The sequence below is a fragment of the Actinoplanes sp. NPDC000266 genome, from assembly GCF_042899005.1.
Lineage (GTDB): Bacteria > Actinomycetota > Actinomycetes > Mycobacteriales > Micromonosporaceae > Actinoplanes.
The window spans coordinates 517,531-629,794 of sequence record NZ_JBIAZI010000001.1 but is presented as its reverse complement, the minus strand read 5'-3'; the positions used below and the strand labels follow the sequence as shown (position 1 = coordinate 629,794).

Genomic DNA, 112,264 nt, shown 5'->3' with positions numbered 1-112,264 from the left:
GTCAAGGAGCTGATCATCACGGGCGGCTTCAACGTCTATCCGTCGGAGGTCGAGGACGTGGTCCGCGACCATCCCGGCGTGGCGGATGTGGCCGTCGTCGGGCTGCCGTCGGAGCGTACGGGGGAAGAGGTCGTCGCCGTTGTCGTCGCCGCCGAAGGCGCGACCGTGGACCCGGACGCCATGCTGAAGTGGGCACGCGAGCGGCTGGCCGGTTACAAGGCGCCGCGCCGGATCGAGGTCGTGGACGAGCTGCCGCGCAGCCAGATCGGCAAGGTGCTGCGCCGCCAGGTGCGGGACGACCTGCTCGCGAAATCGCAGTAGGCTCGGCGTCGTGGAGGCCCGGCATTGGCAACCGCCGCGACCGGCGGCCCGAGGACGGGCCGACCACACGGCGATCGTCGGTTGCAGCCTGTTCGTCGACGGTGTGGCCGTCGAAAACCCGGGCTCGGCGGCCGACCTGGCGCAACTCTACGAGAGGGCACGGGAGCGGGACGGCGCGTTCGTCTGGCTCGGCCTGCACGAGCCGACCGAGGCCGCGCTCACCCGGGTGGCCGAGGTGTTCGGGCTCCACCCCCTGGCGGTCGAGGACATCCTGCACCGGGAGCAGAGGGTCAAGATCGAGCGGTACGAGGATGTGCTGTTCCTCGTCGTCCGGGCCGCTCAATACGTGGAACACGAACGGATCACGGCCACCAGCGAGATCGTCAGCACGGGCTTCGTACGGCTGTTCGTGGGTCCGCACTTCGTCATCACGGTCCGGCAGGGCCGGGTCATGGAGCTCAGCTCGCTGCGGGCCGACCTGAGCGCCGACCCGCGAGCGCTGGCCGAGGGCGGCCCGTGGGCGGTCGTGCACGCCATCCTGGACCGGCTGGTCGACGGCTACGTCGACATCGCGGCGGCGGTGCAGACCGACATCGACCTGACCGAGGCGGCGGTGTTCGACGCGCGCACTCCCGTCACGGTCGAGCAGATCTACCAGCTCAAACGCCAGCTGATGAAGTTCAAGTCGGCAGTACTCCCGTTGCAGCGGCCGTTGGCGGCCCTGGCCGGCAAACAGTTCACCGACCTGCCGAAGGAGATCCGCCGCTACTTCAGCGACGTGTCCGACCACCACACGGCGGCCGTGGAGCAGGTGATGGCCTTCGACGACGTGCTCAACGCCTTGCTGCAGGCCCGCCTGACCCAGCTGACGGTCGACCAGAACAACGACATGCGCAAAATCGCCTCGTGGGCCGCCATAGCCGCACTGCCGACAGCGATAGCCGGCGTCTACGGCATGAACTTCACCCACATGCCCGAGCTCCAGTGGCGCTACGGCTACCCCACCTTGATGCTGATCATGCTGCTCAGCTCAAGCCTTCTCTACCGCCTGCTCCGCCGAGCCGGTTGGCTGTAGCGGGAGGCCCAGTCCCGTTCGAGCCGTCTCGATGACGTGTTCGAGGATCCAGCGATCCGGCTGTTCGAGAAGGGCACACGCATCCTGGGCGGCCAGGTCCTCATCGTCGGACAGGCGGCTTCGCCACTCCGCCGGGACGACGTTCCAGCCGGAAGGCGGATCCCGGAAGTAGAGGCCGATCCACCCGGTCCGGTACCAGAGCTCAAGGACGGCCGCGCACGCCGACGCGGGCCAAGGACCGTGTTGCCGTGCTGATCCGGCCGGGTCGTCAATCGAGCCTCGCGGGATCTCGTAGAGGGGCGCCTCCTCCCTCACGAGGATCTCCATCTGCCACAGGAAGTCCGTGAGATCGTCCACGGCTGACATTGTGCGCCGCTGCCGCTCGACCGGCGCCGCGCGGCTACACGAATCCCTCGTCGACCAGGCGGGAGCCGCCGGCGGTTACCTCGTGGCGCTGACCCGAGCCGCCTACCACCCGGCTCCAGCTCTCCGTCACCAGCGCCCAGGCGCCGTCGCGCTGTTCGAGGTGGTACGCGAAACCGCCGGTCATGCCCGGCACCGAGAACCAGCACGTCGTACCCGGAACCGACTCCAGCAGCACACCGATCTCCGGCAGCCGCAACCCCTCACGGTCCACCAGATCCGCCGCCCGGCCGCGGATCACCTCGTGGAATCCGTTCTGGATCGCGGTGAGCTCGTCGCCGCCGATGTCGAACACGGGACGAGGCTCCAGCGCACTCGCCAGATGGCCGTGGCCACGACGCCGGGCGATGTCGGCCGCCACCTCACCGTCCGCGGTTCGCAGCAGTCGCCACCCGCCGAGACCGGCCAGCCGCTCGGCCACCTCCACCGGCGCGCCACCGTGCGCGGCCTGGTGCAGCGGAGCGAACCAGGACCGGCCACCCGGCCGCCACGTGTTCACCAATGCCTCCGCGGAGAATTCCGCCAATAGGGCGAAGACACCCGGCCAGTCATAGGCACGCGCCCGGTCCGCCAGATCATGGCGCCGCCGCGCTGCCCCCTCGCCCAGCGACTCGGCGCGCGTGATGCCGTCCCACGTCAGAGATTCCATGGCCGCGATTATGTATTTCAGTCAGTCGCCGCCGGTCACGCTGCCCTCGTCGGAGGATCGGTGCGAGTCGCCCAGCCATTTGCCTCCGCGGCCGCGGCGGCGGGTGGGGCCGATGCCCCGGCGATAGCCGTCGTCGAAGCCCCGGCGCACGCCGATCACCAGAGCCACGACGATTACGGCGATCGTCGCGGCCGCCGCGATCGCGAAAAGGATGTCCATGTCCGTAGTGTGCCCGGCGGTCGAAAGTTTGCCAGGGCGGTAAGGATCGGGGCTCCGGCCGACATGAAACGGTCGAGGAGGGACGGATGGGCTACGCGCCACCTGAGCAGAGGTTCACCGAGCTGTACCGGGCCAGCCATGGGCGGGTGCTTCGGTTCGTCGCGCGCCGGGTCGGCGATGACGCCGAGGCGGAGGATCTGACCGCTGAGGTCTTCCGTATCGCCTGGGACAAGACCACTGGCGGCGCGGTGCTCTCGCCGGCCTGGCTTTTCGTGACGGCGCGGCATGTGCTGAGCAATCACCATCGGTGGGTACGGCGGGGCGACTCCGCCTATCGCAAGGTGGCGGCCGACGGTCCGCGGGGTGACGAGCGGACCGCCGATCTGGTCGCCGACGTGCTCGAACGGCTGCCGGAAACCCATCGTGACGTCCTGGTCCACCGGTACTGGGACGACCTGAGCGCGGGCGAGATCGCCGCGCTCACCGGACTGTCCCCATCGGCCGTCTGGGTGCGCCTGCATCGGGCCCGGCAGGCGTTCAAGAGGTCCTACGGAGCGGAGGTCGGTCATGCGCGACGTTAGGCGGCTGATGCGGGAGGCCAACCCGGTGCCCGGCGCCCGCCCCGGGGACGACGCGCGGGCCGAGGCCCGCCTGGCCGAGCTGCTGGGCGCCCGGACCCCGGCGCCGGGGCCGGCGCGCCGGCCCCGGGCCCTGGTCTGGGCAACGGCTGCGGTGATCGCCGTCGTGGCCGCCGGCGCGGTGGGCGTGGTGGTCCTCCGGGAAGCGGCCACACGCCAGGAGTCGTCCACAGCGGATCAGCCCTTCTACGCCACCACGGCCGAGCTCGAGGAGAGCGCCGAAGCCATCGTCCGCGCCACCGTCACCGCGACCCGGGATACCGACGGCGAGACCGTGGCCACCGTCGCGGTGAGCGCGGTGGCCGCGGGCCCCGTCAGGACGGGCTCGTCGATCCGGATCGTCTTCTCGGCGGCCGGGCCGGAGCAGGCCGACGGCATCCGCGACGGCGGCGAGTACGTTCTGCTGCTCCAGGCCCGCGACGCCGGCTCGTGGAATCTCGTCAACACGACCCAGGGCTACTACACCGTCGGGCCGGGCCGGCTCGTTCCCACCGCCGACAACCCGGTCGAGCTCAGCCCGCCGGTACTGGCCGCGCTGGGGTTCTCCTGACCAGGCGTACGGTCAAGGCCGGAATCATCACCGCCGCCGCCACCAGATGGAGACCGGCCAGGGTGGCGACCGTGGCGGCGTTCGCGCCCACCAGGAACGGCGGGATCAGCGAGATCGCCGTCAGCAGCCCGGCCGTCCACAGGAAACGCTCGGCGGGGCGGGCGCTCCACCGGCGCAGGGCCCACGCGATGGCGACCCCCACGAGCGAGAACACGCCGGTCACGACGGCGATGCCGGCCAGCGGGATCGTCTCGCCGCCGTCCGGCACCTCGAAGTCGACCCCGGCCGCGCGGGCCAGCGCCGCGGCGAGTGTGGTGGCCAGCATCGCGGCCAGTGTGGCGACGTACACCATCGTCGTCACTCCGTTCCGTCGGCGGGCAGGCTCTCGGGGAGCCCGAACCGGGGGAACCGGTCGGCGTGGAACGTGTAGATCTCGGTGATGGCCCCGCCGGTGACGCGCAGGATGTCCATCGTCAGCGGCCGGTACACGCCCTCCGCCTCGCGCCAGTGGTAGTAGGCGATCGCCGGCTGCCGGTTGGCCGAGGTGGGCACGGCGCGCAGGCCCGTCATCCCCTCGTAGCCGCTCTCGATCCAGTACTTCACCACCGTGTCGCGGCCGACGTACAGGCCCGGCGTGGGTGGCATCGCGCTGCGGATGTCGTCGCGCACCATCGAGGCGAGCACCGGGATGTTGGCGGTCACGCTGGCCTCGGTGTATCGACGTACGAGATCAAGCGTCTCGGGGTTGTCCTCGCCGCCGGTCCAGTCCTGCCGTTCGGCCGGCAGATGCTCCCGCATGCCGGCCCGGGCCCGTTGCAGCGCGCTGTTCACCGAGTTCACCGAGTCGCCTAGAAGGTCGGCGACGTCCTTGGCCGGCCAGCCGAGAACGTCGCGCAGGATCAGAACGGCCCGCGGGCGCGGCGCCAGATGCTGGACGGCGATCAGGTACGCCAGCTCGATCGTCTCCCGCGCCACGGCCAGCGCCTCGGGCGCGTCCGCGGCGGCGGCGGGCAGCTCGTCGAGCAGCCGGTCCGGATAGGGCTGCAACCACAGCACCTCGCCGCCGCTGGCCGGCGCGGGGCGGACCTTGGCCAGCAGGTCGAGGCAGGCGTTGGTGGCGATCCGGTAGAGCCAGGCCCGGAACGTCGACCGGCCCTCGAAGGTCGCCCGCCGCCGCCAGGCCCGCAGGAACGTCTCCTGCACGGTGTCCTCGGCGTCCTCGTACGAGCCGAGCATCCGGTAGCAGTGCACGTGCAGCTCCCGCCGGTGCCGCTCGGCCAGCCCGGTGAAGGCCGGCTCGCTCAGATCGTCCAGCCGCGTCTGCGTACTCATCACGTCATCCTTCCGCCTCATCACGTCCAGTCGTAGGTATGACGGCCACGGGCTCGGGAACTCATCACAGCTGCTTGTGGAAGACCAGCAGATGGCAGGGCACGGCCAGCAGCGGCGACAGCTCGGGATGGTCGTCGGCCAGCGACTCGGTGCCGACCTGCCGGTAGCCGATCCGGGTGTACCACCCGCGCAGGAACTCCTTGACCGGATGTTCCCCGTCGAGCGGCACGAGCAGCTCCAGCCGCATCACCGAGGCTCCCGCCGCCCGCGCCCACTCCTCGGCGAACCGCACCAGCTTCCGCCCGACGCCGTTGCCGCGCTCACCGGGATCCGCCGCCAGCATCCCGAGTTGGCCGACGCCGGGCGTGAGCAGCTGAACCCGTACGGAACCCAGAATTTGATCTCCCCGCCGCGCCACCGCGAGCTTCCCGGCGAGCCCGGCCATCTCCGCCGCCGAGGTCCGCAGGGCGCCCTCGCGCCAGAGCCCTTTCTCCCCTTCGGCGTACGCCTCGTTGACGATCCACGCGAGCCGCTCAGCAGTCGCGGCGCCGGGGTCCGGGCCCAACATCTCGATCTTCATGTCGTCCATCCTCGCCGGGAACACCTAGGGATTCTCCCGTCGCTGCGCCGAAAGGGCCGCCCGCATGCTGGCAGTCGATTCGGACGAAAGGCGGCCCCGGTGCGATCCCTTCGAATATTCCTTCTCGTTCTCGCCCTCACGGTGGGCCTGGCCGGCTGTTCCCCGTTCTCCTCTTCGGCGACTTCGGGTAGCGAGCCGGCCGACACCAACTGGGTCAATGCCTTTGTGGCGGACGCGCAGCGCGGCGGCTCGGCCGACACCTCGGTGCTGAGCACGGCGCAATTCAGCGAGCTCGAATCCGACCTGCCCAGCCTGGCCTGCTGCATCAAATCGGTGGCCCACCAGCTCGACGCCGTCAATCCGGTCTGGGGCGTCACCCCCTCGGCGATCGAGCAGTTCCTCGACGACTGGTGTCACGTCGGCGTCAGCCATTCGGTCGGGCGCATGTTCGCCACCATTCCCGGCGCCGATCTGCGGGCCCTCCCCGCGCTCAACCAGACGCTGAGCCTGATCCAGCGCACCTGCCGTTACGACCCGGCCGAACTCGACTGGACCAGCGGCCAGTTCGTCGCTTTCACGACCGGCAATTCCCCTTCTTCGGCCGTACGGCCGGTGGCCGCCCCGCCCGAGCGCTCAAGCGCCATGCAAGCCACCTTCAGCGCCATCTGCGGCGTTCTCAACGACGGCCTCTCCGGCTGGATCGCGAAGCGGGTGCGCGCGGCCAAGGCCAATTTCTTCGTCACCATCGCCATGGAAGCGGCCTTCACCTTCTGCCCCGGCGCCATGGACCGTGTTCTGCCGCGGTGACACCTCGTCGCGGTTCGTTGTCACACCACCGGAAAGGGCACCATCATGACCGATGTTCAGACCACCGCCGTCGATCCCTTCGAGGCCGATTTCCGGCAGTGGACCGCCGATCTGGCCCCGGCCCAGGCCGCCATCGGGGCGATCCCGCCGCCCGGTGACGGCGCCGCCGCCCGGGCCGACCAGCTGACCACCCTGTTCGCCTATCGGAACTACCGCTCGGGGGTCGACTGGAACACGTGCGGCCAGGCCGCGATCGCGACGATCGCCGACTATCACGGCCGCGACCCCTACCAACTCCCCCGCGGGGCCAACGGTCACTGGGACGACGGGCAGGCCATCGACGCGGTGATCGCCGGCGGTTTCGGGCCGGACGTGGTGTTCGGCCTGGGCAGCAGCGGCGGCCGCATCCGGGACGCGTTGCAGAGCTACGGGCTGACCGCGTCGGTCGGCTACTCCGGTTTCGCCTCGGCCGGCTGGCAGGACCAGTGGGCCACGCTCAAGGCGTACGTCTCGCAGCGCCTGCCCGTGCCGGTGCTGGTCGACGTGGGCGCCCTCGGCGGCTCCTGGTGGACCGCGCACTGGCCGGTGGTCTACCGGATCGCGGACGGCCGGGTGCACATGGCCGCCGCGGCCGGGTCGGCCGTGGTCGACGAGGCGACCTTCCTGCGGGCGTGGCACTGCTGGTTCCTGCCGTACGGCTTCAACCACTGCGCCGTCTACAGCTACTGAGAACCCTCAGCTCGCCCGGCGGTAACGCTGGGCGAGCTGGGTCCGGTTGCGCACCCCGAGCTTGCGGTAGATGTTCCCGAGGTGGAACTCGACCGTCTTGCTGCTGAGGAACAGGGCGGCCGCCACCTCGCGGTTGGTCTGGCCGGTGGCGACCGCCCGGGCCACATGCGACTCCTGCGGGGTGAGGCCGTGGCCGGCGTCGCGGCCGGGTTCGGCGGCGGTGGCCGAAAGCTCGGCCCGGGCCCGGGCCGACCACGGAGCGGCGGCGAGGCCGTCGAAGAGGCCGGCGGCGGCCCGGAGCTGGGCCCGGGCGCGGACCCGCAGTCCGGAACGGCGGAGGCGTTCGCCGTACGCCAGGCGGGTGCGGCCGAGCTCGAACGGGCACCGGATCGCGGCGTGGTGGCGCAGCGCGGTCTCGAACCACGCGGCGTAGCCGTCCTCGGCCGCGACCAGGGCCACGCTCCGGGCCGCCACCGCGGCCGGCAGGGGGTCGGTGGCGGCACGGGCCCGGCCGATCAGCTCGGCGGTCTGTTCGCCGGAGGGCCGCCAGCCCGTACGAACGTGGGCTTCCAGCAGGTCGGCGCTCCACGCGGACCAGTCCCGTCGATGACGAGCCACGATGGCCGAGCACCGGCCCGCCCCTATATCCGATAAATCCGAGATGTGCGGCAGAGCTTCGCCTCGGATCGCACGCACCGTCGCCACGACCTGCCGGGCCCGCCGGCCCGCCAGGGCGTCCCCGGCCAGCCCGGAGAGGAGCAGCGCCTCGCCGCCGAGCCGAAGCGTGGCCTCGAGACGGCCTTCCTGCAGTTCCACGAAGGCGGCGACGGCCAGCGCCGCCGGAAGGTGCCGCACCGAGCCCCGCGCACGGAGTTCGCCGAGCAGGCTCTGAATCGCGACCCGGGCGATCCCGGTGCGACCGGCCATCGCGTACGCGTAAGCCGTGGGCACGCGCGGATCGGCGCCACCGTCGCACGGCCCGACGTCGCCATCAGCGTGCGGCCCGCCAGCGTCGGCACCCGGCTCGATGCCGTCGGCACCCGGCTCGATGCCGTCGGCACCCGGCTCGGTGCGGTCGGCACCCGGCTCGATGCGGTCGGCGGCGGTGAGCAATTTGCGGGCTGATGGCTCGTCGCCGGAGAGGTGGGCGTCGACGGCGGCCCGGCGCAGCCACCGCGCCCGCAGCCCGTCGTCGGCCGTGAGGTCGGCCGCCAGTTCCAGGGCGCGGGCCGCCGCCTGATGGCCGGCGCCGTCCCGGGCCGTGGCCGCGATGTTCTCCAGCGCGCTCATCAGTCGATCGGGCGGGTGCCCGCCCCCTGAAGTCGGCATCCTGAGCCTCCGTCGAAGTCTCCGATGCCCGGGCGGGCGTGGGTTCGCAGGCCGCCCGGGCAAGGACTGACAACGACGCTCCGGCACCCACCGGTTTGCCACATCAGGCAGTTGCCGTATATCGCCGTACCGGCGGCCTTAGGCCCTCCACCTGGGGATTTCCCGGGCGCGGGGCTCGGCCCGGCCGGGTGACGGTGTTTCCAGCCCGGCGCGGCGCGGGTCAGGATGAGCCCGAGGAGGACGAGATGGCCGGAAAGCTGTTCGCTCTGCTGGTCGGCATCGACCACTACCTGTCCAACGACGCGCCCACGCTCGGCGGCTGTGTGAACGACGTCGACCGCCTGGCCGCTGTCCTCCAGTCGAGCGGGGCGCCGCCGGGCGGGATCGAGCTGGTCCTGCGGACGCTGCGCGACGCCGAGGCGACCCGGGCCGAGGTCATCGCCGCCTTCCGCGCCCACCTCGGGCAGGCCGGGCCGGACGACATCGCGTTGTTCGCCTTCTCCGGACACGGCTCGCAGGGCGTGGCCCCGCCCGAGTTCGCCCGGATCGAGCAGGACATGCTGATCGAGACCCTGGTCTGTCACGACAGCCGGACCCCGGGGGTACGCGATCTCGCCGACAAGGAGCTGGCCAAGCTCATCCACGAGGTCGCGCAGACCGGGGCCTCGGTCGTGGTCGTCCTCGACGCCTGCCACTCGGCCAACGGGACCCGGGAGCCCGGCCCCGGCGTGCGCCGGGCGCCGGTCGACGAGCGGCCCCGCCCGCTCGACCAGTTCATCGTCGGCGCCGACGAGATCGTCAAGCTCGGCGCGGCCGCCGGCGACCACTCGGGCTGGACCCCGGGACGCCACCTGCTGCTCGCGGCCTGCCGGTCCGACGAGGAGGCCAAGGAGATCTGGGTCAACGCCCGCAAGTGCGGCGTCTTCTCCTACTACCTGGCCAAGACGCTGTCCGAGGCGGCGCGGGATCTGACGTACCGGGAGGTCTTCACCCGTACGGCCGCCCTGGTCCGCACCCGGGTGCGCTATCAGAACCCGCAGCTGGAGGCGGTCCGGGTGGCCGACTTCGACCGGGTCTTCCTGGGCGGGGCCGGTCGCCGCACGCCGCATTTCGCGGTCACCTGGAACGACGACTTCGGCTGGGTGGTGGACGCGGGCGCGGTGCACGGCATCCCGGCCCCGGACGGCGCCGAGACCACCACGTTCGCCCTCTTCCCGCCCGGCACGCCGGACGACGAGATGCGGGACCTCGCCGCGGCCAGCGGACGAGCGGTCGTGCGCCGGGTTCAGCCCGGCCTCAGCGCGGTCGATCTGAAACTGGCCGCCGCCGGTCAGCCCGACCGCGGCAAGGTGTGGACGGCCGTGGTGACGACGTCGCCGCTGGTCCGGATGCCGGTGGTCCTCGACGGTGACGCCGCGGCGCTGCAGGCCGCGCGGGACGTCCTGGGCCCGTCGCTGTTCGTGCGGGAGGCGGTGGGCGACGAGGCCGAGTACGGGCTCACCGCCACCGGCGACGGCTACGAGATCCGACGCCTGCCCGAAGGACAGCCGGTCGCGCCCCGCCTCACCGGCGCCGGCACGGCGGTGGAGTCGCTGGAGCACATCTCACGCTGGCGCCGGGTGGCCGATCTGGGCAACCGCAGCGCCCTGGCCGCGAACAACATCCGGCTCCGGATCCACGACTGGAGCGACGAGATCGCGGCGCTCGGCGGCGATCCGCCGGAGCTGCCGGTCGACGGGGAGCTGCGGCTGGCCTACCAGTTCCGGGACGGCGCGTGGCGGCCGCCGCGCATCAAGATCTCGGTGGAGAACACCGGCGACCGGGCGCTCTACTGCAGCGTGCTGGTCATGCCGGAGACGTACTCCATCGTCTCGGGTCTTTATCCGTCCGGACGGGTCCGGCTGGCGCCGGGCGAACGCGCGTGGGCCAACGACGACCTGCCCCTGCGGGTGAGTGTGCCGGACGAGTTCGCCCGGCTCGGTGTGGTGACCCTCGACCACATCGTGAAGCTGGTGGTGAGCACCGGCGACGCCGACATGACGGTCCTCGACCAGTCCGATCTGGCCCAGCTGGAGCGGGCGGTTATCAACCGGGCGCTCGACCCGCCGCTGAGCACGCTCGACCGGCTCCTGCGCCGGGTGCAGCTGCGCCATTTCGAGCCGGAGGCGCGGGAGCCGATCGCCGACTGGGCGGCCGGCGAGATCAAGGTGACGGTGGTACGCCCGCGCGAGGCGGTGCCGGTGCCACCGGCCGGCGACGAGGCCGAGCTGGCGCCGGCGGTGGTCCTGTCCGGGCACGACGCCCTGACCGGGGTGGCCGCCCGGCTCACGACCGAGGACGTGGCCGCGCGCGGCGTACGCGGCCCGGCGTTGCCGCCGCTGCTGCGCGACAGCCCCGGCGCCCATGTGGTCGAGTTCCTGGTCACGGACAGCGGCATGGCCGGACCGAGCGTCCTGGAGCTGGCCGTTCCGGCGGGCTTCGACCATCGGGCCGTCACCCCGGACGCCCCGCTCGTGCTGCGCGCCGGCGTTCCACTGGCCGAGGGCGAGGAGCTGCTGCCGATCGGCCTGTTCCTGCCTCTGGGCGACGCCCGGCCGGTGGACGCGGGGGTCGAGGTACGGCTCGTCCGGCTGCCCGAAGCGGGGCCGGACGGCGTCATCCGGGTCTACTTCCGGCGGTTGAGCGCGCCCCACCCCGGAACCGCCGCGCCGCTGGGCGGGCTCGCGGTGGCCGCGCGCGGGCCGGACGGCGTGGTGACGTACGAGCGGGATCCCGCCCGAATTCGCACGCTGGCCGCCGCGGCCCCGTCGATCCGCCTCTTCGTGCCCGGGCTGACCGGCGACTCCCGCGACCTGCCCGCCGACGGCGCGGGCGAACTGCTGCTGACCTTCGACCACGCGTGCCCCGACGTCGAGGTGCAGGCCTGCGCCACCGCCCTGGCCGCCGCGCTGGCCGACGCCGGGCTCGAACCGGGCCACGGCCGCACGCTGCACGTGGTCGCCCACTCGGTCGGTGGCCTGATCGCCCGCTGGTTCATCGAGCGGGCCGGTGGCGCCCGGGTGGTGACCAGCCTGACCCTGCTCGGCACCCCGAACGCCGGCGTCTCCTGGCCCCGCCTGCCGGAATGGGCCACGGTCGCCCTGGCGCTCGGCCTCAACCGGCTCACCACGACGGCCTGGCCGCCCGGGGCTCTGCCGGCCCTGCTGGCGCTGGCCCGCCGGGGCGATCCGAAGGCGGGCCACCAGCTGCGGCCCGACTCGGAGCTGCTGCGGGAGCTGGCCGCGAGCCCCGACCCGGGCCTCCCCTACCGGGCGGTGGCCGGCGTCTCGTCCACACCGGCCACCGCGCTGGACAAGCAGGACGACGGCAGCACCGCCGTCGGCCGGCTGCTCGACCGCCTGGGCCTGCCCGGGATCAGCGACATCGCCGCCCTCGCGTTCCTGCGCGCCCCCAACGACCTGCTGGTCAGCGAGGACAGCGCCACCCGGCTGCCCGGCGGGAGATCACCGGCGCCGGTGGCGCTGCGGGCGGACTGCGACCACCTGACCTATCCCGGGATGTCGCCCCCGCCCTGAACCGGCTCAGGACTGTCCATGTGGACGCTCCGGCCGTCCTCGATGATGAGGATGGTCGAGACGGCCTGGGGCCTGATGACGTACTGCCCGATCACCTGATCCTCCTTGATGATGACGGGCAGGACGATGTACGTGGTGCCGAGCTCGGCGGCGCTGTTGAGCCGGTCGACCAGATCGTCGGGGTCGACGGCGACCCGTACCGGCTCGTCGCACCCGTTGACGCGGATCACGGCCATGAGATCTTCCTCCTGATCGATTTCGAGGGACCGTAGAACACATTCGCAGAACGACGCCGTTCGCCACATCGGGAGAATTCCCGAGTGCGCGGCCACGAACGCCTTAGATCACCGGAAGGCGATATGCTCGCCTCCGGCAAAGGCGCTGTTAATGGGAGGTCCGATGACCTCACGTGACGATCTCGTGGGCCGTCGGAGCGAGCGGGCCCGGCTCGACGCCGCCCTGTCCGCCGCGGCCGCCGGCCGTCCCTCCACGGTGCTGCTGGGCGGCGAGGCCGGTGTCGGCAAGACGGCGCTGCTGCGTGCTTTCGCCGATGACGCCGAGGGTTCCGGCGCCCGGGTCATGACCGGCGCCTGCGTCGATCTCTCCTCGGGCGATCTGCCGTACGTCCCGGTGGTCGAGGCCCTGCGATCCCTGGTCCGCGACGTCGGGGAGCAGGAGGTACGCCGGCTGGCCGGCCCGGCCTGGCCGTCGCTGGCGCGGATGGCGCCGTTCCTGGGCGAGCCGGAGCAGGGCGCCGCCGGCGGCGCCGACGCGCGGGTCCACATGTTCGAGGGGGTCCTCGGCCTGCTGCGCCGGCTGGGTGAGGAGCGCCCGGTGGTGCTCATCTGCGAAGACCTGCACTGGGCCGACCGCTCGACCCTCGACCTGCTCGCCTTCCTGGTCCGCATGCTCACCGACGAGCGTCTCCTGCTATTGATCACCTATCGCAGCAATGATCTCGAACCGCGCCATCCCCTGCGACCGTTGATCGTGGAATTCGAGCGGTCCCGACGCGTCGATCATGTACGCCTCCAGCCATTCGATCACGACGAGTCGGTGCAATTCGTGGCCGGCCGAAGTGTCGGATCCCTGACTTCCGTACAGCTGGAACGCACCATTTCCCTGGCCGAGGGAAACGCCTTCTTCCTGGAGGAAATGGTGGTTTCCGGCGCCGCCGCCACCGAGCCCGGCGACCGGCTGCCGTCCTCGCTCAGCGACATGGTGCTGACCCGTGTCGAGCCGCTGAGCGCCGAGGCGCAGGAGGTGCTGCGGGCGGCCGCGGCCGCCGGGCGCTACGTCGGCCACCGGCTGCTGGCCACCGCCTGCGATCTGCCCGAGCGCTCGCTGCTGACCGCGCTGCGCGAGTGCACCACGCGGCAGCTGCTGACCGAGGGCCCGCAGCCGTACTCGTACGCGTTCCGGCACGCCCTCGTCCGCGAGGCCGTCTACGGCGATCTGCTGGCCGGTGAGCGGATGCGCCTGCACGCGGCGATCGCCACCGCGCTGAGCCGCGAGCACGCGGCGGCCGGCGAGCTGGCCCACCACTGGTTCCAGGCCGGCGACCGCGAGCAGGCCTTCACCACCGCGCTGCGGGCCGCGGCCGAGGCGGCCACCGCCTGCGCCTTCGCCGAGAGCGACCGGCTCTACGAGCGCGCACTCCAGCTGTGGGACGAGGTCGGCGACGCCGAGGCGGTCGGCGGGGCGGCGCACGCCGAGGTGCTGCGCCGGGCCGCGGACGCGGCCCGCTGGGCGGGCGATCTGGCCCGAGCTCTGTCCCGGGCCGAAGCCGCGCTCGGCGAGCTTCCCGGCGACGACCGGGCCGGCCGGGCCGCCCTGCTCGAGCGGCTGGGCCGCTACCGCTGGGAGACCGGCGACAGCGAGGGCACGCTGCGGGCGTACGCCGAGGCCGACGCGCTGCTCGCCGACGGCCCGCCCACCCCGTTGCGGGCCCGCGTCCACGCCGACCTGGCCACCACCCACCTGCGCAACGGGCGGTACGCGCTGGGCGGGCGCCTGGGGGCCGAGGCCGTCGCGATGGCCCGCTCGGTCGGGGCCGAGGCCGAGGAGGGCCAGGCCCTCAACCCGATGGGCATCGGGTTGACCATGACCGGCGACCCGGACGGCGGGGTGGCGGCCATCCGGCGGGCGGTCGAGATCGCGCGGGCCGGCGGGCACCTCGACGACCTGCACCGGGCGTACGTGAACCTGACCTTCGTGCTGGCCAACGTCGGCCGCCGGGCCGACGCCCTCGAGGTCGCCCGGCACGGCATAACCCACGTCCGCCGCCTCGGTCTGGAGTGGACGGCCGGCGGGGTGCTGGTCTCCAACGCGGCCACGTTGCAGGCCGAGCTGGGCCGGTGGGACGAGGCCGAGCGGACGGCCGTCGAGGCCCTCGACCACGACCTGCCGACGCGCTCGACGCTCTACCTGCGGCTGCTGCTGGCCGGCCTGGAGATCGCCCGGGGCCGCTTCGACCGCGCCGAGCATCTGATCGGCTCGGCCCGTCGCCTCGACGAATCGGAGTACAGCACCGACATCCACACCTGCCTGGCCGAGATCGCGATCTGGCGGCGCGACCACCGCGGGGCCCGGCGGGCGGTCGCCGACGGCCTGCGCGCGGTCCGGGACTCGGAGGATCAACTTCAGCAATTGCGGCTGTACGGCCTGGGGTTGCGGGCCGAGGCGGACGAGGCGCAACGGCTGGCCGCGCTCGGCCGGGACGCCTCGGAGGTGCGGGAGGCGGCCGGCGACCTGGCCGTGCGGGCGGCGAAACTCGCGCCGGACGGCGGCGACGGACCGCTGCTGCCCGACGTGCCGCTGCTGGCCCTGGGCTGCCAGGCCGAGCGGCTGCGGTCCGAGGGCGCCGACGACCCCGCCGAGTGGGCCCGCGTCGCCGAGGGCTGGGAAGCGCTCGACCGCCCCTACCCCGCCGCCTACGGCCACTGGCGCCGGGCCGACGCGCTGCTCGCCACCGCCGCCCCCGACCGCGCGGCGGCCACCGGAGCGCTGCGCGCCGGGCACCGCATCGCGTCGGCGCTCGGCGCCGCCTGCCTGCTCGGTGAGCTCGACGCCCTGGCCCGGCGGGCCCGGATCGAGCCGGCCGAGGAGGTCGCGCACGACGCCGAGCCCGAGCCGATCCCGTTCCGTCTCACCCGGCGCGAGCTCCAGGTGCTGCAAGAGCTCGGCAAGGGCTCGAGCAACCGGCGGATCGCCCGGCAGCTGTTCATCGCCGAGAAGACGGCGAGCGTGCACGTGTCCAACATCCTGACCAAACTCGGCGTGACCAGCCGGGGCGAGGCCGCCGCGATGGCCTATCGCGCCGGGCTCATCCCCCGCGAGGACTGAACTCTAGGAGGCCGCGATGCTGCTGCGACTGGTTCTGCGCGAGGACTGGCGTGACCTGGCACCCTTCGAGGCCTCGGGCGACCTGCTCGTGCTCGCCGCCGCCGCGATCAGCGCGGGCGAGCCCAAGCGGGCGCTCGCGCTGCTCGAGGCGGCCGAGCCGGGCCCGGTGGCCGGCGCGTTGTGGCATCTGGCCCGTGTGCAGGACCTGAACTGGTTCCCGGGCGGCGCCGGCGCGGCCGGCCTCGACGACGTCGACTTCTCCCACCTGGTCGTGCCGGCCGAGGCGGCCGAGGCCACGCCGGCCAGTGACCTCGCCGCCTATCTGTTCGTCCACGTGGCGGCCCAGCTGCCGGGCCGACGCAGCATCGCCCGGGACGGCGGCGGCCTCGGCCCGCAGATGGTGACCGAGGCCTACGACGTGCTCATGCGGGTGCAGGAGACCGGCGAGCCGGAGGCCATCGCCCCGGCCGCCTACGCCATGGCCAGCCTCCTGGGCCAGACCGGCGGCCCGCTCGACCTGGCCCGCACGGCCTATCAGATCGCGGGCGACCAGGCCGGCGAGGCCGCCTGCCTGCTGGCCGAGGGCGACTGGGCGGCCCACCCTTCCCGGCATCCGGAGCTGCTCGACGAGGACCTCGAACCGCGCACCGCCGGCCAGCCGGCGCCCCTGCTCGACCCGGCGGCGGCGGAGGAGCGCTACGCCGCCGCCGAGCAGCTGTACGCCGCGGCCGGCTCGCGCCGGGGCGCCGCCGCCGTCGCGCTCCGCCGGGCCCGGCTCGCCCTGGCCGCGGGCGACGCGGGCCGGGCCGTGTCCCTTCTGGACTCGGCCGGCGAGCTGGCCGAGGCGGCCGGTGACGGCGCGCTGCGCGCGCTGATCCTGGTGCAGCACGCGCTGGCCACCATCCGCGACGGCGGCCAGGTCGACGCCGACCGGGTCGCGAGCCGGGTCGTCGACTGGGCCACCACCGTGGGCAGCTCGTCGTTCGCCCGCGGGCTGTGCCGCCTGGCGTACGCCAAGGCCGGCCGCTGGCGCGCCGAGGACGTGCTGCGGGGCCAGCGCGCCCTGGCCGTGGCCGAGGCGATCGGCGGGCGCGTCGGCGCGGCCGCCGAGTCGGCCGCGTTCGACCGGGAGCGCGGCGAGCTCTACGTGGGCGCCAACTACCGCCCGGCCGCCCTGGTCTGGACGATGCTGGTGGTGGCCGAGGCCCGGGCCGCGGCCACCGGCGAGCTCAGCGTGCTCGACTGGGCCCGGCTGGCCGAGCGCCTGTTGCGGGCCAACCGCGACGCGAACGCGGCCGGCGACCCGGCGGCCATGACCGAGATCCGCGACCAGCTGGAGTGGCTGCTCACCCGCACGCCGGCCGACCTTCCGGAGCCGGCCGGCGAGGTGCTCGCGCCCGTGCGCGACACCATCGCCGAGGCGGCCGTGCTGGTGCCGCTCTACCGGGGCGTGATCGCCCGGCTCGGCGGCGACCTGCCCGTCGCCGACGACCACTTCGCGGCCGCGCTGGCCGAGGCCGAACGACTCGGCAGCCCGCTGCTCCAGGCCGTGGTGCTGGGCACGATGCACCGCCGGGACGAGGCCGCGGCCGTCCTCGAGCCCTTCCTCGACGGTTTCCCACCCGACATCGCGGCCAACTTCCTGATCCGCCTGCACCGCTACGAGCAGGCCCTGCAGATCATCGAGCGGACCCCGCCCCAGGACCTGGCGGCGCTCGAACGGCCGTGGGAGCCGGCCGCGCGGCACGCGGAGGCGCTGCTCGGAGTCGGCCGGGCCGAGGAGGCGGCCGAGCTGGCGGTCACCGCCATCGCCCAGTTCGAGAATCACCTGGGGTTGCTGTCCCGGGACGTCCTGCGGGTGATGGCGACCGACGACAACACGGTGGCGGGCCTCTACGCCACCGGGGTGCGGGCGCACGCCGCGGCCGACCGGACGGCCGAGAGTTTCCGGCTCGCCGGCCGCTGCCGGGGCGCCTCCCTGCTCGACCTCCTGGAACCGGCCGGCACGCCCGGCGAGGAGGTGGCGTCGGCGGTCCGCGAGTGGCAGCGCGCGGGGGCGGCCTTCGGGCGTACGGTCGAACGCCTGGCCCGGTCCCGCAAGGAGGGCGAGCCGGCGGTGACCCGCAACGAGATGGTGACGGCCGAACGGGAACTCGACCGGGCCGAAGTCCAGATGATCACCGTGGCCCCCGAGCTGCGGCACCGCCGCGTCCTGCCCGAGACGCCATCGCTGGCCGAGATCCAGTCCCGTCTCCAGCCGGGCACGCTGCTGATCGAGTGCCACGCCTTCGACGACGTGCTGACCTGCTGGGCGGTCACGGCACAAACGGCCCGCGTGGTCCAGCGGGAGGCACCGACCCCACAGCTGACGGCGGCGGTCCGCCGGTTCCACAGCGCGATCGAGGACCGCACCACTCCCCCGGCCCTCCGCCAAGAACTCGGGCGGCCACTGTCCGAGCTGCTGCTCGGCCCGTTCGCGGCGGAGCTGGCCGACCACGGCCGGGTGGTCGTGGTGCCGTACGGCGGCCTCTCGGTCCTGCCCGTGCATGTCCTGCCGTTCGGCGGCGACCTGCTGACCACCGACCACGACGTGTCGTACCTGCCCTCATCGTCACTGCTGCCGACCGCCCCACCGCCGCTCGGCACTCCCGGCGCGCTGATCGTGGGAAACCCGGCATACGCCCCCGACCGCGACCTGATGAGGCTGCCCGGCGCCGAGGTGGAGGCGGTGACGATAGCCCGCCTGCGGGCCCAGGAGGTGCTGCGGGCCGAGGAGGCGACAGGCAAGGCGGTGCTGGACCGCATGGTCACGGCGCGAATGGTGCACCTGGCCACACACGGCTCGCTGGCCGAGGGCGCGCCGTACAGCGCGGAGCTGGCCTTGGCCGGCCCCGACAGCCTGACAGTGCCCGACCTGATGGGCCTGGGCACAACGATCGACCTGGCCGTGCTGAGCGCTTGCGACAGCGGACGGGGCCGGGTGGGCTCAGCGGGCGACGTGGTGGGCCTGACAAGGGCCTTCCTGGGAGCCGGGGTACGGGAGCTGATCGTGTCGCTGTGGCCGGTGCACGACCGGATCGCCTGTTTGACGATGGTCGCCCTGCATCGCCACTTGCTCAACGGTTCGCCGACCGCCGTGGCGCTGGCTCGGGCGCAGCGCGAGACAAGGGCGATGACCGAGCCGGAGGCGAACGACCTCTACCGATCGTTGGAGCAGGAGGCCGGCCGCGACGACGGCCCACCCTCGACCCGGACACGCCACATAGGCCCCGACGTCGACGAGCCGGAGGTGCCGGGCATCGACCATCCGTTCTTCTGGGCCCCGTTCATCCACATCGGAGCGTGATCGGCCGCCCAGGTGATCCCGGCGGACTCTGCTGGTCAGCGGCGGGCCGGCGACGCAACCCGTCCGGGGTGAACGAGAACGAACGGGGAAAGTCGCCCGGTCGATGGCGAACGGCGAGAACCACCGGTTCCGGAAGTATGCCCCGCGGTCCATCGGCGCCGGTTTCCGCCAAGGTGTTCCAGAGGTGAATACAGATCAGTTCGTCGTCCGCATTCGCTGTCGCGTAGCAGAGCGTCTTGGGCCAGAAAGGATTGGTGCCGCCGATCCACAGCGACGGCGAGCCGAACTCGTCGAGGGTCTGGGAAAGCGTCCGATCCTCGGTGACCCACTCGTCGATGCCGGCAGCCTGCCGTTGGTACTCCGCCGCCGGCAAAGCGCGATCCAGGTCGAGCCAGCCGCATCGGAGGGCGATGCCGGCATAGAGCGATGCCGTGGCGTCACGCAACGATTCTGCCGGCAGCACGGTGCGGTAGGCGCCCTGCACTCCGGTGGCGGTGAAGGCACGGCGTTCGCGGAGCCCGTCAAACTCTGCTTTCCATCGCGTCGAGCTGCCGTCCACGGCGGCCATCGCCCCCAGCAGCAACTGCTCCGCCATCTCCTCACGGCCGTACATGCCGGGGCGACGAAGCACAGCGTTCACCTGCTCCCGATGGTGCTGACGCGCCTCATCGAGGATCGAGCCTTCGTCACTGCTCATCGTCGTTGATCATGTCATCCCCCACGACGTCCGGACATCCGCTCATCGGCTACGCCCTCGTGGTCAGGATCAGGCAGATCGGGTCGGTTGATCGGGGTCGGGCACCCCTGCTCAGCGGATAGAGAGTGGTCGGCGGTGTGATAGTGGCCGTCGTGAATTTGTTCGGCCGGCATCGCGGCGTGGGCCGGGCTGTACGAGATCAAGCAGCTGCGCAAGGAGAGCCTGCGGAAGGCGAACTCCCCCTTCATCGTGGTGAAGCAGCAGCTCGACGGCCGGTCGAAGGCGTCCGTCTTCCGGTTCGCCTCGGGGCACAAAGTGCGCGTCGCCATGAACGTCGTCACGCTGACCGCCGACCCGGCCGTGGACTCCACGATCGTGGTCACCGACGCGACGACGGGTGACACCCTCGAGCAGACCGGCTCGTTCAACCTGAGCCCCACTCAGGCCAAGGCCTGCACCGGCATCGACTCTGGAACCCAGATGCGCGGCGACGACGGCAGAGCACGGCGGGTGCCCGCCGGGAAGTGAGGGCACCTCCCGGCGGGTGGTGTCAGCCGACGTAGATCTTCGTGGCCTGTGCGGGATCGGCGGCCGGGTCGGCCAGGAGGTAGAGCGCTACCAGCGCGATGACCGCGGCCACGATGGCCGCTCGCAGTAGCAGTGACGGCATGGTCATGGTGGTTCCCCTTCCCCGTGATGTGCGGCCACGATAGGGCGGCTCGCTGCTGGGGGCTGCCGGATCTAGGACTGGAACGACGAGCGGGGCACGCCCGGGCCCGGGTTGATGCGGGTCGGGCCGTTTGCTGACGGGCGGATGTCGAAGTCGAAGATCGCTGTGGGCAAGTAGACCGTGGCGCACGCGTTCGGGATGTCCACCACGCCGGAGAGGCGGCCTTCGATGGGGGCGGCGCCCAGGATCATGTAGGCCTGCTCCGGCGTGTAGCCGAACGTGGTCAGGTAGTCGATCGCGTGCAGGCACGCCCTCTGGTAGGACAGGTGGGAGTCCAGGTAGCGCTGCTCGCCGTCCAGCGTGACCGATGTGCCGGAGAAGGCCAGCCACTCGCTGTACCTCGGTTCCACATTTCCCGGCATGAAAATCGCGTTCTCCGTGACGCCGTACGTCGTCATGCCGTTCTTCAGCACTTCGACCCTCAGATCGATGAAGCCGCCCATCTCGATGGCGCCGCAGAACGTTATCTCGCCGTCGCCCTGGGAGAAATGCAGGTCGCCGACCGAGAGGTTCGCGCCGGGGACGAAGACCGGATAGAAGACCCGGGTGCCCTTGGAGAAATTCTTGATGTCCTGGTTGCCGCCGTTCTCCCGGGGCGGCGCCGTGCGCGCCGCCTCCGCCGCCACCCGGGCGTATTCGCTGCTCGGGAGGCTGCCCAGCACGGCGTCGTTCGGTTCGGGCGGCAGGGCCAGCGGCGGCACTCGGTTCGGGTCGGTCGCTATCAGGGCGCCCTCGCGCTGGTTCCATTTCTCGAGCAGGCCGGCCGATGGAGCCGTACCCATCAAGCCCGGATGCACGATGCCGGTGAACGAGACGTGCGGAATGTGGCGCGAGGTCGCCGTCTGGCCGGCGAAATCCCAGATCACCTTGTACGCGTCGGGGAACTGCTCGGTCAGGAAACCGCCGCCGTTCTGCGTGGCGAAGATTCCGGTGTAACCCCAGCCCTGGCCGGCCAGCGGGCCCGAATCCTCCTGCGGGATCGGGCCCACGTCGAGGATGTCGACCATCAGAAGGTCGCCCGGCTCGGCCCCCTCGACCGCTATCGGGCCGCTCAGCACATGGACCGTCGACAATGGGGCGTCCCTGATGTCGTCGGCCGAGTCGTCGTTGTGGATGGCGCCGTCGAACCATTCGCGGCAGTGGACCCGGAAGCTGACGCCCGGCCTGACCCGGACGGCGGCGGGCACTTCGGGATGCCACCGGTTGTGCCCGACCAGCGCCTGATCGGTGAACCTTTTTGTCGAGTCGAGAGGAAACACGAGTTCCGGCATGCGAGCCTCCTACGGCAACCGGTTGACGACAGTGGGTTCCGCCCTTGTTCGCTCGATTCGGTCAATTTCGCGTTTGTACGGCGCCTGGACGCGCCGCCCGAGAAGAGCCGCCGACCAGACCCGCCGGCAGTCGTCGCCGCACTCCGGGCACGGGTGTGTCTCCGGCGCCTCGCCGAGCGGCGCCTCGACGTCGGCCGCGCCATGGCGTACACAATGGAATTGATAGATGACCATCAGTCGCCTACCTCCTCTGGTGAGGGTAAGCCGACGGCCGTGACCGTCAAAGTGTTCGCGCCGGTGCAGAGCAGGTAGCCGGGCGTCTCCCGGCAGTCCTCGGCGGTGGGCAGGCCGACGGCGCCGAGCACGGTTTCCCGCCCGGTGGCCAGGTCGAGCCGGGCCACCCCGGTCCGGCCGTCCGGTGTCGCGCCCGCGCGCAGCATGAGCATCGAGCCGGACCCACCGCTCAGCAACGACGTCCCCTCACCGAACGGCCGGCCCACCGTCCGGCCCGTGGCCGTGTCGGCCAGCACCGTCGTGGTGACGTCGGCCGCCGAGAGCAGCAGGCGCCCCTGGCCGGCGTCCCAGGAGTAGTTCATGTCGTCGCGCCGCCAGATCACCCGGCCGGTGGCGGCGTCGTAGGCGGTCACCCCGCGGACGCCGGCCGCGCAGATCAGCGGGCCGCAGCCGTCGACCGAACCGATCAGCTCGCCGGTGCGCCACAGCGGGCGCAGGTCGCCCGGGCGGTAGACGGTGGCCACGGTCTGGGCCGAGGCGGTCCGCACCACGATCAGGTGGGGGCCGGCCGGGACGAGGGCGGCCGAGTACACCCCGTTCCAGGGGATCCGGTCGCGGTGCAGGATCGTGCCGTCCGCGTAGCGGTAGACGGTGGCGTCACCCTGGGCGGTCACCGCGACGATCGACGACGGCCGGCCGTTCTCGGTGAGGGTGGTCCACTGCTCGGCCGGCGCGATCGGCTGTTTCCAGACTTCGTGCCCGTCGCGCAGCCCGACCAGGCGCAGGGCCGTGGTGATGCCGTTCTGACCGGTCTCGGCGAGCAACACCTCGCCGGTGGCAACCGAGGGCTGGGCGTCGCCGTACGACCGCCAGAGCTCCTCGCCACTCGCCTTGTCGAGCACGATCACGCCGGGGCCCGGCCCGGCCGGGGACAACGAGGTCGGTATGAGCAGCACATCACCGGCCGGGATCACGCCGCCGTCGGCGGGCCCGGCGCCGGCCGGGGCGGACCATCGGAGGCGGCCGCTGGCCAGGTCGTAGGCGGTCACCGTCGAACCGTCGTCGTCGCGGTGCACGTAGACCGTGGGGCCGTCGGCCGCCAGGGTCTCACTGGGCCGGAACGCCGTCGACCAGAGGGTGCGCACCGGCGACGGCACGGGCGGCGCCGACGCGGACATCGCCAGCAGACCGGCCACGGAGAGCCCGGCCATCGCCAGCCGGCCCAGCCGGCCCAGATCGACCGGGGCGGCCGCCGGCGGGGCGGCCCCGGTGGCGTCGCCGAGGTCGATCAGAGTCATCCTGCCCGGCAATGTAGCTCAGCGGAGAAAGATCGGCTGGGGACGGAACCCGAGGTGGGCGGACGGACAGGTGACCCGTATGACGACAGATCTGCGTGCCCGGATCCGGGCCGGTGATCGTGAGGCGTTCGGCGAGCTGTTCGATCAGTTCGCGCGGGCGGTCTACAACCACGGCTACCGGCTGACGGCCGACTGGGCGCTGGCCGTTCCCGATCACGCGGGCACCGCCGACAGCCGGATCGACGACGCGCGGCTGCTGGCGGCGGCCATGACCGCGCTGGCCGCCCTGCCCCGGGCCGATCGCGAGGTCTTCACGCTCTGCGTGTGGGAGGGCCTGGACTACGCGTCGACGGCCGCGGCGCTCGGCATCCCGGTCGGCACGGTGCGCTCCCGGTTGTCGCGGGCCCGGGAAAAACTTCGGCGGGAACTCCCCGGCGGGGCGACAGATAACAGCGACCACCTCACCACGACCCGGAACCCGGAAGGACACCGATGAGCGAGCACCCGACCGTACCGGCCCCGCCCTCGCGGGACCTGCCGCCCGGACGTCACGAGTTCCACAGGGAGCGCCTGATGACCCTTATCGACCAAGAGACAGAGACGCGGCGGCCGTTCCTTCGGCGCCCGGCCTTCGCCCTCGCGGCGCTGGTCCTGATCGCGGCCGGCGTCGCCGGCGTCGTCGTGGCCGGCCAGGGCGAGCAGACGCCGCCGGCCGCCGCCGTGACCGAACCGGCCCAGTTCGCCGACGCCCAGGCCGGCAGCCCTCGCGGCCTCGACCAGCTCGTCGACAAGATGGTGCTGGTCGCCGCCACCCGCGACAAGAAGCCGGCCCCGGCCGGCGACTGGGTCTACATCAGCAGCAGGAGCACCGACGTGCACCTGGCCGACGGCACCCCGGTCGCGACCGTCTCCGATCGGCAGACCTGGCAGTCGCTCGACGGCCACAAGGGCTGGCTCAGACCAAGGGAATGGGCAACGGCCCCGACAGCGAGGCCTTCACCACGATCAGCGACCTTCTCGGCGAGAGCTACCCGCCGGCCGCTCTCTATCCCGCGCTCTACCGGGCCGCCGCGAAGATCCCCGGCGTGCTGGTGGTCGACGACGCCGTCGACGCGGCCGGCCGGCACGGCGTCGCCCTGGCCCGGGTCGACGAGAGCGGCCTGCGCCAGGAGCTGATCTTCGACAAGAGCGACTACACCTATCTGGGTACGCGCATGGTCCGCACCACCGACGATCCGGAGGGCATCAAGGCCGGTACGGTCACCTACTCCTCCGCGATCCTCAGCCGGGCCCTGGTGGGCGCTATGAAGCAGACCGGCTGACGGCGGCCGTCCCGAAGAGCAGGGCCACGTCCTCGCCGGGCATCGGCCGGGCGAAGTGGAAGCCCTGGGCCAGCTGATAGCCGAGCTGGTGCAGGCGGGCCGCCTGCTCGGCGGTCTCGACGCCCTCGGCGACGGCCTCGATCCGCAGGCCCTCGGTGATCCGGATGAGGTTGTCCACGATCACGGCCTGCGGACTGGCCGTCGTCACGCCGTCGACGAACGATTTGTCGACCTTGAGGATCTGTACGGGGCAGTCGACCAGCAGGCTCAGCGACGACGCCCCGGTGCCGAAGTCGTCCAGCGCCACCCGCAGCCCGAGGGCGTTGAGCGCCTTCACGGCGTCCAGCGCGGCCCCGGTGCCGAGCACCGCCGTCTCGGTCACCTCGGCCACCAGCCCGGCCGGGTCCACGCCCTCGCGGGCCAGCAGGGCCGCCATCTCCTCGGCGAAACCCGGCTCCCGCAGCTGGCGGGCCGAGATGTTGACGCTCACCTTGGCCGGCGCGTGCTCGCCGTACTCCCGTTGCCAGGCCGCCGCCTGCCGCACCACCTGTTCCAGCACCCAGCGGCCGACCTCGACGATGGAGCCGCTCCGCTCGGCCAGCGGGATGAAGACGCCGGGCGAGATCAGCCCGTGCTCGGGGTGCCGCCAGCGCACCAGCGCCTCGACGCCGGCGAACCGGCCGTGCGGCAGCTCGACGATCGGCTGGTAGAGCATGAACAGCTCGTTCTGGGCGATCGCCTGCTGGAGCTGGGCGCCGAGCAGTGCCTCCTCGGCCTCCATCTGGTCCATGAACGGGTCGAACCAGGTCCAGCGGTCGCCGCCCAGGCTCTTGGCCGCGTACATCGCCACGTCGGCGCGGCGCAGCAGCTCCTCCGGAGTGTCGCCGTCCACGGCGGCCGTCGCGCCCATGCTGACCCGCGGGGTCATTTCGAAACGGCCGACGACCAGGGATTGACGTACGACATCAAGCAGTTCCGTCAGTAGTTTTTCGGCCTCTTCGCCGGTGCGGCCGGTCAGCAGCACGGTGAACTCGTCGCCACCGAGCCGGGCCGCGACGTCACCCGGCCCGATCGCGGCCGACAGCCGGGCCCCGATGGTCCGCAGCATCTGGTCGCCGGTGCTGTGGCCGAGCCGGTCGTTGATCACCTTGAAGTCGTCGATGTCCAGCAGCGCCACGTGGAACGGGCCGTCCGTGGCGAGGGCCGAGGTGAACAGCGTCCGGTTCGGCATGCCGGTCAGCGGGTCGTGCGTCACCTCGTGGTCGAGCTTCTCCTGATAGTCACGCAGCTGGCTCAGGTGGGCGTCGACCGTGTCGAGCAGCCGGTTGTTCTCCCGCAGGGCCGACAGCTGCCGGGACGCCACGAGAGCGCCCAGCACGACCGTGCAGACCACCAGCAGCAGGAGCTCGCCCTTGGTCGTGGCGGCGGTGGCGAGCAGGCTGACGTCGATCGCCGCGAGGGCCGCGTAGGGCAGCACGGTGAAGCGGCGGGCCGATTTCCGGTCGGCCGGGCCGGGCGCCGGGGCGCGGCGCTGGCGCTCGGCCGCGAGCTGGGCGGTCAGCGTCACGACGGCGGCGGCGAGCATGCTCCCGGACAGATAGGGACGGTCCCGCAGATACGGCGACAGGCTGCCGCTGGCCGCGGCGAGCGCCACACCGACGGTGATGATGCCCAGCGACACCCGGTCGAGGTGCCCGGAGCCGGCGAACGACAGCTTGATCATGGCGAGCGCCGAGATGAGCACGAGCGTGATGACGGCGACGAAAGGCAGCACCGACCCGGGCCTTTCGGCCCACATGTGGCGCAGCGAGTAGTGCCAGAACAGCACGCCCACGGTGATCAGCACGATGGTGGCGTCGAGGCCGAAACGGAACCACTCCGGGCGGGTGCGGTGCCAGGAAGTGAGCCGCGACATCGCGCCGAGAGCGAAGAACAGAAGCCCGAGCAGCAGTACGGAGGTGAGCGGGCTGACGGAGCGGGAGGGCGCGCCCGGCCCGGTGGTGGCGTCGACGGCGTTGCTGACGATGCCGGCCGTGAGCACCGCGCAGGCCAGCCCGATCCGCCGCCAGAAGGTGCGGGCGGGTGCGGTCAGATCGCTCCGCCGCCCCACCCGCAGGCAGGCCCGCGCGGCCAGCCCGGCCGAGATCGGCAGGGCCAGCCAGCCCACGACCGGGTGGGCCCACACGTGGCCCAGCCCGATCAGGAACCAGCCGGCGCTGAAGACGAACAGCACCGCGCCGAGGATCGTGGACCTGCTTTTTGGCACGGCTGCTATGTCGGAAGCCGTGCCCCGGACCTGAGCTTTCAGCTCGCGGCGTTGATGACGGGCATCCGGCGGCGCAGGCTCACGTTGATGTCGAACTGACCGTTGCCGTTGGTCATGTTGTCGTCGTTGAGGCGGAACCAGAGTTCGCCGTCCTCGCGCTCGGCCGGGACGGTGAAGCGCCGTCCGCCGCCGACCGGGAACCAGTTGGTGTTGTCGAACCCGCCGATCAGCATGGAGCCGCGGACGCCGTCACCGTCGGGCAGCGGGTACCACGGCTTGGGCGGGCCGTCGAGGCCTTCGGGGCCGTTACGCCCGATGAAGACCCACCCGGCCCAGATGGAGCCGGTGGCCGTCACCGTGACGTCGTCGCCGCGGTTCATCCGCAGGCCGGTGCCGACCGGCCCACGTCCCGGCCCCTCGCCCACCGAGCCCGACCACGCGGCTTCGCGCCCGCCGTAGACGTTGGCGTCGACGATGCGCACGGGGTCGGTGGTGCGGCTGATCTTCACCAGGTGGTGCGGCGCGGCCATGTAGCGCACCGTGTACTGGATCGGGGTGACCGGCAGATCGGCCGTGATCCTCAGCTGCTTCTTGACCCACCCGAGCAGGTTCTCGGCCGGGTTCTCGATGATGTCGCCGGCCGCGCCGGACGACCCGCCGACCACGACGGCCCGGACCGAGCTGCGGGACAGCGTGTTCTTGTATTCGGCGGACAGGCTGGCCGACCCGCTGACGGCGGCCGTCCAGGCCCCGGACAGGGCGGCCTTGATCTCCAGGCTGCTCGCCTCGCCGTCGACCAGCAGGAGCACCATCCGCCCGTAGGTGACCGAGGACAGATAGCACGGCGGGTTGTCCGGCCCGGCGTACGTCCTGACCTCGTCGAGCGTGACGTCGTCGGCGAAGAACTGCGGCGGCGAGCCCTCCGGGGTGAACGCCACCTGGTAGTAGGCCTGCGAGAACATGCCGAACACGGTGCTGCGGGTCAGGTTGCCGTTCAGCGAGGCCTTGGCGTCGACGTTCCAGCCCGACCCCTTCAGGTTCAGCCCGAAGCTGACCATGCCCTGCTCCAGCGTGTTGATCTTCTCCAGCCGGTACGACATGGCGGCCGCGCTGTCGGTCGGCCGGAGCTCATCGAGAAGCTCGTTGAGCGCGTCGACATAGCTGGGCAGGTCGGGCCGCTCGAGCCGCTTCGACTGGGACCGTACGGCGGGAAGCGTCAGATCGGTGGTGACGGTGATCTGCCCCGGCCCGCGGGTCAGCGCGATAGGGGCCAGAGCCCCACCCGGCACCGAGACACCGGCGACGGCCGACCCGGCGTACATGACATCGGAGATGGGGCTGATCTCGACGAAGTCGGAGACCTGCCGGCTCATCCGTACCCGCTGCTCGGTGACTTCGACGTCGACACCGTCAACCTCGGTGACGCCGGGCCGCTTGACGAGGGGCCCGGGAGTGTCCGAGTCGGGTTCGTAGGGCAGCGGGGCCAGCGTACGAATGTAGGCGTCGATGGCGGCGGCGTTGGCGCTGGTGTCGGTGACGCTGGGAAGAGGTTCGCCGACGGCACCCTTGAGCAGCACGAAGTCCTCGGCCAGGGTGGAGGCGACCCGGTCCCGGGGCAGAGAGGCGAGAGTAGCGGCGTCGGGCACGAGGTGGAACTGCCCACCCCGGGCGAAATAGGCGGGCCCACCCGGGCAGATGGAGAGGCTGCCGTCGTTCAGGGCGGGCAGGGGCACCCCGACCGGCAGGACCAGAAGGTCGGCCTGCGGCACCCGCTGTACCGCCCCCCAGCTACGCGGATCCACGGCTTGCAGGGTGAGGGGGTCGGGAACCCAGCGCCGGGTGTCGTTCTGAACGTAGTAGACCTCGGGCCCGTCACCGATGAGGAGAGATCCCTCGGGAAAAGACATCGCTGCTCCTTAGATCTGGAGGAATGTCTTTCGAGGGTCAGCCGCGCCACCACCCCACCGCGCCCGGGAAATCCCTGGAACCGAACCCGCAAGATACGGAATCCAGACCTCGCAGAATGCGGAAGATTTCGCCTGCAGATGCGGAACAGCGGATAAGTCAGAGGGGTCCACGGCCGGATTAGTGGTCGGTCGGCCGCGGCACGGCCACCACCGTGACCAGCCGATCGAGTCCCACGAAGTCGGCCGGGTTGGTGGTGTAGAGCGCAAGCCGGTTGGCGGCCGCGATGGAGGCGATCATCAGATCCGCGACACGCCGACGGGGCGTCCGCCCAGCAGCCAGGACGGCCGCACACACCAGGCCATAGGTCCGGGCTGCCCCGGCGTCGAAGGGCAGCGGGTCGAAGGTCGCCTCCGTGTGCTGAAGGACGCTGGTCCGCCTGGCCCGTTCGACGGGGTCATCGGTGTGGTGCGGACCAGCCGACAACTCGGCCAGAGTGACAGCACTGACGACCATCTCGTCGGGCAGTAGAGCAGGGTAGAGCGAGGCCAGATGAACCACGATGTTCGTGTCGATCAGGCCGCGCGTGACATCACCAGTCACGATCGAACGGGTCTTGTTCGACGGCGGCGTCCAGGTCAGCGCGTAGCCGGTCGGGATCGACGACCGCGGCGGTCGCGAACGTTGCCATCACCTGCTCGCGAGGCACGTAGGTGCGCCGCCGGAGCGGGATCAGGCGGCCGATCGGAGTCCCGTTCCGCGTGATCGTGTAGGACTCGCCTCGTTCAACCCCACGCATGATGGCGCCGGAGTCGTTGCGAAGCTCGCGTTGAGTGATCTCGTGGCGCCTCGGATCAGCCATGAGGACAGCTTAGCGACATGTGCTACGAGGTGCTACGTAGGGAGGCCACACTCGCCTGGCGGCGACGTTCGTTGATTTCCCACGTCATGACGTAGGAGCGGATTGTCTGGGCGGCCTGCTCCTCCGTCGTGAACGTGACGACGATGTGCTGGCCCGGGTCGCCGTGTGGGGCCTCCCGGACCGTCAGGATCGTGCCGTCCAGGGCCAGGCCGTTCCCGCCCGGCAGGTTCATCGCCGCCCGCAGGTGGTCGCCCGGGGTCAGTGGGGCCGGCTCGTCGATCCAGCAGCGCAGGCCGCCCTCGCTGATGTCCAGCAGGGCGGCCTGCATCTCGTGGTCGTCGGCGGTCAGGCGTACGGCCGCGCCGCCTCCGCCGCGGACGAACTCGCGGCGGTTGCTGTGGCGGGCCGGGCCGGTCGGGGTCAGGATCCAGCAGTACGGCGCATCGTCGGAGACGGCGACCAGGCGGCTCGGCAGCACGATCCGGGTGCTCGGTGACGCCCAGAAGACGTCGAACTCCGCGGCCTGACCGGCCACCTCGAGCGGGGCGGTGACCGTGAAGGTGTCGCCGTCGACCGCGACGAGGCGGGAGCGGACGTTCGCTCCCTCGCCCAGGGCGAGGTAGGTCGACGTGCCGACGGCGGGCAGCTCAGCGGTGGTGGCAACCGAAGCGATCATGTGCATCCGGATCGGCCGGAGGTGGCAGGACCTGAGCACTTCGGTTGCTAATCAGGTGTGATCTGTCAGGGCAGGCCGACCGTGATCTTCCATTCCTTCAGCTCGCGGTCCTTCGTCACCCCGTGCCGGGTGTACGGGTCCTGGTCGACCAGGGCCTGCGCGGCCTCGATGTCGTCGGCGACCAGGACGATGATGCCGCCGCTGAGGTCGGCCAGCGGCCCGGCCAGCAGGAGCGCGCCCGAGGCCTGGAGCTTGGCCAGGTGTTCCAGGTGCTCCGGGCGGCGTTCTGACCGTGCCGGGGTGTCGTTGTAGCCGTACGTGAGAATGAAGTGGCTCATGGTTCTTTCCTTTCGGGGAGGCCGTAGACCCGGCGGGCCGTACGGGAGAAGACGTCCGCCTGCTCGTCGTCGGTGCGCGTTTCCAAGGCTTGCTTCCACGCGCCGGTCAGCGCAGCAGCGGTGGTCCAGAGGGTTTCGACGGGCAGATTCGTGCCGAACATCGCGCGCTCCGACCCGAAGAGCGTGAGCACCTCGTCGGTGACGAGCCGGAGCAGCGACGGGTCGACGCGGTGAACGAAGGTGCCCTGACCGGTCAGCTTGACCACGACGTTGGGCAGCGCGGCCAGTGACGCCAGGCCGGCCCGCCATTCGGCCACCACCGCCGGGTCCGTGTGGTCCGTCAGCATCCCGGCGTGCACGAGCACGAACGTCACGTCCGGGTTCTCGGCGACCAGCGCGGCCGCGTCGTGCATCTGCCCCGCGAAGACCTGGAGCTCGAACAGCCAGCCCAGGTCCGCCAGGGCCGCGATGTTCGAGCGGAAGATCGGGTCCTTCATACGGCCGGGGCCGGACGCGAAGCGGAACTCGGGACGCTCGTGCCAGTGCAGCTGGAGGCGGGTGCCGACGACGAGCGGGCTGATCGCCTGCTGCGTACGCATGACCTCGACCGCGTTCTCGGCGAACAGGTCGGCGCAGCCGACGACGGCCATCGGCCAGCCCGACCGCTCGTGCACGCCGGCGATCCAGCGGATCTCGTCGACGACCTTGTCCATCGGCCAGTTCGGCTGGACGTAGACCGAGGCGCCGATGCCGGCCGAGATCGCGTCGTTGCGGTACTCCTCGATGAGATAGTCGCGCCGGATCGGCTCGTACGGCCCGAAGATCCTCGGGACCATCGGTCCCGAGAGCCACGGCATGTCGGCCTGGCGCCAGACGTGGTGGTGGGCGTCGACGATGTCACCCGTGTACATGGGCAAACCCTTCTCGTACGGCGGTGAGCGCGGTCCCGAGGTCACGGACCCCGGTGAGCGAGTCGAGGTCGGCCCGCACCGCGGCCATGGCCCGGGTCAGCGGCCGATAGGCGGGGTCGCAGGCCAGCGGCGACCACCAGCTCAGCCGGTGGGCGAGCCGGGACAGGCGGCGGGTGGCGTCGGTCATGGCCGCGCAGTCGCCCCGTTCGAGCCCGTCGGAGAGGACCAGCACGAGGGCGCCCCGCGCCATGGTCACGTAGTGCGCGTTGCCGAGGAACGTTTGCAGGCTCTCGCCGATCTGGGTGCCGCCCTCGGCGTCCAGCACGACCTCGGCCAGCGTGTCGAGCGCGGCGTCCAGGGACGGGACCCGCAGCGCCGAGGTGACCCGGGTCAGCCGCGTGCCGAAGGTGAAGACCTCCACGCGGGCGCAGGTGGCGACGACCGTGTGCGCGAACCGGAGGTAGTCGGCGCTGTACTGCTTCATCGATCCGGACACGTCGACCAGCAGCAGCACCCGGCGCTCCTGGGGTGGCCGGTGCCGCCAGTGCAGCCGCATCACCTCGCCGTACGTGTGCCGGGCGTCGTGGTAGGTGGAGCGCAGGTCGACGCGCTGGCGGCGGCCGCCGGGACGGCTTCGCCGCGATCGCGTGGTGGGCACGGCCCGTGGCAGCGAGTGGCGGATCTCGTGGAGGAGCTCGAGAGCGCTCGGTGACGTGGCGGGGAAGCGGACGGTCGATTCGGGACTGATCCGCCCGGCCGCGAGCCCTTCGCTACCGCCCTGTTCGAGAACGAGGTCGCCGGTCTCGCGGGCGCCCGGGACACCGGTCGGTTCCTCCCCGGCGTCGGGGGACGCCATCGTGACCGACGCCGAGGAGAAGAAGACCTCGTCGTAGATGCGCATCTCGGCCTCGGAGGTCACGAGCGTGGTGGCGCCGGCCCAGTAGAACTGCGACGGCATCAGCTCGACGGCGGCGAAGAAGTCCCGCTGCTTGTCGACCGGGACGGCGAGCCCTCGCGCCCGCAACTCGCGGAGGAAGGCGAACAGGACGTCAACGGGCGTCATCGGTGAAGACCTCGCCCGCGTGCGCCGTGATCAGGGCGACGTCCTCCTCGTTCTTCAGCACCAGCCCGAGCGACGCGCGCAGGGCCTCGACCGGCGACGCGCCCTCGGCCGTGAGCGCCAGCGATCCCTGCGCCCACGCGATGGATTCGGCGATGCCGGGCCGCTTCAGCGGGCCCAGCGACCGGATGACGTTGACCGAGCGGACCAGCCGCGCCGCCGCCCGCGCGCTGAGCCCGGGCGCCTGGGCCTCGACGATCGTGCGCTCGCGTTCCGGATCCGGAAAGGGGATCCAGTGATAGAGGCAGCGCCTTTTGAGGGCGTCGTGCAATTCGCGCGTGCGATTGGAGGTGAGCACGACCAGCGGCGGCACGGCGGCGGTGACCGTCCCGATCTCCGGAATGGTGATCTGGAAACCGTCGAGGAACTCCAGGAGGAACGCCTCGAACTCGCTGTCGGCCCGGTCGATCTCGTCGAGAAGGAGCACGGCGCCCGAACGACTGCGCAGCGCCCGCAGAAGGGGGCGTTCGAGAAGGAACTCGCTCCCGTACAGATCGGCGACCGGTGTGCCCTGAACTTCGGCCGCGCGCAGGCTCAACAGCTGTTTCGGATAGTCCCATTCGTAGAGCACCTGCGACACGTCGATGCCCTCGTAGCACTGCAACCGGATCAGCTCACGCCCCAGCGCACCGGCCAGCACGTGCGAGATCTGCGTCTTTCCGACCCCGGGCTCCCCCTCCAGAAGCAAAGGCTTTCCCAGACCGATTGCCAGCCGTACGGCGGTGAGCAGCCCCTCGTCCGCGAAATATTTACGCTCCTGAAGTTGCCGGCTGAGGGCGTCCCGATCCGGCGTCATGCGCGCAGCGCGTCGAGCCCGCGCAGGATCGACTCCGGGGTGAACGGCATCGTGGTCAGCCGTACACCGCAGGCGTCGAAAATGGCGTTCGCGATGGCCGGGATCGGCGCGTTGGCCGTCATCTCGCCGATGCCCTTCGCACCGAACGGACCGTTCGACGCCGGCCGTTCCAGGATCACGCTCGTCTGCACCGGAATCTCGCCCGGCCCGGGCATCAGATATTCGGTGAAGTCGACCGGACCGTGGTCGCGCGACGCCGGGTAATAGGGCTCGGTCGACTCGAAGATGGCATGCGAGACGCCCATCCAGGCGCCGCCCTCGACCTGCTGGGTGGCCATCGCCGGGTTGAGGGCACGGCCGATCTCGTACGCGTTGTGCAGGCTCAGCACGGTGACCACGCCGGTCTCGTCGTCCACCTCGACCTCGGCCACGCTGCACGCGTGGGCCTGGCACGAGTCCGGGTCCATCTCGCCGGTCTCGGGCACCGGATAGTTGCGTTCCTTGAGGAAGATGCCCCGCCCGGAGATCGTCCGGCCCTGCTTGAAGTGGGCGGCCAGCGCCACGTCGGAGATGTGGATCTTCGTCTCGGGGCTGCCCTTGAGCCGGACGAAGCCGGTGCCGTCGGTCTCCAGGTCGCCCGCGTCGACCTCGAGCTCGTCCCCCGCCACCTGCAACATCACGTCGCGGGCCTCGCGGGCGGCCATGATGACCGCGTTGCCGACCCGGTGGGTGCCGCGGCTGGCGAAGGTGCCCATGCAGTGCGGGCCGGTGTCGGTGTCGGCGGTGTCGATGATGATGTTCTCCATCGGCATGCCGAGGGTCTCGGCCGCGCACTGGGCGACGACGGTCTTGAGCCCCTGCCCGAGGTCGACCGAGGACAGGCTCACCACGAAACCGCCCATGGTGGTCGCGTGAATCAGCGCCTGGGACGGATCGCCGCCGAGGTTCATGCCGGTGGGGTAGTTGACGGAGGCGTACCCCCGCCCGTACCGAAGCGTCATTGATCTGCTCCTCTCGGGGTTGCGGAGGACAAGGCCCGGAACTCGTCGGGAAGCTCGTGACCGACCAGCGCCGCCGCCCGCTGGATGACCTCGATGAGGGCGGTTCCCTCAGCCACCTTGCGGTGCGCCTTCATGTCGCCGTCGCGATAGGCGTTGATGAGCCGGAATCGCAGCGGGTCGATGTCGAGGGCGCGGGCCAGCCGGTCCATCTGCGACTCGAGCGCGAAATCGGCGATGGTGACGCCGAAGCCGCGCATCGCGCTCGACGGCGTGCGATTGGTGTAGACGCAGTGGCAGTCGGCGTAGACGTTCGGAATCGTGTACGGGCCCGGCAGGTGGGCGCACGCCTTGGTGGTTCCGTACGGCGAATGGCGTGAATAGGCGCCGGCGTCGACGTACAGCATCACCTTGCGCGCGACGATACGGCCGTCGTTCATGACGCCGTCCTTGATGTAGATGCGCTCGGCCGCCCGCGGCGACGAAACCTGCATCTCCTCCTCGCGCGTGTAGACGAATTTGACCGGCCGGTTGGTGAGCGTGGCCGCGATGCAGGCCAGCGGTTCCACCATGACGTCGACCTTGCCGCCGAATCCGCCGCCGACGGTGCCGCCCTTGACCTGCAGATCGGTGAACGGCCGGTCGAGAATGAGCGCGGTGTTGTCGAGGGTGAAGAACGCGGCCTGGGTGTTGCTGTGAATGAGCAGCCGCCCGCTGCTCTGCGGCACGACGATGCAGCCGGTGGTCTCGGTCGGCGCGTGCTCGATCGGCGCCGAACTGTACCGCCATTCGAAGACGTGATCGGCCTGGGCGAAGCCCTGCTCGACGTCGCCGAAACGCAACCGGCGCGCGTGATGCCCCTCGTACACGAAATAGTTCGTGCCCGCCTGCTTGATGACCGGCGCGCCCTCCGCGAGGGCCTCCTCGACGTCGAGGACCGCCGGCAGCTCGGTGTAGGTCACCTTCACCCGGCGGGCGCCCTCGAGCGCGGCCGCCTCGGAGTCGGCCACCACGGCCACGATCGGCTCGCCCTTGTAGAGGACCCGGTCCTCGGCCAGGACCGGCTCGTCGTTGGGCTCGATGCCGATCAGCCGCAGCACGACGTACCAGTTCGAGGGCACGTCGGCGTGGGTGATGACCCGCAGCACGCCGGGGACCTGGAGCGCCTCGGAGATGTCGACGCTGTCGATCAGCGCGTGGTGGTGCGCCGAGCGATGGATCTTGACATGGGCGAGGTCGGGGAAGGTCCGGTCCTCGAAGAATTCGGTACGCCCGGTGACGTGCCCGAGCGCGTCGGAGCGCTGCACCGTCTTGCCGATGACCTTGAAGTCCGCGGCCGGGCGCTCGTCCTTGAAGTATTCGGCGTCGATCGGGTTGACCCGCGGCATCAGAGCCTCGCCCGCTCGGCCGCGTCGAGGACGGCGCTGATGATCGGCTCGTAGCCGGTGCACCGGCACACGTTCCCGCTGATCGCCTCGGCCACCTCGTCCCGCGTCGGGTGGGGGTTCCGGTCGAGCAGCGCCTCGGCCGACATGATCATCCCGGGGGTGCAGAACCCGCACTGGGTCGCGAACCCGTCGAGGAAGGCCTGCTGGACGTGGCTGAGCTTGGTGCCGTCGGCCAGGCCTTCGACCGTGGCCACGTCGGCCCCGTCGACGGTCAGCGCGGGCACCAGGCAGGACACCACGGGCTCGCCGTCGAGCAGGACCGTGCACGAGCCGCAGGCGCCCTGTGCGCAGCCGCGCTTGGCGCCGGTCAGCCCGAGCTGCTCGCGCAGGGCCAGCAGCAGCGTCGTCTCCGGCCTGGCCATGAAGGCCTTGCCGACACCGTTGACCTTGAGATTGACGATCTTCACCGGCTGCCTCGTTCTCCTCAGCGGCCGAGCAGCGCTCGGCGCAGGTGGACAGGGAAGACACGCTTGCGATACCAGGCCGAGGCGTACGCGTCGTCGGCCGGCGTGAGATGGGCGAGCTCCGCCTCGGCGGCGGCGTGCACCGTCTCCTCGGTGAGCGGCCGGCCGTTGAGGGCCGCCTCGGCCGCGTGGGCCCGGACCACTCGGTCACCGACGCCTCCGAGCGCGATCCGCACCGAGCCGGCTTGCTCGTCGATCGTCGCCGCGACGGTCACCAGCGACGCCGAGTTGTAGCGGCGGCGGGCCGCCTTGAGGTATTTGAAGGCGCCGCCTTCGGGCAGGTCGAAGGTGACGGCGGTGACGAGGGTGTCCGCTCCCCCAGCCGCTTTCCCTGCCGGCGCGACGCCTGCAGCCAGGTCTTCCACGGTGGACGCGGCCTGGTTTTGCCCGGCCAGCGCGACGCGCGCGTTCAGGGCCACCAAGGCGACGGCCAGATCGCCGTGCGGCTGGCGGGCGAACAGGTTGCCGCCGACGGTGGCCAGCGTGCGCACCGGCACCGAGGCGATCGAGCGCACGACCGGGTTCAGGATGGCGAGCCGCGGATCGTGCTCGATCTGCGACAGCGTCGTCATCGCGCCGATGGTCACCGTGCCGCCGTCGAAGTGGACACCGGCCAGGCCCGCCCGGCGCAGGCTCACCAGCTCGGTCGGCGGTGATGCGTAGTCGTTGAGCCGCGGCATCAAGCTCGTGCCGCCGCCGATGATCGTCGCGCCCGCCGCGACAAGACTCACAGCCGCGGGCACGTCCTCGGGGACATGAACCTCAGTCAACATGCGAGATCCTTTTATCGATATCGATAATCCAACGTAACGATGACTTACTATGCTGGTCAAGAGACGCGTGACCTTGAGGAGGGCGAGTTGCCGTCGAGGCCGACGTTGAGCGAGGGCATCCGGGACGGCCTGGTCGAGCTGATCGTGTCGGGCCGGATCAAGTCCGGTGAGCGCCTGATCGAGACCAAGATCGCGGCCGACTTCGGCACCAGCCAGGCCCCCGTGCGTGAGGCCCTGCGCGAGCTCGAGGGCCTGGGGCTGGTCGAGAGCCGGCCCCGGCGCGGCCGGCATGTGCTCCCCTTCGTCGAGCAGACCATCCGGGAGGCGTACGTCGTCCGCGCCGCCCTGGAAGAGGCGGCGACCCGCCTGGCCATGCTGAACGGCAAGCTGCCCCTCGAGGAGATGCGCGGCGACGTCGACGAGATGTACCGCCGGGCCACCGCGGCCGACGTGCGCGGCATCGGCCAGGCCAGCGCCCGCTTCCATCGCCGGGTCGTCCTGGCCAGCAGCAACTTCCTGCTCGAGCGGGCCTGGGAGGGCCTGCAGATCGAGGCCCGCACGGCCATCACCCTGGTCGTGACCAACCCCGACCTGCACCACGTGGCCGACGAGCACGCCGAGCTGCTGGCCGTCCTCGAGTCCGGCGACGTCGAGGCGGCGTGCCTGCACACCCGGTCACACCAATGGGCGTACGCCGACCTCCCCCACGACATGCACGGCGCCGCCCGCGCCCTCCGCTTCCCGGCGACAGATCGAGGACAGTGACCCCCGATCAAGCGGCCCCGGCGCTAAGGTCCCCGGCACGTCCGATCGAACGGGGGACTGCCATGAGAAAACGGACCTTCCATCGCGCCCTCAGCGCATTTGCCGTGGCCGGCGCCCTGGCGCTGACCGCCGGCGCCATTGGCGCCGCCGCGGCCGCGCTGAACGCCAAGCCGTTGCGGGCCGAGCTCGCACCGACCGCACCGGCCGACCAGATCCAGGCGAAGCCCCTCCGGGCCGAGTGACGGCCGGCGCTACATCCTGGATCTCAGCACGTCGACCTCGCAGCCCGGCGCGAACGGGTCGAAGCCGTGCTCGGCCAGCCAGCGAACCGCGAGCAGACTTCGCAACGACCACCACGCCCGGACCACGTCAAGGTCGACATCGGCGCCGTAGCCGGCGATGACATCAGCGAGGCGCTCCTCGTTTCCCAGAGTGAAGGTGGCGAGGTCGTAGAGGGCGTCGCCCTGGCCCGCCTCGGACCAGTCGATGATCCCCGTGACCTCGTCGCCTTCGACAAAGACGTGCGCGAGATGCAGGTCGCCGTGGGTGAAGGCCGGAGTCCAGGGCCGAAGAGCGCCCTCGGCGATCGCACGGTTGCGGGCTACGAGATCGGCGGGCAGCACGGCGTTCGCCACCAGCAGTCCACACTCCTCGTCGAGCAACGCTGTCAGCGTGGCGATGCTCCGCCCGGCCTGCCCGGTCCGCTCCGGCAGCGGCGCGTCGTGCAGCTTCCGGATGGTGGCGCCCACCGCGGCCCACGCGGCCGGCGACCCGGCCGAGGCTCCGCCGAGGCGCCCCAGGGTTGCTCCTCGCACAGCGGCGATCGCGAGCACGTTCGGCCGCCGCCACAACACCTCCGGCGTCGGAACCGGCGCGAGCACCATCGCCTCGGCCTCGGCGTCGATGCGCGCCTGATCGCCGTCCACCTTGAGAAACACGTCGCCGACGCGCAGGGTCACCCGCTCGGAATGGGCGATGACGACTTCGACCTCATCCATGCCGGCCATTCTCCTTTGACGCAATGATTGCGTCATCCTATTATCAGGTCATGCTGTACCCCACGCCTTCCCTGACCTCGGCCGACCAGGCAGTTCTCGCCGAGATCGAGAAGATGCGCGGCCGGCTGCGGCACCAGATACAGGGGCGGCCCGGCACGTGGACCTCCGGGCTCCGGAAGTTCCTGACGGCCGATGCCATCGCCGCCTCGAACTCGATCGAGGGCTTCCGGGTCAGCACGCAGGACGTCCAGGACCTGATGGCGGGTGAGCGCGACGTCGACGTCTCCGAGGAGAACCGCGAGGAGACGCTCGCCTACCAGCGGATGATGACCTACGTGCAGACCCTGCACGACGTCGCCGACTTCGCATACGGCAAAGGCCTGCTGAACGCGCTGCACTGGATGTTGCAGGGGCACCGCCACACGCCCAACAAGCGGGCCGGGCAATGGCGCGCCGGGCAGGTCTACGTCACCGATCCGAGTGATCCCAGCATCGCCGCCTACACCGCGCCGCCCGCGGCCGACGTTCCCGAGCTCATGGCCGAGCTGGTCTCCTGGCTCAATACGGACGACGGCACCCACCCGCTGGTCCGGGCGGCCATGGCCCACCTGCACCTGGTGTCGATCCATCCGTGGGCCGACGGCAACGGCCGGATGTCCCGCTCGCTGCAGACCCTGCTGATCGCGCGCGAAGGCGTACTCGCCCCGGAGTTCTCTTCGATCGAGGCGTGGCTGGGGCGCCCGGGCAACACGTGGAAGTACTACGAGGAGTTGCAGAGCCGCGGCGCCACCTACCGGCCTGACCAGGACGTCTCCGGGTGGATCCGGTTCAATCTGACCGCCTACCACCAGCAGGCGCAGCTGGTTCACCACCGGATGGAGCGGTCGGCCGCCGTGTGGGACCTGCTCGCCGGCTTCGTCGGCAAGGCCGGACTGGACGAGCGGGTCGTCTCCGCGCTGCACGACGTCGCGATCGGGGGCCGGGTCCGCCGTACGCGCTACGAACAGGCCGAGGGACTCACCCTTCAGCAGGCCCAGCGCGATCTGCGCGACCTGGCCACCGCCGGGCTGCTCGTCCCGGTCGGCCGCACCCGGGCGCGGTACTACACCGAGGGCCCCGGTTTTCCCGCGCCGTTCCTGGAGCTGGCCCGGACACCCTTCACCCTCGCCGCGCCCTATCCGAAGTGATACCGGCTGGCCGGTAGCGCTGTTTGCAGGCTGGCGGTGATGCCGGCGCGGCGCGGGCGGACGAGCGTGGGCGGTGACAGAGTCCTGAAGAAGGGAACCGGTCCCATGACCGATCATGTCCTGCCCGCTCACCCGCACGTGGCCTGGCGCGATGTCTCAGTGGCGCAACGGGTGCTCAGCGTGCTGACCGCCGCGTTGCTCGGCGTCGACGCCTTCGTGCACCTGCACGACGCCGGCCGGTACGACCAGTTCCGTACGTCCGTGATGAGCGAGGGCACGCTCTTCGAGATCCAGGCCATCGTCGCCATCCTGGTCGCCCTGGCCCTGCTCCTCCGGCCGAGCGTGACCACCTGGATCGTGTCGCTGGTGGTCGCGGGCAGCGCCGCGATCGCGGTGACGCTTTACACGTACGTCAACGTGGGCGCCCTCGGCCCGGTGCCCAACCTCTACGAGAACACCTGGAACGAGCCCGGCAAGGTCGGCTCGGCGGTGGCCGAAACCATCGCGGCTCTGCTCTCCATCGCCGGCCTCGTCCTGGCCGCCCGCGCCCGCCGGCGCGCCTGACCCTAGTGCGCTTCGCCGGTGGCCAGGGCCAGCAGCGTCGGCCGCAACGGCCGCCCGCTGACCGCGATGAGGTCACCGGCGATCTGGACCGACCGGCCGGCGGCGGCCGGCTCCAGGGGGATCTTCCATCGGGCGGAGCCGTCGCGGCCGACCGCGACGGCCCGGTCCTCACCGAACGAGACGAACAGGCGGCCGTCGTCCGAGCAGGCCAGCGCGCGAACCTCCTCCCGCGCCCCGGGCACGGCGTCCACCTGCTGGAAGTCGGCGTCGAAGCAGTCGAGCCGCCCGTCGGTCCCGGCCAGCACCAGCAACGACGTCGACCAGGTGCAGGCGCTGACCGGCCGGGCCGTGAGCCGGATCCACTCCCCCGGTTGCCGCCGGGGATGCCAGAGCCGCGCCCACCCGCTGTCGGTGATGACGACGACCTCCTCACCGCGGTAGTGGGCGGCGAGGACCCTTCGGCCGCCGCTCACGTTGACCCGCCCGACGCAGGCGCCGCTGCGGACGTCCCACACCGAGGTGCCGCCGTTGGCGGTCATGCTGAAGACCCACGCGCCGCCGGCCACCCAGCCGACGTGCCGGGGCCGTTCCGGCAGGGCGGCCCAGCTGGCGAACAACTCCGGCGGGCGGTCGTCGCGCAGCCACCACACGGCGCCCGAGCCGTCGGACGACGTCGTCGCGAGCATGTCGGTGACTGCCGGGTTCCACGCGGCCGCCACGATGCCCCGGCCCTGCCGGAGCCGCCCGGCCGCCTTAGGACGCGCGGGATCGGCAGTGTTCCACAGCGTCAGCTCGCCGCTGGGCGCGCTGATGGCGAGGCGGCCGGCGTCCGGGCGGAACGCCATCGCCCCGTAGGGAGAATTCCACACTGATGTGTCCCTGGTCTGCTGAGGGGGCAATTTCTTCGGGAGCGCGAATAAATACCAGGGAGTACGCGCCGTACGTTTGCGAACAGGCCTCCGACCAGGCTATTCGCGAATCGAGCCGCCGCCACGGCATGGACTGTGAACGAGTACACAGACATGCTTCTATATCGATTGAAGAAGTGCAAGAGTCGATTAAGCGGACTTCGGAGAATAGGCGGACGCCAGCATCCGGAGCGCCTCTTCGGAAGGCGAACCCGGCTCCGCGCTGGAGAGGGTCAGCGACTGGTCGTCGTCGCCTGGCAGCGCGAACGACTCGAAGTGGACGGTCAGCTCGCGCCTGCTGACGGCGGGCAGCACGGTGCTGCCCGCGGCGAGCGTGCTCGTGCTGGCCGTGTCCACCGGCACGCCGGTGCTCGTGTACGCCGCCGCGGCGGCCTGGGGCCTGGCCTTCGGCAGCTCACCCAGCCTGTTCATCGGCGCCGTCATCACCGCGTCGATCACCTGGACCGTCCTGGCCCTGCTGATCGCGGCCGCGGCCGCCGTGATCGGCGGCCGCGCGCACGCCTTCCCCTGAACGCCCGTCAGAGGTCGAGGGTCACGCCGGACAGCGGGCGGCCGACGCAGGTCAGCACGTAACCGTCCGCCTTCTCCGGTGGGGTGAGGCAGTTCGGCTCGCTCTGCGCGACCTCCCCGGAGCGCAGGCGGACCCGGCAGTCACCGCAATTGCCGACAGTGCAGGAGTACGGCATGGGGAGGCCGGCGGCGAGGGCGGCGTCCAGCAGGGTCTGTCCGGGTTCGACCACCGCCGTGCCCACGCCGGAGACGGTCATCGGCTGAGGCTCGGTGGTGATGACGCCGGCGTCGGCGCCGCTGACATAGCGCTCGTGGTGCACCCGCGCGTCCGGGATCGCCATAGCGGCCAGCGCGCCCCGGGCGGCGTCCATCAGCGGCTCGGGGCCGCAGATGTAGTAGTGAGCGCCGGCGGAAGGGGCCAGGCCGGTGAGCCAGCTCCGGATACCGTCCTGATCGAGCCGGCCGGCGCGGCCGGTCAGCACGTGGGTGACCGACAGCCGGCCGGGATGCCTTTTCGCCAGCCGGTCCAGGTCACGGGCGAAGATGACCTCGTCCTCGCCGCGGCTGCTGTAGAGCAGCGCGATGCGGCCGGCCGCCCGAGCGCGGATCATGCTCATCATCGGGGTCACGCCGCTGCCGGCCGCGATGAGCACGATCTGCTCGGGCGGCTCCGGCTCGGGGTGGAACGACCCCGACGGACCGCGCACGGCCAGGCGGTCCCCGGCCCGCAGCCGTTCGTGGACGAAGGTGGAGAAGCGCCCGCCCTCGACCCGTTTCACGGTGACCTCGAGCCGCCGCGACCCGGGCGCCGACGACGCCGAGTAGGCCCGCCGCACCGGCCGCCCGTCGATGTCGGCGGTGAGCGTGAAGTACTGCCCGGGACGGAACGCGAAGGTGTCCCGGCCGCCCTGAAGGACGAGAGTGACCGCGCCCGGCGTCTCCCGGCGCACCTTCACGACGCGGACCTCCCGGCTCGGCGGTCCGGGCGTGACGTCGTACCCCTCCCGGCCCAGACCGGACCGATAGGCCCGGTCCATCACCGCCCGCATCAGCCGGGACACCCCGGGAACGGCCGCGACCGCCTTGACCAGCGCGTTCGAGCGCCCGAGATGCCGGCTGCCCATCGCCATCATGTCCGGCGCCGACTCCCGGCCGAGGCGCGCGCCGGGACTCCACATCCGCGAGGCCGCGACGGCGCCGTTGCCGGTGAGCTCGGCGTGCTCGACGTCGATGACCAGGGCCAGATGCGGCGCCCGGCCCCGCAGGGCCAGAGTCTCCAGCAGCGCCGGATCGGCGGTGACCACCCCACGCCCGCGCACGTGCAGCACGCCTTCGCGCCCGGGGACGAGCGCGGCCAGCGAAAGGCGGTCGTCACGCATCAGGTTGTGCAGTGTGTCCGCGCGCTTGTTGCCCTTGCGGTCCGGCACGACAAGCGCGCGCCCGTCGAGGATCCGCGCCACCGCCGGCCAGTCCCCGCGCGGGCTCGTGTCGCTACCCCCGTCGCCGTCCCATGAGGACAACGCGAGAAACGGCGCCGCGGCCAGAAAACCGGCGACGCCCGGCCGGCTCAGCGGCCCGGCCTCCGGCGCCTCGGCCGCCACCGGCCCCGGAGCGGGCGGCTGCCACAGCCGTGACCGGAGAACGGCCTGAGCGCAATGCACGTACGCCTGCTCGACCGTGACCGTCGTCCGGGCGCCCCTGACCGCCGTCACTGTGCCGTTGACCCGCAGGACCTCGCCGACGCCCGGCAGCAGGAAGAAGAACGAGACCGGACCGGCGGCCGGCGCCTCACCCTCCGCCGCGGCGAACGAGATCCGCTTCGGGGAGTGGACCCGGACGAATCCCGGCGTCCCGCCGATGAACGTGGTCCGGCTGACCCCGTCGCCGTCCCGGTAGCCGAAGGCCGCGATCGGGCACCGCGCGAGGACGGCCCGGCAGCCCTCGTCCAGGTCGCCGATCTGCTTGAGCATGATCACCGACGCCGGCCGCCCGACCGCGGCCTCGACCTCGCCCACCGTTGTCAGCTTGTTTTCCCAGCTCATAGCTATATTCTGAGCAATAGCTCAACTCTTTGGCTACTCGCTTTTCCCGCATGCAGGAGGACCTCCGATGCCGTCGGCCGACCGCCGCGTTCAGCCACGTCGCAAGCCCCGCCAGGTCCGCGCCGAGCTCACCCGCGAGCGCATCCTGGCCGCCGCTGCTCACGTTTTCGCCGAGCACGGCTACGCCGCCGGCACCACCAACCGGATCGCCGAGCGCGCCCGCGTCTCGATCGGCTCGCTCTACCAGTACTTCCCCAACAAAGAGGCCATCCTGGCCGACCTTCTCGTACGGCACATCGACCGCGGCACCTGGACCCAGGCCGACCAACTGGACCTGTCCCCCGGCAGCCTCCGGGAGACGGTGCGCGCACTGGTCCGCGACGCGATCGACAACCACAGCGACGACCCACAGCTGCTGCGCGTCATGATCGAGGAAGCGCCCATGTCCCAGGAACTGCTGGACACCATCGACCGCCACGGCCGCTCCCGCGTCGCCCAGATCCGCGACCTGTTCGCCCGCCACCCCGACGTCCAGGTGAGCGACCTGGACGCGGCGGCCGAGCTGATCTCCTTCACCGTGGAGATCAACACCCACCGGCTGATGGCCGCCCCGCAGGCGATGACCGTCGACACCATCGAGTCCGAACTCGTCGACATGGTCACCCGCTATCTGCGGGGCGACCCTTACGTCAGTCCTCGTGGCCGCAGTTGAAGCGGGCCACGCCCGCGGCCATCTTCAGGCCGCCGAGGATGTGGGCCAGCAGGAGCGGGTCGCTGTAGTACTCGGCCTTGTGGCCCATGGCGGTGTAGAAGGCGCGGCCGCCGTCGTACGGCTGACACCACGAGATGGGGTGGTGCCGGCCCATGCCGGGTGAGCCCTCGGGCTCGCTGTAGCCGCGGGGGTCGTACGTGCGCTCGTCGACCTCGGTCAGGACCCGTACGGTGTCGCGGGGGTTGGTCCGGAAGTTGTACCACTCCTCCTCGCGCACCCAGCGGCGCGGCAAGGGCTTGGTGGCGGCCGTGTCCTTGCCGTGCACGTGCAGTGTGGCGGTCTGGAACTGCTCGTTGACGCCGCCCGGGTGGTCCCGGAAGTAGGCGCCGACCAGACCGCCGTACCAGGCCCAGTCGTATTCGGTGTCGGAGGCGGCGTGGATGCCCGCGTAGCCGCCCCCGTGCCGGATGTAGCGCTCGAAGGCGGCCTGCTGGGCGTCGTTCAGCACGTCGCCGGTGGTGCTCAGCCACACCACGACGTCGTAGCGGGCCAGGTTGCGGTCGGTGAACGCGGCCGCGTCCTCGGTGGCGTCGACCCGGAAGTGGTTGCGGGCCCCCAGCTGTTTGATCGCGGCCACCCCGGCCGGGATCGAGTCGTGCCGGAACGCCGCGGTCTTCGAGAAGACCAGCGCGCTGAACCGGGAATGACCGCCCGATGACGCCGCCGCCGGGCTGGCGAACCCGGCCACGACGAGCAGTACCACCGCGAACCTGACCAGAAGCCTCATGACCCCTCCCGTCTTTGATCGAAGCCTATGACTTTCTAGTGACCTCGGGGAAGACGCTGGAGATGCCGGTTCACGGCCCAGTCGCCGACCTTCTCGCCGTGCGCGATCCCCTCACGTACCGCCTTGCGGAAGTGGAAGCCGACCAGGATCCGCGAGACCCCGTTCTCGGCCTCGGCCTGGCTGAACGACGTGAACCGCCGCAGCACGGGCGACGGGTCGGCGCACGTCTGCCCGGACGGCAGGGTGTAGCTGCACACCGTGAAGCGGGCCCGGTCGGTGCCGAAGAAGCGCTGGAGCACCCGCGCCGCCACGCCGCCCTCGACGCTGTGCCCGGAGTCGTAGTCCGGGATCGGCGGGGTGACCACCAGCGGCGTCCAGGTGGGATCGGCCGAGGTCGCCGGGTTGCCGTCGGTGGCCGCGGCGCGGATCGCGGTGACCGGGCGCCAGAAGTTGTACGCCCTGTACTTGGTGTCGAAGGTGGCGACGTACCCGTCGGCGAGCGCCATGTTGAGCAGGCCGAACAGGCGGGCGTTCTGCCACAGGTCCAGGCTCCGGCCTTCGGCGGCCTGCCGCGCGATCCGGTTCCACATCAGCGGCGAGCTCTCCACCCAGAACCGGGCCACCTGCGTCTGGTCGGCGGTGCGGGCGCTGGGCGTGGTGACACCGTCCCCACCGAGGCGCTTGACCTCGGCGAAGTCCCTGGCGTACGGCTTCGAGCTCACCGCGTACGGCGGCCCGGGGCGGAACTGCGCGGCCGTGCGCAGGGTGAACGGGGTGACCGCGGCCCAGCCGGGAGCGAAGGCGAAGTCGGAGCCGGGCGTGAACCGGTACTCACCGGGCCGGGTGCCCTGCGGATAGGCCTGGTCGAACAGGTTGGTGTCCGAGCCGTCGCCGGCCCGCACGGCCCGGATCTTCGCGGCGGCGGCACTTCCCACCACGACGCCGCGCGTCTTGGCCGAGCCGTCCGGAACGGCGCGAAGGGCGGCCGCATACTTCGCCTCGACCCCCTCAACGACCTTGGCCGTGACGACGCAGTCGGCGAACGGCGCCGGAAGCTCCCGCAGAAGCGGCACGAGAACGCCCCGCGCCGCGGCGGCCACGGCGGCCGTCGGCGAGGCGCCCGGAGCACGGCCGTGGAAAGCATAGGGCCGGGACCGAAGGTCGATGGCGTTCAGCGCGTCATGAATGGCGATGTGGACCATCGCGTACATGCGCGATTCGTGAAGCGGATTATTCGTAGGAGCCAGACAGGCCCCCATCGCGGCCGTCCCGGCAATGCCATTCCATTCGATCACCGCCGCCCCCGGCACCGCCCGGGGCTCGGCCTCCGCCGGAACACCGAGCGCGACCACGAGGACGGGAGCGACGACAGGTATCATCCATTTACGAGCGCTTGAGCGCATGACCATTCCCCCTTTTCGCTGCCGCCCCTCTTGATACGTCGGCCGCGAAGATCCGGTCAAGCGCTTCACTCTTCTGTCGATGATTTGACGGCGGCCGCCCGGCAAATAAGCCGAAAAGATGCCTCATAGACGGCCCATAATGTCCGACGAATAAACGCGCCGTCGTCGTCGTTCCTCATGCGCGCATGTCGCGGCGGCGATCAGCAGGGCCGCCATCGCGATCATGACAGCCGACGCCGTCGTGTCCGGGCCGGTGAGCGGCACCGGCGCCAGGTGAGCGAACGGGGAGATGTCCCGTATCCGGTGCGGTGCGGCAACGCTTTCGGCGATGACCAGCAACAGGAACCCGCCGACGCCGGGCAGGCAGCCGAACAGTCCCGTCCAGCGCGGCGTCCAGCCGACCGCGAAGACCGCCGCGCCGAGACTGAGCAGCACGAGATCGGCAGCACGTTCCACACGCCGCGCAGTGCCGCGCCCACGGCCAGTTCCCCGCCCATCGCGGTGACACCCGCCGCCGGTGAGCAGGCCGGCGCCGGTGAGCAGAACCGTCGCGGCTACGGCCGTGGCGCCGGTCTCGGCGCCGATCAGCCGGATCCGGGTGACCGGCCGGCTCGCGAGCAGGGCCAGCTTCCGGTCGGTCTCGGCGGCGATGAACGCGCCCATCCGGACCGCGGTGAAGCCGCCGACCGGCAGGGCGAGGATCGCGAACCGCTCGACCAGCTCCGCCTGGTACCCGGTGTCCACGCCCGGACCGGTGGACGCCTGCAGGTGCGGGATCTCGGTGCCGGTGAGCTGCGGCCACAACGCGACGTCGGCTGGAACGTAGGCCAGCCGCCTGTGCGCGCGGGCGACATCGGCCGCGTCCACACCGAAAACCCACGCCCGGCCCGCCGTCGGCCGGGCCAGGCCCAGCAGCAGGCGGATCGTGGTGGACTTGCCGGCGCCGTTCGGGCCGAGAAACCCGAACACCTCACCCGCGGCGACCTCGAGGGGTGAGCTGGTCAAGAGCGAGCAGGCGCCCGTACCGTTTCGTCAGACCGTCAGACCTGCCCTCACCGTATGCACGGCGCCCTCCGGCGGGAAGGCCCGGTGAGCGTCACCGTTTGGCGGTGTCGGGGTCCCAGAAGTCGGGGATGCCGTCGGCGTCGGTGTCACGTGCCTCGGCCGCGCACAACTGCCGGTAGTGACGATTGCGGATCCGCAGCACCACCATGGCCAGCAGAGCCGAGATCAGCGACCCGGCGAGAATGCCGATGCGGGCGTGCTCGTCCTTCTCGCTGCCGACGCCGAACGCGAGCTCGCCGATCAGCAGCGACACCGTGAACCCGACCCCCGCCAGCAGCGCCAGACCGAAGACGTCCCACCAACTCAGACCGTCGCCCAGGGTGGCGCGGGTGAACCGTTGCACCAGCCACGTCGATCCGAGCACCCCGGCACACTTTCCGGCCACCAGACCCAGCACGATGCCGATCGTGACCGGATCGCGCAGCGTCTCTCCGAGCCCACCCGCCCCGGCCACCGACACACCGGCGGCGAAGAACGCGAAGACCGGCACCGCGAAGCCGGCCGACAACGGCCGCCAGCGATGCTCGAAGTGCTCGGCCAGTCCGGGCCCCTCGCCGGGGCTACGGCGGATCACCGGAACCATGAAGCCGAGCAGCACCCCGGCGACCGTGGCGTGGACACCGGAGGCGTGCACCAGCGCCCACGTCACCGCGGCCAGCGGCAGCAGCAGCCACCAGGACCGGACCCGTCGCTGCACCAGCACCGCGAACAGCCCCAGCGGCACCACCGCGGCGGCCAGTGGCAGCAGATGCAGGGAACTGGTGTAGAACACCGCGATGACCAGGATGGCGAGGAGGTCGTCGACCACCGCGAGGGTGAGCAGGAAGGTCCGCAGCGCGGCCGGTAGATGCGTGGAGATGACCGCCAGCACGGCCAGGGCGAAGGCGATGTCGGTGGCGGTCGGCACGGCCCACCCGGACAACGCGCCACCCGAGGCAGTCGCGTTGATCGCCGTGTAGATCAACGCAGGCGCGGCCATGCCACCGACCGCCGCGACGACCGGCAGCAACGCGCGCCGCGGGTCACGCAGGTCACCGGCGACGAACTCGCGTTTCAGCTCGAGCCCGGCCACGAAGAAGAAGATCGCGAGCAGCCCGTCCGAGGCCCACTGCGCCAACGTGAGATCGAGATGAAGAGCGTGCGGGCCGATCTTGATCGCGATCAGGCTCTGATATCCCGACGACCACGGCGAGTTCGCCCAGACCAGAGCCAGGACCGCGGCGCCGAGCAGCAGCGCCCCGCCGACGGTCTCGGTGCGCAGCACGTCGCCGATGCGGCTGACCTCCGGCCAACTGCCCCGGCCGAACAGGTGGCGGGGCGGGCGAGACGGTGGTGCGGTCACAGGAACTCCTTCGGGAAGCGAGCACGGCGATGACATCGCCGACCAGGCTTCCCGGCACACCTGTTCTCAACCTATCTCACCCACGACGCGGGTTGTCGAAGGCCGAGCAGGCCGCCACGGCCCGGCTGTCCTCGCCGCCGGGCCGTGGTGGCGTGGAGGCGCTCAGCTGAAGGCCTTCACCTCCAGGAGGCCGACCGAGGCCGTGCCGCTGGTCAGGGCGACCCGCAAGCGCGTCGTGCTGACCTGGCCGAAGGTCACCTGGTTGTACTGGTTCGCCGCCACCGGATAGGCGCCGGGTGACGGGACGTCGGCGTAGGCCGAGCCGGTCCAGTACTGCAGCTTCCACGACGCGGGCAGGTCGATGCCCTGGCCGTCGTCGAAGAAGTAGACCTGGGCCGAGCGCAACGTCTGCGCCGTCGGCCAGGTCAGTTCGGCCCACTGCTCGCCCTGGTTGGGCCAGGTGCCCCAGCGCGGGTTCACCGTGTCGTTCGACGACGGTGGGTCGATGCCGTCGTTGATGGCGGCAATGCTTTCCCAGGACGAGGTGTACGAGGCGGTGGGCGTGGCCGCCGTGGCCAGGTTGCCCGATGGTGGCACCACCACGCCGCGCTGGTACAGCTTCAGCTCGGTCAGGCCCGTCTTCGCCGTGCCCGAGGGTTGGGTGAACAGGACGCGCAGACGAGACGTACTCACCGGGGTGAAGTTGACCTTGTTGTAGTTGGCCTGTGGAGTGCCGGGCGACTTCACCTGCGAGGCCGCGGCCACCCAGGCCGTGCCGTTCCAGTACTGGACCGTGTAGGACGTGGGCGGGCGGTAGCGGTTGGCGGCCCGGTCGTGGCGGAAGTAGAGCCGCGCCTCGTCGACCGTCCGCGCGGCGCCGAAGTTGACCTCGTACCAGTCGGTGGCGTTGGTGCTGCCGTAACTGCCCCAGAGCGGCGAGTTGGTCGGCAGGTCGTCGATCGCGGCCGCCGCGCTGGTGCCCGAGGTGGTGTACGAGGCCGACGCGGTCGCCCCGGCGGCCAGGTTGGCCGTGGTGGAGGTGAGGTCGACGCCGGCCTTGGCGAAGATGTCGACCACGCGGGAGCCGCTCTGCACCACGTTCTGCGGCGCCTGCAGCGACGGGAAGGCCGCGCTGTAGGCGGCCGGGACACTGACCGCGCCGGTCGCCGGGTTGTAGACGAACGGGGTGAGCTGGTTGACCGTGGCGACCCGGGTGCCGTTCAGATAGAGCGAATAGCCTTGAGGCACACCGGGATAGCGGGTGATGCCGTCGGCCGGGTCGTCCCAGACGATCGACAGGTCGGCGTTGCGGTAGCGCAGGTTGTTGACCGCGAAATGCGACCACCCGATGTTGATCGGCGAGACCTCGATCTGGGCGTCGTTGCGGGGCCGCAGGCCGGCCACGTCCTCGATGATCGTCCAGTTGCTGCTGCCGAGGATGTTGTGGTGGATCCAGGAGCGATAGGTGATGGCGCTGCCGTTCCAGTCGGCCCAGAACTCGTTGGCGTCGGGATAGGCGGTGTTGCCGCCGATGTACTGCGCCCAGGCGTTCCAGTAGAGCAGCTTCTTGTAGTCCTCGGTGGTCATCCACGAGTTCGGGTAATTGCGCAGCACCGACGAGTACAGCCGGAACTGCACGGTCGAGTTGATGGTCGAGAAGTTGTTGCTGCCGGTGGCCGAGGCCGCCTTGTCCTTCTGGTTCGCCGTGTAGAACGGGAAGACCGGATATTCGGCCGGGTCGGCGAACAGGCGCAGCGCCTCGCGGTACTGCGCGGTGTTCGGCATCAGGCCCACGGCGTACGGGTAATAGTTGTTGATTTCCTTCCAGGGCACATGGGTGTTGGTCGCGACGTGCTTGTGCTCGAGCAACTGCCGTGACGGGTTCCAGAGCGTGCTGACGACGCCGTTCTGGATGCGGTCGGCCAGGGTCTGCATCTCGGTGGCCTTCGCGGTGTTGCCGAGCAGCGAGTACGCCTGCCGGGCGGCGTTGGCCGCGGTCCACACATACGCGGTCTCGGCCCGGTCGAGGTTGCCGGCCCGCCAATGGAACGACACGGCGTCGGCGTCGTTTCCGGTCATCGCGCCCCAGTCGTACTCGATGACGCCGTTGTTGTTGGTGTCGTAGGTGGCGAGCTGGCCCTTGGCGTCGCCCTCGGCGTAGCGGGCGAAGTTGCGCAGCATGGCCGGCTGCCCGCCGTGGATCTGATAGGCGCGCCAGGCGGCCTCGGCGATGTACTGGGTGTACGAGTTCGACCAGTTCTCCGGATCGCCGGGGTTGTCGACGAAGCGGCCGTTGGCCGAGTACTGGCCGACGGCCAGGTAGGGACCGTACGAATACTCGGCGCCGCGCAGATACTTCAGGTCGTCGATGTGCATCGGCTGGGTCAGCGCGATGGCGTTGTTATATCCGGTGACGCCTTCGATCGACTGCGGGAACTGAAAGTCCTGACCGGGGATGTCGGCGTCGAGGTGGTTGAAGCGCATCAGCCACCAGCGGTAGTAGATGTTCTTCTTGATGGCGGCGTCGGGCACGTCGATGTACGGGACGTTGTCGGCCCACCATTTGTTGTACTCACGCACGTGGGTGCCGAAGGCGTCGGCCGCCGTCCGGGCCCGGTACGCGTCGTATTCCGTGCGGGACTGGGTGATCTCGTTGGCGACGAAGCCGAGTTGCACCTTCACCGTGGCCGTCTGTCCCGCGGCGACCGTGACCGACCTGGTCAGCGCACCGCCGGAGGCGGTGAAACCGTCACCCGAGAACCGCGGGTAGAGCGTGGTGAGGTTGTTCTTCACGGCCCGGGTGCCGGTCAGCTCGGCGCCGCTGACCGTGGTCGCGTAGGGCGAGGTCGCGTTCAGATTCACGGTCGCCGAGGCGGTTCCGGTGTTGACCACGGCCACGTTGGTCACCAGCACATTGTTGGCGGTGATGAATTTGGTGACGTCGAGCCGGACCGAGCCGCTGCCGGTGTGCACGCTGCGCCAATGGCTGGGCGTCTGCCGCCGCTGGGCCGGCTGCTCGGTGAAAGTGCCGGGCGAGGCCGTGATGGCGTACGCGTTCTGGCTGCTGATGTTGTCCCAGTAGGCCGCGTTGCCGCCGAAGCCGATGACCGACGGATTGTGCGTATACATGAACGCGGCACGGCCGCGGCTCATCAGCCAGGCGCCGGCCGGGTCGTTGCCGGTGCGGGCGAGCAGCCGGTCCATCCAGAAATCGGTGCCGGACGCCTCGGCGTCGTAGATGGCCCGCATGGTGTCGCCGGTCGAATAGCCCACGGGCGGGGCGGGAATCGACGCGGTTCCGCTGAAGGTGGGATAGCCGATGGTCTGTGCGGCTTGCGCCGGGGTCGCCAGACACGTCGAGACAAGTACCAGGCCCATGCTGTACGCGATGAGGCGGCGCATCATGCCGAGAACGCCTTCCACTCGAGAATGCCTGTGGAGTAACCGGTCCGGGACGTGAAGCTCAGCCGGAGCCGGGTCGTGCTGATGGTGCTGAACGCCATTTGGTTCTCGGTATTACCGGCGACGCCACACGCGCCCGGCACCGCGACGTAGGCGCTGCCGTTCCAGTACTGGAGCTGGCACGAGGCGGGCAGATCGATGCCCTGGTTGTCGTCGAACCAATAGACCGAGCTGCGGTTGATCGACTGGGCGGTCGGCCAGGTGTACTCGACCCATTGCGTGCCCTGCTGGGGCCAGTTCCCGTAGGCGAGGTTGGAGCGGTCGGCCGAATTGGCGGGAGTGCCACCGTTGTTCACCGCGCTCAAACTCTCCCAGGGTGAGACGTACGACGTGGTGACCGTCGCCGACGTGCCTCTGGTGGGAATGACCCGCTGAATGGTGCCGTCAGCGTTGAAATTGAGCTTGTCGATCGCCACCGAGCGCCGGAAATTGCCGCCGCCGGGCGCGTCGGCGGTGTGGTAGACCAGATACGACTGGCCGTTCAGCTCGGCGATGCCGGCGTGGTTGGTGGTCGAGGAGACCTGCCCGAGCACGATTCCGCGGTGTGTCCACGGTCCCATCGGGTTCGTCGCGGTCGCGTACCGCTGGCACGCGTAGTTCGAGTTCGTCACGCAGCCGTTGGTGTCGTTGGCGGCGTACATCATGTAATAAATGCCGTTGCGTTTGAACATCCACGGGGCCTCCCAGTAATTGGTGAGCCCCTGCGGGGTGACGACCGAACCGACCGTGTCGATCATGTTGGCGGCCAGCTTGACCGCGCGCGGCGCCCAATAGCCGCCCCAGTACATGTAGGCCTGGCCGTCGTCGTCCACGAAGACCGTGGGGTCGATGTTCAGCCCCGACGAGTTGGCCGTGCTGTCGCTGATCAGCGGGCCGCCCTTGGCGTCGGTGAACGGGCCGAGCGGGCTGTCGCCGACCGCGACGCCGATGTTCATCCAGCCCGCGCCGTTGCCGTTCACCGATGTGTACCAGTAGTACTTGCCGTTGCGTGGCTCGACCTCGCCGGCCCAGGCGTCGGCGCCGGCCCACGGGAACGTGCCGATGTTCGCCTTGGCGCCCTGGTCGGTGAAGTTCTGCGCGTCGGTCGAGGTGAGCACGTGCCACTCGCGCATGACGAAGTTATCGGTTCCGGCCGGCGCCTCGTCGCGACCGGCGTAGACGTACAGGGTGTTACCGACCACGAGCGGCGCCGGATCGGCGGTGTAGATGCTCGTGATGACGGGATTGGCCGCCCGCACCGGGGTGGCCACGGCGGCGACCGCCGTGATCACCCCACACAGTGCGGCGGCCCATCTTCTGGCGGACATGGGCCTCCTTTGTCAGTAGCCGTAGCGGCTCTTGAGATGCCGCCACCAGTCCCGGAACATCCAGGCGTCGAACTCGGTGATCTGAGCGGCGCTGCCGGCCTTCATGAGGAAGCCGCCGACACCGGTCGGGCTCCAGTCGTAGAAGTCGTCCAGGCCCCACGTGTGGCCGAGCTCGTGCAGCAGGATGTGGATGTTGGCCGCGTTGAGGTTGCCCATGAAGTACTCGCGGCCGATGCGCTGACCCCAGTCGCCGCCCGCGCCACCGCCGAAGCCGTCGGTCAGCCACAGCGACTGGTCGTAGTGGCGGGCGTAGCCGCCGGGGCAGTTCGGGTAGTTCCCGCTCTGGTTGAAGAAGCGGCCGCACGGCACCGAGCACTGCGGCGCGTTCTCCCGGATGTCGTTGACGTAGATGTCCACCGACGAGTCGGACCACTGCAGCTGCGAGCGGTTACGAACGGCCCAGCCGACGACCCGGACGGGCACTTCGGCGTACGGCCAGGCGTTGTGCCCGACGAGCTCGTCCATCCACTTCTTGTGCTGACGGGCGAGGGCGGCGTGGACCTGGTCGCGCTGGGCGGCGGTCACGGTGGCGGAGGAATCCCACCGTACGCAGTAGTTGATGTAGCCGCGGTTGGCCATGACCTGGTCCCAGCCGTAGTTACGGAACCCGTAGAGGTTGCCGTTGTTGTAGGTCTGCTCCTGGTGCTGCCAGACCTGGTTGAGCGGAGTGACCAGGTTGGCCGGCGGGCTCCAGGTCGCGGGGGCCGCCATCGCGGCTCCGGCGGGCACCATGACTACCGCCAGGAGGGCAGCGATCAGTGTTCGTACGAGTCTCACGGAACCTCCCATAGATCCAGGTGTGTCTATGCCGCTGTCCCACGATGAAGTGAGACTCCCCTACGAAAACGTTTTCGGCAAGATGTCCACTGTGTTACTCCAAAAGGCGCGATCCTGCTGGTAGCGTCGCCGCCACCACAGCTGACGGCGACCGAAAGGCAGCGCATGGGGCGGCGAAGATCCGAAGCGGTGACCCTGGCCGACGTGGCCCGCCGAGCCGGTTGTTCGATAGCCACCGCGTCGAAGGCGCTCAATTCCCGGGCCCAGGTCGCCGAGGCGACGAGGCAGCGGGTCCTGGCCGCGGCGGCCGAACTGTCGTTCCGTGCGCCGAACCGGACCAGGGCGATCGGGCTGCTCACCGACGAGCTGGGCGGCCGCTTCTCCATCCCGATCCTGCTCGGCGCCGAGAACGCGCTGGCCGGCGAGCGCATGTCGGTGCTGCTGTGCGACGCGCGGGGCGACGACGCCCGCCGGCGGCACTACGTGACGACGCTGCTGGCCCGCCAGGTCGACGGCCTGATCGTGGTCGGCCACGACAACGACGTGCGCCCGTCGCTGCCGCGCGACCTGCCGGTGCCGGTCGTGTACGCGTACGGCGAATCGGGTCATCCGGACGACGTCTCGGTCATCGCCGACGACGGCGGAGGGGCCAGGCTCGCGGCGGAACACCTGATCGGGTTGGGGCGGCGCCGGATAGCGCACATCACGGGGCCGCGGCACTACAGGGCGGCCCGCAAGAGGGCGGCGGGCCTGCGTGAGGTCCTGGAGGAGAACGAGTTGCCGTTGAGCGGGGACGAGCCCTTCTACGGCGAGTGGTCGCAGCGCTGGGGCCGGCGGGCCGCTCACCAGCTGCTGGCTTCACATCCGCGAACGGATGCGGTGTTCTGCGGCAACGATCAGATCGCGGCGGGGGTGGCCCAGGCTTTGAGCGAACGGGGCCGCCGGGTCCCGGACGACGTGGCGCTGGTGGGCTACGACAACTGGACGGAGTTCGCGGCCGATTGCCGGCCGCCGCTGACCACGGTGGACCTGAGGCTTCAGTCGCTGGGTGAGATGGCTGTACGGCATCTGTTCGCGGCCCTGGACGGGCGGCCGTCCCATGGTGTGGTGCGGTCGCCGTGCGGGCTGGTGGTGCGCGCCTCTACGGGGTAGTCGGGGAAGGGTTGCGGTGAACTACGGTGAGACCTGGCTGTTGATCGGCGCAGTGACACCACAGCGAGGGATGTGCCACTATGCCTGACTGGGTGCCAACGCTTGCCGGCTGGGGCTCTCTGCTGTTCGGAGGACTCGGCCTGTGGCGCGGCGTGACCCTGCTGCGTCGCGAGGGAGAGGCCCGTGATGCGACTGGCAGGCCCGCCTGGTTGGTATTGGCCGAGAGCAGCGGACTGACCGTGCTGGGCGTCGTCCTGCTGCTCAGCGGCTGAATGAATGTGATCTGGCCGGCCCGGGTGGCGGCCGGCAAAAGAACTCAGGCTGCGGCTGTGGCCTCCAGTTCGATCAGCTGGGTGGGGATGGCCAGGCGGGTCACCCCGAGCATCGTGGTGGGTGGGGTTGCTCCGGCGGCGGCGAGTCTTCGGGTGAGCACGTTGTAGTGGGAGAGCAGCTGGTCCACGTCGGTGGTGTAGACGGTCAAGCGGACCAGGTTGGCCAGAGACATGCCGGCCTTGGTCAGTACGGCTTCCAGGTTGTCCAAGGTCAAGGCCAGCTGGGCGGCCATGTCGCCCTCGTGCTGGGGCCTGCCGTCGGGGTCGGTGGCGGTCTGGCCTGAGCAGAAGAGGGTTTCGCTGGTGTTGCTGTTGCGCCGTCGCGGCCGGATGACGGCGGAGACGCTCGCCCGCGAGCTGGAAGTGTCCACCCGGACCGTGCTGCGTGACATCGAGGCGCTGTCCACGGCTGGGGTGCCGGTTTTTGCCGAGCGGGGGCGGCACGGTGGGTTCGAGCTGCTGCCGGGGTTTCGGGGGGAGCTCACCGGGCTGAACCACGACGAGGCTCTGGCGTTGCTGGCGGGCGGGCCCGCCTTCGGGCTCGGGGCGGCGCTCGCCTCGGCGATGCGCAAAGTGGCCGACGCGCTGCCGGAGGATCGCCATGTGGCCGCGCAGCGTCTGCTCGTCGAGCCGGAGACGGATCTGTTGTCGCGCCGTGTGGCCGCCGAAGAGCTGTCCGGTGCGGCGATGATTCAGGTCAGGGGCGCGGTTCTCGCCGGGCGCCGGCTGCGCCTCCACTACGCGGCCGCGGGGCAGGAACCGCGGTGGCGCACGGTCGATCCGATCGGTCTGGTGAACGTGCGCGGGCGGGGATATCTGCTCGCCGTCCGCGCGGGGGCCGACCGGACCTATCGGCTGTCGCGGGTGCTGGCGGCCGAGGAGCTTTCCGAACCGGCGCGGCGGGCGGACCGGGTGGACCTCGATCGGGTCTGGCGGGAGCGCTGCGAACAGTTTCTGTCCGGCGATCACCTCGCCGTCGCGGTCCGGGTGCGGCCGGGGCGGCGTGAGGAACTGCTCGGGGCGGCGGTGGCCGTCCGCGCCGAGGAAGCCGGGGATGACGGCTGGGCGCGGCTCGAGGTGAGCTTCCAGGATCTGCGGCACGCCGTGTGGGCGCTGTGGCAGCTCGGCCCGGACGCCGAGGCGCTCAGCCCGCCCGCCTTGCGCGCCGCGCTGCACGACCGGGCCGCCGCGATCGCGCAGCGCTATCAAGAGCATCTGGCCTGAGCGGCGACCACGACCCGTTCCCCGGCGAAGACCGGCAGGGAACGCCCGATCGGCCGCAGGAAACGCTCCTGATAGTCCTCCGCGCCCAGGTCGGCCAGGACCCGCAGACCGTGGCCGGCCAGATGGCGGACCAGCTCGTCGGGGGCGAAGGCGCTCCGCCAGCTCAGCCGCCGGGCCCAGGCGGCATGCCGCGGGTCCTCGGCGACCGACCGCGGCATGTAGGTCAGCACGAACCGGCTGCCCGGTGGCAGGCTGCCGGCGTACGAAAGGATGGTCTCGACGGCCGGCGGCGGCAGATACATGGTGACCGCCTCGCAGAGCAGCAGGGCCGGCTGTCCAGGGTCGATCTCGGCCACGCCGTCGGGGCGCTGGGTGGCCAGGTCGATCGGGGCGTACGTCACGTGGCCGGGCAGGCGGCCCATCCGGCGCCGCACCACCGACTTCTTCGCCTCCTGCACGGCCGGCAGGTCGAGCTCCCACACGCGGGGCGCGGCCATCCGGTAGGGACGCGAGTCCATGCCCGCGCCGAGGATCACCACCTGGGTGATGCCGCCCGCGAGCGCTTCGCGGTACGCCTCGTCGATGGCCCTCGTGCGGCACACGACCGCGCCGTAGAAGCCGGGGCCGAAGCGCTCCAGCAGGCGCAGGAACACGTGTCGCAGCACGCGGTGACGGACGATCACGGCCGGCCAGCCGGTCAGGAAGGGGCCGGCCCACGGGTCGTCGAACAGGGGCGGCCGGGCGTGCGCCTCCAGCGCCCGCATCATGCCGGCGCCCGACGCTGTGCGCTCCACCCTGGCTATGGGACAGACCTTAGCCGAGAGGCTGCGCGCCGATCACCGACAGAAGTTGGAGCTTCTCGTAGCTCTCGGTGCCGGGAGCGGCCGTGTAGACGAGCAGGGCGTGCGACTGGTCCGGGTCGAGCAGGGACTGGCAGGTCAGCTCCAGGTCGCCCACCTCGGGGTGCACGAAGCGCTTGGTGTGGCTGTAGCCGACGCCGATCTCGTGGTCGTTCCAGACCGCGCGGAACTCCTCACTGCTCTCCAGCAGAAGGCTTTGGAGATGGGCGGCGTACGACTGTGGGCCGCGCAGCGTGACGACCCGGCGCAGACCGGAGGCGAAGACGCGGGCGTGCAGCTCGTGGTCGTCGGGATGGTAGAGGCGGCGGAAGCCCGGATCGGTGAACCAGCGGTAGCCGATGCTGCGGGCGGGGCCCGTGTAGCGGCTGGCGTCGCCGGTCAGGGCCACGCCGAGCGGGGTCTGGCGCAGGGTCTCGCCGAGCTCGGTGACCACCTCGGCCGGGGTGTCGGTGAGGCGGTCGAGGACGCGCAGCACGCCGGGGCTGATGTGCTCGCCGGCCGTTCCCCGGGTGGGCGGGTGATGGCCGGCCAGGCGGAACAGGTGGTCGCGCTCGTCGAGGGTCAGGTGCAGGCCCTGGGCGATCGAGGCGATCATCTGCTCGGACGGGTGCGGGCCCCGCTCGCGTTCGAGGCGGCTGTAGTAGTCGGTGGAGATGTGGCACAGGACGGCCACCTCCTCGCGGCGCAGGCCGGCCGTGCGGCGGCGCCGGCCGCGGGGCAGGCCCACGTCCTGCGGCTGCAACGACTCGCGGCGGAGGCGGAGGAACTCGGCAAGCCCGGCTCGATCGATCACATGTCAGTTCTACCGCCGCCGGGCGGCCGCAGCCTGGGATCGTCAGGCCGTGGATAAGCGCGTGGGGTCCCGGCAACCTCGACATCACCACGACGTCGAGTGACAGGGAGTCACACCATGGCCGTACCCGACCTGACCGGAAAACTCGCCCTGGTGACCGGCGCGAGCGACGGTATCGGCCTGAGCCTGGCGGCGCGCCTCGCGGCGGCCGGGGCCGAGGTCGTCCTGCCGGTGCGGAACCCGGGCAAGGGTGAGGCGGCGATCGCGAGCATCAGGCAGCAGCACCCGACGGCCGTGCTGTCCCTGCGGGAGCTCGACCTGTCGTCGCTGAAATCGGTGGCGGCGCTGGGCGCCGAGCTGAACGGAGAGGGCCGCCCGATCCACCTGCTGATCACCAACGCCGGGGTGATGACGCCGCCCGAACGGCAGGTCACGGCCGACGGGTTCGAGCTCCAGTTCGGCACCAACCATCTCGGGCACTTCGCCCTGGTCACCCATCTGCTGCCGCTGCTGCGGGCCGGACACGCCCGGGTCACCTCGCAGATCAGCGTGGCCGCCGCGTCGGGCGCCCTCAACTGGGACGACCTGAACTGGGAGAACTCGTACAACGGCATGCGGGCGTACCGTCAATCGAAGATCGCCTTCGGCCTTTTCGCCATGGAACTGGATCGCCGGAGCCGGGCCGGCGACTGGGGCGTCACCAGCAACCTCGCGCATCCGGGCGTCGCCGCCACCAGCCTGCTCCAGGCGCGGCCCGAGGTCGGACGGCCGCGACCGACCCTGGGCGGGCGGCTGATCCGGACGCTGGGCCGCCGCGGCATCCTGTTCGGCACGCCCGAAAGCGCCGCCCTTCCCGCCTTCTACGCGGCCACTTCACCAAAGGCCAAAGGCGGTTTGATGTACGGCCCCAGCGGCTTCCAGCATTTGTCGGGACCGCCCGCCGAGCAGGCCCTCTACGCGCCGCTGCGGAGCGAGGACGAGGCCCGGCGGGTCTGGGAGGTGTCCGAGAGGTTCACCCGCGGTTGAGCGCGACCACCTTGTCGATCAGGCCGCTGCCGGGGAAATCGAGCATCAGCATGCCCGTACGCGCCGCCGGGGTCTGGTTGAGATAGCCCAGCAGGAACGGGTTCACGCCCTGCACGCCGAACGCTCCCCCGGCCACCTGCTGCGGCTGCGCGAAGATGCTGGACCCGCTGCCGAAGTTGACGTACATGAGCGCCGGATCGGCGGCGCGGGTGGCGTCGAGGAAGCGGCGCACCTGGTCGCGTTTGGTGGCGATGGCGCCGACGTTGGGCACGGTGTACTCGTCCTGCACGTAGGTGGAGGAGCCGTCGTCCCAGCCGGCGAACTGGGCCAGCCCGTAGCGCTCGACCGGCCCGCCGCGGGGCCCGTTCACGACCGCCAGCACGACCCGGCCGCGAATCTCGCCGAGGGTGGGGGTGGCCGCTCCGGCCGACCGGCTCACCGAGGGCGCCCAGAACAAATTCTGATTGCGGGAGACGTACGAGTCGAAGATGTCGGCGAAGCCGCGCTGCCCGGCCACATCAGTGCAGGAGCCGAGCTCGCCGGTGCACTCCTGCTTGAGCCGCAGGACCACGGACTCGCGCGGGTGGGCGGCGAGGAAGGCGGCCAGCGCCGTCAGGACGTCGTCGAAGTTGGCGTTCTGGTAGACCGCGCCGTGGTGGATGGTGAAGGTGTTGCCGGTGTTGACCCGGGCCCGGATGTCGATCATCCGGATGCCGGCGGTCAACTGCCGGGCCAGCGTGCCGCCGCTGTCGCCGTAGTTCTCCTGGGTCTGGGTCAGGATGCCGCCGTGGATCGACATGGTCTCGTGCGTGCCGGGCAGGGAGAGCGCGGCCAGGCTGGTGGCGTCGGCCAGCGGCGCCATCCAGTCGGGATTGCTGGCCGCGCCGAGCGTGCGGTACGACGCGTCGGCCGCGAACGCCGGTGCGGGCGCGGCGAGGAGGGCGAGGACGAGGACGAGGAGGCCGGCGGCCGCGATACGTCTCATGCAGTGAAAGATATCGATGCCAGATGGACGTGCGGCGACCGACCGGCATCGAGTGGGGGCCGCCGTGTGCGAGCGGCCCCCACTCGGGCTGTCAAAGGATGTAGCCGTAAATGTTGGTGTTGAAACCGGACTGGGCGACGTCGTCGCCGGAGGTGCGGGCCGACCCGTACATGAAGTTGGGATCGCCGCCGAGACACTCGTAGATCGTGCCCGCGGTGTCGCCCTGGGTGGCGCCGCGCTCCCCCGGCGCCGAGACGACGGCGTCCAGACCCTCGCCGCCGTCGAGGTTCAGCACCCGCAGGTCGTGACCGAAGCGGTCACCCGCCTGCGAGACGCCGTCGACGTACTCGTAGCCCTGCGAGATGTCGGCGCCGCGCGAGACCAGGCCGGACGCCGAACCGCGGAACGGACTGACCACGCCCGCGTCGCGGACCGTGCCGGGCGGGGCCGCCGGAGCGTCGACCACGTCCTGACCGGGCACGCCGACCAGCAGGTCGCCGAAGCCGTCGCCGGTGATGTCGCCGGCCGCCACCGCCGACCCGAAGGCGTCGCCCGCCACCGGGTCGCCCGGCACGCCCGCCGAGGCGCGGGTCAGCACCGACGACGCGGTGACGAAGAAGCCGTCGTTGTTGCCCTGGAAGACCGCGACCATGCCGGCTCCGGCCTTCCCGCCGACCGCCGCGTCGGGCGTGCCGGCGAACAACTCGTCCGCACCGTCACCGTCGGCGTCGGCGAACGCCAGCCCGCCGAAGCCGAGCCGCACCGGCTGCACGCTCGGGGCCACCTTGGTGAAGTCGCCGCCGCCGACCGCGAAGACGCCGATCACGTTGAGCCCGGTGGGGACGCCGAGGATGAGGTTGACCATGCCGAGGCTGGCGCCGGTGCCGCCCGCCCTCTCGCCGGGGCTGCCGATGGCCAGGTCCCCGTACCCGTCGTGGTTGTAGTGGCCGATGGCCAGCACGCCGCCGAACCGGTCGAACGCGTTCGGGGCGCCCGGCATGTACGGGTCGGACTGGTCGAGCCAGCGCGCGCCGGTCGTGCTGACGCCGTTGGCGTCGCTCAGGAACATGATGAGGCCGCCGGCGTCGGTGGCCGTGCCGACGGTTTCGCCGGGCAATCCGACGGCCAGGTCGGCCCGGCCGTCACCGTTGATGTCGCCGGCCGCCAGGGCGCCCGCGAACTCGTCGCCGGCCTCGGCCGTCTCGGGCACGCCGGGGCTGCTCTGGTTGAGGTGGCGGATGCCGGCCACGCTCAAGCCGCCGGCCGAGCCGGGAAGGATCCAGAGCCCACCGGCCGCCGTACGGTTCGTGCCGTCGGCCTCGGTGGGAACGCCGACGACGAGGTCGTCGTAGCCGTCGTTGTTGAAATCGCCGCTCGTGAGGGCGGCCGCTTTGGTGCCCAGGTAGTCGCGGTAGGCGCCGGACGAGTAGCGCACCACCACGCCGCCGCGGGCGGTGGCGGCGATGTCGTCGAGGCCGTCGCCGTCGAAGTCGGAGGTGGTCGGCCCGGTGCCGGACCGCGGCGTCGCGGGGGCCGCTACGCGCTGGAAGGTGATCGAGGCGCCGTCCTTGGTCACGGTCGTGGGCGCGGCGTGCGCCACTCCAGGGACCAGGACGGCGAGGGCTGTGGTGGACAGGACGGCCGTGGCCGCGTACCTCATAATCAAGATCTTCCCCGTTCGGTTGAGGTTGATCCACAGTTGCCAATGGGCTCCGGGGCAAACATGAACGATCGACAACGTGGCACGAACCCGGCAGAAGACCGCCGCTTCCGTTAGCGTCGATCGGTATGACGAGCTCAATCGGGCGCATCCCGGTGGTCGGTGCCGGGCCGGTCGTCGAACACGGCACGCGGCCGGCCAAATCGGTGACCGGCGAGGAGTTCGAGGTCACGGCCACTGTGTTCCGTGAAGGGCACGACGCGGTCAACGCCACCGTCGTGCTCACCGACCCTCAAGGGCAGGAACACTCCGTGCCGATGGCGCGGGTCAACGCGGGACTGGACGCGTGGTCGGCCACCGTCAGCGCCGACCGGGCCGGGCGGTGGGCTTTCCGGGTCGAGGGCTGGTCCGATCCGTACGGCACGTGGCACCACGACGCCGTGATCAAGGTCGAGGCGGGAGTCGACGTCGAGCTGATGCTCGAGGAGGGCGCCCGGGTCCTCGAGCGGGCCATCGCCGAGGTGCCCCGGGCCAAGGAGCAGTGCACGCCGCTGGCCGAGGCCGTCGCCGCCCTGCGCGACACCGCGCGCTCGCCGGCCGGGCGGTTGAGCGCCGGCGTGTCCGAGGCCGTACGGAACGAGTTGCAGGCCCGGCCTCTGCGCGACTTCGTCACCCCGTCGGCCGATCTGCCCTGGCTGGTCGAGCGGGACCGGGCCCTCTACGGCGCCTGGTACGAGCTGTTCCCCCGCTCCGAGGGCGCCCACTTCGACGAGGAGACCGGCCGCTGGGTCAGCGGCACCTTCGCCACCGCCGCCCGGCGCCTCGACGCCGTGGCCGACATGGGCTTCGACGTGGTCTACCTGACCCCGGTCCACCCGATCGGCCGGGTCAACCGCAAGGGGCGCAACAACTCGCTGCACGCCGAGCCTTCGGATCCCGGTTCGCCGTACGCCATCGGCAGCTCCGAGGGTGGGCATGACGCCGTACACCCGGACCTCGGGTCTTTTGATGATTTTGATGCTTTTGTGGCCCGGGCCCGCGAGCTCGGCCTCGAGGTCGCCCTCGATCTGGCCCTGAACTGCGCGCCCGACCACCCGTGGGTCGCCGAGCATCCCGAATGGTTCACCACGCGGGCCGACGGCTCCATCGCGTACGCCGAGAACCCGCCGAAGAAATATCAGGACATCTATCCGCTGAACTTCGACAACGACCCCGAGGGCCTGTACGAGGAGATCCTGCGGGTGGTCCGGGTCTGGCTCGACCACGGCGTCACGATCTTCCGGGTCGACAACCCGCACACCAAGCCGCTGTGGCTGTGGGAGCGGCTGATCGCCGACACCGACCCGGACGTCATCTGGCTGGCCGAGGCGTTCACCCGGCCGCCGATGATGCACACCCTGGCCAAGGTCGGCTTCCAGCAGTCGTACACGTACTACGCCTGGCGGCACACCAAGCCGGAGATCGAGGAGTACTGCACCGAGCTGGCCGGGCCGGCCGCCGCCTACATGCGGCCCAACTTCTGGCCGACCACGCACGACATCCTCACGCCGTTCATGCAGCGCGGCGGGCCCGAGACGTGGATGATGCGGGCGGCGCTGGCGGCGACGCTCTCCCCCTCGTACGGCATCTACGCCGGCTACGAACTCATGGAACGCGTCCCGCGTCCCGGGGCCGAGGAGCAGATCGACAACGAGAAGTACGAGTACAAGAACCGCGACTGGGCCGCCCCCAACGGCGCCCCGTACCTGAAGCTGATAAACGAGATCCGCCGCGCCCACCCGGCCCTGCACCGCCTGCGCAACCTGCGCTGGCACGACGCCGACGACGACCACGTGCTGGTTTTCTCGAAGTCCCGCCGGGTCTACGACCGCGACGACGTGATCGTCGTGGTGGCCAACCTGGAACCGGACGTCACCCGCGACACGTGGATCCACCTGCGCATGCCCGAACTGGGCCTGAACTGGACCGACGCGTTCGTCGCCCACGACCTGATCACCGGCGAGCACTGGAACTGGTCGGAACACAACTTCGTCCGCCTGGGCCCGGACACCGAGCCGATACACATCATCCACGTCCGCCCGGAGGGCATCACCGGACCGCGCTGACCTCCTGGGGCAGTCGCACTTCCAGGCGGCCGATGAGTTCCGGGAGGCCGCGCGGTCTACCGCACATGACTTCGATCCAGCCCATCGCGAGCACCCCCGACCTGCCCCGGCTGCGCGCCTTCTACGAGAAGGTGCTCGGCGCGAAGCAGACCCTCCGCGTCCCCGAGGAGGGCCCGGAGTTCTACGTGGAGCTGCGGATCGGCGAGTCCACGCTGGGCCTGGTCCAGGAGCCCAACACCACGATCGGCGCCCCGGTGCGCATCATCCTGAGCGCCGACGTCACGGATGTGGACGCCCTGCTCCCCACGGTCGAGTCGGCCGGCGGCACAGTCCCCGGCCAGCCCAACGACATGCCATGGGGCCAGCGGGTGGCCCACGTCCTGGACCCCGACGGCAACATGCTCAACCTGACGAGGTGGCTCTGACGACGGGCGGTCAGAGTGTGGCCGGCTGAGTCTGGGCGGACCGGTCCCGCCTCTTCGCGCTCATGCCGACGATGGCCATGACTATGCCGTAGGAGAGCTGCTTTGCGTTTGCCATCAGCCGACGGTAGAAAGTCGCGTCACACGTCGATGGACACCTTGTGCGACGTTGCCGGACAGCTGAGCCAGGCTCCGCTAGGAGCCCCCGCTCCAGGCCGGTTTGCCGCCGGCCGGGGTGGACGTCACGTCGGGGCCGATCAACAGGAAGTGGGCCTCGTCGCTGTCGACCCGGGGGCAATGGTCGATGCCGCGCGGGATGACCAGCAGGTCGCCGGGGAGCAGGGGCACGTCGCCGTCGCGCAGTTGGATTGTCATCTCGCCGGTGAGCAGCAGGAAGGTCTCGTCCTGGTCGTCGTGGGCGTGCCAGGTCGTCGAGCGCGTTCCCTTCGCCACCTTCAGCAGGTTGCCGTTGGCCGTGGCCAGCACCTTCTGGGACCAGAACTCGGTCAGGGCCGCCGCCTCGCCGGCCACCGCGTGTTTCGTGAGCATGGCCCCGATCATCCGGTCCGGCGCCGCCTCCGGGCAGTGGTAGGAATGACCAATGCCGCAAGGATCCTCACACCGGGTCGTCCTCGTCGTCGACGAGCAGTCCAACCCCTTCGAGGTCGGCTGTGCGTGTGAGATCTTCGGCGGTCCGCTGCGGCCTGAGATCGGTTTCCCGCTGTACGAGCTACGGGTGGCCGCCCCTCGGAAGGCGACGCCCATGCGGGACGCTCTGTTCAGCATCGGCGCGGTCGGGCGGCTCGACGAGATCGAGCGGGCCGACACTGTCATCGTGCCGAACCGGCCGTACGTCGAGACGCCGTCCCGGCCGGCGCTGCTCGCCGCCCTGCGCCGGGCCCACGAGCGGGGCGCCCGCCTCGTCGGCCTGTGCACCGGCGCCTTCACCCTGGCCGAGGCCGGTCTTCTCGATGGGCGCCGGGCAACGGTCCACTGGACCTTGGCTGAGGAGTTCCGGGTGCGGTTCCCCGGCGTACAGCTGGAACCCGATGTCCTTTTTGTCGACGACGGTGACCTGCTCACCTCGGCCGGCAGCGCCGCCGCGCTCGATCTCGGGCTGCACATCGTCCGGCGCGACCACGGGGCGGAGATCGCCAACCATGTCAGCCGGCGGCTCGTCTTCGCCGCCTACCGCGACGGCGGGCAGCGCCAGTTCGTCGAGCGGCCGATGCCGGCGGCCACCGATCAGTCCCTCGCGCCGATCATGGCCTGGGCCCAGCAGCGCCTCGACGAGCCGATCACCGTCACCGAGCTCGCCCGGCGGGGCGGGATGAGCGCCGGCGGGCTGCACCGCCGGTTCCGCGCCGAGCTCGGCACCACGCCGCTGGCCTGGCTCACCGCCGAACGCGTCGCCCTGGCCTGCCGCCTGATCGAACAGGGCGCCCACGGCCTCGAGGCGGTGGCCCGGCGTTCGGGGCTGGGCAGCGGGGCCAACATGCGGGCCCTGTTCAAGCGGCACGTCGGCGTGAGCCCGGCCGACTACCGGCGTCGCTTCAGCGGCGGCGGGTAGGGCTGTCCCCCATCGCCACTGGGGGACAGCCCTACCGTTGAGCAGGCAAAACGTCTTTCGCGGGAAGTGTGAGCAGCGGTAAGAACCGGTTCCGGCCGATGCTTCGGCGGGCAACCACATCGCATCCGCAGCACATCGCTACTCGAGAAGGAAGCCCCCGCGATGCCGTTCATCACCACCCCCGACGGAGTCGAGATCTACTACACCGAGCAGGGCACCGGGCAGCCCATCGTGCTCAGCCACGGCTGGCCGCTGAGCTCGGACGCCTGGCAGGTCGAGCTGAAGCGGTTCGCCGACGCCGGATATCGGACCATCGCGCACGACCGGCGCGGGCACGGCCGGTCGGAGAAGACCTACACGGGCAACGACATGGACACGTACGCCCGTGATCTGGCCGCCGTGATCGAAGCCCTCGATCTGCGCGACGTGATCCTGGTCGGGCACTCGACCGGTGGCGGCGAGGTCGTCCGCTACGCCGCGCAGTACGGCCAGGACCAGGGCCGGGTGGCCAAGGTGATCACCGCGGGGGCCGTGCCGCCGCTCATGGTGCGGACCGAGGCCAACCCGGACGGTCTGCCGATCGACGTGTTCGACGGCATCCGGGCCGGTGTCCTCAAGGACCGGTCGCAGTTCTGGAAGGACCTGTCGGAGAGCTTCTTCGGCGCCAACCACGGCCGGGCCGTCTCGCAGGGCGACAAGGACGACTTCTGGCGCCAGGGCATGCTGGTCAACCTCGCCGCGGCGTACGACTGCGTGAAGGCCTTCTCGGAGACCGACTTCACCGAGGACCTGAAGGCGCTGACCGTGCCGATCCTCATCGCGCAGGGCGACGACGACCAGATCGTGCCGATCGGCGACGCCGCCCTGAAGTCGATCAAGCTGGTGAAGGACGGCACGCTCAAGGTGTACGAGGGCGCGCCGCACGGCATCCAGGGTGACTACCAGGACAAGCTCGACGCCGACATCCTCGAGTGGATCAAGCAGTAGTCACGTAGTCGCCGGGCGGGCCCGACTGCTCCCAGACGACGCCGACGACAGTGCCTCTCCCCGGGACCCGTGCCCCCGGGGCGAGGCCGCCGTACGGCTCGACCAGGAGCGCGTCGAGGGTCTGCCCGGCGCCGTCGAGCGAGCCGCGCAGGCTGGTGGAGCGGAGCTCTCGTCCGAGCGTGATCGCCGCGTCGCGTAAACGCCGATCCGAATGGGTCTCGAAAGCGCTCAGCGCGGCCTCGATCCGGACCCAGAGCCGCCACCGGTCGCCGTCGAGCAGGAGCCGGGCCGCCCGGTCCATCGCCGCGCAGGCGATGTCCACACCGGCGTCCTCGCCGAGCCCGGCCGCCCAGTCCAGCTCGTCCTTCGGCGGCCGCAGATCCGGCGACTCGTGCTCGACCACCGCGTACAGCATGGCGATGGCCGTCTCCCGGCCCTCGCCGCTGTACAGCGGGCCGATCCCGCCGGTGGCGCGCAGCGTCGGGAACCGCGTGACCAGATGCGCGGCCCGGCCCAGCGGAAGCTCGGCGGCCTGCCGGGCGTCGCGGACCCTCGCCGTAAAGGTGCGGCGTTCGCGAGCAGCGAACATCAGGGCCCGATGCTCGTCCGTCACCCGCGCTGCCACGGAATACGCCACGCCGAGCTCGGCCGCCAGCGCCCGGATCGCACGCTTGCGGGCTCGGTCGGGCACGGATCGCCGGCTCCGGGTTTGACTCATGGTGTTCCTCCCGTTGTAGCGTTGGGAACGCACCGCGCAGGCACGAGCGTATGCGAGGTCCCCCACGCGGGCCACGCGCCAGACGCCAAGAGGCTCCGACTCAGCGCACGCGATTCCCGGCTGCCCACTTCTTCGTCGGGCGGGGTGCGTGGGGCTTCGCCACGAGGACGTGAGTGGCATGTTCGAGCAGTTCACCGACCGTGCGCGGCGAGTGGTCGTCCTGGCTCAGGAAGAGGCCCGCGCGCTCGACCACGACTACATCGGAACCGAGCATCTCCTGCTCGGCCTCGTCCACGAGGACTCCACGGCGCTCGGCATCTCCTTGGAGAGCGCCCGGCATCAGGTCGAGGAGATCATCGGCCGCGGCACCAGCACGCCGGGCGAGCACATCCCGTTCACGCCGCAGGCCAAGAAGGTGCTGGAGCTGTCCCTTCAGCTCGGCCACGGCCACATCGGCCCCGAGCATCTCCTGATCGGCCTTCTCCGCGAGCGCGACGGCGTCGCCCGGCAGGTGCTGGTCCGGCTGGGCGTCGACGTCGCTTCGGAGCCTCCCTCCGCGAAGTCCGTGATCCTCGAGCAATACGGTACGAACCTGACGCAGCGGGCGCGGGAGGGCCGCCTCGATCCGGTGATCGGCCGCGAGCGGGAGATCGAGCGGGTCATGCAGGTGCTGTCCCGCCGGATGAAGAACAACCCGGTGCTGACCGGCGAGCCCGGCGTCGGCAAGACGGCCGCCGTGGAGGGTCTGGCCCGGTCCATCGTCCGGGGCGCGGTGCCCGAGACGCTGAAGGACAAGCAGATCTACACCCTGGACATGGCGTCCATGGTCGCCGGTTCGCGCTACCGCGGCGACTTCGAGGAGCGCCTGAAGAAGGTGGTCAAGGAGGTCGGCGCCCGCGGCGACATCATCCTGTTCATCGACGAGATCCACACCCTGGTGGGTGCGGGCGCGGCTGAGGGCGCGATCGACGCCGCCAGCATCCTCAAGCCGATGCTGGCCCGCGGCGACTTCCAGCTGATCGGGGCGACGACCTCGGACGAGTACCGCAAATTCATCGAGAAGGACAAGGCACTCGAACGCCGGCTCCAGCCGATTCCGGTGAGCGAGCCCACCCTGGCCGAGACCATCGAAATTCTCAAAGGCTTGCGGGATTCGTACGAGGCCCATCACCGCGTCAGCATCACCGACACCGCCCTGGTCGCCGCGGCGACGCTGGCCTACCGGTACATCTCCGACCGTTTCCTGCCGGACAAGGCGATCGACCTGATCGACGAGGCCGGCGCGCGCACGCACCTCCGCCACTTGGCCGAGGTCGGCGACGAGCAGATCGCCGAGGTGCTGGGCGACTGGACCGGCATCCCGGTCCACAGGCTGACCGAGGAGGAGACCTCCCGGCTGCTCAACATGGAAGAAGAGCTCCACAAGCGCGTCATCGGCCAGGAGGACGCGGTCACGACGGTCTCCAGGGCCATCCGCCGCACGCGCGCCGGCCTGAAAGACCCGAGGAGGCCGTCGGGTTCGTTCATCTTCGCCGGCCCATCGGGCGTGGGAAAGACGGAGCTGGGCCGTACGTTGGCGTCGTTCCTGTTCGGCTCGGAGGACGCGCTGATCCAGCTGGACATGTCGGAGTTCTACGACCGGTCCACGATGTCGCGCCTGGTGGGTGCCCCTCCCGGCTACGTGGGCTACGACGAGGGTGGCCAGCTGACCGAGAAGGTGCGGCGCAAGCCGTTCTCGGTGGTGCTGTTCGACGAGATCGAGAAGGCCCACCCGGACGTCTTCAACACCCTGTTGCAAATCTTGGAGGACGGTCACCTGACCGACGGCCAGGGCCGGACAGTGGACTTCAAGAACACGGTCATCATCCTGACCACCAACCTGGGCACCCGAAACACGGCGTCGGTGGGCTTCCGGACCGGGGAGGCCGAGCATTCGAAGGACCGGGTCATCGGGGAGCTGAAGCAGCACTTCCGCCCGGAGTTCCTCAACCGTATCGACGACACGATCGTCTTCCACCAACTGCGCCAGAACGAGATCCTCGAGATCGTCGACATCTTCACCGCCCGCATCGAGACCCAGCTCAGGAACAAGGACATGGGCTTGGAGCTGACCGACAACGCGAAGAGGCACCTGGCGAAGAAGGGCTTCGACCCGGTGCTGGGCGCCCGCCCGCTGCGCCGCACGATCCAGCGCGACCTGGAGGACACACTCTCCGAGCAGATCCTGTTCAACGAGCTGCGCCCCGGCCAGACCATCAAGGTCGACTGCGAGAACGACAAGTTGGTCTTCCGCCCCGTGGTGTCAGCCCCCGGCAAACGGGTAGCAACCATCGATAGCTAGCAATGGCGTTGGAGAGGAGGCGGGCCGTGGCACCCCATCGAGCGACCCGTCTCCTGCTCATGTTCGGCCTGGCCATAGCCGCTTTCCTGGCCTTGACAGTCTTCGACCGGGCCGCCCACGCCGACGAGCTCACGCCCCCACTGCCCACCGCGCAGCCGACAGCCCACGCCGAAAAAGTCCGGAAATTTCCCCCCGGGCGGCCCGCAGTCGTTCCTTCGAAGACCTCAGACATCGCCCGAAAAGCAACCACCCGCAAGGACACCGCCCAGAAAGCCACGGACCCCAAGGCCGCCGCCGCCCAGAAAACCACGGACCCCAAGGCCGCCGTACGGAAAGCCACGGAGCACAAGATCACCGTACGGAAAGCCACGGAGCGCAAGACCACCGTACGGAAAGCCACGGAGCACAAGACCACCACCTCGAAAGCCACGGAGCGGAAGAACGCCACCCCGACGGCCGTGGACCGCAAGAACGCGACCCCGAAAGCCGCGGAGCGTAGGACCGCGACCGACCCGAGAAGCAAGAAGGCCACAGCTCGGACCGTCGAGAAGCTGTCGGGTCCGATCCCCAAGGCCGTGAAGCGGGCGGTGGCCCCGGCCCCGAAGGCAGCCGCCCACAAGGCCACGACCTCACAGATCAACGCGCGAGAAAAGGCGCCCAACCGCCCCACCCCCGCGAACCCGCTCAGCGAAGCAGCCACCAACCTTCGGGCAGATCCCATCAGCGCCGCCGGCCTTCCCCAGCAGAAGGATGTTCCGACTCCGGACGCCGCCGCCGTCCTCAACACACACCCCGCCGGTCTGCCCAGCCCTACAGACCTCCTCCCCGTGGAGACCGCCGACCTCCCCGGCATCCGGGACCCGGAGATCGCCCACCTCCGCGCGCCCACGGAACTCCTCAAGCCAGCAGCCGCCAACCTCCCCACAGCCGCCGAACTCCTCGAACCGGCGACCGCCGAACTCCCCGCACCCGCCGAACTCCTCTCCCCCGCGACCGCCGAACTCCCCGCACCCGCCGAACTCCTCTCCCCCGCGACCGCCGGGCTCCACACGCCGACAGATCTTCTCGGTCTGGCGAACGCCTATCTCTCCAGGACTGTCGAGCTCCTCCGCCCGGCGACCGCCGAACTCCCCGCACCCGCGGAACTCCTCGACCTGGGGAAGCTCTCGGCGGCGACAGGAAAGCTCAGCCCGAGCGCCGTCGAGTTCCCCTCGCTGCTCGGACCGGGCGCCCCACCGCTGCCGGTGCCGTTACTTCGCCGGGCAGCTTCGGCTGAGCCGTTCCCGCTGACGGTCCTTGCCGCCCCCACGTCTCCCTCCATGCCGGAAATTTCGGATTTTGTCGATCTGCAGTGGCCGGCGCTCACCAGCAGCGGCAGCGGCAGCAGCGGCGTCGGCGGCAGCGGCGTCGGCGGCAGCGGCGTCGGCGGCAGCGGCGTCGGCGGCAGCAGCGGCGTCGGCGTCGGCGTCGGCGTCGGCGGCAGCAGCGGGAGCGGCGTCGGGGGCGTCAGCAACGGGGGCGTCAGCAACGGCAGCGGTGGTGGTGGTGGCGGCGATGGGCTGGCAGCTCGGGGCGTTCCATGTGACTTCGGCGATCCTGTGCCCGCCGGTGACAAGCAAGAGCGGCTGAGCGGCACCTCCACCTCGCCCGGGCAGCCGGGTGATCGTGCCGGTGGTGGTCCCTCGGTGCGGGACTCCGCCGGTGGGGCGGCGCCTTCCCTGGGCACCCTGCCGTCCTCCTGGTGGCCCGATGTTCCGGCTGCCGTTCAGGCCCTTGGCGCTTCTGTGCGCACCTGCGGGCGTACCACCAAATATTGCGGTCCTCCCAGCTAGATCCGAATCGGGCCAGCGTCGTCACCGACGCCGGCAATTCACCCCGATTCGATTTCTGGCTGGGAGGCCTTTGTGATTCGCATTCTGCTTGCCGAACCCATGAATCTGCTGCGTGGCGCCCTTTCCGCCACCCTTTCCCTTGAAGACGATTTTGTTGTTGTCGCCGAGCTCGGCGGGCTTGCCGAGGCGCCCCGTATGGCCCGCGCCGTGCGGCCCGATGTCACCGTTGTCAATGTCGGGCTGCTGGCCGGTGACGGGCTGCGGCTTCTCGGGCTCCTCAGCTCCGCGCAGCCGCGCTGTGCCGTGCTCGTTCTGGCCGGGCCGGACGCCTCGGGGCCGCTCAACCGGGCGCTCGACGCGCACGTCCGCGGGGTCGTCGGCACCCAGGCCGCGCCCTGTGAGCTGGTGCGTGACATCCGGCGGGCGGCCCGGGGCGAGCGTGTCATCGACGCCGGCCTGGCCGTTGCCATGGTCGCCGCCCCTCGCAGCCCTCTTTCCGCCCGGGAGCTGGACGTTCTCAGCGTCGCCGCCTCGGGTGTGCCGTCGCGGGAGGTCGCAGCCCGGCTCCATCTGGCCGCCGGCACCGTCCGTAACCACATCTCGGTGATCCTGCGGAAGACCGGCGCCCGGAACCGGCTCGAGGCCGTCCGCCTGGCCGAGAGCTCCGGCTGGCTGCAAACGTGACTTTTGTCAGCGATCCCGATGGCAGCGGTCACTGGGACCGGCCCCGCCCGGCATCGAGGCTTATCGGTGTCCACAGCGAATCGCCAGGAGGAACCATGACACTCCGGAAGAGGCTCTCGATCGTCGCCGTCACCTTGATCGCGGCGCTGGGCCTGACCGCGGTGGGGGCCAACCCGGCCTCCGCCGCGCCGCCCGCCACCACCACCGCCGTTCCCAGCGCCCCGATCACCGGCACCTTCACGGACGCCGCGGGCGGGACCGGCACCTTCGCCGGCAGCTTCACGCCCACCAAGTTCGCCGCCCAGGACGGCGACCTCGTGGCCACCGGCACCCTGACCGGCACGCTCACCGACTCGGCCGGGGCCGCCGTCGGCACCGTCGAGCAGGCGGTCACCGCGCCCGCCTTCGTCGCCCAGGCCACCTGCCGGATCCTGGACCTCACGCTCGGCCCGCTGCACCTCGACCTGCTCGGCCTGACGGTCGACCTCAACCAGGTGCACCTGGTCATCAACGCGGTGTCCGGCGCCGGGAACCTGCTCGGCAACCTGCTCTGCGCGATCGTCGGCCTGCTCGACGGCACGCCCACCGCCGGCCAGCTGGCCGCGATCCTGAACTTCCTGCTGGCCCTGCTCAGCGGGCTCTGAGACTCGCCGACCCCCGGCGAGACGCGGCCGCTCCCTTCCCCGGGGGCGGCCGTGTCATGTCAGGAGATCGCGACGTCGTCGTAGTAGACCGTTCCGGTGTTGTCGCCGGACTTCAGATGCAGCTGCACACTGGCCGCTCCGGCCGGCGCGACCGTGTCCACCGAGAGCTTCGTCCAGCTGGTGGTGCCGGTCGGCAGGCGGTTCGAGGTGTTCTGGCCGATCCACGTGCCGTTGATGTCGAACCAGCTGAGCGCGATCTCGGTGATGCCGGCGGCGTTGACCCCCCGGGCGTACGCCTCGGCGTGCCACGCCAGCCCGGCCTGCACCGGGGTGATGGGCGAGGTGAGCAGCGAGGGCAGGTTGCTGCCGGAGCGGGTCGTGCCGGAGAACTTGGCCGACTTCGTGCCTGTGCGCGCCGACTCGGTCGTGATCACGGCGGCGCCGGCCTGTGGCAGGTACTGCCGCCACGGCGATTCGGCGGCGGCCCCCTCGAAGCCCAGGTTGAGGATGCTGTTCGGGGTGGATCCGGTCGTCCAGGCCGCGTCGGCCACCGAGGCGCCGAACTTCGGGGTGCCGTCGGTGCGGTGCAGGCCGAACTTGTACTGCGCGGGCTGGGTCGACACCGAGGAGTTGGCCGGGATGGCGCCCTGGGCGAAGTCGTTGAGCGTCCACGGCGCGACCGAGCCGATGCCCGCCTCGCCGGCCGCGCGGAAGACCCGGGCCAGATAGGCGCCCTGTTCCCCCTCGGAGGCGGACAGGGTGCTCAGGCCGGTCTCGCCGATCACCACGTCGTCCGGGGCGACCGCGGTCTGTGCCCGGCGGATCTCGGCCAGGGACCGTTCCGAGGCGCCGTAGAAGTGGAAGTCGTAGTAGTCCAGCGGCGTGGTGGCCAGCTGCGTCTTGAGGGTGCCCATTCCGGTGGCGCCGCTGGCCCCGTCGACGGTCAGGGTGATCGGCATGGTCGGTGCGGTCGCGCGGATCGCCGGGATCAGCTGGCGGGCCCAGTTCATGGCGGTGGCGTCGTTCGGCGGGATCTCGTTCTTCAGCTCGACGGCGATCACCCGGGGGTCGTTCGCGTACGGCGCCAGCAGCGTCTGCGCCCAGGTGATGCTGCCCGCGACGTCCGCATATCCGGACCACCAGTCGAACAGGGTCAGCTTGACGTCGAGGTCGTTGGCTTCGGCCAGGTCGACAAAAGTGCTCAATTCATTGGTGTACGTCGGGGAGGGCACCGGAAAGCCGAAAGTCTGCGGGAAGACGATGGCCCGCACGCTGTCCGCGCCGAGCGCCGCCGCCTTGTTGAGGTCGGCGTGTATACGTACGAGATCGAAATTGGTCCACATGTACGTCCACCCGGCGTTCGACGGGTAGTAGTTGATCGTGTTCGCGGCCCGCACCGCGGCCATCCGGCCGGCGAGGGTGGGCGCGGAGTCGGCGTGGGCGGGCAGCGCCGGCAGCAGGGCGCCGAGCAGGACGGCGGCCAGAACGGCGGCACGGAAGCGGAGGGTAAGCATGCGGAACCGAGCCTTTGCGTGGAGGCCCTGCGGCGCGATGGCGTCGCCGGCGGCGGGGGTCTGACTCACAGCGGCGCGCGGTGGAGAGGCGCGGCGGCCGGCCGTGGCCGAGGGGGACAGACGCTCGTCTCGGCGAGGCGTCTATCGATGACGGTAAGCGGCGAAACCCGCCTTCGGCAATGACCGTCGTGTGCCAGCCCGTCCGACGATCATGGTCGATATGACAAAGCCGCAGGTCGGATAGGGTGGCTCAATGCCCAGCAGCCGCCGCCTCCCGCTGGCGCTGACCGCCACGTCGATCGCGCTGGGCGGCGCCCTGGTCGCGGTCGGCCTCTCCCCCACCGGCACCGCGCCCGCGAGCGTCGGCGGCATCCACGTCGATTGCGAAAAGGGTGACGACGGCAACAAGGGAACGCTCGCGAAACCGCTGCGCAGCGTCCGGGCCGCCACCTCCCGGGCTCTCGGCGCGGGCTCGGTGATCGAGCTGGCCCGGGGCTGCACCTGGCCGGCGACGATCGAGCTGCGTGGCGACGGGACCAGGCTGACCGCGTACGGCACGGGCCCGCTCCCGGTCATCGACGGCGCGGCGGCCGGCGCCGGCAGTGTGGTGCTGCTCTCCGGCGCGAAGCAGATCGTCGAGAACATCCGCGTCACGAACGCCGCGTCCAACGCCGTCGAGATCCGGGGCGCCGGTGGCGCCGTACGGTCAAGCGAAATCGACCACGCCGGCGTCGGCGTCCTGCTCAAGGCCCGCGGCGCCAGGGCCGACCGGGTGACGGTCCACGATCTGCACATGGTGCTCGACACTCCGGGCGGTGACGACGACTACGGCGCGATCGGGTTCGCGGTCCAGGCCGGCGACGTCGAGATCGGCCACAGCAGTTGTACGGCCTGCCGGGCCCCCAGCAATGACTACGGGTACGACGGCGGCTTCGCCGAGGTCTGGAACTACGCCGACGGCCTCGACGTGCACGACAACACCGGCTCGGACATCCAGGGCGTACTGGAGATCGGCGGCGACCGGCCCGACTCGTCGGCCCGCGGCATCACGGTGCGCGACAACACGTTCCGCGACTCGCACGGCGGACTGGTGCTGCACACCGAGGGCACCTTCGCCGTCGCCGCCGCCCAGATCGCCGTCACCGGCAACACCATCACGAGCGCCGGCCCGCAGGATCCGCCGATCCTCGACGGCGACCTGAGCAACGTCACCTTCGACGGGAACACGGTGAGCACGGCGAGCTTCGTGAGCCATTCCACGCCGGCCCGCCACCGGGACAACCGCATCACCTTGCGTGGCGCCGCCGAACTCGGGTATCCCCGGGACAGCACCGAGAGACTGAACTGAACGGGGACGAGTGATGCCGGAACTGCCCGAGGTCGAGTCGGCCCGCGCGGTCATCGAACGATCCGGCCTCGGCCGCAAGATCATCGACGTCGACGACTCCGACTCGTACGTCTGCCGCCCTCACGCGCCGGGCCAGATCAAAGACGCTTTGATCGGGCGTGAGCTCGTACGGGCACACCGGCGCGGCAAGAGCATGTGGTGCGACACCGGCGACGACGGTCCGGAACTGGGCATCCACCTGGGCATGTCCGGCAAGATCGTGATCGCCGACCCGGACGGCGGCGAGATCGACGGCGGCGACTACTGGGAGGGCCGCCGCCTACCGGGCGACTACCGCTGGTCCCGTTTCGCCCTGTTCTTCGCCGACGGCGGCCGCCTCATGCTGGTCGACCCGCGTCGCCTGGGCCGGGTCCGCCTGGACCCGCCGGTGGAGGCCCTGGGCCCCGACGCGGCCACGGTGACACCGGCCCAGTTCCGCGCCGCGCTGGCCTTCGGCACGGCCCCGGTCAAGGCCCGCCTGCTCGACCAGGACGCCATAGCCGGCATCGGAAACCTGCTGGCCGACCAGATCCTGTGGTCGGCCCGCCTGAACCCGGGCCGCCGCGTCGACCGCCTGACCCCGGACGACATCGACCGCCTCCTGCGGGCCACCCGCCAGGCCGTACGGGCAGCGATCAGAGACGGCGGCGTCCACACCTTGAAGCTGATCCCGTTCCGCGTCGCCGGCGGCCATTGCCCCCGCGACGGCGCCCCCATGTCCATGAGCAAGGTAGGCGGCCGCACCAGCTGGTGGTGCAGCCAGGAACAGGCCGCCTAGGGCACGCGAGCCGCGGCCAGGTTCAGCTTGTCCTTGGCCCACAGACGTGCGCGTCCGTGAGGCCGGTGCCGCGATCATGCCGATGTAGACCCGGGCGGCCCGGTTGGCCGCCACCAGATCGGCTCCTCCTGGGACTTGACGGTGAAGGTCACGCTAGTGCGTCCAGTCGGTGATGGCGGTCACCAGGTCGCCCCATAGCGGTCGCGGGCGGTCGTGGCCCATGTCGGGGACCAGCATGAGCTTGGCGCCGGGGATGAGCTCGGCCGTCCGCCGGCCGCCGCTCGGGTCGATCAGGGTGTCGTCCAGGCCATGGATGACCAGGGTCGGCACCTGCGACTTGGCCAGCTCCGCGGCTCGCGAGCCGTCCAGGATCATGGCGGCCAGCTGACGTGCGATGCCGGCCGGATAGTACGAGCGGTCATAACTGGCCGCCGCCAGCTCCCGGAGTGTCGCGGCGTCCCCGTATCGGCGTGATGCCCACACCAGCTCCCGGTCGGCGGCCGCCACGTAGCCTTCGCGGTCGGCCGGCTTCGGGGTGAACAGGACCTTTTGGGCCTCTGGCGTGGACTGGCCGACCCCGGGTTCGCCGGTCGAGGACATCATCGAGGTCAGCGTGCGGATCCGGGACGGGTGTTCGATGGCCATCCGCTGGGCGATCATGCCGCCCATCGAGGCGCCGACGACGTGCGCGCGGTCGACTCCCAGCGCGGTGAGCAGGCCCAGGCCGTCGCCGGCCATGTCCGAGAGCGTGTAGGGAGGGGCGATCGCGATGTCGCCGCTGCTGACCGCTGAGATGAACGCCGTCAGGTCGACCGGGTGATCGTCCCATTTGGTGGACAGGCCGCAGTCGCGGTTGTCGTAGCGGATCACGTAACGCCCGCGGTCGGCGAGCATCCGGCACAGATCCTCGTGCCAGGCGATCATCTGCGCCCCGAAGCCCATGACGAGCAGCACCGCCGGGTCGTGCGGGTGGCCGAAGGTCTCGTAGGCGATCCGTACGTCCGGGGAAACGCTGGCAACGGGCACCGGGTGACTCTGGCACAGTCCCGTCGCTGGTGTAATTGATTAATGATCTCCGGTGAGCCGTTGGCGTGGGGAGTCGTGGCCAACGTCAGCCGTGAGATCCTCGTTCGCCAGTCGGGCCGTAAGCGGCCGGGAACACGCCATTTCGTGCCGGGCGCGCGGGTCTGGGTGCTGGCGGTCGGGGCCGACGGGGGCGAGCAGAGATACGTCGTCGGCACCCGCCGCAACACCGGAGGACGGCGCCTCATCCGGCTGGTGATGGACACCGAATACCTCGTGAACTACCGGGTCAAGCCGATCTACAGCCCGGCGGTGTACGCCAGCATGGGGCAGCCCATGGAGTTCGGCGAGCCCCGGCCCTACGAGTCCCGGGAAGACGCGCAGGAGTCAGTCGATACCTGGAAATGGCACCGGACCCGCCGGCCTCATCTCGCTCTCACCGGGCGGGAACGCCTGATGCACAACGCCGACGAGGACTGCGAGTTCTGCGACGGGCGGGACGCCTTTCGGATCGGCGCCGCCCGGGACACCAATCCGTACGAGCGGCCCGGCCGGGAGACCCCGGGCACTGTCGATTGGTGGGGCACCTCGTACGGCATGTGGCGAGCCGGCTGGGTCATCGAGAAGAACCGCGAGCATCCGTCCCTGATCGACGACCTCGGACTCCGGCACGTCGCCCTTGCTCGCTACCGGCTGCGCCGTGAGGCCGAGAACCTGGTGCGCGACGCCGTGGGGCGGACGATCGCCGAACTGGAGGCGGACAGGATCGGGCGCGACCGCATCCAATTCGTCGCCGGGGACCGGCAGCCCCGGCCGCTGGACGGCGTCGTGCACGCCTGGATCGACGCTGACGAGCGGGTGATCCGCGCCCGGGCAGGCTGAAGGAACCGCCGGAGGCGTGAAGGCCCGTCGTCACCCGGTCAGGGTGACGACGGGCCTTATCCGTCAGGCCGCGGCGACCAGGCCGGCCGAGACCGGCTCCAGGGCCGTGGCCAGGATCTCGCGGACGTCGGCGACGATGTGCACGGTCAGCGCCTCCAGCACGTCGGCCGGCACCTCGTCCAGGTCGGGCTCGTTGCGCTGGGGCAGGTAGACCTCGGTCAGGCCGGCCCGCTGCGCGGCGAGCAGCTTCTGCTTCACGCCGCCGATCGGCAGCACCCGGCCGGTCAGCGAGACCTCGCCGGTCATGCCGACCTCGGCCCGCACGTTGCGGCCGAGCAGCAGCGAGACCAGCGCCGTGGTCATCGTGACGCCGGCCGACGGCCCGTCCTTGGGCACCGCGCCCGCGGGCACGTGCAGGTGGATCGGGTGGTCGAGCTGCTCGGGCGAGATGCCGAGCTCCTCGGCGTGCGCCCGCACGTAGGAGAGCGCGATCTGCGCCGACTCCTTCATCACGTCGCCGAGCTGGCCGGTGACCGACAGCCCGCCCTTGTCGCCGGGCAGCAGCGACGCCTCGATGTAGAGCACGTCACCGCCCATCCCGGTCACGGCCAGGCCGGTCGAGACGCCCGGGACGGCCGTCCGCTCGGACGACTCCGGGGTGAACCGGGGCCGGCCGATCAGCTCCTTGAGGTCGGCCGCGTCCACCGTGACGGGCAGCTCGCCCAGCGCGGCCTTGCGGAACGCCTTCGCGAGCAGGCGCTCGAAGGAGCGTACGCCCGCCTCTCGGGTGTAATTCGCGGCGATCTCGCGCAGCGCGTCCTCGGTGACCGTGACCTCGCCTTCGTTCAGCGCGGCCCGTGAAAGCTGCCGCGGCACCAGGAAGTCGCGGGCGATGGCGACCTTGTCGCTCTCGGTGTAGCCGTCGATCGAGATGAGCTCCATCCGGTCGAACAGCGCCTGCGGGATCGTGTCGAGCACGTTCGCGGTGGCGATGAACAGCACATCGGACAGGTCGAGGTCCAGATCGAGGTAGTGGTCGCGGAACGTGTGGTTCTGCGCCGGGTCGAGCACCTCGAGCAGGGCCGCCGCCGGGTCGCCGCGATAGTCGCTGCCGACCTTGTCGACCTCGTCGAGCAGGACGACCGGGTTCATCGAGCCGGACTCGCGGATGGCCCGCACGATGCGCCCGGGCAGCGCGCCGACGTACGTACGCCGATGTCCTCGAATTTCGGCCTCGTCGCGGACGCCGCCCAGGGCGACCCGGACGAACTTCCGGTTGAGAGTACGGGCGACCGACTCACCCAGGGAGGTCTTGCCGACTCCGGGCGGGCCGGCCAGCAGGATCACCGCGCCGGATCCGCGACCGCCGACGGTGGTCAGGCCACGGGACTCGCGACGGGCGCGGACGCCCAGGTATTCGACGATGCGGTCCTTGACCTCGTCCAGGCCGTGGTGGTCGGCGTCGAGGACGGCGCGGGCCGCGGCCAGGTCGGTGTTGTCGTCGGTGCGGACGTTCCAGGGCAGGTCGAGCACGGTGTCGAGCCAGGTGCGGATCCAGCCCGCCTCCGGGTTCTGGTCGCCGGCCCGCTCCAGCTTGCCGACCTCGCGCAGCGCGGCCTCACGAACGGAATCGGGCAGATCGGCCGCCTCGACCCGGGCGCGGTAGTCGTCGTTGCCCTCGGCCTCGTCCTCGCCGAGCTCCTTGCGGATGGCCTTGAGCTGCTCGCGGAGCAGATATTCGCGGTTGCGCTTCTCGACGTTCTCGCGCACATCGTGCTCGATCTTGTCGCTGACCTCGGACTCGGCCAGGAAGTCGCCGGTCCACTCGATCAGAAGCCGCAGCCGGGCCTCCACGTCGGGGGTCTCCAGCAGCTCACGCTTGCGGTCGTTGGTCAGATAGGGCGCCCAGCCGGCGGTGTCGGCCAGATCGCCCGGGTCGTCGATGGCGCTGACCGAGTCGATGACCTGCCACGCCTCACGGCGCTGAAGAACCGAGACGACCAGTTTCTTGTACGCCGCCGCGAGCTCACGGGCATTCTCGCTGGGCACACCGGCCGTGACCGGCTCGACCTCGACCCATAGGGCCGCGCCGGGCCCGGTCACGCCGCCGCCGATGCGGGCACGCACCCCGGTGCGCAGAACAGCGGCGGGCGTCCCACCGCGGGCCTTGCCGACCTGCTGAACAGTGGCCACCACACCATGCGAGGCGTACCGGTCCTCGAGCCGCGGAGCGATGAGCAGCTCGGACCCGGCCGAGGTGCGGGCCGCGTCCACGGCGGCCTGAGCCGGCTCGTCCAGCTCGACCGGCACAACCATGCCCGGCAGCAGAACGATGTCGTCCAGGAACAACACGGGAAGTCGCTTGCTAACCACCCGGCACCTCCGAAAAGTTGAGTATGCGGGGCTCAACCTCCGAACTTCCGAGGATCTTCCACCGTTCGCTGGGAGCGGAAATGACGTCAGTCCGATTCCCGGGGACTCAGCCGGCGAATTCGTGGACGCCGACGGCGAAGTCCCAGTGGCCCACACCATTGCCGGCGAGGCTCACCGTGACCAGACCCATCCCTTCCAGCCAGTGCGCCATCCTCAGGCCGCCGGCGTCCAGCGGGCGCAGCCCGAGGCTTTCGACGAAGGTGGCCACCGCCCTCTTGGCCTGCGCGTCGTCACCGGCGAGGAAGACGTCGGGCCGGCCCTCCTCCAGGACGTTACGGAAGATGGTGTTGAACGCCTTCACCACACGGGCGCCGGCCGGGGCCACCTTGGCCACCTCCCGCGCGATCGAGGTCTCCTCGCCGTGGGCCAGCCCGTCGAACGTGGCGTTGAAGGGGTTGCTGATGTCGACGATGACCTTGCCCGCGAGGGCGTCCCCGTACCCGGCGACGACCGGAACGACGCCGTCGGCCAACAGGGCGGCGATGACGATGTCCCCGGCCGGGACGGCGCCCCACTCCCCCGTCGTCGCGCCGCCGCCCAGAGCCTCGGCCAGGGCAGCCGCCTTGGACTGATCGCGTCCCATGACCTCGACGGAGTTGCCGCCCGCGATCGCGAGCGTGCCGATGGCGCGGGCCATGTTGCCCGTACCGATGAGGGTGATTCTGTTCATGAGGTTTGTGCTCCCGTTGTGTGGCTCAGATGGCCGTGGTGCCGCCGTCGGCGACCAGTTCGAGGCCGTTGACGTAGCTGGAGTCGTTGGAGGCGAGGAAGAGGGCGATGGTGGCGATCTCCTCGGGGCGGCCCATCTCCCCGCGCGGGATGAGGGCTTCGAAGGCGGCCTTGGTCGCCTCGTCGAACAGTTCCTCCTGCTTGGCGGTGGCGACCTGGCCCGGGGTCAGGACGTTGACCCGGATCTTGCGGTCGCGCAGTTCGTTGAGCCAGACCCGGGCCCAGGCCTGCTGGACGGCTTTGCTGCCCGCGTAGAGGCTCCAGCCCGGGAAGGCGCCGAGGGAGGCGTTGGACCCGGTCATCAGGATCGAGCCGTTGTCGTTGATCAGCGGCAGCGCCTTCTGCACGGTGAACAGGGTGCCGCGCGCGTTGAGCCAGAAGGCGCGGTGGAACTGCTCCTCGGTGATCTCGCCGAGGACGGCCGGCTCGCCCATCCCGGCGCTGGCCCACAGCACGTCGATCGAGCCCTTCTCGCGCTTGACGGTGTCGTACAGGCGGTCCAGGTCGTCCAGGTCCGACGCGTCGCCCTGGACGGCGGTGACGTTGCGGCCGATCAGTTTGACGGCGTCGTCCAGCGCCTCCTGCCGGCGGGCCTGAATGAAGACGTGCGCTCCTTCTTCGGCGAACAATTTCGCGCCGGCCAATGCCATTCCGGTGGATCCACCGGTGATGACCGCGACCTTGTTATCGAGCTTTCCCATGAATCGAGATTGCCACCGGAAGAAATCGGCGTCCAAGACCTCTTTCGACCGTGGTGATAACTTGGAGGCATCACCAGCCGGGAGGCGCCATGGATCTGGACCTGCGCAAGCTGCGCTACTTCGTCGCCGTGGCCGACCGGTTGCATTTCGGCCGGGCCGCCGACGAGCTGCACATCGCGCAGCCGGCGCTCAGCCGGCAGATCCGGGCCCTGGAGCACGACCTCGGCGCCTCGCTGTTCGCCCGCAACCGTCACGGCGTGGCGCTGACCGACGCCGGCCGGCAGCTGCTGGACGACGCCGGCCCGCTGCTGGCCTCGGCCGACGCGGTCCGCCGCCGGGTGGCCGTGGCCGCCCGCGGCAGCAGGCGGCTGGTGGTCGGTTTCCGGGCCGGCATCCCGGTCATCCCGGCCGCCCGGGTGTTCGAGGCCCGGCATCCGGACGTGGTCGTCGACATGCAGCGGATCGAAAGGGACGACCAGGCCGCGATGCTGCTCGACGGCCGCGTCGACGTCGCCTATGTGCGGCTGCCCATCGACGAGGCCGGCCTGCGCGTCACCTCGCTGTACGCCGAGCCGCGGGTGGCCGTGCTGCCCGCCGGCCACCGCCTGGCCGGCAAGGAGCAGATCACCGAGGCCGATGTGGCCGGCGAGCCGCTGGTCTGGCCGGGCGATTTGGGCACGCAGCCGACCCGGCGCCCGCATCCCAACGCCGGATATCTGGTGCGCGGGGTGGACGAGACGCTCGAGCATGTCGCGGCCGGCCGGGGCATCTCGTTCCTGGCCCGTTCGGCCACCGTTTTCTATTCACATCCGGAAATCGTTTATGTCCCCGTCTCCGATCTGGCCCTCGATCAGGTGTGCGTCGCGATATCTGCATCGAACACCTCGCCGTCGGCCGGCGATTTCCTCGTCGCGGCCCAGGAAACGGCCGAGATCACGGCGGAATGCGGAAACCGCGAGATGTGGGCGGATTGACCAACACTCGGACACCGAATTCGACAATCGGGCTGCGGGCCGCCATCACGGGGTTCAGCGGGGCGGCCTACGCCTCCGTTTTGCTGTCGACCGGCTCGGCCGGCTTCGTGGTCGGGGGTGTCGTGTCCTCGGTGGTCGGCGCGGTGGTCGGGTCCGTCGGGTCGTCGGTCGGCTCGGCCGGAGGCGTGGTCTCGTCGGGGGTGTCCGACGGGGTCGGCTCGGCCGGGGGCTTCGAGGTCTTCGGCGGGCTGCTCGGGGAGGCCGACGGCGTGGCCGACGGTTTCGTCGCCTTGGTTGTCGGCTTGGCTGCTGGGGCCTTCGTGTGGGTGGTGTTCTTCCGGCGTACGCCGGACCTGGTCGTTGTTGTCTCCTCCGTCGGCTCGGCGGTCGGTGAGGAGGACGGGGTGGGCTTCGCGGTGGGCGACGTGGTGGTCGGTGCCGGGGTGCCCTCGACGGCGGCCTCGGCCGTGCGGCCGCCGGGAGTGCCGGTGCCGTTGACCAGCTGGACGCCGACGATGCTCAGGACCACGGCGGCGGCCGCGGCCGAGGCGACGACCATGACGCGGCGGGGAGAGCGGCGCGGTGCGCGGGACGGTGACGTCACCACCGTGAGCGGCGCCGTGTGGGCCGCCGAACGGATCGGCGGGATGTGGCTGGCCGGGCGGGTCAGCGGGGTCGGGGCGAAACCACGGAAGATCTCGGCGATCTCGAGGGCCGTGGGGCGCGCCGAAGGATCCTCGGCCGTGCAGGCCTCGTAGAGCCGGATGATGTCCCGGGGCAGGCCGGAGATGCGGGGCAGGCGCGGAGCGGGACGGCCGTGACGGGTGGCCAGCACCTCGACCAGGCTGGCGCCGGGCCAGGCGCGGTCGCCCGTGAGGCACTCGAACAGGAGCAGGCCCAGCGCGTACACGTCGGCCGACGGGTAGCTCGGCTCGCCGCGCAGCTGCTCGGGGGCCAGGTGGGACGGGCTGCCCCACAGGGCGCCGCTGATGTCGATGCTGTTGTGGCCGGCCGCGATGGCGATGCCGAAATCGAGGACCTTCACGCCCTCGGAGGTGAGCATGATGTTGCGCGGGTTGACGTCGCGGTGGACCAGTTCCTGGGCGTGGGCGGCGGCCAGCGCGGACGCGGTCTCCTTGCCGATCTCGGCCGCCTGGCGCCAGCGCAGGGCGCCCGTGCGGGCGATGCGGTCGGACAGGGTCTCGCCGTCGACGAACTCCATCACCAGATAGGGCGTACGGTCGCTGCCGTCGACGACCTCGCCGTAGTCGTAGACCTGGGCGATGTTCGGGTGGCTGAGCCCGGCCGCCGTGCGGGCCTCCCGCAGGACGTCGGTCGCGGACTCGTCGAAGATCTTGATGGCGACCGGACGCTTCAGGGTCGTGTCGAAGCCGTAGTGCACCACCGAACTGCCGCCCTGGCCGAGGGCTTCCCCCAGCCGATATCTCCCCGCGAGCAATGGCACTGCGACCTCCCCATGGCCGACCCGGCGCCGATGTCGCTCCGCGCCGCAGCAGCGTGGTGACGGGTGATCAGCTCCGTGGCAGCAGCATACCCGGGAGGTATGACGGGAAACTGCGGCAGCGGTCACTGTTGGGAAACAGCGCCCCAACAGTGACCGCACCAGAAATCCGAAATCAGGGAACCAATGGATCGAATCGCGGCGGGGCGAACGTGCGGGGCACGGGCGCCGTCGACACGGCCGGGGCGGTGGCGCCCGGCTTGGGCAGGCGGCCCACCAGCGGCAGGGTCAGGGAGCTGCCGCGCAGATCGAGTTCGATGGTGGCGCCGGTCGACTGCGGGGTCGAATATTCGTTGTCGCTGGCCTGGAGGATCAGGCCCAGCACGTGGCCGGCGGGCAGGCGCTGGTCGGTGGCCTGCATCGGCACGGTCACCGTGTACCAGCGGTCCGGGCGCAGCGGCGTGGTGAACCGCAGCGACACGTGGTGGGCCGCGTCCTTCCAGCCCCGCGTCAGGATCGCGTGGTCGGCCGTGATCAGGCTGGGCGCGGTGTCGCGGTAACAGGCGTCGTCGGCCGCGGTCGCGGCGCCCCAGCACGACTCGGTGGGCAGCGTGGTGATGCCCTCGCCCCGGCCCAGATAGTTGACGCGGGTGGCGGTGCCGTAGTCGACGAGCCGGGCGGTCAGCTCGGTCGTCGGCTTGTCGACCCGCACGCGCAACGTCACCGACGGGGTGCCGGAGACGCGTACCTCCTGGGTCAGCGGGGCGGACAGGAAGGCGACCCGGCCCGGCAGCGCGGTGTTCGGGCTCGCGACGGCGGTGGCTTCATCGAGGTCGGGAGCGTCCGTCCACGTACGGACGGCTCGCCCGGGCCCACCACCCAGCGTGCCCGTCGTCCCGTCGCCGTTGCCCAGGGTGATTCTCTGCGACGTCACGCGGGCGGCCGGCCAGGTCCGCTCGCTCACCCAATTGCCGGGCGTCGTCTCGATCGACACCGCCGGCTCCCGGTCGATCCCGTTGCGCAGGCCCTGCAGATAGCGGTCGAACCACCGGTGCAGGGTGTCGACCCAGTCGGCGCGCCGCAGGTCGAAGGGGTCCACGTGACCGGCCTGGGAGAGCCACATCTTCTTGGGTACGTCGAGACGGGCCCACCACTGAGCGAACTGATCGGTCGTCACGTTGGTGTCGTTCAGCCCGTGCGCGATGAACACGCTGGCGTGCACCCTGCGCGCGTCCGGCCGGAAGTTCCGCTCGGACCAGTACGCGTTGTAGTCACCCGTCGCGTCGTCGCTGCCCTCGTCGAGCCGCTTGAGGTTGGCCGCGCAGGCTTCTTCGGGGCGCCCGTTGACGTACGAGAAAAGGTATTCGGGATAGTCCTCGACCCGCAGCACGCCGTTGTAGCGCTGGTAGTCGTACCAGCTGGAGATGGCCGAGATCGGCACGATCGTCTCCAGGCCCTCGACGCCGGTCGCGGCCACGCCGTTGGCCACCGACCCGTCCCAGGACTTGCCGATCATGCCGGTCCGGCCGTTGGTCCAGCCGGTCGCGACGGCCGGGGTCCCGTCGGCGTACGTCGCCTTGGCCCGCCCGTTCAGCCAGTCGACCACGGCCTTGGCGCTGAGCACCTCTTCGCGGCCGCCGACGTCCATGCACCCGGTGGAGCGGCCGGTGCCGGCCAGGTCGGCGGCGACGAAGGCGTAGCCGCGCGGCACGAAGTAGTTGTCGTAGTAGAGCGGCTGTTTCACGATGGTGCCGCTCGCGTCGTACTGCTTGCGCTCGCTCTCGTTGCCGCGCCCGCAGCAGGAGTAGTAGGGCGAGCCCTCGAGGATGACCGGCACCTTCAGGCGCCGGTCGGCCGTCTCGCGGGGCCGCACGATGTCGACGGCGACCTTGTCGGGGACCCCGTCCTCGTCGTTGTCCAGCGGCGTCTGCACCCAGACGCTCTCCCGGACGGCGTTCTCGTAGGAGTAGACCGGCACGGTCTCCCCGCCTCGGATGTGCGGCACGCCGCCCGCCTCGGCCGGTGCGACCGACACGATCAGGGTGGCGCCGACCCCGGCCACGACGGCCAGGGCGAGCCTTCGCTTCAAAGTTCCGGACATCGACGCATCGTAAGTCATCAATGACTTTTCGCATGTCTACAATGCGCGCCGTGGAAGACTGGGATGCGGAAATGGAACGTCGCGCGGAGGCCGATCACGAGCCCGTGCGCCCACTGGCTCTCCTGCGGGGAATCGCCGTCGTAGTGGCCTTCACGGTCGTGGCCGGTGTCATCTACTTCGACAAGAAGCAGGAGCCCAGCACCGCCGAGCGGGACGCCGCCGTGCAGCAGTTCGCGCAGATGCTCGACGGCGACAGCCCGCTTCGCGCCGACGAGCCGAACGCGCTCGATCTCGCCCCCGGCCAGACCGTCACCCTGCGCAACACGGCCACGGAGGTTCGGGTGACGCCCGGCAAGGTCACGGCCGGCGCCGGCGCGTGCACGTCCGGGCCGCTCCTGACGGTCGCCCTGACCGTGGAGGGTACGCGCGGCGCGGAGGATCTGACGCCCGCCGACTTCGCTCTCGTCGGCCCGGACGGCTCGGCCGGGCTCGCCGTCGGGCGGTGCTCCACCGGATTCGACGAGGGCGCGACCGAGCGGACCGTGGCCTTCACCGCCGTGGAACCGGGCCGCCTGACCTACGGGCCGGACCCCAATCACCCCGTCGCGGTGTGGCGCCTGACCTGACCGTCGATACTGGGTGAGGCAGAGGCTTCCCGCACCACGGAGGAACAGACATGGACGCGCCCGGTTATGTCCAGGCGACGCTGGCCAAGGCGGAGAAGGACGGCGCCCACCCGGCCGAACTGGCCGCCCTGCGCCGCCGCCTCGACCAGTTGGCCCAGCCCCGGGCCGGGCTGCTGCCCGGCGACGAGCTGGAGCCGCTCGGCGAGGTGACCGGCCTCGAGGAGCTGCCCGAGCCGCCGGCCGAGCGGGCCCGCGAGATCCTCGACCGGCTGGTCGTGGTCAAGCTCAACGGCGGGCTCGGCACCAGCATGGGCCTGACCGGCCCGAAATCGCTGCTCGAGGTCAAGCCCGGCGCCAGCTTCCTCGACGTGATCGCCACCCAGGTCACGGCCGTCCGGGAGCGGTACGGGGCCCGCCTGCCGCTGCTCCTGATGAACTCGGCCGCCACCCGCGGCCCGTCGCTGACCGCGCTCGAGCGGTACGGCGACGTCAGCGACTTCCTCCAGGGCCGCGAGCCGAAGCTGCGCGCCGACGACCACTTCCCGGTCGAGTGGCCGGCCGACCCCGAGCTGGAGTGGTGCCCGCCCGGGCACGGCGACCTGTACACGGCGCTGACCGCCTCCGGCAAGCTCGACGAGCTGCTCGACGCCGGCCTGCGCTGGTGCTTCGTGTCGAACTCCGACAACCTGGGCGCCACCGTCGACGTACGCCTGGCCGCCTGGATCGAGTCCGAGCAGATCCCGTTCGCGATGGAGGTCGTCCGGGGCACCCCGGCCGACCGCAAGGGCGGCCATCTCGCCCTGCGCGGCGACCGGGTCGTACTCCGGGAGACGGCGCAGGTCCCCGACGGCGACACCTCCTTCACCGACGTCGAGCGGTGGCGCTTCTACAACACCAACAACCTGTGGATCGACCTCGAGGCGCTGCGCCGCCTGCAGCAGGACGATCCGGGCGCGCCCGTGCTCCCGCTCATCGTCAACAACAAGACCGTCGACCCCAAGGACCCTTCGAGTACGCCCGTGGTCCAGCTCGAGACCGCGATGGGCGCCGCCATCGGCTCGATCGCCGGGGCCCGCCCGGTGCTGGTTCCCCGCACCCGCTTCGCCCCGGTCAAGACCACCAACGACCTGCTGGTGGTCCGCTCGGACGCCTACGAGCTGACCACAGACGGCCAGATGCGGCCCACATACGAGGGCTCCGGGCCGGTCGCCACCCTCGACCCCGAGTTCTTCCGCCTGGTGCCCGGCTTCGAGCAGCGCTTCCCGTCCGGCCCGCCGTCACTGCGCCGGGCCACCCGCCTCCAGGTGGACGGCGACGTCACCTTCGGCGCGAACGTGGTCGTCGAGGGCGAGGCCCACGTGACCGGCCCCACGACCGTTCCGGACGGCGAGCAGCTGCGAGACCGCTGACGTCATGACCATCGGGCCGGCGGCTTCCCACCGCCGGCCCGACGTCATTTCAGAAACCTCGGTCCTTCCCCTCACGCCAGGCGATCACATCCAGCACGCGCAGCGGCGTCACGGCCTCCGGCAGCCCCGCCGTGCCGTGGAGGTGAACCAGCCGGTCGTTCAGCGCGCGACGCTGTTCGCGCAGGGTCAGGCGGACGGGCTCCCACTGGTGCTTCTGGGTTCCGGTCACCTTCGCAACGACCCTGTCCCAGATGGGACGCAACCGCGGGCGCTTGCGGGCGATCAGCTTCGTCGCGATGGTCGTATCGATGCCCGGAATGTCACGCAGCGCCTTCTGCAGCCGCCAGCCCGCCCAGCCGTCGCCGGTGAGCGGCTCCTCCTCGTCGACGAGGTCGCGGTCAGGACCGAGTTCCGTGAGCAGCCCGCCGAACTCGGCGGCACGGTCGCGCAGGAGCACGACCGCCGCGCCCGGCTGCACCCGCACCGACAGAAGCGTGACCGCCACCAGGTCGTCGGCGGTGAACCGGTCAGCATCCGCGATCCGGGCCCCCGTGCTGTCCCAGTCGTCGAAGGCCGCACCCACCGCGGCTCCGCCGCCCGTCAGCGGGTCACCGAAGTAGCGGCGCAGCAGCGCCACGGCGGGCTGGTCGTCGGGCGTCGAGAGGGCATCGGGAACTTCCGCCTTCCAGCCCGGGTCCAGCGCATGAGACGAATGGGCGTTCTCGATGACGAAGGCCGCCCTGTCGTCGGTCGGGCGGAGCTGCCACGACGTGGACCAGTCCGACGCACGTTTGTCGTCCAGCCACACGTCGGTCCAGTCGCCGCCGGCCCGCATGGTGGTCAGAGGTCCTACAGGGTCGGCAGGGCGCCGGCCAGCAGCAGCTCGCGGCATTTGGCGCGGCGGGCCTTGCCGCTTGTCGTCACCGGGAGGGTGCCGGTCGCGACGATCAGTACCTCGGTCAGCTCGACGTCGTGTTCCAGGGCTACGGCCGTGCGGATCGCGGTCTCGATGTCGCGCCGGCGTGCTTCGTCGACCGGCTGGTCCGGGCGGACCTCGACCGCCGCGGCCAGTCTGTTCTCGTCCTCGCCGATCGCGAAGACCGCGCAGCGGCGGCCCTCCAGGGCTCGATGGCTGCGCTCGATGGTGTATTCGAGGTCCTCCGGCGGCAACAGACGGCCGTTGAGGATGATGAGGTCGGCGTAGCGCCCGACCACGAACAGCTCGCCCTCCCACAGGAAACCTAGATCGCCGGTGCGGAGGTACGGCCGGTAGTCCGGCCCGGCCAGCCGGGCGTCGAAGGCGTCGTGGCCCTGGTAGCCGAGGCCGATGCTGGGGCCGTGCACCCAGATCTCGCCGATCCGGCCCGGTGCGCATTCGGTGTGCAGGGTCGGGTCGACGATGCGTACGGTCAAACCCTCGGGACGCCCACCGCAACTGACCAGGGTTTGACCGTCGCCCGCCCGGGCGACGCCGTCCTGCAGGGAGCGGCGATCGAAGGCGACCGTGCGCGGCGGGCCTCCCTTGCGCAGCCCGGAAACGAAGACGGTGCCCTCGGCCAGGCCGTAGGCGGGTGCGAACGACTCCGGCCGGAAACCGGCCGACGCGAAGTGGGTGGTGAAGCGGCGCAGGGTTCCGGCCCGGACGGGCTCGGCGCCGTTCAGCATGATCGCCATCGAGGACAGGTCCAGCTCGGCGGCGTCGGGGGCGGACACCCGGCGTACACAAAGGTCGAAAGCGAAATTGGGTGCGGCCGTGAGATTGCCGCGGGTCTCGTCGATCGTGCGCAGCCACAGGCCGGGATCGCGCAGGAACGCCATCGGCGGGATGAGCGTGGTGGTGCCGCCGTGCCAGACCGTGAAGAGCAGCAGGGCCAGGCCCATGTCGTGGAAGTGCGGCAGCCAGGAGACGGTCCGGAAGTCGTAGACGTCGGGGGCGATCGACCGGGTGAACTCGGTGAGCATCCGCATGTTGGCCGTGTAGTTGCGGTGGCTGACCAGTACGGCCTTGGGCGTGCCGGTGGAGCCGGAGGTGTGCTGCACGACGGCCACCTCATGCCGCGCACTCTCATGCTCGTCCACCTCCCCGATCACATCGCCGGGGGTCAGGGTCACGGCCGGGGCGGCGGCGTCCGGGCTCGCCAACGGCACCGCGACCACCCCGGCGTACCAGCAGCCGAACAGCGCCGGCAGGAAGTCCGGTCCGGGCGGGAACAGCAGGCCGACCCGGTCACCGGCCGAGGTGGACTCGCGCAGCTTCGCCGCCACCGCCCGCGCCCGCCGGTCGACCTGCGCGTAGGTCAGCCCGCCACCCCCGGCGAGCCGGACGGCGATCCTGTTCCCGCGCTGGTCCGCATGGCGCCGCAGCATCTCCACCAGGTCCGTCGCGTCCTGCATCACTGTGTCTCTCCTCCGTAGCCGTGATTCCGGCCTCAGAGGATGCGCAGAGGCACTTGCCCGACACTTGAGCCGACTTGATGTTGTTACCGTCGCCCGATGGTCGAGGTCCGGGTGCTGGGCCCGGTGGAGGTCGTCACCGGTGACACGGTCGTGTCCGGCGCCGATCGGCAGCTGGCCGTCCTCGGCATGCTGGTGGCGGCCCGGGGCCGCACGGTCTCGCCGGACCGTCTGATCGACCGGCTGTGGGACGGCGAGCCTCCGCCGAGCGGAACAAATTCCCTGCAGGCGTACGTCTCCCGGCTGCGCCGCCGGCTGGAACCGGACCGGCGCCCACGGGCCGCCGCCACGATCCTGGTGAGCGAGGGCGCCGGATACGCGCTGAAGCTGGACGACGACGCGGTCGACGCGTGGGCCCTGGAACGCGACCTGGCCCGCGTGCCCACGCTGCCGCCGGCGCGGGCGCTCGCCGCGCTGGACGAACGCCTGGCCGCGTGGCGGGGAAGGCCCTACGCGCAGTTCGCCGACGAGGCCTGGGCCCGCCCGGAGGTGGCCCGGCTCGAGGACCTGCGCTGGTCGGCCCGGGAGAAGGCGGTCGAGCTCCTCCTGAAACTGGACCGGATCCCGGAGGCGGTGTCGAGGGCGACGGCGCTGACCGCCGACCAGCCGTTGCGGGGCGAGGGCTGGCGCCTGCTGGCGCGGGGTCTGTGGGCGGACGGCCGCCCCGCGGACGCCCTCGAAGCGCTGGAGCGTCACGGTTCCTACCTGGCCGAGGAGCTCGGTCTCGACCCGGAGCCGGCGATGGTCGCCCTGGAGCGGGCCATCCGCTCGGAGGCCCTCACCGGCGCCCAGGACGCGCCCGTCCCGCCCGCACAGTTGCCGTGGCCGAGCGCCTCCTTCGAGGGCCGCGCGGCCCAGTTGCGGGAGCTGACCGCACACGCCGACCACGGCGACGGCACGGTCCTGGCCCTCATCACCGGGGCCGGCGGCGTCGGCAAGACCACCCTGGCCCTGCGGTGGGCCCACGACGTCGCCGCCCGCTACGGGGACGGCCAGCTCTACGCCGATCTGCGCGGCTTCGGCCCCGAGGACTCCCCCATTGACCCCGGCGAGGTGCTGGCCGGTTTCCTCGGCGCCCTCGGCGTCCCCGACCACCGGGTGCCGCCGGGTCAGACCGAACGGGTGGCCCTCTATCGCAGCGTCCTGGCCGGCCGCCGCATGCTGCTGGTGCTCGACAATGCCCGCGACGCCGAACAGGTGCGACCCCTCCTGCCCGGCTCCCCCGGCTGCGCCGTGGTGGTGACCGGCCGAGGCCGCCTCACCGGCCTGCTGATGGCCGAGGGAGCCCGGGCGGTACGGCTGGACGCCTTCAGCGACGACGAGGCGCGCGACTATCTGCGCGCCCGCCTGCACCCTTCGGTGGCCGACGCCGACCCGGCCGCCCGCGACGCGGTCATCGCCCGCTGCGGCGGCCTGCCCCTGGCCCTGGCCGTGGTCTGCGCCCGCGCGGCCACCTTCCCGCTGGACGTCGTCGCCGCCGAGCTGGCCGGCGAGCGAGGCCTCGACGCCTTCGCCTGGCCCGGCCTCGACCACGATCCGCGAGCCGTCTTCTCCTGGTCGTACCGTCATCTCCCAGCCCCGGTCGCCACCGTCTTCCGCCATCTGGCACTGCATCCCGGTCCCGACGTGGCGCTCGCCGCGGCCGTCGCGGTGACGGGCGAGGACCGGACCACCACTCGCCGCCTTCTCCGGTCGTTGTGCGACGCGCATCTGCTGACCGAACATCGGCCCGACCGCTTCGTCTACCACGACCTTCTCCGGCAGTACGCCACCGAACTGGTCGGCCGCGCCGACGCCGAGACCGTCCTGCGCCGCCTGGCCGACCACCACCTCTATTCGGCGGCCAACGCGGCCAAGGCCTTCTACCCGTTCCGCCACCGGATCCTCGACGACATCCCGGCCGGCGCGCGGCCGGTGGAATTCGCCGAGGGCGACCAGGCCGGCGCGCTGGCCTGGATGGAGAGCGAGTACCGCAACGCGATGGCCCTGGCCGATCACCACCCCGGCCCGTTCGCGTGGGCGTTCGCCTCTTTCCAGCAGGACGTCCACTTCTATGTGGAGGATTCGATCGCCCTGGCCGAGCGGGGTGTGGCCCGCGCCGACCGCGACGGCGACCTCTGGTGGATCAGCTACCTGAGCTACATGATCGGCCGGGGCCACCTGCGGATGAACCGCCCCGAGGCGGCCCGCCCCGCGCTGGAGCGCTCGACCGAGGTGGCCCGCAAGCTCGGCGATCCCCAGCGCCTCGGCCACGGCCTGCTCAGCCTGGCCATCTCCATCACCGGCGTGCATCGCGTGCCGACACCGGAGCAGGCGGCCGCCGCCTACCCGTACGCGCTGGAGGCCCGCGAGAACTACCGCAAGCTGGACGGCCGCATGCAGGAGATCGGCGAGTCGGACATCCTGCGCACGGTCGGCTGGCACCACTACCACGAGCCGGAAGGCCGCTCCCGGGCCGTCGCCTGCTTCCGCTCCGCCATCGAGATCAACGCCCGGCACGGCAACACGGCCGACGCCGCCGAGACGTGGACGGAACTGGGCCTGCTGCTGCACCACGCCGGCGACCTGACCGAAGCCGTGGAGGCGTTCGACACCGCCCTCACCGTCTACGGCGAGGAGACGTACCTCCGAATGAATCCTCTCATCGGCCTGTACACCTGCCACCGCGACCGGGGCGACACGGAGGCCGCCGACCGGGTCCGCGCCGAGGCGGTGAGTCTGATGAGGACGGCCCGCTACCCCGACGTGGAAAGGCTGACGGCGATCCTCGCTACCAGCGCTCCACCAGATGTCCCCGCCCCGCCGGCGGATCGTAGGCCTCCGGCCAGTAGTCGACGATCCGGCTGATCAGCCCGTCCTCGGACGTCTCGAGCCACACACAGGCGTCCACCTGCTCGGCACCGACCCGCACATCGAGCCACAGGGCCGCGGTCCGCTCATCGGCGACGACGCGCCGCACCCGCAGATGCCAGTCACCGGGGTAGTCGGCGTTGAAGCTCACGAAGGCGGCCCGCCCACGAATACGCTCACGCGTCTGCGGCATCTCGTACACGACATCCTCGGCGAGAAGCCCGCTCAGCCCCGCCCAGTCACGCCGCTCCATGAGATCGACGTAATTAAATGCGGCGCGCCGGGTTTTCGAGGTGTCGTCCACCCGGCGACCCTACTTACCATGAGCAAGTGACCGATTCGAGCACACCGCACTCGGCCAGGTTGTGGAACTACTGGCTCGGAGGAACCGACAACTTCCCCGTGGACCGAGAGGCCGGCGACGCGATCGCAGCGATCCTGCCCTCCATAGTCACCCTGGCCCAGGAAGACCGAAAATTCCTGCGCCGTTCCGTACGCCACCTGGTGGCCGAAGCGGGAATCCGCCAGATCCTGGACATCGGCTCGGGCCTGCCCACAGCGAACAACACACACGAGGTGGCCCAGGCGTCAGCCCCCGACACTCGTGTCGTCTACGTGGACAACGACCCGCTGGTCCTGGTCCACGCCCAGAAGCTGCTGACAAGCACCCCGGAGGGCGTGACGACATACCTCCAGGCCGACTTGAACGACCCTTCAGCAATCCTCCGTTCCGCCGCCGAGACGCTCGACTTCACCCGCCCGGTAGCGGTGACCTTGCTGGGAATCCTGCACTTCCTAAGAGACGACGACGAGGCCAGGGCCGTGGTCCAGACGCTGATCGACGCCGTCCCGCCGGGCAGCCACTTGGTGATAGCCCACGGTTGCGACGACATCAACACCGACGAAGCGAACCGCATCGTGGAGTTCTGGAACGACCGCGGCACCCCGAAAATCAAGTACCGAAGCGCCACCCAGATAGCCCAGTTCTTCGACGGCCTCCACCTGCTGGAGCCGGGCATCGTCCCGTGTAACCGCTGGCGCCCCGACGACGGCACAGGCAACATCGACGTCAACCAGTTCTGCGGCGTCGCCGTCAAGCCATAAAGAAAGCTGGATTCAGGCGCTGATAGAACAGCGATGTCGTGGTAACGCCGTCATTCCTGACCTGCCGAGCCCTTGCGTATTGCGGCCGCCCGCTGCCGCAGTGCCAGAGCCTCGTCGGTCCGGCCCAGTTCTTCCAGCGTGGACGCGAGGTTGTCCAGCCGAAGCACGATGTCCGGATGCCCGTCCGGCAGGGCGGCCTCGCTGATCTGCAACGCCCGCTGCTGCATTGGCAGCGCCTCGCCCGCTCGACCCAGATCCACCAGCGTGTACGCGAGGTTGTTCAGCCGGATGGCGATATCCGGGTGTCCGTCCGGTAACGCGGACTCGCTGATCTGCAACGCCCGCTGCCTCAGCGGCAACGCTTCGCCCGTCCTGCCCAACTCCCCCAGAGTGCCGGCGAGGTTGTCCAGCCGGAGAGCGATGTCCGGATGCCCTTCCGGCAGGGCGGCCTCGCTGATCTGCAACGCCCGTTGCCGCAGCGGCAACGCCTCGCCGGCCCGATCCAGATCCACCAGCGTGTACGCGAGGTTGTCCAGCCGGAGCGCGATAGACGGGTGCCCGTCGGGCAACGCGGCCTCGCTGATCTGCAGCGCTCGTTGCCGCAGCGGCAGCGCTTCACCCGCCCGGCCAAGCTCCCCCAGCGTGTGCGCGAGGTTGTTCAGCTGAACTGCGATGGACGGGTGGCCCTCCGGTAACGCGGCCTCACTGATCTGCAATGCGCGCAGCCGCAGTGGTAGCGCCTCGCCCGGTCGGCCCAAAGCTCCCAGCGTGTACGCGAGGTTGTTCAGCCGGAGCCCGATGTCTGGGTGTCCGTCTGGTAGCGCGGCCTCACTGATCTGCAGCGCTCGCTGCTGCAGTGGCAGCGCCTCGCCCGGCCGCCCCAAAGCTCCCAGCGTGAACCCGAGGTTGTTCAGCCGGATTGCGAGGTCCGGATGCCCGTCCGGCAGGGCGGCCTCGCTGATCTGCAACGCCCGCTGCCGCAGTGGCAGTGCCTCGGCCGTCCTGCCCAGCGACCCCAGCGTGTGTGCGAGGTTGTCCAGTCGGAGAGCGATGTCCGGATGCCCGTCCGGCAGGGCGGCCTCACAGATCTGCAACGCCCGCCGCTGCAATGGCAGCGCCTCGCCCATCCTGCCCAGCGCCACCAAGGTGCCCGCGAGGTTGTCCAGCCGGAGAGCAATGTCCGGATGCCCCTCCGGTACTGCCGCCTCGGTGATGGCGAGAGCACGGCGCTCGACCTCCAACGCGGCGGTGTGACGACCCTGGGTGAAGTAAAAGAAGCCCAGCTGGCCGATCAGACTCGCGAAATTGGCGTCGGTGAGCTCATCGGGCAGGGCACGAGCCACCGCGTCGATATGGGGCGCCACCAGGCTCCAGTCGGGCCAGGTCTCGACCGCTTGAGCGGGATTGCCGCCCGGGGCCGCCGCGCGAAGCACGGCGATCGCCCGGTCGAGAGTCTGTCGCCACGGCTGCCCGCTCTTCTCCTCGTCCGGGCCGGAAGCAGCGTCGACCAGCTTGGCCTGTTCCCGAACGACCCACTGCAGGAGCCGGTGCATGCTGACGGATTGATCCGTCAACGTGATCAAGTTGTAGGACGCCAGAACGGCCAACGCCTGGTCCACCGTGTGCTCGTCGCGTGGTTCGTCGACCAGGTAAGCCCTCGGCACGTCGTCCGGTGCGAAGCACGCCAACAGTCGGAGCAGTTCGGTCGCCGTCGGCCACCGCTGCTGAAGGCGGTCCAAGGTGACCAACCAGACCTGCGCCACCGCCCGTTCCGCGCGAGCACCCACCGCGATCGCGTTCAGCACCTGCTCCGGCTGCGACCGCAGCCAGTCGAGATACGTCGCGATCGGCGTACGGGTCTGTTGCAGGTACCCGGCCGCCTGCTGCAACGCCAATGGGAGATATCCCAGCTCTTCGGCCAACTCCGCTGCCGTCGGCCGATCCGTCTGGCCGCTGCGCTCCAACAACAGCCGCACCGCCGCCTCCCGGTCCAGCAGATCCAGCCGTAAGCAGCCGTCGATCAACTGTTCCCAGGCCAGATCTCGGCGTGTCGTGATCAGTACATGGCCGGTGTCCAACTGCCCCAACAGCTGTTCGACGTCGGCGAGTTCCTCCACGTTGTCCAGGATCAACAGCCAGCCCGACTGGTTCTGCAACCAGCCGACCGCCCACGCCGCCGCCTCCAACGGCGTCGCCGTCACCATCAAGTCCGCGTTCACCCGGGTGGTCAGCTCAGCCAAACTCGTCGTGATCGTGTCCGGGTTGTCGCAGCTGACCCACCACCGCACCTGGTAGCGATCTCGGTGCCGGTGCGCGTACTGCAACGCCATCTCGCTCTTACCGACCCCGCCGAGCCCGTGCACCGCCTGCGCGATGACTCCACGGCCGGCGGCCATCACCTCATCCAACGCCGCCAAAGCCTGTTCCCGGCCCACGAACAACCGCACCGGCGGCCTGGGCAGATTTGTCAACCGGCCGGCGATGTCGGGCGCCGCCGACGGGCGTCGCACCTCGATCCGACGGGCATCGACCTGGGCGCCGTCACCGGTGACCGCCACCCCGCTGATCGTCTGCGCCGCCAGCGAACGCAGACCTGACGCACCCGGCCGTCCGGAAGGTGAATCCGTCATCGCGTGATCTGAGCGCCGTCACCCGTGACAGCCACACCACTGATCGTCTGCGCGGCAATCGACCGATCCCCGGACGCCGTCACCGACACCGACACCCCCGCCTCCGCCAGCAAACCCCGCACCTCAGCCGCCAACTCAGGATCAGCCGCGAGCGCCTTACGGACCTGCACCCGCAACGCCGCCACCCGATCCTCATCCGAGACGTCCTCGGCCAGCTCAGCCACCGCGCCCTGCACCCCGGCGGTCGAGCCACCATGATTCAGGAAGCGCTGCAGCAACCGGCCACCCAACCCGACCGTCGAGTCGGCCGCCGCGTCCTGAACCCGCTCAAGCACGGCGGCCCCGTACGCGCCCACCGCCGCCGACACGTACGGCACCACGGCCGCCGTCACCGCCGCCACCTCAGGATCCACGTTCTACCTCCCGGCCCGCCCCTTCAACGCCTTGTCAAGGGTGTCGTCACCATAAGTAAACCCGTATCGGTCAAACGGGTGGGGATGTGGTGTAGACGGTCGGGTCGCCCTGTTTGAGCCATACCTGCGGATTGTCGATCGGGGTGAAGGCTCGATCGCCGCCCGGCTCTCGCGTTGTCGGGACTGTGTCGCCGTTCGGCAGGTGCATGATGAAGTTGATCGGCTTTGTGTCGTCTCGCAGCGGGATGTCGTACGTAGCCCATCCGTTCTCCACGCGGGCTGCCGGCCACGGCTTGTCCCACGCGATCTGGGCCAGCACGGCCGGGTCCACCGCGTCGCCCCACATGTGCAGACCCCAACCCGCGTAGTCGCCGGCCGGGCGGTAGTAATGCAGCGTGGCCGTGGTCAGTGGCGGGCCGGCGTAGCGGACCGTGCGGACCGGGCTCACCGCGTATGGGTCGCTGAGCACCGCCCGGTAGCGGATCTGCGTTCCTGCGGCCAGGTTCAGCGGCGTCAGGTTGTCGAAGACCGTGTAGGCCGGGGACGAGTCGTCGCGGCCGATCGTGGTCCAGGCGGCGCCGGCCACGCTGCGCTCGAAGCGGACCACGTGAGTGGCGCGTTCCGGGTCGGCTACCGCTCGCACCTCTACCGTGCCCCGGACGTTCGCGGACTCGGCGGGAGCCTCGATGGTCAGCGACGGGGCCGGGACCCGGGCCGCGCGGGAAGAACTGGCCCGGCTGTGGCCGGCGTTGTCCAGGACCACCGCCCGGTATTCGACCTGCGTGCCGGCGCTCAGGCCCGACACGTCGTGGAAGACCTGGTAGGGGGCGTTGTCGTCGGTGCCGATGGGCTGCCAGCCGCCGGTGGTCCTCGCGTAGAAGGTGACCTCGGCGAACGATGAGCCGGCGACGGTGGCCGGCACCCGCATGCGGCTGGGCGTGGCCGACGGGGTGGGCCGGCCGAGCGACACCGCGGGGGCCGCCGAGGACGGCGGGATGCGGCCGGACGAGGCGTAGACGACCGTGGACAGTGGCGGCACGGTCACGGTCAGGGAGCGGTCGGTGGCCGATCGCACGGTGGCGGGGCCAACCCCGTACACCAAATCGAATTTGGTCTTTGACAGGTAAGTCGGAATGGCGGCGGTGCGGGGCTGCTCGCTGTTGTTCAGCGCGACCACATATTCGCGCTTGCCGGTGCGGGAGAAGGCGTAGACGCCGGCGGACGAGTCGGCGTAGCGGTGCTGATGGGCGCCGTCGCGCAGCGTGGGGTGCTTGCGGGTCAGGGCGGCCAGGTCGGCTATGCCCTTGTAGAGCGGGTGGGCCGTGACGAAGTTGTCCTGCGCGTGGGTGGCCGTGGTGCCCAGCAGGTCGTCGTCCAGATATTCGGGGACCCGGCTGGCGAACAGGGTCTGCCGGGCGTCCTGGTCGCCGCCGGGGCCCGTGAAGCCCTGCTCGTCGCCGTAGTAGACGACCGGGTTGCCGCGGGAGAGGTACATCAGCTCGTGGGCCAGCCGGTCGCGGGCCACCCACTCGGCGTCGCCGGCGCCGGGGTTGTCGGCCTGCACGAACGAACCTATCCGGCCCATGTCGTGGTTACCGAGGAAGGTCGGCAGCTGGTAGACGTTCGAGTCGGCGTCGGTGTACCAGTCGTCGGCGGCGAAGAACTCGCCCAGCGCGGCCGCCGGCAGGCCGCGGGAGGCGAAGTTGCGGGCCGCGTCCTGGAACGGGAAGTCGAGCACCGCCTGCATGCGGTCGCGGGTGGTGAACTGCGACGTGAAGCTGCGGGAGGTGTCGAAGACCTCGCCGAACATGAAGAACTCGGGCTTGCCGTGTTGGCGGGCGAACGACAGCACCTCGGGGCCGAACTTCTGCCAGAACTCGTCGTTGACGTGCTTCATGGTGTCAATGCGGAAGCCGTCGACGCCGAAGTCGGCGATCCACGTCTTGTACACGTCGGTCATGCCCTTGACCACGCGCGGGTGCTCGGTGAACAGGTCGTCGAGGCCGAAGAAGTCGCCGTAGAGCGAGTTCTCGCCGGTGAACGTGGTGTCGCCGCGGTTGTGGTAGAGCGTGACGTCGTTCAGCCAGGCCGGGACCTTGAGGTTCTGCTCCCCGGGATCGAGGACCGGCGTGTACGGGAACGAGGTCGCGGCATCGAGCGCCGGGAACGTCGCCTTCCCGGCGTAGTCACGGTCGTCGAAGGGGCGCCCGGCAGCGTCGCGATAGGGCGAGACATCTTTGGAGACGTACGCCTGACGCGCGCCCGACTCGTAGCCGATGACGTCGGCCGTGTGGTTGGTGATGATGTCGAAGTAGACCTTCATGCCCCGCTGGTGCGCGGCGTCGATCAGCGCCTTCAGCTCGGCGTTGGTGCCCAGGTGGGGGTCGATCTGGGTGAAGTCGGTGATCCAGTAGCCGTGGTAGCCGGCCGACGGGCCGTCCTCCAGCTGCACCGCCTTGTTCTTGAAGCTGGGCGTGAGCCAGATCGACGTGGTGCCCAGGCCCTGGATGTAGTCGAGGCGCCGCAGCAGGCCGGCCAGGTCGCCGCCGTTGTAGAAGCCCTTGCGGGTGGGGTCGAAGCCCGAGACGAGCGGGTCGGCGCCGAGGCCGCCCTGGTCGTTGGCGCCGCTGCCGTTGTCGAAGCGGTCGGCCATGACGAAGTAGAAGTTCTCGTCGGTGACCGGCGCGCGCAGCGAATGGCGCCCCGGCAGCCCACCGCCGCCGGCCGCGGCGGGCGTGCTGAGCGCGGTGGCGGCCAGCACGGCGGACGTCAATGCGGCCAGGCCTCGTCGTAAGCGCATGCCATCGACCGTAGTGGATGATCAGGTTCGTGACCTGCAGAATGTCGGATGCATCGGGTATCCCCCAAGCGCGTGATTAGGCGTGCCGATGGTTGACCCCGGACAAGCAACGTTTCAAGACTGGGCGGCGTGACGCTCACGCTCAGCCACGCCGTGGACAATGCGACAGTCGAGCTGACGGTGCGCGGCCAGTGGACCCGCCGCACCGCGGTCGACGTGCACGAGGCGCTGTGCAAAGGCCTGGCCGAGCACCCGTCGGCGATCATCATCGACGTCCGCGAGATGAGCGACCTCGACGGCGCCAGCGCTCCCACCTGGATCGCCGCCAGCCAGGCCGCGCTGACCCTGCATCCGCCGGCCCAGGTGGCGCTCTGCGCCCCGCCGACCCGGCGGCTGGTGAAACGGCTCCGCCAGCTCGGCTGCGGCCGGTTCCTGTCGCTGTTCGTGACCGTCGACCAGGCACGCACCGCGGTTGCCAGTGCGCCGCTCCTGACCGACCGTCTTCAGCTGCGCTGGATGTCACCGCATCTGGACGCGCTGACTTCCGTCCACGATCTGATCGCGCTCGCCGAGCGCGCCTGGAACGTTCCGGAGATGGCCGAGATCGCGCAGGACGTGGCGCGCGACCTGGTCGAGGACTCGCTCGCGTTCGCCGGCACGGCCATGCTGTTCACCATCTGCCGCCGCAGCAGCAGCCTCTACCTGGCCCTGCGCGATCGGGAGCCGACGCTGCCCCCGCTGCGCCAGGCAAAGGACCGGCTGCCCGTCGTCATCGCCCGCAGCTACGTGTGGGGCGCTTCGGCGCTGCACAACGGCAAGGTGGTCTGGGCCGTGGTCAGAGCAGCGCCCGCTCCACCCCTTCGCCCACCGCCAGCAGCGCCGGGTCTTCGAATACCGGGCCCTCGAGGGTGAGCCCGACCGGCAGCCCGTCCTCGGTGCGGCCCGCGGGCAGCGACAGCATGGGCACGCCGGCCACCGTGCCCGGCGCGGCATTGCGGATCGTGGTGGCGAACGTGGGCACGTGACGGCCGTTGTGCTCGAAGGTGACGTCCTCGCCGACCAGCGGCGGCAGCACGTGCGTGGTCGGCGCGATCAGGGCGTCCACGCTCTGGAAGATCTCCGCGTACGCCTGGCGCAGCCGCCAGCGCTGGGCCCGGTGCCGCTCGTAGACGGCGGCCGGGACGGGCTCGTCGACCATGATCTGCATGATCCCTTTGACATCGGGAGAGGCGACAGAGTCAAAAGATCTGGGGGTACGACTGCGCAGGAGCCGTACGGTTTCAAAGAGCACGATCGGCAGGCCGGCCTCGCCGGCGACGGCCAGATCGTCCAACAGATCGACGTCGACCAGCTCGGCCCCGGCCGCGGCCAGCGTGTCCAGGGCGGCCGACAGCACGGCCCCGGCCCGCGGATCGATGTCGTCGAAGCGGCCGCGCAGCACGCCGAACCGGACCCCGGCCAGGCCGGACAGGTCGGCCGCGGCACGCGAGCCGGTGATGACCCGGTCGACCCGGCGCACGTCGCCGACCGTGCGGGCGTGCACGCCGACGGTGTCGCGGGTGTGCGAGATCATCACGACGCCGTCGCCCGGGTAGCGGCCGGTCGACGGGCGGAACCCGACGACGCCGCAGAACGACGACGGCAGGGTGACCGAGGCGCCGGTGTCGGTGCCGAGGCTGAACGGGACCGTGCCCAGGGCCACCGTGACCGCGCTGCCACCGCTGGAGCCGCCGGCCACCCGGTCGGGGTCGTGCGGGTTGCGCACCGGCCCGTACGCGGTGTTGTTGCTGGTGATGCCGAGGGCCAGCTCGTGCATGTTGGTCTTGCCGATCACCACCGCGCCGGCCGCGCGCAGGGCGCTGACCACCCCGGCGTCGACCTCGGCCACGCCGTCGGCCAGCAGGGGGCTGCCGGCCGTGGTGGGTACGCCGGCCACGTCGATGTTGTCCTTGACGGCGAACGGGACGCCGGCCAGCTCGCCGCCGCCCGCCGGGTCGTGGTGCAGCGTGGTGACGTACGCGCCATGGGTCTGTTTTGTCGTTTCCGCGTGCTCGAGCGCCTCGGCGCGCCGGGCGGATCGGCCGGCCGGATCGAGGGCGAGCCACGCTTCGAGGCCGAGAGGCAGGGTCATGGGCTCCACGGTAGGCCTCGTGATCTGATCGGTCCATGATCTTCGACGTCTCCCGTGTCCGGTCCGGCTATCCCGCCCTGGCCGAAGGCTTCGCCCAGCTCGACGGCGCCGGCGGCACCCAGCCGGCCGCCGCGGTGATCGACGCGATCACCGACGCGATGCGAACGGCGGTGTCCAACCGCGGCACCGCCCACGAGCCCGCCCGCCGCTCCGGCGAGATCGTCGCCGCCGCCCGGTCGGCGGTGGCCGACCTGGTCGGCGGCGACCCGGAGGGCGTGGTCTTCGGGCCGAGCGCGACCGCGCTGACCTATCTGGTGGCCCGCACGCTCGCGCAGGGCTGGGGGCCGGGCGACGAGGTGGTGCTGTCGCGGCTCGACCACGACGCGAACATCCGGCCCTGGGTGCAGACCGGCGCGACCATCCGGTGGGCCGAGGTCGACCCGGTCACCGGCGAACTCGGCGTGGCCCAGTACCGCGAGCTGGTCGGCCCCCGGACCCGCCTGGTCGCGGTGACCGCGGCCAGCAACGCCGTCGGCACGGTCCCGGCCGTGCGCGAGATCGCCGACCTCGCCCACGCGGCCGGCGCCCTGGTCTTCGTCGACGGCGTGCACGCCACCGCGCACCGGCCGACCGACGTGGCCGCCCTGGGTGCCGACTTCTACGTGACCAGCGCCTACAAGTGGTCGGGCCCGCACTACGCGGCGGTGGTGGCCGACCCGGCGGTGTGGGAGCCGCTGCACCCGGCGAAGCTGGTCCCCTCCCCGGCCGGCGTTCCCGGCCGTTTCGAGTACGGCACGCTGAGCTTCGAGTTGCTGGCCGGCATCACCGCGGCCGTCGACCACCTGGCCGGGCTGACCGGCGCCGAGGGCGACCGCCGGACCCGCCTGCTGGCGAGCATGACCGCGGCCGCCGAGCACGAGACGCGGCTGCTCGACCGGCTGCTGTCCGGGCTGGCCGCGATCGACGGGATCACCGTGCTGCCGGCGCCGGCCGACCGCTGCCCCACCGTTTCGTTCCGGGTGGCCGGCCGGACGCCGGCCGAGGTCGCCCACGCCCTCGGCGCCCAGGGCCTCTGCGTCTCGTACGGCGACTACTACGCGTACGAATACTTCGCCGGGACCGAGGGCGCCGTCCGCGTGAGCCTCTACCACTACAACACCGAGGAGGAGGTGGATCGCCTTCTGCAAGGGTTTTCCCTGATTCGGGGATAGATAGTCGTAGATAGCGTGACTCCCGTCCCCCAACTGAGGAGTCACGCACGATGGCAAGAAAACCTCTGGTCCTCGCGCTGGCCGCCGGCACCGCGGCGGCCTCCGCGCTGGTCGCGGTGTCCGGACCGGCCGCCGCGCAGGCGCCCACCCCGTCCGTCGACGCGGTCGCGCAGGCCGACGCGGTGGTCGCCGCGCGCCCGGCCGCCCTGCGGGCGAGCGGGCACGACACCTTCCACCGCAGTCAGGTCTACAAGTCGCAGGGTCTCACGTACGCGGCGTACGACCGCAATTACAAGGGTTTCCCGGTCAAGGGTGGCGACTTCGTCGTCGTCACCGACAACGCCGGCCAGACCCGGTACACGTCGGTCGCGCAGAGCAGCCCGATCGGTGAGCTGTCGACCGTTCCCACGGTTTCCGGAGCCGCGGCCGTCGCCACCGCGAAGGCGCAGCTCAAGACCGTGAGCGGCGTCGAGGCGACCCGGCTGGTGATCGTGGCCCCCGAGGGGCGGACGGCCCGGCTGGCGTACGAGACCACGGTCAACGGCACGAGCGCCGAGGGCGTCAGCCGCCTCACGGTGGACGTGGACGCGGCGACCGGCAAGGTGCTGTCCACCGAGGAGCACGTCACCGAGGCCACCGGCACGGGCACCGGCTGGATCAACGGGTCGGTGTCGCTGAACACCACCCAGTCCGGCTCGACGTACTCGCTCAAGGACCCGACGGTCACCAACCTGAGCTGCCAGGACGCCTCGACCCGGACCACGTTCAGCGGATCCGACAACGTGTGGGGCAACGGCAACGGCACCAGCAAGGAGACCGGCTGCGTGGACGCGCTCTACGTGGCGCAGAAGCAGACCGCGATGCTGTCGTCGTGGCTGGGCCGCAACGCCCAGAACGGCTCCGGCGGCGCCTGGCCGATCCGGGTCGGCCTGAACCAGCAGAACGCCTACTACGACGGCACGCAGATCCAGATCGGCAAGAACACCGCCGGTAAGTGGATCTCGTCGCTCGACGTGGTCGGCCACGAGCTGGGCCACGGCATCGACGACAAGACCCCGGGCGGCATCTCGAAGGGCGGCACCCAGGAGTTCGTGGCCGACACCATCGGCGCGGCCACCGAGGCGTACGCCGCGAACGCCAACGACCCGTTCGACTACCAGGTCGGCGAGGAGGTCAACCTGGTCGGCAGCGGCCCGATCCGGTACATGTACAACCCCTCGCTCGCCGGTGACAGCAACTGCTACTCGAGCAGCACGCCGGGCTCCGAGGTGCACGCGGCGGCCGGTCCCGGCAACCACTGGTTCTACCTGCTGGCCCAGGGCAGCGGCGGCAACGGCCAGCCGGCCAGCTCGACCTGCAACGGCTCCACGGTGACCGGCGTCGGCATCCAGACCGCGATGAAGATCATGTACAACGCGATGCTGCTGAAGACCTCGAGCTCCTCGTACGCCAAGTACCGCGTCTGGACGCTCCAGGCCGCCAAGAACCTCTACCCGGGCAGCTGCACCCAGTTCAACGCGGTCAAGGCCGCCTGGAACGCGGTCAGCCTCCCCGCCCAGTCGGGCGAGCCCACCTGCTGATCGCCGCTTTTCCGCAGGCCCGCTCCCCCGCCGGGGAGCGGGCCTCGTCTATTTGACGGCCGGAAGTCGATCACAGTACGTTGCCGCTCATGAAAACCGTTTTCATTTCACTTACGGCGGCGGTGGGCCTGTTGGCCGGGTGCGCCGACGCTGGGGCGACGCCGTCCGCGCCGTCCGGGTCGGCCGTGTCGATCACCAACTGCGGCGCCACGGTGGCGGTCAAGTCCCCGCCGCGGCGGGCGATCGCCATGGAGCAGAACGCCACCGAGATCCTGCTCAGCCTCGGCCTGTCGGACCGGATGGCCGGCACGAGCTATCAGACCGACCCGGTGCTGCCGTCGCTGAAGACCGCCTACGACAGCGTTCCGGTCCTGGCCAAGCTCTATCCGTCGCGCGAGAAGGTGCTCGAGGCGCGGCCCGATTTCGTCTATTCGACATTCACTTCGGCGTACGCCGGTGAGGCCGCCGGTCCGCGCCAGGACCTGGCCAAGCTCGACGTTCCGGCCTACCTGTCCCGGTTCGCCTGCGAGAAGGACCCCGCCGCCTTCGCCTTCGACGGCCTCTTCGGCGAGATCGAGGAGGTGGCCACACTGTTCGGCGTGCCCGAGCGCGGCCGCGACCTGGTCGCCGGCGAGCGGACCCGGCTCGAGGCGGCGATGAAGACCAAGCACGACGGGACCTCGCTGCTCTGGTACTACTCCGGCACCAGCACACCCAACGTGGCCGGGCCGGGCGGCGTCCCGGCCGCCATCACCGAGCAGCTCGGCGCGGAGAACGTCTACGGCGACGCCCAGCAGACCTGGCCCGCCGGCAGCTGGGAACAGATCGCCGCCCGCGACCCGGACGTGATCGTGCTGGCCGACCTCACCCGCGGCGGCGACGGCGACAGCGCCCAGTCGAAGATCGACTACCTGAGGTCCAACCCGGTCACGGCCAAGCTCAGCGCGGTCAAGGCCGGACGGTTCATCACCGTGCCCGGATCGTCGATGGACCCGTCGGTGCGCAGCGTCTCGGCCGTCGAGGCGGTCGGCGCGGGCCTGAAGGAGCTGGGCCGATGAAGCGGCTCCTTCAGCTCTGGGACGAGCAGCAGTCGGCGTACGTGGCCCATCGCGAGAACCGGTTCCAGGTCATGCTCGACGTCCTGCGGCAGCACGGCGATCAGCCGCGGGTGCTCGACCTGGCCTGTGGTCCGGGTGCGATCTCGCGCCGCGTCCTCGAGGCGTTCCCCGGCGCCCGGGTCACGGCGGTCGACTACGACCCGATCCTGCTGAGTGTGGCCGCCGGCGCCCTGGAGGAGTTCGGCGACCGGGTGCGGGTGGTCGACGTCGACCTGATCACCCCGGACTGGGCCGGGCGGTTCGACGGCTTCGACGCGGTGCTCACCTCGACCGCGCTGCACTGGCTCTCCCCCGACCAGTTGCTCGGCGTCTACCGGGCCGTGGCCGGCCTGCTGCCACCGGGCGGCATCCTGCTCAACGCCGACCACCTGCGCTTCGACGACCGGTCGCCGGCCCTGCGCGACCTGTCGGCCCGGCACGACGAGGACACCCAGCGGGCCGCGTTCGCGGCCGGGGCGCTCGGCTACGACGCCTGGTACGCCGAGGCGGCGCGCGAACCGGGCCTGGCCGCGCTCGTGCCCGTACGGGAGGAGCGGTTCGCCGACCGCCCGCCGCAGCCCCTCGCCCCGCTGGAGTTCCACCTCGCCGCCCTGCGGGCGGCCGGCTTCGGCGAGGCCGGAACCGTGTGGCAGTACCTGGACGACTACGTCGTCTACGCGCGACGGTGACCCGCCGGCTCCTGGTGCTGCCGGTGGCGGCCGGGCTGCTGCTGCTCAGCGTGGTCGTTTCGGTGACCATCGGCGTGGCCGACCTGAGCGCGGGCGAGGTGCTGCGGACGCTGGCCGCGCACGCCGGGCTGCCGGTGCGCGGGCTGCCGCCGCTGGAGGACAGCATCGTGTGGGACCTGCGCACGCCGCGGGTCCTGCTGGCCGGGATCGTCGGCGCCGGGCTGGCCGTGTGCGGGGCGGTGCTGCAGGCGCTGACCCGCAACGCGCTGGCCGACCCCTATCTGCTGGGCATCTCGGCCGGAGCGTCGACCGGGGCGGTCGGCGTGCTCGTGCTGGGGCTGGGCGCGGGAACGGTGGCGCTGTCGGCCGGCGCCTTCGCCGGTGGCCTGGCCGCGTTCGCGGTGGCTGTGCTGCTGGCCGGCCGCCGCTGGACCGAGCCGGCCCGGATCCTGCTGGCCGGGGTGGCCACGGCGCAGTTGTTCTCGGCGCTGACCAGCCTCGTCGTGGTCGGGCAGGCCAACCCGGACAGCACCCGCAGCATCATGTTCTGGCTTCTGGGCTCGCTCACCGCGGCGTCGTGGCCGTCGGTCGCGGTCACGGCGGCGGTAGGCGGCATGGCGGTGCTGGCCTGCTGGGCCGCGGCGCCGGCGCTGGACGCCTTCGCGTTCGGCTCCGACGTGGCCCAGACGCTGGGCTTCTCGCCGGCCCGGGTGCGCGCGGTCCTGTTCGCGGTGACCGCGCTGCTGGCGGCGGTGCTGGTCGCGGCGAGCGGCGCCATCGGGTTCGTCGGCCTGACCGTGCCGCACGCGGTGCGCCGGATCACCGGCTCCCGGCACCGCCTGCTGCTGCCGGCCTGCGCCGTGTCCGGCGCGATCCTGCTGATCTGGGCCGACACGGCGGCCCGGACCCTGTTCGCCCCGCAGGAGCTGCCGGTCGGCGTCGTCACCGCCCTGCTCGGCGTGCCGGCGTTCGCCCTGCTCCTGCGCCGCCGTTCGGGAGGCCCGTCATGACGCCCGAAACCCTGCTCCCTCGCCGCCATTCCGGAGGCCCGTCATGACGCCCGAAACCCTGCTCCCTCCCCGCCATTCCGGAGGCCCGTCATGACGCCCGAAACCCTGCTCCCTCCCCGCCATTCCGGAGGCCCGTCGTGAGGATCGAGGCGCACGACATCGACCGGCATATCCGGGAGGTGGCCCTGCTCCGCGCGGTCACGCTCGACGCGCCGCCGGGCAGCATGGTCGGGCTGCTGGGACCCAACGGCTCCGGCAAGTCGACGCTGCTGCGGGTGCTGGCCGGGCTCGACCGCCCCGACGGCGGCCGGGTCCTGCTCGACGGCGCCGACCGGGCCACGATGCCGCGCCGGGAGGTGGCCCGCCGCGTCGCCGTGGTCACCCAGCACACACCGGACGACGCCGACATGACCGTGGCCGATGTGCTCCAGCTGGGCCGCATCCCCCACCGCCCGCTGCTGGCGCCCCCGGGCGCCGACGACGAGCGCCGGATCGCGGACGCCCTCGGCCGCGCCGGCCTGAGCGGCTGGGCGGGTCGCCGCTGGACAACGCTGTCCGGCGGCGAACGCCAGCGGGTGGCCATCGCCCGCGCCCTTCTCCAGGAGCCGGAGGTGCTGCTGCTCGACGAGCCGACCAACCACCTGGACATCAGGCACCGCTTCGCCCTGCTGGACGACCTGGCCCGCGCACCGATCACCGTGGTCGCCGCCCTGCACGACCTCGACCTGGCCGGCCAGTACTGCGACCGGATCGTCCTGCTGGCCGCCGGCCGCGTCGTGGCCGCCGGAACCCCGGCCGGCGTGCTCACCGCGCAGACGATCGCCGGCGTCTTCGGCGTGACCGCCGAGGTGATCCCCGCTCCCACCGGAAGGGTCCGGATCCTGTTGAGGGCGCCCAATTAGGGGTTCGGGTTTCTGGTGGATTGATGGCGATCAGCCCGGTGCTGTGCACAGACTGGCGCGCATGAGGATCCGTCGCGTCATCAGCGCACTGTGCACCGGCGTCCTCGCCGCGGCCGGCATCGCCCTGCCGGCCGCGGCGGCGCCGCCGGGCATCACCGACTGGAAACCCTGCGCCGAGCGTCCCGACGTTCAATGCGGAACGCTGCGGGTGCCGCTGGACTGGGCCCGGCCGTACGGCCCGAAGATCACCCTGGCCGTCGCCCGCAACCCGGTCGACGATCCCGCGAAGCGGGTCGGCACCCTGTTCCTCAACCCGGGTGGCCCGGGCGGGCCCGGGACTATTCTGGCCCTGTACGGGGACCTCATCTTCTCGCCGGCGCTGGCCGAGCACTTCGATCTGGTCGGCGTGGACCCGCGCGGCATCGCCGGCAGCACCCCGGTCCTGTGCGGCGGTGACCCGTACCCGCCGGGCCTGACGCTCTTCCCCCGCAGCGCCGCCCAGTGGCAGCAGTTCGTCGCGGCCAACCGGGTCTTCGGGCAGAGCTGCGCCGACGCGACCGGGCCGCTGATCAGTCACGTCGACACGGTCTCGGTGGCCCGCGACCACGAGGCGGTCCGGGCCGCGCTCGGCGAACGGCAGTTCAATTGGCTCGGCCTGTCCTACGGCACCCAGATCGGCGTGCAGTACGCGAACCTGTTCCCGCAGCGGGTGCGCGCGATGGTCTTCGACGCCGTCCTCGACCACAGCATGGGCACCGAGCGCATGCTGCTGGACGAGGCCGCCACGGTCGAGGACTCGTTCAACCGGTTCGCGAAATGGTGCACGGCAACGGCCGCCTGCGCCCTGCACGGGCGTGACGTCGGCGCGCTGTTCGACCGGATCGTGGCCGCCGCCGATCACAGCCCGGTGCCGGTGGCCGGCGCCGACCACCCGGTCACCGGTGAGGACATCCGCCTGCGCGCCCAGGAATATCTGATCTTCAAGGAGCCGAACTTCTTCCGCCCCGTCTCGGCCTGGCTCCAGCTCGGGCAGGCGATCAGCGACACCCTCGCCGGCAACGCCGAGGGCTTCGCGATCCCGGCGCCCGAGGGCCCGCAGAGC

103 protein-coding genes (2 of these 103 running past the window's edge) are annotated in these 112,264 nt (G+C 70.9%); 46 read left to right on the top strand and 57 right to left on the bottom strand.

The window, feature by feature from the left end; translation table 11 throughout:
* Window positions 1-321, top strand: the final stretch of a protein-coding gene (locus ACFY36_RS02545) for a long-chain-fatty-acid--CoA ligase (protein ID WP_499744111.1). 1,371 nt of this gene lie to the left of the window's left edge; only the last 321 of its 1,692 coding nucleotides appear in the window; its start codon lies off the left edge, out of view; its stop codon occupies window positions 319-321.
* Between the two features lie 10 nt (window positions 322-331).
* Window positions 332-1,396: a magnesium and cobalt transport protein CorA gene (locus tag ACFY36_RS02540; RefSeq protein ID WP_499744110.1), complete on the top strand. Its 1,065-nt coding sequence runs from the start codon at window positions 332-334 to the stop codon at window positions 1,394-1,396.
* Here the strand turns inward: ACFY36_RS02540 and ACFY36_RS02535 are convergent.
* Genes ACFY36_RS02535 through ACFY36_RS02525 form a run of 3 tightly spaced genes read right to left on the bottom strand, consistent with a single transcriptional unit; the run spans window position 1,352 to window position 2,687 of the window.
* Window positions 1,352-1,753: a hypothetical protein gene (locus ACFY36_RS02535; protein ID WP_499744109.1), complete on the bottom strand. Its 402-nt coding sequence runs from the start codon at window positions 1,751-1,753 to the stop codon at window positions 1,352-1,354. The genes ACFY36_RS02540 and ACFY36_RS02535 overlap by 45 nt on opposite strands.
* 43 nt (window positions 1,754-1,796) lie before the next feature.
* Window positions 1,797-2,468, bottom strand: a complete 672-nt coding sequence (locus ACFY36_RS02530) for a hypothetical protein (RefSeq protein ID WP_499744108.1) — start codon at window positions 2,466-2,468, stop codon at window positions 1,797-1,799.
* 21 nt (window positions 2,469-2,489) lie between these two features.
* Complete coding sequence (locus tag ACFY36_RS02525) at window positions 2,490-2,687, bottom strand: hypothetical protein (protein WP_499744107.1); 198 nt, start codon at window positions 2,685-2,687, stop codon at window positions 2,490-2,492.
* Between the two features lie 86 nt (window positions 2,688-2,773).
* On the opposite strand from ACFY36_RS02525, the gene ACFY36_RS02520 reads away from it, so the two are divergent.
* Window positions 2,774-3,268, top strand: coding sequence for an RNA polymerase sigma factor (locus ACFY36_RS02520; RefSeq protein ID WP_499744106.1), 495 nt, complete (start codon window positions 2,774-2,776; stop codon window positions 3,266-3,268).
* The gene (locus tag ACFY36_RS02515) at window positions 3,255-3,875 is read left to right on the top strand and encodes a hypothetical protein (RefSeq protein WP_499744105.1); all 621 of its coding nucleotides are present in this window, start codon (window positions 3,255-3,257) and stop codon (window positions 3,873-3,875) included. Before ACFY36_RS02520 ends, ACFY36_RS02515 begins: the two co-directional genes overlap by 14 nt.
* Here the strand turns inward: ACFY36_RS02515 and ACFY36_RS02510 are convergent.
* The 3 genes from ACFY36_RS02510 to ACFY36_RS02500 form a co-directional block, all read right to left on the bottom strand.
* Complete coding sequence (locus ACFY36_RS02510; RefSeq protein ID WP_499744104.1) at window positions 3,838-4,227, bottom strand: DUF6069 family protein; 390 nt, start codon at window positions 4,225-4,227, stop codon at window positions 3,838-3,840. The genes ACFY36_RS02515 and ACFY36_RS02510 overlap by 38 nt on opposite strands.
* A gap of 5 nt (window positions 4,228-4,232) precedes the next feature.
* Window positions 4,233-5,207 (bottom strand): RNA polymerase subunit sigma-70, encoded by a 975-nt coding sequence (locus tag ACFY36_RS02505; protein ID WP_499744103.1) that lies wholly within the window; start codon window positions 5,205-5,207, stop codon window positions 4,233-4,235.
* Between the two features lie 64 nt (window positions 5,208-5,271).
* On the bottom strand, window positions 5,272-5,787 hold the full coding sequence (locus ACFY36_RS02500) for a GNAT family N-acetyltransferase (protein ID WP_499744102.1): 516 nt from the start codon (window positions 5,785-5,787) through the stop codon (window positions 5,272-5,274).
* A 141-nt stretch (window positions 5,788-5,928) separates the two neighbouring features.
* Here ACFY36_RS02500 and ACFY36_RS02495 point away from each other — a divergent pair, with 141 nt between their 5' ends.
* Together ACFY36_RS02495 and ACFY36_RS02490 are read left to right on the top strand one after the other, a co-directional pair.
* Window positions 5,929-6,594 carry a hypothetical protein gene (locus ACFY36_RS02495; protein WP_499744101.1) on the top strand — a complete coding sequence of 222 codons (666 nt, stop codon included), beginning with the start codon at window positions 5,929-5,931 and terminating at the stop codon, window positions 6,592-6,594.
* A 45-nt stretch (window positions 6,595-6,639) separates the two neighbouring features.
* Window positions 6,640-7,323, top strand: coding sequence for a hypothetical protein (locus tag ACFY36_RS02490; RefSeq protein WP_499744100.1), 684 nt, complete (start codon window positions 6,640-6,642; stop codon window positions 7,321-7,323).
* 6 nt (window positions 7,324-7,329) lie between these two features.
* On the opposite strand, the gene ACFY36_RS02485 is transcribed toward ACFY36_RS02490, so the two are convergent.
* Window positions 7,330-8,613 carry a LuxR C-terminal-related transcriptional regulator gene (locus ACFY36_RS02485; protein ID WP_499744099.1) on the bottom strand — a complete coding sequence of 428 codons (1,284 nt, stop codon included), beginning with the start codon at window positions 8,611-8,613 and terminating at the stop codon, window positions 7,330-7,332.
* 284 nt (window positions 8,614-8,897) lie between these two features.
* Here ACFY36_RS02485 and ACFY36_RS02480 point away from each other — a divergent pair, with 284 nt between their 5' ends.
* Window positions 8,898-12,227 (top strand): caspase family protein, encoded by a 3,330-nt coding sequence (locus ACFY36_RS02480; protein ID WP_499744098.1) that lies wholly within the window; start codon window positions 8,898-8,900, stop codon window positions 12,225-12,227.
* Here ACFY36_RS02480 and ACFY36_RS02475 read toward each other — a convergent pair.
* On the bottom strand, window positions 12,200-12,463 hold the full coding sequence (locus ACFY36_RS02475) for a hypothetical protein (RefSeq protein ID WP_499744097.1): 264 nt from the start codon (window positions 12,461-12,463) through the stop codon (window positions 12,200-12,202). The genes ACFY36_RS02480 and ACFY36_RS02475 overlap by 28 nt on opposite strands.
* A 163-nt stretch (window positions 12,464-12,626) precedes the next feature.
* Between ACFY36_RS02475 and ACFY36_RS02470 the strand changes: the two genes are divergently transcribed.
* Window positions 12,627-15,572: a helix-turn-helix transcriptional regulator gene (locus ACFY36_RS02470; RefSeq protein ID WP_499744096.1), complete on the top strand. Its 2,946-nt coding sequence runs from the start codon at window positions 12,627-12,629 to the stop codon at window positions 15,570-15,572.
* 16 nt (window positions 15,573-15,588) lie between these two features.
* A complete protein-coding gene (locus tag ACFY36_RS02465) occupies window positions 15,589-18,918 on the top strand; it encodes a CHAT domain-containing protein (RefSeq protein WP_499744095.1) in 3,330 nt (1,109 codons plus the stop codon).
* Here ACFY36_RS02465 and ACFY36_RS02460 read toward each other — a convergent pair.
* The gene (locus ACFY36_RS02460; RefSeq protein ID WP_499744094.1) at window positions 18,899-19,615 is read right to left on the bottom strand and encodes a hypothetical protein; all 717 of its coding nucleotides are present in this window, start codon (window positions 19,613-19,615) and stop codon (window positions 18,899-18,901) included. The two genes, ACFY36_RS02465 and ACFY36_RS02460, sit on opposite strands and share 20 nt — an antisense overlap.
* Before the next feature lie 252 nt (window positions 19,616-19,867).
* On the opposite strand from ACFY36_RS02460, the gene ACFY36_RS02455 reads away from it, so the two are divergent.
* Window positions 19,868-20,143 (top strand): hypothetical protein, encoded by a 276-nt coding sequence (locus ACFY36_RS02455; protein ID WP_499744093.1) that lies wholly within the window; start codon window positions 19,868-19,870, stop codon window positions 20,141-20,143.
* A gap of 22 nt (window positions 20,144-20,165) precedes the next feature.
* Here ACFY36_RS02455 and ACFY36_RS02450 read toward each other — a convergent pair whose 3' ends face one another.
* From ACFY36_RS02450 to ACFY36_RS02440, 3 genes are all read right to left on the bottom strand, one after another.
* Window positions 20,166-20,291 (bottom strand): hypothetical protein, encoded by a 126-nt coding sequence (locus tag ACFY36_RS02450; protein ID WP_498658908.1) that lies wholly within the window; start codon window positions 20,289-20,291, stop codon window positions 20,166-20,168.
* Window positions 20,292-20,356: 65 nt separating this feature from the next.
* Window positions 20,357-21,616: a formamidase gene (fmdA, locus tag ACFY36_RS02445; protein ID WP_499744092.1), complete on the bottom strand. Its 1,260-nt coding sequence runs from the start codon at window positions 21,614-21,616 to the stop codon at window positions 20,357-20,359.
* 233 nt (window positions 21,617-21,849) lie between these two features.
* The gene (locus ACFY36_RS02440) at window positions 21,850-23,148 is read right to left on the bottom strand and encodes an outer membrane protein assembly factor BamB family protein (RefSeq protein WP_499744091.1); all 1,299 of its coding nucleotides are present in this window, start codon (window positions 23,146-23,148) and stop codon (window positions 21,850-21,852) included.
* A gap of 79 nt (window positions 23,149-23,227) precedes the next feature.
* On the opposite strand from ACFY36_RS02440, the gene ACFY36_RS02435 reads away from it, so the two are divergent.
* Window positions 23,228-23,644, top strand: a complete 417-nt coding sequence (locus ACFY36_RS02435; protein ID WP_499744090.1) for an RNA polymerase sigma factor — start codon at window positions 23,228-23,230, stop codon at window positions 23,642-23,644.
* A 472-nt stretch (window positions 23,645-24,116) separates the two neighbouring features.
* Window positions 24,117-24,470, top strand: coding sequence for a CU044_5270 family protein (locus ACFY36_RS02430; protein ID WP_499744089.1), 354 nt, complete (start codon window positions 24,117-24,119; stop codon window positions 24,468-24,470).
* On the opposite strand, the gene ACFY36_RS02425 is transcribed toward ACFY36_RS02430, so the two are convergent.
* From ACFY36_RS02425 to ACFY36_RS02365, 13 genes are all read right to left on the bottom strand, one after another.
* Complete coding sequence (locus ACFY36_RS02425) at window positions 24,451-26,736, bottom strand: putative bifunctional diguanylate cyclase/phosphodiesterase (protein ID WP_499744088.1); 2,286 nt, start codon at window positions 26,734-26,736, stop codon at window positions 24,451-24,453. The two genes, ACFY36_RS02430 and ACFY36_RS02425, sit on opposite strands and share 20 nt — an antisense overlap.
* A 38-nt stretch (window positions 26,737-26,774) precedes the next feature.
* Window positions 26,775-28,643 (bottom strand): thiol-activated cytolysin family protein, encoded by a 1,869-nt coding sequence (locus ACFY36_RS02420; protein WP_499744087.1) that lies wholly within the window; start codon window positions 28,641-28,643, stop codon window positions 26,775-26,777.
* Window positions 28,644-28,821: 178 nt separating this feature from the next.
* The gene (locus tag ACFY36_RS02415; protein WP_499744086.1) at window positions 28,822-29,244 is read right to left on the bottom strand and encodes a type II toxin-antitoxin system VapC family toxin; all 423 of its coding nucleotides are present in this window, start codon (window positions 29,242-29,244) and stop codon (window positions 28,822-28,824) included.
* The gene (locus tag ACFY36_RS02410; RefSeq protein ID WP_499744085.1) at window positions 29,234-29,503 is read right to left on the bottom strand and encodes a type II toxin-antitoxin system Phd/YefM family antitoxin; all 270 of its coding nucleotides are present in this window, start codon (window positions 29,501-29,503) and stop codon (window positions 29,234-29,236) included. The genes ACFY36_RS02415 and ACFY36_RS02410 overlap by 11 nt, the downstream gene beginning before the upstream one ends.
* 22 nt (window positions 29,504-29,525) lie before the next feature.
* Window positions 29,526-30,179, bottom strand: a complete 654-nt coding sequence (locus tag ACFY36_RS02405) for a flagellar brake protein (protein WP_499744084.1) — start codon at window positions 30,177-30,179, stop codon at window positions 29,526-29,528.
* Between the two features lie 65 nt (window positions 30,180-30,244).
* Window positions 30,245-30,517: a YciI family protein gene (locus ACFY36_RS02400; RefSeq protein ID WP_499744083.1), complete on the bottom strand. Its 273-nt coding sequence runs from the start codon at window positions 30,515-30,517 to the stop codon at window positions 30,245-30,247.
* A complete protein-coding gene (locus ACFY36_RS02395) occupies window positions 30,514-31,428 on the bottom strand; it encodes an amidohydrolase family protein (protein WP_499744082.1) in 915 nt (304 codons plus the stop codon). Before ACFY36_RS02395 ends, ACFY36_RS02400 begins: the two co-directional genes overlap by 4 nt.
* A complete protein-coding gene (locus tag ACFY36_RS02390; protein ID WP_499744081.1) occupies window positions 31,415-32,491 on the bottom strand; it encodes a vWA domain-containing protein in 1,077 nt (358 codons plus the stop codon). Before ACFY36_RS02390 ends, ACFY36_RS02395 begins: the two co-directional genes overlap by 14 nt.
* Window positions 32,478-33,344: an AAA family ATPase gene (locus ACFY36_RS02385; protein ID WP_499744080.1), complete on the bottom strand. Its 867-nt coding sequence runs from the start codon at window positions 33,342-33,344 to the stop codon at window positions 32,478-32,480. The genes ACFY36_RS02390 and ACFY36_RS02385 overlap by 14 nt, the downstream gene beginning before the upstream one ends.
* Complete coding sequence (locus ACFY36_RS02380; RefSeq protein WP_498696942.1) at window positions 33,341-34,345, bottom strand: xanthine dehydrogenase family protein molybdopterin-binding subunit; 1,005 nt, start codon at window positions 34,343-34,345, stop codon at window positions 33,341-33,343. The genes ACFY36_RS02385 and ACFY36_RS02380 overlap by 4 nt, the downstream gene beginning before the upstream one ends.
* Entirely contained in the window at window positions 34,342-35,730 is a 1,389-nt protein-coding gene (locus tag ACFY36_RS02375) for a xanthine dehydrogenase family protein molybdopterin-binding subunit (RefSeq protein WP_499744079.1), read from the bottom strand. The genes ACFY36_RS02380 and ACFY36_RS02375 overlap by 4 nt, the downstream gene beginning before the upstream one ends.
* Window positions 35,730-36,197 (bottom strand): (2Fe-2S)-binding protein, encoded by a 468-nt coding sequence (locus ACFY36_RS02370; protein WP_499744078.1) that lies wholly within the window; start codon window positions 36,195-36,197, stop codon window positions 35,730-35,732. The genes ACFY36_RS02375 and ACFY36_RS02370 overlap by 1 nt, the downstream gene beginning before the upstream one ends.
* Window positions 36,198-36,214: 17 nt before the next feature.
* Window positions 36,215-37,027 (bottom strand): FAD binding domain-containing protein, encoded by an 813-nt coding sequence (locus ACFY36_RS02365; RefSeq protein ID WP_499744077.1) that lies wholly within the window; start codon window positions 37,025-37,027, stop codon window positions 36,215-36,217.
* 39 nt (window positions 37,028-37,066) lie between these two features.
* Between ACFY36_RS02365 and ACFY36_RS02360 the strand changes: the two genes are divergently transcribed.
* Window positions 37,067-37,792, top strand: coding sequence for a GntR family transcriptional regulator (locus ACFY36_RS02360; protein WP_499744076.1), 726 nt, complete (start codon window positions 37,067-37,069; stop codon window positions 37,790-37,792).
* A gap of 62 nt (window positions 37,793-37,854) precedes the next feature.
* Window positions 37,855-38,034, top strand: a complete 180-nt coding sequence (locus ACFY36_RS02355) for a hypothetical protein (protein ID WP_499744075.1) — start codon at window positions 37,855-37,857, stop codon at window positions 38,032-38,034.
* Between the two features lie 9 nt (window positions 38,035-38,043).
* On the opposite strand, the gene ACFY36_RS02350 is transcribed toward ACFY36_RS02355, so the two are convergent.
* Window positions 38,044-38,790, bottom strand: coding sequence for a phosphotransferase enzyme family protein (locus tag ACFY36_RS02350; protein WP_499744074.1), 747 nt, complete (start codon window positions 38,788-38,790; stop codon window positions 38,044-38,046).
* A 50-nt stretch (window positions 38,791-38,840) separates the two neighbouring features.
* Here ACFY36_RS02350 and ACFY36_RS02345 point away from each other — a divergent pair, with 50 nt between their 5' ends.
* Complete coding sequence (locus ACFY36_RS02345; protein ID WP_499744073.1) at window positions 38,841-39,977, top strand: Fic family protein; 1,137 nt, start codon at window positions 38,841-38,843, stop codon at window positions 39,975-39,977.
* Between the two features lie 105 nt (window positions 39,978-40,082).
* Window positions 40,083-40,541, top strand: a complete 459-nt coding sequence (locus ACFY36_RS02340; protein WP_499744072.1) for a hypothetical protein — start codon at window positions 40,083-40,085, stop codon at window positions 40,539-40,541.
* 2 nt (window positions 40,542-40,543) lie between these two features.
* Here ACFY36_RS02340 and ACFY36_RS02335 read toward each other — a convergent pair whose 3' ends face one another.
* Both ACFY36_RS02335 and ACFY36_RS02330 read right to left on the bottom strand, forming a co-directional pair.
* Window positions 40,544-41,410: a WD40 repeat domain-containing protein gene (locus ACFY36_RS02335; RefSeq protein WP_499744071.1), complete on the bottom strand. Its 867-nt coding sequence runs from the start codon at window positions 41,408-41,410 to the stop codon at window positions 40,544-40,546.
* A gap of 189 nt (window positions 41,411-41,599) precedes the next feature.
* Window positions 41,600-41,806, bottom strand: coding sequence for an MmyB family transcriptional regulator (locus ACFY36_RS02330; protein WP_499744070.1), 207 nt, complete (start codon window positions 41,804-41,806; stop codon window positions 41,600-41,602).
* Between ACFY36_RS02330 and ACFY36_RS02325 the strand changes: the two genes are divergently transcribed.
* A complete protein-coding gene (locus ACFY36_RS02325) occupies window positions 41,799-41,981 on the top strand; it encodes a hypothetical protein (RefSeq protein ID WP_499744069.1) in 183 nt (60 codons plus the stop codon). The two genes, ACFY36_RS02330 and ACFY36_RS02325, sit on opposite strands and share 8 nt — an antisense overlap.
* A gap of 7 nt (window positions 41,982-41,988) precedes the next feature.
* Here ACFY36_RS02325 and ACFY36_RS02320 read toward each other — a convergent pair whose 3' ends face one another.
* Entirely contained in the window at window positions 41,989-44,022 is a 2,034-nt protein-coding gene (locus ACFY36_RS02320) for a 2Fe-2S iron-sulfur cluster-binding protein (RefSeq protein ID WP_499744068.1), read from the bottom strand.
* A 67-nt stretch (window positions 44,023-44,089) separates the two neighbouring features.
* Between ACFY36_RS02320 and ACFY36_RS02315 the strand changes: the two genes are divergently transcribed.
* Window positions 44,090-44,734, top strand: coding sequence for a TetR/AcrR family transcriptional regulator (locus tag ACFY36_RS02315; RefSeq protein WP_499744067.1), 645 nt, complete (start codon window positions 44,090-44,092; stop codon window positions 44,732-44,734).
* Here ACFY36_RS02315 and ACFY36_RS02310 read toward each other — a convergent pair.
* From ACFY36_RS02310 to ACFY36_RS02280, 7 genes are all read right to left on the bottom strand, one after another.
* Window positions 44,712-45,521, bottom strand: a complete 810-nt coding sequence (locus ACFY36_RS02310) for a ThuA domain-containing protein (protein ID WP_499744066.1) — start codon at window positions 45,519-45,521, stop codon at window positions 44,712-44,714. The two genes, ACFY36_RS02315 and ACFY36_RS02310, sit on opposite strands and share 23 nt — an antisense overlap.
* Window positions 45,522-45,556: 35 nt before the next feature.
* Window positions 45,557-46,732, bottom strand: coding sequence for a vanadium-dependent haloperoxidase (locus tag ACFY36_RS02305; protein ID WP_499744065.1), 1,176 nt, complete (start codon window positions 46,730-46,732; stop codon window positions 45,557-45,559).
* Between the two features lie 315 nt (window positions 46,733-47,047).
* Window positions 47,048-47,929, bottom strand: coding sequence for an efflux permease Rv1217c-related protein (locus ACFY36_RS02300; protein ID WP_499744064.1), 882 nt, complete (start codon window positions 47,927-47,929; stop codon window positions 47,048-47,050).
* 91 nt (window positions 47,930-48,020) lie between these two features.
* Window positions 48,021-49,367 (bottom strand): Na+/H+ antiporter NhaA, encoded by a 1,347-nt coding sequence (gene nhaA / locus ACFY36_RS02295; RefSeq protein WP_499744063.1) that lies wholly within the window; start codon window positions 49,365-49,367, stop codon window positions 48,021-48,023.
* A gap of 126 nt (window positions 49,368-49,493) precedes the next feature.
* Window positions 49,494-52,754: a discoidin domain-containing protein gene (locus ACFY36_RS02290; protein WP_499744062.1), complete on the bottom strand. Its 3,261-nt coding sequence runs from the start codon at window positions 52,752-52,754 to the stop codon at window positions 49,494-49,496.
* On the bottom strand, window positions 52,733-54,100 hold the full coding sequence (locus tag ACFY36_RS02285; protein WP_499744061.1) for a family 43 glycosylhydrolase: 1,368 nt from the start codon (window positions 54,098-54,100) through the stop codon (window positions 52,733-52,735). Before ACFY36_RS02285 ends, ACFY36_RS02290 begins: the two co-directional genes overlap by 22 nt.
* A gap of 12 nt (window positions 54,101-54,112) precedes the next feature.
* Complete coding sequence (locus ACFY36_RS02280; RefSeq protein WP_499744060.1) at window positions 54,113-54,937, bottom strand: hypothetical protein; 825 nt, start codon at window positions 54,935-54,937, stop codon at window positions 54,113-54,115.
* Between the two features lie 165 nt (window positions 54,938-55,102).
* Between ACFY36_RS02280 and ACFY36_RS02275 the strand changes: the two genes are divergently transcribed.
* Complete coding sequence (locus tag ACFY36_RS02275) at window positions 55,103-56,089, top strand: LacI family DNA-binding transcriptional regulator (protein WP_499744059.1); 987 nt, start codon at window positions 55,103-55,105, stop codon at window positions 56,087-56,089.
* Window positions 56,090-56,169: 80 nt separating this feature from the next.
* Window positions 56,170-56,361, top strand: a complete 192-nt coding sequence (locus ACFY36_RS02270) for a hypothetical protein (RefSeq protein WP_499744058.1) — start codon at window positions 56,170-56,172, stop codon at window positions 56,359-56,361.
* 44 nt (window positions 56,362-56,405) lie between these two features.
* On the opposite strand, the gene ACFY36_RS02265 is transcribed toward ACFY36_RS02270, so the two are convergent.
* Window positions 56,406-56,813 (bottom strand): RidA family protein, encoded by a 408-nt coding sequence (locus ACFY36_RS02265; protein ID WP_499744057.1) that lies wholly within the window; start codon window positions 56,811-56,813, stop codon window positions 56,406-56,408.
* On the opposite strand from ACFY36_RS02265, the gene ACFY36_RS02260 reads away from it, so the two are divergent.
* Window positions 56,752-57,645, top strand: coding sequence for a helix-turn-helix transcriptional regulator (locus ACFY36_RS02260; RefSeq protein WP_499744056.1), 894 nt, complete (start codon window positions 56,752-56,754; stop codon window positions 57,643-57,645). The two genes, ACFY36_RS02265 and ACFY36_RS02260, sit on opposite strands and share 62 nt — an antisense overlap.
* On the opposite strand, the gene ACFY36_RS02255 is transcribed toward ACFY36_RS02260, so the two are convergent.
* Window positions 57,627-58,439, bottom strand: coding sequence for a class I SAM-dependent methyltransferase (locus ACFY36_RS02255; protein WP_499744055.1), 813 nt, complete (start codon window positions 58,437-58,439; stop codon window positions 57,627-57,629). The two genes, ACFY36_RS02260 and ACFY36_RS02255, sit on opposite strands and share 19 nt — an antisense overlap.
* 19 nt (window positions 58,440-58,458) lie before the next feature.
* Window positions 58,459-59,298, bottom strand: a complete 840-nt coding sequence (locus tag ACFY36_RS02250) for a helix-turn-helix transcriptional regulator (RefSeq protein ID WP_499744054.1) — start codon at window positions 59,296-59,298, stop codon at window positions 58,459-58,461.
* A 117-nt stretch (window positions 59,299-59,415) separates the two neighbouring features.
* On the opposite strand from ACFY36_RS02250, the gene ACFY36_RS02245 reads away from it, so the two are divergent.
* A complete protein-coding gene (locus tag ACFY36_RS02245; protein WP_499744053.1) occupies window positions 59,416-60,324 on the top strand; it encodes an SDR family oxidoreductase in 909 nt (302 codons plus the stop codon).
* Here ACFY36_RS02245 and ACFY36_RS02240 read toward each other — a convergent pair.
* Both ACFY36_RS02240 and ACFY36_RS02235 read right to left on the bottom strand, forming a co-directional pair.
* The gene (locus ACFY36_RS02240; protein ID WP_499744052.1) at window positions 60,311-61,309 is read right to left on the bottom strand and encodes a phosphatidylinositol-specific phospholipase C; all 999 of its coding nucleotides are present in this window, start codon (window positions 61,307-61,309) and stop codon (window positions 60,311-60,313) included. The genes ACFY36_RS02245 and ACFY36_RS02240 overlap by 14 nt on opposite strands.
* A 91-nt stretch (window positions 61,310-61,400) precedes the next feature.
* Window positions 61,401-62,969: a hypothetical protein gene (locus ACFY36_RS02235; protein WP_499744051.1), complete on the bottom strand. Its 1,569-nt coding sequence runs from the start codon at window positions 62,967-62,969 to the stop codon at window positions 61,401-61,403.
* Between the two features lie 128 nt (window positions 62,970-63,097).
* Here ACFY36_RS02235 and ACFY36_RS02230 point away from each other — a divergent pair, with 128 nt between their 5' ends.
* A complete protein-coding gene (locus ACFY36_RS02230; RefSeq protein ID WP_499744050.1) occupies window positions 63,098-65,074 on the top strand; it encodes an alpha-1,4-glucan--maltose-1-phosphate maltosyltransferase in 1,977 nt (658 codons plus the stop codon).
* Window positions 65,075-65,139: 65 nt separating this feature from the next.
* Window positions 65,140-65,499 (top strand): VOC family protein, encoded by a 360-nt coding sequence (locus ACFY36_RS02225; RefSeq protein WP_499744049.1) that lies wholly within the window; start codon window positions 65,140-65,142, stop codon window positions 65,497-65,499.
* A gap of 192 nt (window positions 65,500-65,691) precedes the next feature.
* Here the strand turns inward: ACFY36_RS02225 and ACFY36_RS02220 are convergent, their stop codons facing one another.
* Window positions 65,692-66,045: a cupin domain-containing protein gene (locus ACFY36_RS02220; RefSeq protein ID WP_499744048.1), complete on the bottom strand. Its 354-nt coding sequence runs from the start codon at window positions 66,043-66,045 to the stop codon at window positions 65,692-65,694.
* A 52-nt stretch (window positions 66,046-66,097) separates the two neighbouring features.
* Between ACFY36_RS02220 and ACFY36_RS02215 the strand changes: the two genes are divergently transcribed.
* Both ACFY36_RS02215 and ACFY36_RS02210 read left to right on the top strand, forming a co-directional pair.
* On the top strand, window positions 66,098-67,066 hold the full coding sequence (locus ACFY36_RS02215; RefSeq protein WP_499744047.1) for a GlxA family transcriptional regulator: 969 nt from the start codon (window positions 66,098-66,100) through the stop codon (window positions 67,064-67,066).
* A 162-nt stretch (window positions 67,067-67,228) separates the two neighbouring features.
* Window positions 67,229-68,053, top strand: a complete 825-nt coding sequence (locus tag ACFY36_RS02210) for an alpha/beta fold hydrolase (protein WP_499744046.1) — start codon at window positions 67,229-67,231, stop codon at window positions 68,051-68,053.
* Here ACFY36_RS02210 and ACFY36_RS02205 read toward each other — a convergent pair.
* On the bottom strand, window positions 68,043-68,771 hold the full coding sequence (locus ACFY36_RS02205) for a hypothetical protein (RefSeq protein ID WP_499744045.1): 729 nt from the start codon (window positions 68,769-68,771) through the stop codon (window positions 68,043-68,045). The genes ACFY36_RS02210 and ACFY36_RS02205 overlap by 11 nt on opposite strands.
* A gap of 178 nt (window positions 68,772-68,949) precedes the next feature.
* Here ACFY36_RS02205 and ACFY36_RS02200 point away from each other — a divergent pair, with 178 nt between their 5' ends.
* The 4 genes from ACFY36_RS02200 (at window position 68,950) to ACFY36_RS02185 (ending at window position 74,272) form a co-directional block, all read left to right on the top strand.
* Complete coding sequence (locus ACFY36_RS02200) at window positions 68,950-71,112, top strand: ATP-dependent Clp protease ATP-binding subunit (RefSeq protein WP_499744044.1); 2,163 nt, start codon at window positions 68,950-68,952, stop codon at window positions 71,110-71,112.
* A gap of 26 nt (window positions 71,113-71,138) precedes the next feature.
* On the top strand, window positions 71,139-72,944 hold the full coding sequence (locus tag ACFY36_RS02195; RefSeq protein WP_499744043.1) for a hypothetical protein: 1,806 nt from the start codon (window positions 71,139-71,141) through the stop codon (window positions 72,942-72,944).
* Window positions 72,945-73,043: 99 nt separating this feature from the next.
* Window positions 73,044-73,628, top strand: a complete 585-nt coding sequence (locus ACFY36_RS02190) for a response regulator transcription factor (RefSeq protein ID WP_499744042.1) — start codon at window positions 73,044-73,046, stop codon at window positions 73,626-73,628.
* Window positions 73,629-73,723: 95 nt separating this feature from the next.
* Entirely contained in the window at window positions 73,724-74,272 is a 549-nt protein-coding gene (locus ACFY36_RS02185) for a hypothetical protein (RefSeq protein WP_499744041.1), read from the top strand.
* 59 nt (window positions 74,273-74,331) lie between these two features.
* On the opposite strand, the gene ACFY36_RS02180 is transcribed toward ACFY36_RS02185, so the two are convergent.
* Complete coding sequence (locus tag ACFY36_RS02180) at window positions 74,332-75,786, bottom strand: cellulase family glycosylhydrolase (protein ID WP_499744040.1); 1,455 nt, start codon at window positions 75,784-75,786, stop codon at window positions 74,332-74,334.
* A 253-nt stretch (window positions 75,787-76,039) separates the two neighbouring features.
* Here ACFY36_RS02180 and ACFY36_RS02175 point away from each other — a divergent pair, with 253 nt between their 5' ends.
* Window positions 76,040-77,134, top strand: a complete 1,095-nt coding sequence (locus ACFY36_RS02175) for a right-handed parallel beta-helix repeat-containing protein (protein WP_499744039.1) — start codon at window positions 76,040-76,042, stop codon at window positions 77,132-77,134.
* Between the two features lie 13 nt (window positions 77,135-77,147).
* Complete coding sequence (locus ACFY36_RS02170) at window positions 77,148-77,951, top strand: Fpg/Nei family DNA glycosylase (protein ID WP_499744038.1); 804 nt, start codon at window positions 77,148-77,150, stop codon at window positions 77,949-77,951.
* A gap of 153 nt (window positions 77,952-78,104) precedes the next feature.
* Here the strand turns inward: ACFY36_RS02170 and ACFY36_RS02165 are convergent, their stop codons facing one another.
* Window positions 78,105-78,977 (bottom strand): alpha/beta fold hydrolase, encoded by an 873-nt coding sequence (locus tag ACFY36_RS02165; RefSeq protein ID WP_499744037.1) that lies wholly within the window; start codon window positions 78,975-78,977, stop codon window positions 78,105-78,107.
* Between the two features lie 42 nt (window positions 78,978-79,019).
* Here ACFY36_RS02165 and ACFY36_RS02160 point away from each other — a divergent pair, with 42 nt between their 5' ends.
* Window positions 79,020-79,856 (top strand): hypothetical protein, encoded by an 837-nt coding sequence (locus ACFY36_RS02160; protein WP_499744036.1) that lies wholly within the window; start codon window positions 79,020-79,022, stop codon window positions 79,854-79,856.
* A 63-nt stretch (window positions 79,857-79,919) separates the two neighbouring features.
* Here ACFY36_RS02160 and lon read toward each other — a convergent pair whose 3' ends face one another.
* From lon to ACFY36_RS02145, 3 genes are all read right to left on the bottom strand, one after another.
* Complete coding sequence (lon, locus tag ACFY36_RS02155) at window positions 79,920-82,172, bottom strand: endopeptidase La (RefSeq protein WP_499744844.1); 2,253 nt, start codon at window positions 82,170-82,172, stop codon at window positions 79,920-79,922.
* A gap of 163 nt (window positions 82,173-82,335) precedes the next feature.
* Window positions 82,336-82,959: an NADPH-dependent F420 reductase gene (locus ACFY36_RS02150; protein WP_499744035.1), complete on the bottom strand. Its 624-nt coding sequence runs from the start codon at window positions 82,957-82,959 to the stop codon at window positions 82,336-82,338.
* 25 nt (window positions 82,960-82,984) lie between these two features.
* Entirely contained in the window at window positions 82,985-83,719 is a 735-nt protein-coding gene (locus tag ACFY36_RS02145; RefSeq protein WP_499744034.1) for an SDR family NAD(P)-dependent oxidoreductase, read from the bottom strand.
* A gap of 89 nt (window positions 83,720-83,808) precedes the next feature.
* Here ACFY36_RS02145 and ACFY36_RS02140 point away from each other — a divergent pair, with 89 nt between their 5' ends.
* Window positions 83,809-84,693 carry a LysR family transcriptional regulator gene (locus ACFY36_RS02140; protein ID WP_499744033.1) on the top strand — a complete coding sequence of 295 codons (885 nt, stop codon included), beginning with the start codon at window positions 83,809-83,811 and terminating at the stop codon, window positions 84,691-84,693.
* A 67-nt stretch (window positions 84,694-84,760) separates the two neighbouring features.
* Here ACFY36_RS02140 and ACFY36_RS02135 read toward each other — a convergent pair whose 3' ends face one another.
* Both ACFY36_RS02135 and ACFY36_RS02130 read right to left on the bottom strand, forming a co-directional pair.
* Window positions 84,761-86,158 (bottom strand): serine/threonine-protein kinase, encoded by a 1,398-nt coding sequence (locus ACFY36_RS02135; RefSeq protein ID WP_499744032.1) that lies wholly within the window; start codon window positions 86,156-86,158, stop codon window positions 84,761-84,763.
* Window positions 86,159-86,330: 172 nt separating this feature from the next.
* Window positions 86,331-88,256, bottom strand: a complete 1,926-nt coding sequence (locus tag ACFY36_RS02130) for a Xaa-Pro dipeptidyl-peptidase (protein WP_499744031.1) — start codon at window positions 88,254-88,256, stop codon at window positions 86,331-86,333.
* A gap of 50 nt (window positions 88,257-88,306) precedes the next feature.
* On the opposite strand from ACFY36_RS02130, the gene ACFY36_RS02125 reads away from it, so the two are divergent.
* Together ACFY36_RS02125 and ACFY36_RS02120 are read left to right on the top strand one after the other, a co-directional pair.
* Window positions 88,307-88,882 carry a hypothetical protein gene (locus tag ACFY36_RS02125; protein ID WP_499744030.1) on the top strand — a complete coding sequence of 192 codons (576 nt, stop codon included), beginning with the start codon at window positions 88,307-88,309 and terminating at the stop codon, window positions 88,880-88,882.
* Between the two features lie 50 nt (window positions 88,883-88,932).
* Window positions 88,933-90,291 (top strand): UTP--glucose-1-phosphate uridylyltransferase, encoded by a 1,359-nt coding sequence (locus ACFY36_RS02120; protein WP_499744029.1) that lies wholly within the window; start codon window positions 88,933-88,935, stop codon window positions 90,289-90,291.
* A gap of 49 nt (window positions 90,292-90,340) precedes the next feature.
* Here the strand turns inward: ACFY36_RS02120 and ACFY36_RS02115 are convergent, their stop codons facing one another.
* Together ACFY36_RS02115 and ACFY36_RS02110 are read right to left on the bottom strand one after the other, a co-directional pair.
* Complete coding sequence (locus ACFY36_RS02115) at window positions 90,341-91,126, bottom strand: DUF6308 family protein (RefSeq protein ID WP_499744028.1); 786 nt, start codon at window positions 91,124-91,126, stop codon at window positions 90,341-90,343.
* A gap of 14 nt (window positions 91,127-91,140) precedes the next feature.
* Window positions 91,141-92,685: a fatty acyl-AMP ligase gene (locus ACFY36_RS02110; RefSeq protein WP_499744027.1), complete on the bottom strand. Its 1,545-nt coding sequence runs from the start codon at window positions 92,683-92,685 to the stop codon at window positions 91,141-91,143.
* A 99-nt stretch (window positions 92,686-92,784) separates the two neighbouring features.
* Between ACFY36_RS02110 and ACFY36_RS02105 the strand changes: the two genes are divergently transcribed.
* Window positions 92,785-95,592 carry an AfsR/SARP family transcriptional regulator gene (locus ACFY36_RS02105; RefSeq protein WP_499744026.1) on the top strand — a complete coding sequence of 936 codons (2,808 nt, stop codon included), beginning with the start codon at window positions 92,785-92,787 and terminating at the stop codon, window positions 95,590-95,592.
* On the opposite strand, the gene ACFY36_RS02100 is transcribed toward ACFY36_RS02105, so the two are convergent.
* Window positions 95,516-95,848, bottom strand: a complete 333-nt coding sequence (locus tag ACFY36_RS02100) for a nuclear transport factor 2 family protein (RefSeq protein WP_499744843.1) — start codon at window positions 95,846-95,848, stop codon at window positions 95,516-95,518. The two genes, ACFY36_RS02105 and ACFY36_RS02100, sit on opposite strands and share 77 nt — an antisense overlap.
* Window positions 95,849-95,925: 77 nt before the next feature.
* Between ACFY36_RS02100 and ACFY36_RS02095 the strand changes: the two genes are divergently transcribed.
* The gene (locus ACFY36_RS02095; RefSeq protein WP_499744025.1) at window positions 95,926-96,699 is read left to right on the top strand and encodes an SAM-dependent methyltransferase; all 774 of its coding nucleotides are present in this window, start codon (window positions 95,926-95,928) and stop codon (window positions 96,697-96,699) included.
* A gap of 50 nt (window positions 96,700-96,749) precedes the next feature.
* Here the strand turns inward: ACFY36_RS02095 and ACFY36_RS02090 are convergent, their stop codons facing one another.
* From ACFY36_RS02090 to ACFY36_RS02080, 3 genes are all read right to left on the bottom strand, one after another.
* Window positions 96,750-99,329: a tetratricopeptide repeat protein gene (locus tag ACFY36_RS02090; protein WP_499744024.1), complete on the bottom strand. Its 2,580-nt coding sequence runs from the start codon at window positions 99,327-99,329 to the stop codon at window positions 96,750-96,752.
* Complete coding sequence (locus ACFY36_RS02085; protein ID WP_499744023.1) at window positions 99,326-99,721, bottom strand: hypothetical protein; 396 nt, start codon at window positions 99,719-99,721, stop codon at window positions 99,326-99,328. Before ACFY36_RS02085 ends, ACFY36_RS02090 begins: the two co-directional genes overlap by 4 nt.
* Before the next feature lie 91 nt (window positions 99,722-99,812).
* Window positions 99,813-102,542, bottom strand: coding sequence for an alpha-amylase family glycosyl hydrolase (locus tag ACFY36_RS02080; RefSeq protein WP_499744022.1), 2,730 nt, complete (start codon window positions 102,540-102,542; stop codon window positions 99,813-99,815).
* A gap of 129 nt (window positions 102,543-102,671) precedes the next feature.
* Here ACFY36_RS02080 and ACFY36_RS02075 point away from each other — a divergent pair, with 129 nt between their 5' ends.
* Window positions 102,672-103,454, top strand: coding sequence for a hypothetical protein (locus ACFY36_RS02075; protein ID WP_499744021.1), 783 nt, complete (start codon window positions 102,672-102,674; stop codon window positions 103,452-103,454).
* Here the strand turns inward: ACFY36_RS02075 and ACFY36_RS02070 are convergent.
* Window positions 103,378-104,673 carry an amidase family protein gene (locus ACFY36_RS02070; RefSeq protein WP_499744020.1) on the bottom strand — a complete coding sequence of 432 codons (1,296 nt, stop codon included), beginning with the start codon at window positions 104,671-104,673 and terminating at the stop codon, window positions 103,378-103,380. The genes ACFY36_RS02075 and ACFY36_RS02070 overlap by 77 nt on opposite strands.
* A 35-nt stretch (window positions 104,674-104,708) precedes the next feature.
* Between ACFY36_RS02070 and ACFY36_RS02065 the strand changes: the two genes are divergently transcribed.
* The 7 genes from ACFY36_RS02065 to ACFY36_RS02035 all read left to right on the top strand — a co-directional run.
* Window positions 104,709-105,884 (top strand): cysteine desulfurase-like protein, encoded by a 1,176-nt coding sequence (locus ACFY36_RS02065; RefSeq protein ID WP_499744019.1) that lies wholly within the window; start codon window positions 104,709-104,711, stop codon window positions 105,882-105,884.
* A gap of 50 nt (window positions 105,885-105,934) precedes the next feature.
* A complete protein-coding gene (locus tag ACFY36_RS02060; protein WP_499744018.1) occupies window positions 105,935-107,464 on the top strand; it encodes a M4 family metallopeptidase in 1,530 nt (509 codons plus the stop codon).
* Window positions 107,465-107,553: 89 nt separating this feature from the next.
* A complete protein-coding gene (locus tag ACFY36_RS02055) occupies window positions 107,554-108,522 on the top strand; it encodes an ABC transporter substrate-binding protein (protein ID WP_499744017.1) in 969 nt (322 codons plus the stop codon).
* Window positions 108,519-109,250, top strand: coding sequence for a class I SAM-dependent methyltransferase (locus ACFY36_RS02050; RefSeq protein ID WP_499744016.1), 732 nt, complete (start codon window positions 108,519-108,521; stop codon window positions 109,248-109,250). The genes ACFY36_RS02055 and ACFY36_RS02050 overlap by 4 nt, the downstream gene beginning before the upstream one ends.
* Window positions 109,247-110,260, top strand: coding sequence for a FecCD family ABC transporter permease (locus ACFY36_RS02045; RefSeq protein WP_499744015.1), 1,014 nt, complete (start codon window positions 109,247-109,249; stop codon window positions 110,258-110,260). The genes ACFY36_RS02050 and ACFY36_RS02045 overlap by 4 nt, the downstream gene beginning before the upstream one ends.
* A 137-nt stretch (window positions 110,261-110,397) precedes the next feature.
* The gene (locus ACFY36_RS02040; protein ID WP_499744014.1) at window positions 110,398-111,162 is read left to right on the top strand and encodes an ABC transporter ATP-binding protein; all 765 of its coding nucleotides are present in this window, start codon (window positions 110,398-110,400) and stop codon (window positions 111,160-111,162) included.
* Window positions 111,163-111,223: 61 nt separating this feature from the next.
* Window positions 111,224-112,264: the 5' portion of an alpha/beta hydrolase gene (locus tag ACFY36_RS02035; protein WP_499744013.1), read on the top strand. It continues 408 nt past the right edge of the window; only the first 1,041 of its 1,449 coding nucleotides appear in the window; it begins with the start codon at window positions 111,224-111,226; its stop codon lies off the right edge, out of view.

Excerpts from the sequence above, each read along its gene's own strand:
- ACFY36_RS02530 (WP_499744108.1), bottom strand. The coding sequence starts at position 2,468 with ATGGAATCTCTGACGTGGGACGGCATCACGCGCGCCGAGTCGCTGGGC.
- ACFY36_RS02525 (WP_499744107.1), bottom strand. The coding sequence starts at position 2,687 with ATGGACATCCTTTTCGCGATCGCGGCGGCCGCGACGATCGCCGTAATC.
- ACFY36_RS02520 (WP_499744106.1), top strand. The coding sequence starts at position 2,774 with ATGGGCTACGCGCCACCTGAGCAGAGGTTCACCGAGCTGTACCGGGCC.
- ACFY36_RS02515 (WP_499744105.1), top strand. The coding sequence starts at position 3,255 with ATGCGCGACGTTAGGCGGCTGATGCGGGAGGCCAACCCGGTGCCCGGC.
- ACFY36_RS02510 (WP_499744104.1), bottom strand. The coding sequence starts at position 4,227 with ATGGTGTACGTCGCCACACTGGCCGCGATGCTGGCCACCACACTCGCC.
- ACFY36_RS02505 (WP_499744103.1), bottom strand. The coding sequence starts at position 5,207 with ATGAGTACGCAGACGCGGCTGGACGATCTGAGCGAGCCGGCCTTCACC.
- ACFY36_RS02500 (WP_499744102.1), bottom strand. The coding sequence starts at position 5,787 with ATGAAGATCGAGATGTTGGGCCCGGACCCCGGCGCCGCGACTGCTGAG.
- ACFY36_RS02490 (WP_499744100.1), top strand. The coding sequence starts at position 6,640 with ATGACCGATGTTCAGACCACCGCCGTCGATCCCTTCGAGGCCGATTTC.
- ACFY36_RS02485 (WP_499744099.1), bottom strand. The coding sequence starts at position 8,613 with ATGAGCGCGCTGGAGAACATCGCGGCCACGGCCCGGGACGGCGCCGGC.
- ACFY36_RS02480 (WP_499744098.1), top strand. The coding sequence starts at position 8,898 with ATGGCCGGAAAGCTGTTCGCTCTGCTGGTCGGCATCGACCACTACCTG.
- ACFY36_RS02475 (WP_499744097.1), bottom strand. The coding sequence starts at position 12,463 with ATGGCCGTGATCCGCGTCAACGGGTGCGACGAGCCGGTACGGGTCGCC.
- ACFY36_RS02470 (WP_499744096.1), top strand. The coding sequence starts at position 12,627 with ATGACCTCACGTGACGATCTCGTGGGCCGTCGGAGCGAGCGGGCCCGG.
- ACFY36_RS02465 (WP_499744095.1), top strand. The coding sequence starts at position 15,589 with ATGCTGCTGCGACTGGTTCTGCGCGAGGACTGGCGTGACCTGGCACCC.
- ACFY36_RS02460 (WP_499744094.1), bottom strand. The coding sequence starts at position 19,615 with ATGAGCAGTGACGAAGGCTCGATCCTCGATGAGGCGCGTCAGCACCAT.
- ACFY36_RS02450 (WP_498658908.1), bottom strand. The coding sequence starts at position 20,291 with ATGACCATGCCGTCACTGCTACTGCGAGCGGCCATCGTGGCCGCGGTC.
- fmdA (WP_499744092.1), bottom strand. The coding sequence starts at position 21,616 with ATGCCGGAACTCGTGTTTCCTCTCGACTCGACAAAAAGGTTCACCGAT.
- ACFY36_RS02440 (WP_499744091.1), bottom strand. The coding sequence starts at position 23,148 with ATGACTCTGATCGACCTCGGCGACGCCACCGGGGCCGCCCCGCCGGCG.
- ACFY36_RS02435 (WP_499744090.1), top strand. The coding sequence starts at position 23,228 with ATGACGACAGATCTGCGTGCCCGGATCCGGGCCGGTGATCGTGAGGCG.
- ACFY36_RS02430 (WP_499744089.1), top strand. The coding sequence starts at position 24,117 with ATGGGCAACGGCCCCGACAGCGAGGCCTTCACCACGATCAGCGACCTT.
- ACFY36_RS02420 (WP_499744087.1), bottom strand. The coding sequence starts at position 28,643 with ATGTCTTTTCCCGAGGGATCTCTCCTCATCGGTGACGGGCCCGAGGTC.
- ACFY36_RS02410 (WP_499744085.1), bottom strand. The coding sequence starts at position 29,503 with ATGGCTGATCCGAGGCGCCACGAGATCACTCAACGCGAGCTTCGCAAC.
- ACFY36_RS02405 (WP_499744084.1), bottom strand. The coding sequence starts at position 30,179 with ATGATCGCTTCGGTTGCCACCACCGCTGAGCTGCCCGCCGTCGGCACG.
- ACFY36_RS02400 (WP_499744083.1), bottom strand. The coding sequence starts at position 30,517 with ATGAGCCACTTCATTCTCACGTACGGCTACAACGACACCCCGGCACGG.
- ACFY36_RS02395 (WP_499744082.1), bottom strand. The coding sequence starts at position 31,428 with ATGTACACGGGTGACATCGTCGACGCCCACCACCACGTCTGGCGCCAG.
- ACFY36_RS02390 (WP_499744081.1), bottom strand. The coding sequence starts at position 32,491 with ATGACGCCCGTTGACGTCCTGTTCGCCTTCCTCCGCGAGTTGCGGGCG.
- ACFY36_RS02385 (WP_499744080.1), bottom strand. The coding sequence starts at position 33,344 with ATGACGCCGGATCGGGACGCCCTCAGCCGGCAACTTCAGGAGCGTAAA.
- ACFY36_RS02380 (WP_498696942.1), bottom strand. The coding sequence starts at position 34,345 with ATGACGCTTCGGTACGGGCGGGGGTACGCCTCCGTCAACTACCCCACC.
- ACFY36_RS02375 (WP_499744079.1), bottom strand. The coding sequence starts at position 35,730 with ATGCCGCGGGTCAACCCGATCGACGCCGAATACTTCAAGGACGAGCGC.
- ACFY36_RS02365 (WP_499744077.1), bottom strand. The coding sequence starts at position 37,027 with ATGTTGACTGAGGTTCATGTCCCCGAGGACGTGCCCGCGGCTGTGAGT.
- ACFY36_RS02360 (WP_499744076.1), top strand. The coding sequence starts at position 37,067 with ATGACTTACTATGCTGGTCAAGAGACGCGTGACCTTGAGGAGGGCGAG.
- ACFY36_RS02355 (WP_499744075.1), top strand. The coding sequence starts at position 37,855 with ATGAGAAAACGGACCTTCCATCGCGCCCTCAGCGCATTTGCCGTGGCC.
- ACFY36_RS02350 (WP_499744074.1), bottom strand. The coding sequence starts at position 38,790 with ATGGATGAGGTCGAAGTCGTCATCGCCCATTCCGAGCGGGTGACCCTG.
- ACFY36_RS02345 (WP_499744073.1), top strand. The coding sequence starts at position 38,841 with ATGCTGTACCCCACGCCTTCCCTGACCTCGGCCGACCAGGCAGTTCTC.
- ACFY36_RS02340 (WP_499744072.1), top strand. The coding sequence starts at position 40,083 with ATGACCGATCATGTCCTGCCCGCTCACCCGCACGTGGCCTGGCGCGAT.
- ACFY36_RS02320 (WP_499744068.1), bottom strand. The coding sequence starts at position 44,022 with ATGAGCTGGGAAAACAAGCTGACAACGGTGGGCGAGGTCGAGGCCGCG.
- ACFY36_RS02315 (WP_499744067.1), top strand. The coding sequence starts at position 44,090 with ATGCCGTCGGCCGACCGCCGCGTTCAGCCACGTCGCAAGCCCCGCCAG.
- ACFY36_RS02310 (WP_499744066.1), bottom strand. The coding sequence starts at position 45,521 with ATGAGGCTTCTGGTCAGGTTCGCGGTGGTACTGCTCGTCGTGGCCGGG.
- ACFY36_RS02305 (WP_499744065.1), bottom strand. The coding sequence starts at position 46,732 with ATGTACGCGATGGTCCACATCGCCATTCATGACGCGCTGAACGCCATC.
- nhaA (WP_499744063.1), bottom strand. The coding sequence starts at position 49,367 with ATGTCATCGCCGTGCTCGCTTCCCGAAGGAGTTCCTGTGACCGCACCA.
- ACFY36_RS02285 (WP_499744061.1), bottom strand. The coding sequence starts at position 54,100 with ATGTCCGCCAGAAGATGGGCCGCCGCACTGTGTGGGGTGATCACGGCG.
- ACFY36_RS02275 (WP_499744059.1), top strand. The coding sequence starts at position 55,103 with ATGGGGCGGCGAAGATCCGAAGCGGTGACCCTGGCCGACGTGGCCCGC.
- ACFY36_RS02270 (WP_499744058.1), top strand. The coding sequence starts at position 56,170 with ATGCCTGACTGGGTGCCAACGCTTGCCGGCTGGGGCTCTCTGCTGTTC.
- ACFY36_RS02260 (WP_499744056.1), top strand. The coding sequence starts at position 56,752 with ATGACGGCGGAGACGCTCGCCCGCGAGCTGGAAGTGTCCACCCGGACC.
- ACFY36_RS02265 (WP_499744057.1), bottom strand. The coding sequence starts at position 56,813 with ATGTCACGCAGCACGGTCCGGGTGGACACTTCCAGCTCGCGGGCGAGC.
- ACFY36_RS02245 (WP_499744053.1), top strand. The coding sequence starts at position 59,416 with ATGGCCGTACCCGACCTGACCGGAAAACTCGCCCTGGTGACCGGCGCG.
- ACFY36_RS02240 (WP_499744052.1), bottom strand. The coding sequence starts at position 61,309 with ATGAGACGTATCGCGGCCGCCGGCCTCCTCGTCCTCGTCCTCGCCCTC.
- ACFY36_RS02235 (WP_499744051.1), bottom strand. The coding sequence starts at position 62,969 with ATGAGGTACGCGGCCACGGCCGTCCTGTCCACCACAGCCCTCGCCGTC.
- ACFY36_RS02230 (WP_499744050.1), top strand. The coding sequence starts at position 63,098 with ATGACGAGCTCAATCGGGCGCATCCCGGTGGTCGGTGCCGGGCCGGTC.
- ACFY36_RS02225 (WP_499744049.1), top strand. The coding sequence starts at position 65,140 with ATGACTTCGATCCAGCCCATCGCGAGCACCCCCGACCTGCCCCGGCTG.
- ACFY36_RS02220 (WP_499744048.1), bottom strand. The coding sequence starts at position 66,045 with ATGCTCACGAAACACGCGGTGGCCGGCGAGGCGGCGGCCCTGACCGAG.
- ACFY36_RS02215 (WP_499744047.1), top strand. The coding sequence starts at position 66,098 with ATGCCGCAAGGATCCTCACACCGGGTCGTCCTCGTCGTCGACGAGCAG.
- ACFY36_RS02210 (WP_499744046.1), top strand. The coding sequence starts at position 67,229 with ATGCCGTTCATCACCACCCCCGACGGAGTCGAGATCTACTACACCGAG.
- ACFY36_RS02205 (WP_499744045.1), bottom strand. The coding sequence starts at position 68,771 with ATGAGTCAAACCCGGAGCCGGCGATCCGTGCCCGACCGAGCCCGCAAG.
- ACFY36_RS02200 (WP_499744044.1), top strand. The coding sequence starts at position 68,950 with ATGTTCGAGCAGTTCACCGACCGTGCGCGGCGAGTGGTCGTCCTGGCT.
- ACFY36_RS02190 (WP_499744042.1), top strand. The coding sequence starts at position 73,044 with ATGAATCTGCTGCGTGGCGCCCTTTCCGCCACCCTTTCCCTTGAAGAC.
- ACFY36_RS02185 (WP_499744041.1), top strand. The coding sequence starts at position 73,724 with ATGACACTCCGGAAGAGGCTCTCGATCGTCGCCGTCACCTTGATCGCG.
- ACFY36_RS02180 (WP_499744040.1), bottom strand. The coding sequence starts at position 75,786 with ATGCTTACCCTCCGCTTCCGTGCCGCCGTTCTGGCCGCCGTCCTGCTC.
- ACFY36_RS02175 (WP_499744039.1), top strand. The coding sequence starts at position 76,040 with ATGCCCAGCAGCCGCCGCCTCCCGCTGGCGCTGACCGCCACGTCGATC.
- ACFY36_RS02170 (WP_499744038.1), top strand. The coding sequence starts at position 77,148 with ATGCCGGAACTGCCCGAGGTCGAGTCGGCCCGCGCGGTCATCGAACGA.
- ACFY36_RS02160 (WP_499744036.1), top strand. The coding sequence starts at position 79,020 with ATGATCTCCGGTGAGCCGTTGGCGTGGGGAGTCGTGGCCAACGTCAGC.
- lon (WP_499744844.1), bottom strand. The coding sequence starts at position 82,172 with ATGGTTGTGCCGGTCGAGCTGGACGAGCCGGCTCAGGCCGCCGTGGAC.
- ACFY36_RS02150 (WP_499744035.1), bottom strand. The coding sequence starts at position 82,959 with ATGAACAGAATCACCCTCATCGGTACGGGCAACATGGCCCGCGCCATC.
- ACFY36_RS02145 (WP_499744034.1), bottom strand. The coding sequence starts at position 83,719 with ATGGGAAAGCTCGATAACAAGGTCGCGGTCATCACCGGTGGATCCACC.
- ACFY36_RS02140 (WP_499744033.1), top strand. The coding sequence starts at position 83,809 with ATGGATCTGGACCTGCGCAAGCTGCGCTACTTCGTCGCCGTGGCCGAC.
- ACFY36_RS02130 (WP_499744031.1), bottom strand. The coding sequence starts at position 88,256 with ATGTCCGGAACTTTGAAGCGAAGGCTCGCCCTGGCCGTCGTGGCCGGG.
- ACFY36_RS02120 (WP_499744029.1), top strand. The coding sequence starts at position 88,933 with ATGGACGCGCCCGGTTATGTCCAGGCGACGCTGGCCAAGGCGGAGAAG.
- ACFY36_RS02115 (WP_499744028.1), bottom strand. The coding sequence starts at position 91,126 with ATGCGGGCCGGCGGCGACTGGACCGACGTGTGGCTGGACGACAAACGT.
- ACFY36_RS02110 (WP_499744027.1), bottom strand. The coding sequence starts at position 92,685 with ATGCAGGACGCGACGGACCTGGTGGAGATGCTGCGGCGCCATGCGGAC.
- ACFY36_RS02105 (WP_499744026.1), top strand. The coding sequence starts at position 92,785 with ATGGTCGAGGTCCGGGTGCTGGGCCCGGTGGAGGTCGTCACCGGTGAC.
- ACFY36_RS02100 (WP_499744843.1), bottom strand. The coding sequence starts at position 95,848 with ATGGAGCGGCGTGACTGGGCGGGGCTGAGCGGGCTTCTCGCCGAGGAT.
- ACFY36_RS02090 (WP_499744024.1), bottom strand. The coding sequence starts at position 99,329 with ATGACGGATTCACCTTCCGGACGGCCGGGTGCGTCAGGTCTGCGTTCG.
- ACFY36_RS02080 (WP_499744022.1), bottom strand. The coding sequence starts at position 102,542 with ATGCGCTTACGACGAGGCCTGGCCGCATTGACGTCCGCCGTGCTGGCC.
- ACFY36_RS02070 (WP_499744020.1), bottom strand. The coding sequence starts at position 104,673 with ATGACCCTGCCTCTCGGCCTCGAAGCGTGGCTCGCCCTCGATCCGGCC.
- ACFY36_RS02065 (WP_499744019.1), top strand. The coding sequence starts at position 104,709 with ATGATCTTCGACGTCTCCCGTGTCCGGTCCGGCTATCCCGCCCTGGCC.
- ACFY36_RS02060 (WP_499744018.1), top strand. The coding sequence starts at position 105,935 with ATGGCAAGAAAACCTCTGGTCCTCGCGCTGGCCGCCGGCACCGCGGCG.
- ACFY36_RS02055 (WP_499744017.1), top strand. The coding sequence starts at position 107,554 with ATGAAAACCGTTTTCATTTCACTTACGGCGGCGGTGGGCCTGTTGGCC.
- ACFY36_RS02050 (WP_499744016.1), top strand. The coding sequence starts at position 108,519 with ATGAAGCGGCTCCTTCAGCTCTGGGACGAGCAGCAGTCGGCGTACGTG.